The sequence below is a fragment of the Mycolicibacterium arenosum genome, from assembly GCF_024320865.1.
In the GTDB taxonomy this organism is placed as follows: Bacteria; Actinomycetota; Actinomycetes; order Mycobacteriales; family Mycobacteriaceae; genus Mycobacterium; species Mycobacterium arenosum.
The window spans coordinates 458,794-574,136 of sequence record NZ_JANDBD010000003.1 but is presented as its reverse complement, the minus strand read 5'-3'; the positions used below and the strand labels follow the sequence as shown (position 1 = coordinate 574,136).

The 115,343-nt window shown below is 68.9% G+C and carries 103 protein-coding genes, 1 tRNA gene and 2 pseudogenes (2 of these 106 only partly in view); 72 read left to right on the top strand and 34 right to left on the bottom strand.

Features of this window, described 5'->3' with window-relative positions:
• Window positions 1-2,144 carry the start of a type I polyketide synthase gene (locus NM203_RS09785; protein WP_255059651.1) on the bottom strand. The gene continues 10,309 nt to the left of window position 1, outside the view, so 2,144 of the gene's 12,453 nt are visible here — the first part of the coding sequence; it begins with the start codon at window positions 2,142-2,144; its stop codon lies beyond the left edge, outside the window.
• A 448-nt stretch (window positions 2,145-2,592) separates the two neighbouring features.
• On the opposite strand from NM203_RS09785, the gene NM203_RS09780 reads away from it, so the two are divergent.
• Both NM203_RS09780 and NM203_RS09775 read left to right on the top strand, forming a co-directional pair.
• Window positions 2,593-3,246 carry a response regulator transcription factor gene (locus NM203_RS09780; RefSeq protein WP_255059650.1) on the top strand — a complete coding sequence of 218 codons (654 nt, stop codon included), beginning with the start codon at window positions 2,593-2,595 and terminating at the stop codon, window positions 3,244-3,246.
• A gap of 1 nt (window position 3,247) precedes the next feature.
• Window positions 3,248-4,444: a sensor histidine kinase gene (locus NM203_RS09775; RefSeq protein ID WP_255059649.1), complete on the top strand. Its 1,197-nt coding sequence runs from the start codon at window positions 3,248-3,250 to the stop codon at window positions 4,442-4,444.
• Here NM203_RS09775 and NM203_RS09770 read toward each other — a convergent pair.
• Both NM203_RS09770 and NM203_RS09765 read right to left on the bottom strand, forming a co-directional pair.
• On the bottom strand, window positions 4,441-6,120 hold the full coding sequence (locus NM203_RS09770; protein ID WP_255059648.1) for an alpha-keto acid decarboxylase family protein: 1,680 nt from the start codon (window positions 6,118-6,120) through the stop codon (window positions 4,441-4,443). The genes NM203_RS09775 and NM203_RS09770 overlap by 4 nt on opposite strands.
• 25 nt (window positions 6,121-6,145) lie before the next feature.
• The gene (locus NM203_RS09765; protein WP_255059647.1) at window positions 6,146-7,297 is read right to left on the bottom strand and encodes an acyl-CoA dehydrogenase family protein; all 1,152 of its coding nucleotides are present in this window, start codon (window positions 7,295-7,297) and stop codon (window positions 6,146-6,148) included.
• Window positions 7,298-7,340: 43 nt separating this feature from the next.
• On the opposite strand from NM203_RS09765, the gene NM203_RS09760 reads away from it, so the two are divergent.
• Window positions 7,341-7,925: a TetR/AcrR family transcriptional regulator gene (locus NM203_RS09760; RefSeq protein WP_255059646.1), complete on the top strand. Its 585-nt coding sequence runs from the start codon at window positions 7,341-7,343 to the stop codon at window positions 7,923-7,925.
• Here NM203_RS09760 and NM203_RS09755 read toward each other — a convergent pair.
• From NM203_RS09755 to NM203_RS09740, 4 genes are all read right to left on the bottom strand, one after another.
• Window positions 7,922-8,740: an EamA family transporter gene (locus tag NM203_RS09755; RefSeq protein WP_255059645.1), complete on the bottom strand. Its 819-nt coding sequence runs from the start codon at window positions 8,738-8,740 to the stop codon at window positions 7,922-7,924. The two genes, NM203_RS09760 and NM203_RS09755, sit on opposite strands and share 4 nt — an antisense overlap.
• A 22-nt stretch (window positions 8,741-8,762) precedes the next feature.
• Window positions 8,763-10,184, bottom strand: coding sequence for a Re/Si-specific NAD(P)(+) transhydrogenase subunit beta (gene pntB / locus NM203_RS09750; protein WP_255059644.1), 1,422 nt, complete (start codon window positions 10,182-10,184; stop codon window positions 8,763-8,765).
• A gap of 3 nt (window positions 10,185-10,187) precedes the next feature.
• Entirely contained in the window at window positions 10,188-11,711 is a 1,524-nt protein-coding gene (locus NM203_RS09745) for a Re/Si-specific NAD(P)(+) transhydrogenase subunit alpha (protein ID WP_255059643.1), read from the bottom strand.
• A gap of 73 nt (window positions 11,712-11,784) precedes the next feature.
• Window positions 11,785-12,792: a magnesium transporter CorA family protein gene (locus tag NM203_RS09740; protein ID WP_255059642.1), complete on the bottom strand. Its 1,008-nt coding sequence runs from the start codon at window positions 12,790-12,792 to the stop codon at window positions 11,785-11,787.
• A gap of 106 nt (window positions 12,793-12,898) precedes the next feature.
• Here NM203_RS09740 and NM203_RS09735 point away from each other — a divergent pair, with 106 nt between their 5' ends.
• Entirely contained in the window at window positions 12,899-13,342 is a 444-nt protein-coding gene (locus NM203_RS09735) for a hypothetical protein (protein ID WP_255059641.1), read from the top strand.
• Window positions 13,343-13,477: 135 nt separating this feature from the next.
• Here NM203_RS09735 and NM203_RS09730 read toward each other — a convergent pair whose 3' ends face one another.
• Window positions 13,478-13,822: a DUF732 domain-containing protein gene (locus NM203_RS09730; protein WP_255059640.1), complete on the bottom strand. Its 345-nt coding sequence runs from the start codon at window positions 13,820-13,822 to the stop codon at window positions 13,478-13,480.
• Window positions 13,823-13,968: 146 nt separating this feature from the next.
• Here NM203_RS09730 and NM203_RS09725 point away from each other — a divergent pair, with 146 nt between their 5' ends.
• The 6 genes from NM203_RS09725 to NM203_RS09700 all read left to right on the top strand — a co-directional run bounded on the left by NM203_RS09725 (window position 13,969) and on the right by NM203_RS09700 (window position 20,891).
• Window positions 13,969-14,310 (top strand): hypothetical protein, encoded by a 342-nt coding sequence (locus NM203_RS09725; protein WP_255059639.1) that lies wholly within the window; start codon window positions 13,969-13,971, stop codon window positions 14,308-14,310.
• Between the two features lie 81 nt (window positions 14,311-14,391).
• Window positions 14,392-15,255 carry an ABC transporter permease gene (locus NM203_RS09720; RefSeq protein ID WP_255059638.1) on the top strand — a complete coding sequence of 288 codons (864 nt, stop codon included), beginning with the start codon at window positions 14,392-14,394 and terminating at the stop codon, window positions 15,253-15,255.
• Entirely contained in the window at window positions 15,252-16,280 is a 1,029-nt protein-coding gene (locus tag NM203_RS09715) for a taurine ABC transporter substrate-binding protein (protein WP_255059637.1), read from the top strand. The genes NM203_RS09720 and NM203_RS09715 overlap by 4 nt, the downstream gene beginning before the upstream one ends.
• Window positions 16,264-17,040 (top strand): ABC transporter ATP-binding protein, encoded by a 777-nt coding sequence (locus NM203_RS09710; protein WP_255059636.1) that lies wholly within the window; start codon window positions 16,264-16,266, stop codon window positions 17,038-17,040. Before NM203_RS09715 ends, NM203_RS09710 begins: the two co-directional genes overlap by 17 nt.
• Before the next feature lie 46 nt (window positions 17,041-17,086).
• Window positions 17,087-18,994: a serine/threonine-protein kinase gene (locus tag NM203_RS09705; RefSeq protein WP_255059635.1), complete on the top strand. Its 1,908-nt coding sequence runs from the start codon at window positions 17,087-17,089 to the stop codon at window positions 18,992-18,994.
• Window positions 18,995-19,016: 22 nt separating this feature from the next.
• Window positions 19,017-20,891 (top strand): serine/threonine-protein kinase, encoded by a 1,875-nt coding sequence (locus tag NM203_RS09700; RefSeq protein ID WP_255059634.1) that lies wholly within the window; start codon window positions 19,017-19,019, stop codon window positions 20,889-20,891.
• A gap of 4 nt (window positions 20,892-20,895) precedes the next feature.
• Here the strand turns inward: NM203_RS09700 and NM203_RS09695 are convergent, their stop codons facing one another.
• Window positions 20,896-21,006, bottom strand: a complete 111-nt coding sequence (locus NM203_RS09695) for a hypothetical protein (protein ID WP_255059633.1) — start codon at window positions 21,004-21,006, stop codon at window positions 20,896-20,898.
• Window positions 21,007-21,166: 160 nt separating this feature from the next.
• On the opposite strand from NM203_RS09695, the gene NM203_RS09690 reads away from it, so the two are divergent.
• The 3 genes from NM203_RS09690 to NM203_RS09680 are packed head-to-tail and all read left to right on the top strand — an operon-like array spanning window position 21,167 to window position 24,349.
• On the top strand, window positions 21,167-21,820 hold the full coding sequence (locus NM203_RS09690) for a TetR/AcrR family transcriptional regulator (protein WP_255059632.1): 654 nt from the start codon (window positions 21,167-21,169) through the stop codon (window positions 21,818-21,820).
• Window positions 21,821-21,824: 4 nt separating this feature from the next.
• A complete protein-coding gene (locus NM203_RS09685; RefSeq protein ID WP_255059631.1) occupies window positions 21,825-22,601 on the top strand; it encodes a metallophosphoesterase family protein in 777 nt (258 codons plus the stop codon).
• Window positions 22,598-24,349 (top strand): acyl-CoA dehydrogenase, encoded by a 1,752-nt coding sequence (locus tag NM203_RS09680; protein ID WP_255059630.1) that lies wholly within the window; start codon window positions 22,598-22,600, stop codon window positions 24,347-24,349. The genes NM203_RS09685 and NM203_RS09680 overlap by 4 nt, the downstream gene beginning before the upstream one ends.
• On the opposite strand, the gene NM203_RS09675 is transcribed toward NM203_RS09680, so the two are convergent.
• A complete protein-coding gene (locus tag NM203_RS09675; protein ID WP_255059629.1) occupies window positions 24,346-25,443 on the bottom strand; it encodes an alcohol dehydrogenase catalytic domain-containing protein in 1,098 nt (365 codons plus the stop codon). The genes NM203_RS09680 and NM203_RS09675 overlap by 4 nt on opposite strands.
• Before the next feature lie 35 nt (window positions 25,444-25,478).
• Here NM203_RS09675 and NM203_RS09670 point away from each other — a divergent pair, with 35 nt between their 5' ends.
• Window positions 25,479-25,928 (top strand): acyl-CoA thioesterase, encoded by a 450-nt coding sequence (locus NM203_RS09670; RefSeq protein WP_255059628.1) that lies wholly within the window; start codon window positions 25,479-25,481, stop codon window positions 25,926-25,928.
• Here the strand turns inward: NM203_RS09670 and NM203_RS09665 are convergent.
• On the bottom strand, window positions 25,925-26,878 hold the full coding sequence (locus NM203_RS09665) for a D-2-hydroxyacid dehydrogenase family protein (protein ID WP_255059627.1): 954 nt from the start codon (window positions 26,876-26,878) through the stop codon (window positions 25,925-25,927). The two genes, NM203_RS09670 and NM203_RS09665, sit on opposite strands and share 4 nt — an antisense overlap.
• A gap of 24 nt (window positions 26,879-26,902) precedes the next feature.
• Here NM203_RS09665 and NM203_RS09660 point away from each other — a divergent pair, with 24 nt between their 5' ends.
• Complete coding sequence (locus tag NM203_RS09660; RefSeq protein WP_255059626.1) at window positions 26,903-27,343, top strand: SRPBCC family protein; 441 nt, start codon at window positions 26,903-26,905, stop codon at window positions 27,341-27,343.
• Here NM203_RS09660 and NM203_RS09655 read toward each other — a convergent pair.
• Window positions 27,340-28,032 (bottom strand): GntR family transcriptional regulator, encoded by a 693-nt coding sequence (locus NM203_RS09655; RefSeq protein ID WP_255059625.1) that lies wholly within the window; start codon window positions 28,030-28,032, stop codon window positions 27,340-27,342. The genes NM203_RS09660 and NM203_RS09655 overlap by 4 nt on opposite strands.
• A gap of 96 nt (window positions 28,033-28,128) precedes the next feature.
• Between NM203_RS09655 and fadD5 the strand changes: the two genes are divergently transcribed.
• From fadD5 to NM203_RS09570, 17 genes and pseudogenes are all read left to right on the top strand, one after another.
• Window positions 28,129-29,826, top strand: a complete 1,698-nt coding sequence (fadD5, locus tag NM203_RS09650; protein WP_255059624.1) for a fatty-acid--CoA ligase FadD5 — start codon at window positions 28,129-28,131, stop codon at window positions 29,824-29,826.
• A gap of 212 nt (window positions 29,827-30,038) precedes the next feature.
• Window positions 30,039-30,839 carry an MlaE family ABC transporter permease gene (locus NM203_RS09645; protein ID WP_255059623.1) on the top strand — a complete coding sequence of 267 codons (801 nt, stop codon included), beginning with the start codon at window positions 30,039-30,041 and terminating at the stop codon, window positions 30,837-30,839.
• Between the two features lies 1 nt (window position 30,840).
• Window positions 30,841-31,710 (top strand): MlaE family ABC transporter permease, encoded by an 870-nt coding sequence (locus tag NM203_RS09640; protein ID WP_255059622.1) that lies wholly within the window; start codon window positions 30,841-30,843, stop codon window positions 31,708-31,710.
• A 4-nt stretch (window positions 31,711-31,714) separates the two neighbouring features.
• On the top strand, window positions 31,715-32,947 hold the full coding sequence (locus tag NM203_RS09635; RefSeq protein WP_255059621.1) for an MCE family protein: 1,233 nt from the start codon (window positions 31,715-31,717) through the stop codon (window positions 32,945-32,947).
• A complete protein-coding gene (locus tag NM203_RS09630; protein ID WP_255059620.1) occupies window positions 32,944-33,975 on the top strand; it encodes a virulence factor Mce family protein in 1,032 nt (343 codons plus the stop codon). Before NM203_RS09635 ends, NM203_RS09630 begins: the two co-directional genes overlap by 4 nt.
• Window positions 33,972-35,573 (top strand): virulence factor Mce family protein, encoded by a 1,602-nt coding sequence (locus NM203_RS09625; RefSeq protein WP_255059619.1) that lies wholly within the window; start codon window positions 33,972-33,974, stop codon window positions 35,571-35,573. The genes NM203_RS09630 and NM203_RS09625 overlap by 4 nt, the downstream gene beginning before the upstream one ends.
• Before the next feature lie 8 nt (window positions 35,574-35,581).
• Window positions 35,582-37,210 carry a virulence factor Mce family protein gene (locus tag NM203_RS09620; RefSeq protein ID WP_255059618.1) on the top strand — a complete coding sequence of 543 codons (1,629 nt, stop codon included), beginning with the start codon at window positions 35,582-35,584 and terminating at the stop codon, window positions 37,208-37,210.
• On the top strand, window positions 37,210-38,358 hold the full coding sequence (locus NM203_RS09615; RefSeq protein ID WP_255059617.1) for a virulence factor Mce family protein: 1,149 nt from the start codon (window positions 37,210-37,212) through the stop codon (window positions 38,356-38,358). Before NM203_RS09620 ends, NM203_RS09615 begins: the two co-directional genes overlap by 1 nt.
• Window positions 38,359-38,361: 3 nt before the next feature.
• On the top strand, window positions 38,362-39,918 hold the full coding sequence (locus NM203_RS09610) for a virulence factor Mce family protein (protein WP_255059616.1): 1,557 nt from the start codon (window positions 38,362-38,364) through the stop codon (window positions 39,916-39,918).
• Entirely contained in the window at window positions 39,888-40,580 is a 693-nt protein-coding gene (locus tag NM203_RS09605) for an Rv1363c family protein (protein ID WP_255059615.1), read from the top strand. The genes NM203_RS09610 and NM203_RS09605 overlap by 31 nt, the downstream gene beginning before the upstream one ends.
• Complete coding sequence (locus NM203_RS09600) at window positions 40,577-41,584, top strand: RDD family protein (protein ID WP_408633324.1); 1,008 nt, start codon at window positions 40,577-40,579, stop codon at window positions 41,582-41,584. Before NM203_RS09605 ends, NM203_RS09600 begins: the two co-directional genes overlap by 4 nt.
• On the top strand, window positions 41,581-42,138 hold the full coding sequence (locus NM203_RS09595) for an Rv1363c family protein (protein ID WP_255059614.1): 558 nt from the start codon (window positions 41,581-41,583) through the stop codon (window positions 42,136-42,138). Before NM203_RS09600 ends, NM203_RS09595 begins: the two co-directional genes overlap by 4 nt.
• Window positions 42,105-43,076 carry a mammalian cell entry protein gene (locus NM203_RS09590; protein WP_255059613.1) on the top strand — a complete coding sequence of 324 codons (972 nt, stop codon included), beginning with the start codon at window positions 42,105-42,107 and terminating at the stop codon, window positions 43,074-43,076. The genes NM203_RS09595 and NM203_RS09590 overlap by 34 nt, the downstream gene beginning before the upstream one ends.
• A 24-nt stretch (window positions 43,077-43,100) precedes the next feature.
• Window positions 43,101-43,304, top strand: a pseudogene (locus NM203_RS09585) (DUF1275 family protein); the annotation flags it as partial.
• Between the two features lie 10 nt (window positions 43,305-43,314).
• Window positions 43,315-44,145 carry an SDR family NAD(P)-dependent oxidoreductase gene (locus NM203_RS09580; RefSeq protein WP_255059612.1) on the top strand — a complete coding sequence of 277 codons (831 nt, stop codon included), beginning with the start codon at window positions 43,315-43,317 and terminating at the stop codon, window positions 44,143-44,145.
• A gap of 3 nt (window positions 44,146-44,148) precedes the next feature.
• Window positions 44,149-44,922: a fructosamine kinase family protein gene (locus NM203_RS09575; protein ID WP_255059611.1), complete on the top strand. Its 774-nt coding sequence runs from the start codon at window positions 44,149-44,151 to the stop codon at window positions 44,920-44,922.
• A gap of 346 nt (window positions 44,923-45,268) precedes the next feature.
• A complete protein-coding gene (locus tag NM203_RS09570) occupies window positions 45,269-47,782 on the top strand; it encodes a hypothetical protein (RefSeq protein WP_255059610.1) in 2,514 nt (837 codons plus the stop codon).
• A gap of 9 nt (window positions 47,783-47,791) precedes the next feature.
• On the opposite strand, the gene NM203_RS09565 is transcribed toward NM203_RS09570, so the two are convergent.
• A complete protein-coding gene (locus NM203_RS09565) occupies window positions 47,792-49,507 on the bottom strand; it encodes an HNH endonuclease signature motif containing protein (protein ID WP_255059609.1) in 1,716 nt (571 codons plus the stop codon).
• Window positions 49,508-49,640: 133 nt separating this feature from the next.
• On the bottom strand, window positions 49,641-50,723 hold the full coding sequence (locus NM203_RS09560; protein WP_255059608.1) for a phosphodiester glycosidase family protein: 1,083 nt from the start codon (window positions 50,721-50,723) through the stop codon (window positions 49,641-49,643).
• A gap of 168 nt (window positions 50,724-50,891) precedes the next feature.
• Between NM203_RS09560 and NM203_RS09555 the strand changes: the two genes are divergently transcribed.
• Window positions 50,892-51,323, top strand: coding sequence for an SRPBCC family protein (locus NM203_RS09555; protein ID WP_255059607.1), 432 nt, complete (start codon window positions 50,892-50,894; stop codon window positions 51,321-51,323).
• Here the strand turns inward: NM203_RS09555 and NM203_RS09550 are convergent.
• Together NM203_RS09550 and NM203_RS09545 are read right to left on the bottom strand one after the other, a co-directional pair.
• On the bottom strand, window positions 51,320-52,618 hold the full coding sequence (locus tag NM203_RS09550; protein WP_255059606.1) for a PQQ-dependent sugar dehydrogenase: 1,299 nt from the start codon (window positions 52,616-52,618) through the stop codon (window positions 51,320-51,322). The genes NM203_RS09555 and NM203_RS09550 overlap by 4 nt on opposite strands.
• A complete protein-coding gene (locus tag NM203_RS09545; protein ID WP_255059605.1) occupies window positions 52,596-53,360 on the bottom strand; it encodes a pirin family protein in 765 nt (254 codons plus the stop codon). Before NM203_RS09545 ends, NM203_RS09550 begins: the two co-directional genes overlap by 23 nt.
• A 72-nt stretch (window positions 53,361-53,432) precedes the next feature.
• On the opposite strand from NM203_RS09545, the gene NM203_RS09540 reads away from it, so the two are divergent.
• Window positions 53,433-53,885, top strand: coding sequence for a MarR family winged helix-turn-helix transcriptional regulator (locus tag NM203_RS09540; protein ID WP_255059604.1), 453 nt, complete (start codon window positions 53,433-53,435; stop codon window positions 53,883-53,885).
• A gap of 122 nt (window positions 53,886-54,007) precedes the next feature.
• Window positions 54,008-54,883: a DUF559 domain-containing protein gene (locus NM203_RS09535; protein ID WP_308212819.1), complete on the top strand. Its 876-nt coding sequence runs from the start codon at window positions 54,008-54,010 to the stop codon at window positions 54,881-54,883.
• Here the strand turns inward: NM203_RS09535 and NM203_RS09530 are convergent.
• On the bottom strand, window positions 54,880-55,923 hold the full coding sequence (locus NM203_RS09530) for a sigma-70 family RNA polymerase sigma factor (RefSeq protein WP_255059602.1): 1,044 nt from the start codon (window positions 55,921-55,923) through the stop codon (window positions 54,880-54,882). The two genes, NM203_RS09535 and NM203_RS09530, sit on opposite strands and share 4 nt — an antisense overlap.
• Before the next feature lie 45 nt (window positions 55,924-55,968).
• Here NM203_RS09530 and NM203_RS09525 point away from each other — a divergent pair, with 45 nt between their 5' ends.
• The 5 genes from NM203_RS09525 (at window position 55,969) to NM203_RS09505 (ending at window position 59,888) form a co-directional block, all read left to right on the top strand.
• Window positions 55,969-56,817: an alpha/beta hydrolase gene (locus tag NM203_RS09525; protein ID WP_255059601.1), complete on the top strand. Its 849-nt coding sequence runs from the start codon at window positions 55,969-55,971 to the stop codon at window positions 56,815-56,817.
• On the top strand, window positions 56,814-57,881 hold the full coding sequence (locus NM203_RS09520) for an alpha/beta hydrolase family protein (protein WP_255059600.1): 1,068 nt from the start codon (window positions 56,814-56,816) through the stop codon (window positions 57,879-57,881). Before NM203_RS09525 ends, NM203_RS09520 begins: the two co-directional genes overlap by 4 nt.
• Before the next feature lie 69 nt (window positions 57,882-57,950).
• Window positions 57,951-58,700, top strand: coding sequence for a DUF2786 domain-containing protein (locus NM203_RS09515; RefSeq protein ID WP_255059599.1), 750 nt, complete (start codon window positions 57,951-57,953; stop codon window positions 58,698-58,700).
• Between the two features lie 6 nt (window positions 58,701-58,706).
• A complete protein-coding gene (locus NM203_RS09510; RefSeq protein WP_255059598.1) occupies window positions 58,707-59,198 on the top strand; it encodes a TIGR04338 family metallohydrolase in 492 nt (163 codons plus the stop codon).
• Window positions 59,199-59,216: 18 nt separating this feature from the next.
• A complete protein-coding gene (locus tag NM203_RS09505; RefSeq protein WP_255059597.1) occupies window positions 59,217-59,888 on the top strand; it encodes an O-methyltransferase in 672 nt (223 codons plus the stop codon).
• Between the two features lie 4 nt (window positions 59,889-59,892).
• On the opposite strand, the gene NM203_RS09500 is transcribed toward NM203_RS09505, so the two are convergent.
• Window positions 59,893-60,174, bottom strand: coding sequence for a sigma factor (locus tag NM203_RS09500; RefSeq protein ID WP_255059596.1), 282 nt, complete (start codon window positions 60,172-60,174; stop codon window positions 59,893-59,895).
• Between the two features lie 76 nt (window positions 60,175-60,250).
• Here NM203_RS09500 and NM203_RS09495 point away from each other — a divergent pair, with 76 nt between their 5' ends.
• The gene (locus NM203_RS09495; RefSeq protein ID WP_255059595.1) at window positions 60,251-60,628 is read left to right on the top strand and encodes an SRPBCC family protein; all 378 of its coding nucleotides are present in this window, start codon (window positions 60,251-60,253) and stop codon (window positions 60,626-60,628) included.
• Here NM203_RS09495 and NM203_RS09490 read toward each other — a convergent pair.
• Window positions 60,601-61,491 carry an Lrp/AsnC family transcriptional regulator gene (locus tag NM203_RS09490; protein WP_255059594.1) on the bottom strand — a complete coding sequence of 297 codons (891 nt, stop codon included), beginning with the start codon at window positions 61,489-61,491 and terminating at the stop codon, window positions 60,601-60,603. The genes NM203_RS09495 and NM203_RS09490 overlap by 28 nt on opposite strands.
• Window positions 61,492-61,712: 221 nt before the next feature.
• On the opposite strand from NM203_RS09490, the gene NM203_RS09485 reads away from it, so the two are divergent.
• Genes NM203_RS09485 through NM203_RS09470 form a run of 4 tightly spaced genes read left to right on the top strand, consistent with a single transcriptional unit; the run spans window position 61,713 to window position 67,331 of the window.
• Window positions 61,713-63,248, top strand: coding sequence for a purine-cytosine permease family protein (locus NM203_RS09485; RefSeq protein WP_255059593.1), 1,536 nt, complete (start codon window positions 61,713-61,715; stop codon window positions 63,246-63,248).
• Window positions 63,245-64,225 (top strand): agmatinase, encoded by a 981-nt coding sequence (gene speB / locus NM203_RS09480; RefSeq protein WP_255059592.1) that lies wholly within the window; start codon window positions 63,245-63,247, stop codon window positions 64,223-64,225. The genes NM203_RS09485 and speB overlap by 4 nt, the downstream gene beginning before the upstream one ends.
• Window positions 64,222-65,820 (top strand): thiamine pyrophosphate-binding protein, encoded by a 1,599-nt coding sequence (locus tag NM203_RS09475; RefSeq protein ID WP_255059591.1) that lies wholly within the window; start codon window positions 64,222-64,224, stop codon window positions 65,818-65,820. The genes speB and NM203_RS09475 overlap by 4 nt, the downstream gene beginning before the upstream one ends.
• A gap of 8 nt (window positions 65,821-65,828) precedes the next feature.
• Complete coding sequence (locus NM203_RS09470) at window positions 65,829-67,331, top strand: sodium:solute symporter family protein (protein ID WP_255059590.1); 1,503 nt, start codon at window positions 65,829-65,831, stop codon at window positions 67,329-67,331.
• Here the strand turns inward: NM203_RS09470 and NM203_RS09465 are convergent.
• The gene (locus NM203_RS09465; protein ID WP_255059589.1) at window positions 67,282-68,067 is read right to left on the bottom strand and encodes a DUF1906 domain-containing protein; all 786 of its coding nucleotides are present in this window, start codon (window positions 68,065-68,067) and stop codon (window positions 67,282-67,284) included. The two genes, NM203_RS09470 and NM203_RS09465, sit on opposite strands and share 50 nt — an antisense overlap.
• A gap of 111 nt (window positions 68,068-68,178) precedes the next feature.
• Here NM203_RS09465 and NM203_RS09460 point away from each other — a divergent pair, with 111 nt between their 5' ends.
• Window positions 68,179-69,594 (top strand): RNB domain-containing ribonuclease, encoded by a 1,416-nt coding sequence (locus NM203_RS09460; protein ID WP_255059588.1) that lies wholly within the window; start codon window positions 68,179-68,181, stop codon window positions 69,592-69,594.
• A 42-nt stretch (window positions 69,595-69,636) separates the two neighbouring features.
• A complete protein-coding gene (locus NM203_RS09455; protein WP_255059587.1) occupies window positions 69,637-71,169 on the top strand; it encodes a phospholipase D-like domain-containing protein in 1,533 nt (510 codons plus the stop codon).
• On the opposite strand, the gene NM203_RS09450 is transcribed toward NM203_RS09455, so the two are convergent.
• Window positions 71,150-72,631 carry a flavin-containing monooxygenase gene (locus NM203_RS09450; RefSeq protein WP_255059585.1) on the bottom strand — a complete coding sequence of 494 codons (1,482 nt, stop codon included), beginning with the start codon at window positions 72,629-72,631 and terminating at the stop codon, window positions 71,150-71,152. The two genes, NM203_RS09455 and NM203_RS09450, sit on opposite strands and share 20 nt — an antisense overlap.
• Window positions 72,632-72,941: 310 nt before the next feature.
• Between NM203_RS09450 and NM203_RS09445 the strand changes: the two genes are divergently transcribed.
• Genes NM203_RS09445 through NM203_RS09425 form a run of 5 tightly spaced genes read left to right on the top strand, consistent with a single transcriptional unit; the run spans window position 72,942 to window position 77,468 of the window.
• A complete protein-coding gene (locus NM203_RS09445; protein WP_255059584.1) occupies window positions 72,942-75,305 on the top strand; it encodes a sensor histidine kinase in 2,364 nt (787 codons plus the stop codon).
• Window positions 75,302-75,718, top strand: coding sequence for a roadblock/LC7 domain-containing protein (locus NM203_RS09440; protein ID WP_255059583.1), 417 nt, complete (start codon window positions 75,302-75,304; stop codon window positions 75,716-75,718). Before NM203_RS09445 ends, NM203_RS09440 begins: the two co-directional genes overlap by 4 nt.
• Window positions 75,715-76,089, top strand: a complete 375-nt coding sequence (locus NM203_RS09435) for a DUF742 domain-containing protein (RefSeq protein WP_408633323.1) — start codon at window positions 75,715-75,717, stop codon at window positions 76,087-76,089. Before NM203_RS09440 ends, NM203_RS09435 begins: the two co-directional genes overlap by 4 nt.
• Window positions 76,070-76,651 carry a GTP-binding protein gene (locus NM203_RS09430; RefSeq protein ID WP_255059582.1) on the top strand — a complete coding sequence of 194 codons (582 nt, stop codon included), beginning with the start codon at window positions 76,070-76,072 and terminating at the stop codon, window positions 76,649-76,651. Before NM203_RS09435 ends, NM203_RS09430 begins: the two co-directional genes overlap by 20 nt.
• 34 nt (window positions 76,652-76,685) lie before the next feature.
• Window positions 76,686-77,468 (top strand): MHYT domain-containing protein, encoded by a 783-nt coding sequence (locus NM203_RS09425; protein ID WP_255059581.1) that lies wholly within the window; start codon window positions 76,686-76,688, stop codon window positions 77,466-77,468.
• A gap of 8 nt (window positions 77,469-77,476) precedes the next feature.
• On the opposite strand, the gene NM203_RS09420 is transcribed toward NM203_RS09425, so the two are convergent.
• Together NM203_RS09420 and NM203_RS09415 are read right to left on the bottom strand one after the other, a co-directional pair.
• Entirely contained in the window at window positions 77,477-78,454 is a 978-nt protein-coding gene (locus tag NM203_RS09420) for a TauD/TfdA family dioxygenase (RefSeq protein ID WP_255059580.1), read from the bottom strand.
• Window positions 78,455-78,562: 108 nt separating this feature from the next.
• Window positions 78,563-79,546 carry a TauD/TfdA family dioxygenase gene (locus NM203_RS09415; RefSeq protein WP_255059579.1) on the bottom strand — a complete coding sequence of 328 codons (984 nt, stop codon included), beginning with the start codon at window positions 79,544-79,546 and terminating at the stop codon, window positions 78,563-78,565.
• A 194-nt stretch (window positions 79,547-79,740) separates the two neighbouring features.
• Here NM203_RS09415 and NM203_RS09410 point away from each other — a divergent pair, with 194 nt between their 5' ends.
• The 3 genes from NM203_RS09410 to NM203_RS09400 all read left to right on the top strand — a co-directional run bounded on the left by NM203_RS09410 (window position 79,741) and on the right by NM203_RS09400 (window position 85,990).
• Window positions 79,741-80,772, top strand: a complete 1,032-nt coding sequence (locus NM203_RS09410) for an AbrB family protein (protein WP_255059578.1) — start codon at window positions 79,741-79,743, stop codon at window positions 80,770-80,772.
• Window positions 80,773-80,864: 92 nt separating this feature from the next.
• A complete protein-coding gene (locus NM203_RS09405; protein ID WP_255059577.1) occupies window positions 80,865-84,101 on the top strand; it encodes an MMPL family transporter in 3,237 nt (1,078 codons plus the stop codon).
• 125 nt (window positions 84,102-84,226) lie between these two features.
• Window positions 84,227-85,990: an alpha/beta hydrolase domain-containing protein gene (locus NM203_RS09400; protein ID WP_255059576.1), complete on the top strand. Its 1,764-nt coding sequence runs from the start codon at window positions 84,227-84,229 to the stop codon at window positions 85,988-85,990.
• Window positions 85,991-85,993: 3 nt separating this feature from the next.
• Here the strand turns inward: NM203_RS09400 and NM203_RS09395 are convergent, their stop codons facing one another.
• Window positions 85,994-86,605, bottom strand: coding sequence for a LysE family translocator (locus NM203_RS09395; RefSeq protein ID WP_255059575.1), 612 nt, complete (start codon window positions 86,603-86,605; stop codon window positions 85,994-85,996).
• A 28-nt stretch (window positions 86,606-86,633) separates the two neighbouring features.
• Here NM203_RS09395 and NM203_RS09390 point away from each other — a divergent pair.
• Window positions 86,634-86,732, top strand: a tRNA-Thr gene (locus NM203_RS09390).
• Window positions 86,733-87,276: 544 nt separating this feature from the next.
• Here the strand turns inward: NM203_RS09390 and NM203_RS33590 are convergent.
• Window positions 87,277-88,134: pseudogene (locus NM203_RS33590) on the bottom strand (dihydroxy-acid dehydratase domain-containing protein); the annotation flags it as partial.
• A 270-nt stretch (window positions 88,135-88,404) separates the two neighbouring features.
• On the opposite strand from NM203_RS33590, the gene NM203_RS09370 reads away from it, so the two are divergent.
• From NM203_RS09370 to NM203_RS09350, 5 genes are all read left to right on the top strand, one after another.
• A complete protein-coding gene (locus NM203_RS09370) occupies window positions 88,405-88,998 on the top strand; it encodes a DUF305 domain-containing protein (protein ID WP_255059571.1) in 594 nt (197 codons plus the stop codon).
• 1 nt (window position 88,999) lies between these two features.
• Window positions 89,000-89,314, top strand: coding sequence for a copper-sensing transcriptional repressor RicR (gene ricR / locus NM203_RS09365; RefSeq protein ID WP_255059570.1), 315 nt, complete (start codon window positions 89,000-89,002; stop codon window positions 89,312-89,314).
• A complete protein-coding gene (locus tag NM203_RS09360) occupies window positions 89,311-89,796 on the top strand; it encodes a GNAT family N-acetyltransferase (protein WP_255059569.1) in 486 nt (161 codons plus the stop codon). The genes ricR and NM203_RS09360 overlap by 4 nt, the downstream gene beginning before the upstream one ends.
• Window positions 89,797-89,957: 161 nt before the next feature.
• A complete protein-coding gene (locus tag NM203_RS09355) occupies window positions 89,958-90,980 on the top strand; it encodes a L,D-transpeptidase (protein ID WP_255059568.1) in 1,023 nt (340 codons plus the stop codon).
• A 121-nt stretch (window positions 90,981-91,101) separates the two neighbouring features.
• The gene (locus NM203_RS09350; protein ID WP_255059567.1) at window positions 91,102-91,983 is read left to right on the top strand and encodes an endonuclease domain-containing protein; all 882 of its coding nucleotides are present in this window, start codon (window positions 91,102-91,104) and stop codon (window positions 91,981-91,983) included.
• A gap of 43 nt (window positions 91,984-92,026) precedes the next feature.
• On the opposite strand, the gene NM203_RS09345 is transcribed toward NM203_RS09350, so the two are convergent.
• Window positions 92,027-94,006 (bottom strand): M13 family metallopeptidase, encoded by a 1,980-nt coding sequence (locus NM203_RS09345; RefSeq protein ID WP_308212818.1) that lies wholly within the window; start codon window positions 94,004-94,006, stop codon window positions 92,027-92,029.
• Between the two features lie 59 nt (window positions 94,007-94,065).
• Between NM203_RS09345 and NM203_RS09340 the strand changes: the two genes are divergently transcribed.
• Window positions 94,066-94,647: an Rv1363c family protein gene (locus tag NM203_RS09340; protein ID WP_255059566.1), complete on the top strand. Its 582-nt coding sequence runs from the start codon at window positions 94,066-94,068 to the stop codon at window positions 94,645-94,647.
• On the top strand, window positions 94,644-95,333 hold the full coding sequence (locus tag NM203_RS09335) for a hypothetical protein (protein WP_255059564.1): 690 nt from the start codon (window positions 94,644-94,646) through the stop codon (window positions 95,331-95,333). The genes NM203_RS09340 and NM203_RS09335 overlap by 4 nt, the downstream gene beginning before the upstream one ends.
• Before the next feature lie 3 nt (window positions 95,334-95,336).
• On the opposite strand, the gene NM203_RS09330 is transcribed toward NM203_RS09335, so the two are convergent.
• Window positions 95,337-95,768, bottom strand: coding sequence for a helix-turn-helix domain-containing protein (locus tag NM203_RS09330; protein ID WP_255059563.1), 432 nt, complete (start codon window positions 95,766-95,768; stop codon window positions 95,337-95,339).
• A gap of 80 nt (window positions 95,769-95,848) precedes the next feature.
• Window positions 95,849-98,854, bottom strand: a complete 3,006-nt coding sequence (locus tag NM203_RS09325; protein ID WP_255059562.1) for an MMPL family transporter — start codon at window positions 98,852-98,854, stop codon at window positions 95,849-95,851.
• A gap of 321 nt (window positions 98,855-99,175) precedes the next feature.
• On the opposite strand from NM203_RS09325, the gene NM203_RS09320 reads away from it, so the two are divergent.
• From NM203_RS09320 to NM203_RS09305, 4 genes are all read left to right on the top strand, one after another.
• On the top strand, window positions 99,176-99,739 hold the full coding sequence (locus tag NM203_RS09320) for a hemophore (RefSeq protein WP_255059561.1): 564 nt from the start codon (window positions 99,176-99,178) through the stop codon (window positions 99,737-99,739).
• Between the two features lie 182 nt (window positions 99,740-99,921).
• Window positions 99,922-100,305 (top strand): heme-binding protein, encoded by a 384-nt coding sequence (locus NM203_RS09315; protein WP_255059741.1) that lies wholly within the window; start codon window positions 99,922-99,924, stop codon window positions 100,303-100,305.
• An 83-nt stretch (window positions 100,306-100,388) separates the two neighbouring features.
• Window positions 100,389-101,066: a response regulator transcription factor gene (locus tag NM203_RS09310; RefSeq protein ID WP_255059560.1), complete on the top strand. Its 678-nt coding sequence runs from the start codon at window positions 100,389-100,391 to the stop codon at window positions 101,064-101,066.
• Window positions 101,067-101,075: 9 nt separating this feature from the next.
• Window positions 101,076-102,536 (top strand): HAMP domain-containing sensor histidine kinase, encoded by a 1,461-nt coding sequence (locus NM203_RS09305; RefSeq protein ID WP_255059558.1) that lies wholly within the window; start codon window positions 101,076-101,078, stop codon window positions 102,534-102,536.
• Here the strand turns inward: NM203_RS09305 and NM203_RS09300 are convergent.
• The 3 genes from NM203_RS09300 to NM203_RS09290 are packed head-to-tail and all read right to left on the bottom strand — an operon-like array spanning window position 102,451 to window position 105,195.
• The gene (locus NM203_RS09300) at window positions 102,451-102,831 is read right to left on the bottom strand and encodes a DUF3054 domain-containing protein (RefSeq protein ID WP_303624320.1); all 381 of its coding nucleotides are present in this window, start codon (window positions 102,829-102,831) and stop codon (window positions 102,451-102,453) included. The genes NM203_RS09305 and NM203_RS09300 overlap by 86 nt on opposite strands.
• Entirely contained in the window at window positions 102,818-104,065 is a 1,248-nt protein-coding gene (locus NM203_RS09295; RefSeq protein WP_255059739.1) for a M23 family metallopeptidase, read from the bottom strand. The genes NM203_RS09300 and NM203_RS09295 overlap by 14 nt, the downstream gene beginning before the upstream one ends.
• A gap of 5 nt (window positions 104,066-104,070) precedes the next feature.
• Window positions 104,071-105,195, bottom strand: coding sequence for a lysylphosphatidylglycerol synthase transmembrane domain-containing protein (locus NM203_RS09290; protein ID WP_255059556.1), 1,125 nt, complete (start codon window positions 105,193-105,195; stop codon window positions 104,071-104,073).
• 65 nt (window positions 105,196-105,260) lie between these two features.
• On the opposite strand from NM203_RS09290, the gene NM203_RS09285 reads away from it, so the two are divergent.
• Window positions 105,261-106,466 carry an AI-2E family transporter gene (locus NM203_RS09285; protein ID WP_255059554.1) on the top strand — a complete coding sequence of 402 codons (1,206 nt, stop codon included), beginning with the start codon at window positions 105,261-105,263 and terminating at the stop codon, window positions 106,464-106,466.
• Here the strand turns inward: NM203_RS09285 and NM203_RS09280 are convergent.
• The 3 genes from NM203_RS09280 to trmB form a co-directional block, all read right to left on the bottom strand.
• Window positions 106,426-109,650, bottom strand: coding sequence for an MMPL family transporter (locus NM203_RS09280; RefSeq protein ID WP_255059553.1), 3,225 nt, complete (start codon window positions 109,648-109,650; stop codon window positions 106,426-106,428). The genes NM203_RS09285 and NM203_RS09280 overlap by 41 nt on opposite strands.
• Before the next feature lie 72 nt (window positions 109,651-109,722).
• Complete coding sequence (locus NM203_RS09275; protein ID WP_255059552.1) at window positions 109,723-110,403, bottom strand: NYN domain-containing protein; 681 nt, start codon at window positions 110,401-110,403, stop codon at window positions 109,723-109,725.
• Window positions 110,400-111,191 carry a tRNA (guanosine(46)-N7)-methyltransferase TrmB gene (gene trmB / locus NM203_RS09270; RefSeq protein WP_255059551.1) on the bottom strand — a complete coding sequence of 264 codons (792 nt, stop codon included), beginning with the start codon at window positions 111,189-111,191 and terminating at the stop codon, window positions 110,400-110,402. Before trmB ends, NM203_RS09275 begins: the two co-directional genes overlap by 4 nt.
• Window positions 111,192-111,296: 105 nt before the next feature.
• Between trmB and NM203_RS09265 the strand changes: the two genes are divergently transcribed.
• The 4 genes from NM203_RS09265 to fadD4 form a co-directional block, all read left to right on the top strand.
• On the top strand, window positions 111,297-112,070 hold the full coding sequence (locus NM203_RS09265) for a hypothetical protein (protein WP_255059550.1): 774 nt from the start codon (window positions 111,297-111,299) through the stop codon (window positions 112,068-112,070).
• Window positions 112,067-113,215, top strand: a complete 1,149-nt coding sequence (locus NM203_RS09260) for a hypothetical protein (protein ID WP_255059549.1) — start codon at window positions 112,067-112,069, stop codon at window positions 113,213-113,215. Before NM203_RS09265 ends, NM203_RS09260 begins: the two co-directional genes overlap by 4 nt.
• Before the next feature lie 146 nt (window positions 113,216-113,361).
• Window positions 113,362-115,191: a phosphoenolpyruvate carboxykinase (GTP) gene (locus NM203_RS09255; RefSeq protein WP_255059548.1), complete on the top strand. Its 1,830-nt coding sequence runs from the start codon at window positions 113,362-113,364 to the stop codon at window positions 115,189-115,191.
• Between the two features lie 135 nt (window positions 115,192-115,326).
• Window positions 115,327-115,343, top strand: partial view of a fatty-acid--CoA ligase FadD4 gene (fadD4, locus tag NM203_RS09250; protein WP_255059547.1) — the 5' end (the start) only. The gene runs 1,504 nt beyond the window's last position; only the first 17 of its 1,521 coding nucleotides appear in the window; it begins with the start codon at window positions 115,327-115,329; its stop codon lies beyond the right edge, outside the window.

Sequence of the window (115,343 nt, the reverse complement as noted above, 5' to 3'; positions counted from 1 at the left end):
ACGACCGCCGAACGGCCGTTGATCGCCGCGATGCTCAGTCCGGGAAGGTCCACGATGAGTTCACGGGCGCGGTCGGCACCGCACGCCAGCGACACCATGCCCGCAGGCCCGGACAGCGACACCAGCAGCTTGCTGCGCAGGGCGACCACGCGCGCGGCGTCTCGCAGCGACAGCGCGCCGGCCACGTAGGCGGCCGCGATCTCGCCCTGCGAATGTCCGATCACCGCATCGGGATTCACGCCGACCGAGCGCCACAGCGCGGCCAGCGACACCATGATCGCGAACAGCGCGGGCTGCACCACGTCGACGCGGTCCAGCGTCGGGGCATCGGGTGAGCCCCGCAGCACGTCGATCAGCGACCAGTCCACGAACTCGGACAGCGCCTCGGCGCACGCCTGCAGTTCGGCGGCGAAGACCGGTGAGCTGTCCAGCAACTCGATGCCCATGCCGACCCACTGACTGCCCTGGCCGGGGAACACGAACACGGTCCTGCCCGCGGGGGCGGCGTGGCCGCGCATGACGCCGGGAGCATCGGCGATGAGCTGCTCGAGGCCCTGCTCCAGCTGTGCGCGATCGGAGCCGAGCACCACGGCGCGGTGCTCGAACGTCGCGCGGCCCGCTAGCGTCCACGCGACGTCGCGTGCGTCGAGGTCGGGGTGGGCGCGCAGATGCGCCAGCACCCGCTCGGCCTGCGCGGTGAGCGACGTCCCGGTCTTGGCGGCGAGCACCCACGGCAGCACCGGCGGCACCGGGGCCGTCTCCGCGGGGGCAGCAGGCGGCGCCTCTTCGACGATGACGTGGGAGTTGGTGCCGCTGATGCCGAAGGACGACACGGCGGCACGGCGCGGCGTGCCGTCAGACGGCCACGGATGCGCCTCGGTCAGCAGCGAGACCGCGCCCGCCGTCCAGTCCACGTGCGGGCTGGGCGCGTCGACGTGCAGCGACGCGGGCAGCGTCGCGTGGCGCATCGCCATGATCATCTTGATCACGCCCGCGACGCCCGCGGCGGCCTGCGTGTGGCCCATGTTGGACTTGATCGACCCGAGCCACAGCGGCGTCGTGCGGTCCTGGCCGTAGGTCGCCAGCAGCGCCTGTGCCTCGATGGGGTCGCCGAGCGGGGTGCCGGTGCCGTGGCCTTCGACGATGTCGACCTGGCCGGTCGTCAGCCCGGCGTTGGCGAGCGCCGCGCGCACCACGCGCTGCTGAGACGGGCCGTTGGGGGCGGTCAGGCCGTTTGACGCGCCGTCCTGGTTGACCGCCGAGCCGCGGATGACGGCGAGGATCTGGTGCCCGTTGCGCTGCGCGTCGGAGAGCCGTTCGACCGCGAGCACGCCGCCGCCCTCAGACCAGCCGACGCCGTCGGCGGCACCCGCGTAGGGCTTGCACCGGCCGTCGGGAGCGAGGCCGCGGTGGCGGGCGAACTCGATGAAGATCGTCGGCGTCGCGTTGACGGTCACGCCGCCCGCGAGCGCCAGGTCGCACTCACCGAGCCGCAGCGCCTGCACGGCCATGTGCAGCGCCACCAGCGACGACGAGCACGCCGTGTCGACGGAGACCGCGGGTCCCTCGAGACCGAGCACGTAGGCGACGCGGCCGGACGTGACGCTCGAGGTCATCCCCGTCAGGCGGTAGCCCTCGATCTCGTCGGCGGACATGCCGTAGCCGGCGGCGATGACGCCGGCGAACACACCCGTCGAACTGCCGCGCAGCGACGCCGGGTCGATGCCCGCGCGCTCGAGCGCCTCCCAGGACAGTTCGAGCAGCATGCGCTGCTGCGGATCCATCGCCAGCGCCTCGGTGGGCGAGACGCCGAAGAAGGTGGAGTCGAAGTCCGCCACGTTGTCGACGAAGCCGCCGGTGCGGGCGTACGTCTTGCCGTGGGCGTCGGGGTCGGGATCGAAGAGGGTGTTGGTGTCCCAGCCGCGGTCGGCGGGAATCTCGGACACGACGTCGCGCTGCTCGGCGACCATCTCCCAGAGGCTCTCGGGGGAGTCCACCCCGCCGGGGAAACGGCACGACATGCCGACGACGGCGATCGGCTCGCCCGTCCGCTCGAGGAGCGTGCGGTTCTGCGTCTTGAGCCGCTCGACCTGCACGAGCGCTTTCCTGAGCGCCTCGGTCGCGTGTTCGAGTTGGTTGACCATGCGGTCCTTATCTATCTATCCGTCGTCCGACCTGTGGGCGGTGGTCAGTCACGTGTATTCGACACCGTTGCCCGATCGGACGAGCTACCGGGTGCTAACCCGCGGGTCCCGACCCTCGGAGCATCGTACGTATGGGTGGGCGAGTCTGCGCACCTTCGGCCTGGCGAATGGGCCCTGAACTGCGGTTACCTAATGCGTCACAGGGCTGTGAAACAGATCCGGGACTCATTTGAGAAGCCTTTGAGGTCGCCCGTCGATGCTCGGCGGCATGAGAAACCACCGCATCTCCACCGTTGTGCCTAGTCGGCGTGTGGAGATCGCGGCGTCGGTGGGGCTCCACGGGGCGCGACGACGGCCGGGGTGGGCTCGGCGACCCGCCAGGCGGCTGCGCGGGGAAACGGTGCGGCAATCGCCCGATCGGCACCGACCGGTGTGGGAAGCTGTCGCCGTGACGGGGCCCGCGTACGGCGACAGGGTGCGGGTCGTCGTCGGCGACGACCATCCGCTGTTCCGCGACGGCGTCGTTCGCGCGCTGATGTCGAGCGGCTCCATCGACGTCGTCGGGGAGGCCGACGACGGGCTGGCCGCCCTGGCGCTGATCCGGGAGCACGCGCCGCAGGTGGCGCTGCTGGACTACCGCATGCCCGGCCTGGACGGCGCTCAGGTGGCCGCCGCGGTCAAGCGCGACGCGTTGCCGACCAGGGTGCTGCTGATCTCCGCTCACGACGAGTCGGCGATCGTCTACAGCGCGCTGCAGGAGGGCGCGGCGGGCTTCATCCCCAAGGAGTCCAGCCGGACCGAACTCGTCGACGCCGTACTCAGCTGCGCGAAGGGCCGTGACGTCGTCGCCCCGAGCCTCGCGGCCGGCCTCGTCGGCGAGATCCAGCGGCAGAAGGTGAGCGATGCTCCCGCGCTGAGCCAGCGGGAGCGCGAGGTGCTGCAGATGATCGCGGCGGGGAAGTCCATCCCGACGATGGCCAAGGAGCTGTTCCTGGCGCCGTCGACCGTCAAGACGCACGTGCAGCGGCTCTACGAGAAGCTCGGCGTCGGCGACCGGGCCGCGGCGGTCGCCGAGGCCATGCGCCGCAAGCTGCTGGAGTAGCGTGCGGTCCTCGCTTGCGTGGGACCGGATCGGCGGCATCTTCGCCTTCGAGCCCGTTCGCGTGTCGGCGGTGCTGCGGCTGCCGCTGATCCTGCTGATCGTCGTGCTCGTCTGGGTGTGGGAGGTCGACTCCTGGCTGCCGAGCGTCTACGCCGTCGTGCTGGGGTCGTACGCGGTCGTCGCGGTGGCCTGGGTGGTGATCGTGTTCCGCGGGCCCGTGCCGCGCTGGGCGGACTGGGCGTCCACCGCGTTCGACGTGCTGGTGATCCTGGTGCTGTGCGTCGTGTCCGGCGGCGCCACGGCGGCGCTGCTTCCGGTGTTCTTCCTGCTGCCGATCTCGGTCGCGTTCCAGGACCGGCCGCTGCTGACCGGCGTGCTTGGGCTCAGCGCCGCCGTCACATATCTCACCGCGTGGATCGTCTACTCGAAGCGCGACGACACCATGGGGCTGCCGGACATCGTCTACACGCAGGTGGGCTTCCTCCTGTGGCTGGCGGTCGCCGTGACGTCGCTGTGCTTCTTCCTCGCGCGCCGACAGAAGAGGGTGATGGCGCTGCAGGAGGTGCGTCGGCAACTGGTGGCCGAGGCGATGCAGGCCGACGAGCGGCACAACCGGGAGGTGGCCGAGCACCTTCACGACGGGCCGCTGCAGACGCTGCTGGCGGCGCGGATGGAGGTCGACCTGCTCCGCGAGAGCAAGCCCGACCCCGCGCTCGACATGGTGTACGACGCGCTACAGGACACCGCGGCCATGCTGCGCTCGACCGTCACCGAGTTGCACCCGCAGGTGCTCGCCCAGCTGGGGCTGGCACCGGCGATCCGGGAACTGTTGCGCCAGTTCGAATCTCGCGGGGACTACCTCGTCGAAGCGGACCTCGAGGACGTCGGCAAGCCAGAGTCGCAGGCGCTGATGCACCGTGCCGCCCGCGAACTGCTGGCCAACATCGGAAAGCACGCCAACGCGACGGAGGTCGCGGTGACGCTGCGCCGCATCGGCGATCGCGTCGTGCTCACCGTCGCCGACGACGGTCCGGGCTTCGACCCCGAGGTGATCGCGTCGCGGCTCGCCGAGGGGCACATCGGGCTCGGCTCGCTGCTCGCCCGCTTCGAGGCGATGGGCGGCGCGCTGGACATCGACTCGATGTCGGGTCGCGGCACGACCGTCACGGTGACGTCGCCACCGGAGACGATCACCTAGTCGACGGCGTTCGCCGCCGAGGCCGACTGAGCCAGTTCGATCAGCAGCGGCGGAATGTCCATGCGCGGCACCACCGCTTCGATGAGGACCATCCGATCCTGCGCCTGGGCGGCGGCCTCGATCGCGTCGGCGAGTTCGCCCACCGTCGTCACACGGACGGCGAGCGCATCGGCGACGCCCAGGACCCCGGGCAACTCCGTCCAGCGCCACGCCGCGATGTCGTTGTAGTGCTGCTCGGGGCCGTGGATGGCGCGCTCCACGGTGTATCCGTCGTTGTTGACCACGACGATCACCGGGGCCAGCCCCTCGCGCCCGAAGGCGCCCAGCTCCTGAATCGTCAGCTGCGCGGCGCCGTCGCCGATGAGCAGCACGATGCGCCGGTCGGGCTCGGCGAGAGCTGCGCCGACCGCAGCGGGCAGCGTGTACCCGATCGAGCCCCACAGCGGCTGCCCGATGAACGTGACTCCCGAGGCCAACCGGTGGGCGGCCATCCCGTAGAACGACGTGCCCTGGTCGGCGAGCACGACGTTGTTTGGTGTCAGAGCGTCGGATAGGCCGTCCCAGAGCGACTCCTGCGTCAGCGCCGCGTTCCGGTCCGGCCGCGGCGACGGCTCGGGCGGGGTCGCGACGGGCAGCGCGTCGGAGGTGACCCCGCGAGAGGTGAGGATCGCCGTCAGCGCGTCGAGGGCAGCCGACATGTCGAGTGGCGCGTACACACGACCGCCGATGGTGCTCTGGTCGGCACCGACGTCGATCGTGCGGAGGGGGTCGATGCGCTGGCTGAAGAAACCGCTGACCATGTCGGTGAACACGACGCCCGCGGTCACCAGAACGGATGCGGTTTCGATCGCTTCACGGACCGGGTCCGCGCTGGCCGCGCCCGCGTAGATGCCGAGGAAGTTCGGGGAGCGCTCGTCGACGAGGCTCTTGCCCCACATCAGCGTCGCGTGCGGCACGGTGTCGGCGGCCAGCAGGGCGTTGAGCTGATCGACGCAGTGCAGCCGGTGCACGAGGAAGTCGGCGAGCACCGTCAGCCGGCGATCGCCGATCAACCGGGAAGCGGCGTCGGTGAACATCGCCAGTGCCCGCGGAGACGTGCCGCCGGTGTACCGCGGCAGCGGTGCGGCCGGCGGTTCGACCGGGAACCGCGCCACGTCGGTGGCGAGCAACAGGTACCCCGGCCGCTTCTGTTCGCGGACCTCCGACAACACGCGGTCGATTTCGCGTGTGGCCGTCGCCGGGGCGAGATTGGCTTGTGCGCAGGTGATTTCGCGGCTCATCCGCAGGAAGTGGTCGAAGTCGCCGTCACCGAGCGTGTGGTGCACGATGCGACGCGCTCCCTGGGCGTCCTTGGACGGCGCGCCGACGATGTGCACGACGGGGACGTGTTCGGCGTAGCTGCCCGCGACGGCGTTGGCCGCGGACAGCTCACCGACGCCGAACGTCGTGACGAGCGCGGCCATCCCGCGCAGCCTGCCGTAGGCGTCGGCGGCGTAGCCGGCGTTCAGTTCGTTGGCGCCGCCGATCCAGCGCAGCCGCGGATGGGCTACGACGTGGTCGAGGAACTCCAGCTGGTAGTCGCCGGGGACGCCGAACACGTCGGTCACGCCGAGTTCGACAAGGCGATCGAGGAGGTAGTCACCGACGGTGTAGCCGGTGTCGGGAGCGACGGTCACCCCTTCGACCGTAGTACGTTGCCTGCTAGCCCGTGAGCCCTCGCGCGATCACCAGTCGCTGAATCTGGTTGGTGCCCTCGAAGATCTGGGTGATCTTGGCCTCGCGCATGTAGCGCTCGACGCGGTAGTCGCGGGTGTAGCCGGCACCGCCGAACACCTGAACGGCGTCGGTGGTCACCTTCATGGCGGCGTCGGTGCACACCAGTTTGGCGACGCTGGCCTGTGCGCCGTACGGTAGGCCCAGGTCGCGCCTGCGGGCGGCGTCGAGGTAGGTGGCGCGGGCGCTCACGACGGCGGCGCTCATGTCGGCGAGCACGAAGCCGAGGCCCTGGTGGTCGATGATCTTGCGGCCGAACGTCGTTCGCTCATTCGCGTACCGGGTGGCCTCGTCGAGCGCGGCCTGCGCCAGGCCGACCGCGACCGCGGCGATGCCCAGCCGACCGGAATCCAGTGCACTGAAGGCGATCTGCAGGCCCTGGCCCTCGGCGCCTATGCGGCGCTCGCCGTCGATGCGGGCGTTGTCGTAGAAGGCCGACGTCGTCGGGACGGCGTGCAGGCCCATCTTCTCCTCGGGCTTGCCGAAGCTCAGCCCGTCGAGGTCGCTCGGCACCAGGAAGCACGAAATACCCTTGGAGCCCTCACCGGTGCGGGCGAACAGCGTGTAGAAGTCCGCCACACCGCCGTGGGTGATCCACGACTTCGAGCCGTTGAGGACGTAGCCACGAGCCGTCCCGGCCTCGAAAGGCACAGCCGCGCAGCGCAGCGCCGCAGCATCGGAACCCGCCTGCGGCTCGGACAGGCTGTAGGCGCCGATCCGGTTGCCCGACAACATGTCCGGCAGCCAGCGCTGCTTCTGCTCATCGGTCCCGAACGCCAACAGCGGGTGCGACGACAGGCTGTGCACGCTGACCGCGACCGCGACGGCCGCCCACCGCGCGGCGAGTTCCTCGAGCACCTGCAGGTAGACCTCGAACGGTTGTCCGCCACCGCCCCACTCCTCGGGCTGCGGCAGGCTCAGCAGCCCCGCAGCGCCCAGTTGCGCGAACACGCCGTCGGGGTAGGTCTCGGACTTCTCGTGCTCGTCCACGATCGGATCGAGCACCTTGTCGGCCACGTCGCGGGCGAGCGCGATCAGCTCGTGAGCTTCGTCGGTGGGCAGGAGACGGTCCACGGCCATGAGAGAAAGAGTACTGGATCGTCGCCTACAGTACTATTACGGGATGTCGGACCTGGCTGACGAGGGTTTCGGAACGCGACGCCGGACCAGGCTCTTCGACGAGTTGCTCGCGCTGTTCCTCGCCGAGGGGTTCAGTCACCTGACGCTCGACGGCATCGCCGCGAGACTGCACTGCTCGAAGTCGACCCTGTACACACTCGCGGCGAGCAAGGACGAGCTGGTGCGCCGCGTCACGATCCACTTCTTCAAGCGCGCCACCGCGGACGTCGAGGCAGCGCTCGCACAGACCGACAGCGCTTCCGAACGGGTCTCGGCCTACCTCACGGCAGTCGGCGCTGCGTTGACGGCGGCGTCGGACGTCTTCATGACCGATATGAGCGAATTCGCCCCTGCACGTGAGGTTTACGAGGCCAACACCCGCGCAGCCGCACTGCGGGTACGCCAGCTGATCGAGGCGGGCGTGGGTGCCGGGGTGTACCGCGAGGTGCACGCGTCGTTCGCAGCGGATCTCATCGCGACGATGATGGTCCGCATTCAGCAGCGTGGCGTCCGAACCGCGACCGGGCTGAGCGACGCCGAGGCGTACGCCGAGCTGGCGAGGCTCCTCACCTTCGGTTTGCGGGTCTAGTTTCCCGCCGAGATCACCAGCGCGGCCACCACCAGCGCGATGCCCACCGCCTCGGCGAGCGTCGGCCGCTGCGCCAGGACCACCGCACCGACGATCGCGGCGGTCACCGGCAGCAGGGCGAGCAGCAGCGCGAACCGGGCCCGGCCGACCCGCGTCAGCACCACCTGGTCCAGCGCGTACGGCACCGCGGTCGACAGCACGCCGACGCCGATGCCCAGCAGCCAGGTGCGCGGCTCGGCGAACACCGACGCGTTCTCAAGCAGCTGGGGGAGCAGCAGCGGGACCGCGAGCACCACGGCGGCGACCGCCATGCCGACGGCCAACGAGTCGAGGCCGGAGCCCGCATCGGCGACCCGCTTGCCCAGCAGGATGTAGCCCGCCCACAGCGCGGCGGCCAGCACCGCGAAGCCGACGCCGAGCGGATCGACCCCCACCTGGACGCCTGCCAGCAGGGCGACGCCCGCGGCCACCAGGAGTACCGCCAGGAGATCGCGGGGCCGCCGGGAGCCGAGCGTCGCTACGGCGACGGGGCCGAGGAACTCGATCGCGACCGCGGTGCCCAGCGGGATGCGCGCGATCGCCTCGAAGAACGCCGTGTTCATCGCGACCGTCACGACGCCGAACCCGGCCGCGACGCCGACGCCGCGGCGCGTCCACCGCACCCGCCACGGGCGCCGCCAGGCGATCAGCGCAACGGCCGCCGCAGCGCACCGCAGCCACGCGACGGCCGTCGGATCGGTCGTCTCGAACAGGAAGACGCCCAGCGCGGCGCCGACGTACTGCGAGACCGCGCCGACGACGAAGAACGCCGGCACCGACCACGCGGGTACGCGGGAACTAGAGGGCGGCGTTGATCGCGTCGACTCGGTCCTTGGCGTCACCGAAGAGCATCTGGGTGTTCTCCCGGAAGAACAGCGGGTTCTGCACACCGGCGTATCCCGATGCCATCGAGCGCTTGAAGACGATGACGTTGTCGGCGTTCCACACCGTCAGCACGGGCATGCCGGCGATCGGGCTGGACGGGTCCTCCGACGCGGCGGGGTTGACGGTGTCGTTGGCGCCGATGACCAGGACGACGGTGGTGTCGTCGAAGTCCTCGTTGATCTCGTCCATCTCGAGCACGATGTCGTAGGGCACCTTGGCCTCGGCCAGCAGCACGTTCATGTGACCGGGTAGCCGGCCCGCGACGGGGTGGATGCCGAAGCGCACGTTGACCCCGCGGTCGCGCAGCTTGCGGGTCAGGTCGGCCACCCCGTACTGGGCCTGGGCGACGGCCATCCCGTAGCCGGGGGTGATGATCACCGAGCTGGCCGAGTTGAGCAGTTCGGCGGCGCCCTCGGCGGTGATCTCGCGGTGCTCGCCGTAGTCCTTGTCCTCGGCGGGCCCGGCCTCGATCCCGAAGCCGCCGGCGATGACGGAGATGAACGACCGGTTCATCGCCTTGCACATGATGTAGGACAGGTAGGCACCGGAGGAGCCGACGAGGGCGCCCGTGACGATGAGAAGGTCGTTGGACAGCAGGAAGCCCGACGCCGCCGCGGCCCAGCCCGAGTAGCTGTTGAGCATCGACACCACGACGGGCATGTCGCCGCCGCCGATCGAGGCGACCAGGTGCCAGCCCAGCAGCAGCGCGAGCACGGTGACCGCGACCAGCAGCCACAGGTTCGGCGTGATGACGAACCAGACCGTCAGCGCGAGGAACACCACCAGCGCGCCGACGTTGAGGATGTTCTTGCCGGGCAGCATCAGCGGGGCGGACTTGATCCGCGCGGACAGCTTGAGGTTGGCCACGATCGACCCGGTGAACGTCACCGCGCCGATGAAGACGCCGATGAACACCTCGGCGGAGTGGATGCCGAGCAGACCCTCGCTGTCCAGGTGCAGCGCCTCGGCGCCGGTGAGGTCGCCCTCGACGTGCAGGTAGCCGTTCCAGCCGACTAGCACTGCGGCCAGGCCGACGAACGAGTGCAGCAGCGCGATGAGTTCGGGCATGCCGGTCATCTCGACGACCTTGGCTCGCCACAGGCCGATTGCGGCGCCGATCGCCATGGCGCCGACCAGCAGGCCCAGGCCGAGCGGTTCGATGTGGCGGCCCAGCGCGAGCACCACGGTGGCGATCAGGGCGATCGCCATACCGGCGATGCCGTAGGTGTTTCCGGCGCGTGAGGTCTCGTGCTTGGACAGGCCGGCCAACGCGAAGATGAACAGCAGGGCCGCGACGATGTACGCCGCGGTGGCGGTGGTCTCCAGGGAAAACACGGGTCAGCTCCTCGAGAACATGGCCAGCATGCGGCGGGTCACCGCGAAGCCGCCGAAGACGTTGATGCTGGCGAGCAGGATCGCCGCGGTGGCCAGCGAGGTGACGACGATGTCGCCGTGGCCGATCTGCAGCAGCGCGCCGACGACGATGATGCCCGAGATGGCGTTGGTCACCGACATCAGCGGGGTGTGCAGCGCGTGGTGCACGTTGCCGATGACGTAGTAGCCGATGACGATGGCCAGCGCGAAGACCGTGAGGTGAACCTGCAGCGCGGCCGGCGACAGGGCGATCAAGGCGAACAGCACCGCCGCGGCGACGAACGTGACGCCGATCCGGCGCCCGGTCGACATGGGGGCCTTCGGCTCCGCCTTCGCGACGGGGGCTGCGGCGGCCGCCACCGGGGCGGCGGACACCGTCACCGGGGGCGGGGGCCAAGTGGTCTCGCCGTCGCGGACGACGGTCACCGACCGCTGCACGACGTCGTCGAAATCCAGGGTCAGCTGCCCGTCCTTCTCGGGCGTGAGCAGCTTGAGCAGGTTCACCAGGTTGGTGCCGTAGAGCTGGGACGCGGTCGCGGGCAGACGGCCGGCCAGATCGGTGTAGCCGATGATCGTCACGCCGTTGTCGGTGACGACGGCCTGGTCCTTGACGGTGCCCTCGATGTTGCCGCCGTTGGCTGCGGCCATGTCGACCAGCACGCTGCCCGGCTTCATGGAGGCCACCATGTCGGCGGTGATGATGCGCGGTGCGGGCCTGCCGGGGATCAGTGCGGTGGTGATGATGATGTCGACGTCGGCCGCCAATTCGGCGTACAGCGCGGCCTCGCGGGCCTTGTAGTCGTCGTCCATCTCCTTGGCGTAGCCGGTCGCCGACACCTCGGCGGCCGCCGGGTCGACCGAAACGTACTCGCCACCGAGGGATTTGACCTGATCGGCTACCTCGGGACGGGGGTCGGTGGCCCGCACGACGGCGCCCATCGATCCGGCCGCGCCGATGGCGGCCAGCCCGGCCACACCCGCGCCCACCACGAGCACCTTCGCCGGGGGCACCTTGCCCGCCGCGGTCACCTGACCGGTGAAGAACCGGCCGAAGGCGTGCGCCGCCTCCACCACGGCCCGGTAGCCGGCGATGTTCGCCATCGAGGACAGCACGTCCAGTGACTGCGCCCGCGAGATCCGCGGCACGGCGTCCATCGCGAGCACCGTGATGGGGCGGGCCGACAGCTTCTCCACCAACGCGGGGTTCAGCGCCGGGGAGATCAGCGACACCAGCGTCGCGCCGTCCTTGAGCGCTGCGACCTCGTCGTCGTTCGGTGCGTTGACCTTCAATACGACGTCGGCAGCTAACGCGTCGCCGATCTCGGCGCCCGCCTCGACGTACGCGGCGTCGGAGAAGCTGGAGGCTGCGCCCGCATCGGCCTCGACGACTACGGAGTAGCCGAGTTTGAGGAGTTGTCCGACGGTCTGCGGCGTGGCGGCGACACGCGTCTCACCGGCTTGAGACTCGCGCGGTATCCCGATTTGCATCCGAAGAGTCTCCCATTAGGCCCGGGCGCCTGCGCGTCCCCCTCTGGTGCTTCGCGTCTGCTCGCGGCGAGACTTAAAGCCAGTCCCGCCGCTTGAACATCAGGTAGAGCACGATCACCAGCAGCACGATCACCACGCTGCTGGCTACGAAGCCGGCCGCCGTGTTGATGCCGGGGTACTCGACGTTCTGGCCGTAGAACCCGGTGACGGCGGTCGGCACCGCGATGATGGCCGCCCAGCCGGTGAGCTTCTTCATCACGGTGTTCAGCCGGGCGTCCTGCAGTGACAGGTTGGTTTCGAAGACGGTGGTCACCAGATCGCGCACGGACTCCGTCCACTCCGACGCACGCAGCACGTGGTCGTAGAGGTCGGCATAGAGGGGGTCGAGTTCCGGTGCCGTCTTGGCGTCGATCCTGCGGTGCTGGATGGCGCCGACGACCTCGCGCATCGGCAGCACCACCCGGCGCAACTCCACCAAATCCTTACGTAATCGGAACGTACTGCGCTGCAGCCCTTTGCGCGGACCGCTATCGGCGAACAACTCGTCCTCAAGGCCCTCGATCGCGTCGTCGAGCGTCTGCACCGCGTCGAAGTGCCCGTCGACCACGACGTCGAGCAGTGCGTGCACCAGCGCACCGACGCCGTACTGCTGGCCACCGAGTTCGTCGAAGCGATCCGACACCGTCCGGATGTCGAACTCGACGCCGTCCTCCGAGGGCAACCGCACGGTGATCAGCCCGCGCGGCAGGACGAAACCGGAGATGCGGTGCTTGCTCAAGGTCGACGAGATGTCGTCGTCGGCGGGCGGCGTCACACTGTCGACGGCGTAGACCGTGAAGAACGTGTGCGTGTGATAGACCGTCGCCTTCGTCCGCTCCATCGGGGCGACGGCGTCCTCGACGGCCCAGATGTTGAGGTGCAGTTCGCCGGCCAGCGCCCGCAGTGCGTCGTGGTCCGGGTCGTAGATGTCGGCCCACACCAACTGGTTGTCGGAGGCCAGGCAGTCCGAGATCGCGTCGAACGAGAACTCGTCGTCCTGTGGTTCGCCGTCCCGCCACAGTCGCCCCGTCACCGTCGTCACGTCGCCATCATTCAGGAGTTTCGGCTGACGGGGGGTTGGGCACCCCGTAATTGGCGGGCGCGTCGATATAACGCTCCCGGAGCCGCCTCACCAACTAGGAGCCGACATGTCCGACACCAACACCATCTGGATCATCGCGGCGGCGCTCGTCGCCCTCGTGGTCGTCATCGGTCTGGTCCTGATCGCCCGCAATAAACGGACGCAGTCCCGCCGCGACGAAGCGCAACGCCTGCGCGCCGAACTCGATGCCGAGAGCCAGCAGGTGGCCAAGCGGCAGGCGCTCGCCGAGGAGACGGACGCCAGGGCCCGCGCGGCGGCCGCTGAGGCCGAGGCCAAGGCGGCGGAGGCCCGCAGGCTCAGCGAGCGGGCGGCGTCGCACCAGGAAACGGTCGCCACCCATCGCGAGGACCTCGACGAGCGGCGTAAGCACATCGACTCGCTCGATCCCGACGTGAAGCGGCATAAGCGCGGCGACGACGCCGACTACGACCAGACACCCGATCGCCACGTCGTCGACGAGACTCCCCGGCGCGTCGAGAACCCCCGCTAAGCCCCCGACTCTGCGGTGAGATCGCCGACTCCCCCCTCCGACGCGATCTCACCGCAGACCCCTGCGCCGACGCTGCGGTGAACTTCGCGTACCCCTCGGAATCGCGATCCCACACAGCAGCGTCGGCGAGCTTTGTTATGCGAGCACCGTGTCGACGTGCTCCGGGCAGTACGAGAAGGCGGCCTCGACGACGAAGGCCGCCGCCTGCTTGGACGTCAGATCGCTGTTGTCCATGATCTCGGCGCCGATGTCGGAACCCGTCCGGCCGTCGGCGAGGTAGTCGCAGACGAGATGCGCGTCCTCGATGGCGCCCGCGGCGGAACCGAACGCGATGTCCTCGGCGGCGATGGTGGCGAGGAAGTCGTCGTCGACGCTGTTCGCGGTCGCGGTTCCCGCGAGAGCGGCGACGCCGAAAGCGGCGGCTGCGATGGCGGAGACGGCGGCGATGGCGACGCGGTTGCGCGTCGTGTGCTGTGGCATGCGCACAGCCTCGGATGGGTCGCTTGAGGCATTCTTGGCGGATTCTTGGAGCCGAGTCACAGACTCGGTCTCGGTTCCGCGTCGAACGTGTATCGACATCTGACGACCTGGTCCGTTCACCGCGCCCCGGCCGCACGATGTTCACCATGGAGTCGGTGATCGAACGCGGTCTGGCCCGATGCCCGCGCTGCGTGGCGGTGGCCGACTACTACTTCGTCGAGTTGAGCCCTAACCTGCTGCGCTACGAGGTCAACTGCCGGACGTGCGGCGAGGCGTACCGCGAAGAGCACGGTCCGGTGCCGCCGAACTTCGGTGCGGTCGCGGCCGTCGACGAGTGGCTCCCCGAAGCGTCCGTCGTCCCGGTGCGCGAACGGATGCAGGCGTGGGTCGGCTCGGCCCGCCTCCGAGCCAACGCGGCGACGTGGAGGTCGATAAAACTCACGCAGAGCGCATTACTCCTGTTGCAGAGGCGCGGCCGGTACCAATAGGCGGGTGGGCACGACACCTGCGGACTTCTGTTGTCGCTGACCCGTTTCCGGTCAGCCCGCCAACAGGAAGTCGCAGTCACCGTGTCGGTATTCGTCGATATCACGCCTGACGAGGCCAGCGCCTCGTCCCCGCCCGCCGCCGCGCCGGCCGGCCGCTGGCGTCGCAGGCTCACCGCGGCGGCGCTACCGCTGCTCTCGGTCGTCGTCTTCGGCGTCGTCTGGCAGCTCGTCGCGGCCAGCGGCATCTGGAACCAGACCTTCGTGCCGTACCCGAGCACGGTGTGGCGCGCGTTCGTCGACGTGTCCACCACCCACGACGGGGTCCGCGGCTACGCGGGCTACCTGCTGTGGGAGCACCTGTACATGACGCTGCGGCGGGTGTTCGTCGGCGTCGTCATCGGCGTCGCACTCGGCGTGCTGCTCGGCCTGGTGATGGGTTCGGTCGGCTGGGTGCGCAGCGTGCTCGAACCGTGGCTGACGTTCATCCGCGCGCTCCCGCCGCTGGCGTACTTCTTCCTGCTGGTGATCTGGCTCGGCATCGACGAGGCGCCGAAGATCACGCTGCTCGCCCTGGCGGCACTCCCGCCGGCCGCGGTCGCCACCACCGCGGCCGTCGTCGCGGCGCCCGTCGGGCTTCAGGAGGCCGCTCGCGCCCTGGGGGCCACCCGCACCCAGGTGATCCGCGACGTCGTCATCCCGTCGGCACTGCCCGAGACGTTCACCGGCATCCGGCTGGCCGTCGGGATGGCGTACTCGTCGGTGGTTGCCGCCGAACTGTTCAACGGCATCCCCGGTATCGGCGGATTGGTCAAGGACGCAAGCAATTACAACAACACCCCGGTCGTGCTGGTCGGCATCTTCGCCATCGGTTTCTCGGGTCTGATCATCGACGGTCTACTTCGCACCGCGGAACGGCGCGCAGTCCCATGGAGAGGAAAGATATGAGACTCAAGGCTTTACTGGCCACCCTGGCGGTCGCCACGACCGCGCTGGCCGGATGCGCGGTGGACAACTCGGGCAGTGACTCCGCCAAGGAGACCATCCGCATCGGCTACCAGTCCTTTCCGAGCGGCGACCTGATCGTCAAGCAGAACAAGTGGCTGGAAGAAGCACTGCCGGACTACAACATCAAGTGGATCAAGTTCGACTCCGGCGCCGACGTCAACACCGCGTTCATCGCGAAGGAACTCGACTTCGGTGCGCTCGGTTCGAGCCCCGTCGCGCGCGGCCTGTCCGCGCCGCTGAACATCCCCTACAAGGTCGCGTTCGTGCTCGACGTCGCGGGTGACAACGAGGCGCTGGTGGCGCGCAACGGCAGCGGTATCAACACCATCGCCGATCTGCGCGGTAAGAAGATCGGCACGCCCTTCGCCTCCACCGCGCACTACAGCCTGCTGGCCGCACTGGAACAGAACGGGTTGAAGCCCAATGACGTTCAGCTCATCGATCTGCAGCCGCAGGCCATCCTGGCGGGGTGGGAGCGCGGCGACATCGACGCCGCCTACACCTGGCTGCCGACGCTCGACGATCTGCGCAAGACCGGTCGCGACCTGATCACCAGCCGCCAGCTGGCGCAGGACGGCAAGCCCACCCTGGACCTCGGCGCCGTGCGCACCGAGTTCGCCGACCAGCACCCCGAGGTCGTCGACATCTGGCGGCAGCAGGAGGCACGTGCCCTCGATGTCATCAAGGATGATCCCGCAGCGGCTGCGAAGGCCATCGCCGCGGAGGTCGGCCTGTCGCCGGAAGTCGTTGCGGGACAGCTGAAGCAGGGTGTGTACCTGACTCCCGCCGAGGTCGCGTCGCCGGAGTGGCTCGGCTCGGACGGCAAGCCGGGCAACATCGCCACCAACCTGCAGAGCGCATCGGAGTTCCTGGCCGCGCAGAAGCAGATCCCGGAGGCGGCACCGCTCGCGACGTTCCAGGACGCCATCTACACCAGGGGTCTGCCCGATGCCCTCACGCCCTGACGCGACGAGCGGCGGGCTCAAGATCAAGAACGTCGCGCACCGCTACGGTGACGTAACCGCCTTGGGGCCAGTCGATCTGGACGTCGAGCCCGGTGCCTTCCTGGTACTCGTCGGCGCCTCCGGGTGCGGGAAGAGCACGCTGCTGCGACTGATCGCCGGGTTCGAGGAACCCACCGCGGGTGAAGTCGAGGTGGCGGGCACCTCGCCGACGCCCGGCGTCACCTCCGGCGTGGTGTTCCAGCAGCCGCGCCTGTTCCCATGGCGCACGGTCGGCGGCAACGTCGACCTGGCGCTCAAGTACGCGGGCGTGCCCCGTGAGCGGCGCGCCGAGCGGCGTGATCAGCTGCTCGAGCGCGTCGGGCTGGAGGGCACCGGGGACCGCAAGATCTGGGAGATCAGCGGTGGGCAGCAGCAGCGCGTCGCGATCGCGCGGGCGCTCGCGGCGGAGACGCCGCTGTTCCTGCTCGACGAGCCCTTCGCCGCGCTCGACGCGCTCACCCGTGAGCGGTTGCAGGAGGACGTCCGTCAGGTCAGCGCGGAGACCGGGCGCACCACCGTGTTCGTCACGCACAGCGCTGACGAGGCGGCGTTCCTCGGCTCTCGCATCGTGGTGCTGACCCGCAGGCCGGGCCAGGTCGCGCTGGATCTGCCAGTGGACTTGCCGCGCAGCGGTATCGACCCCGAGGACCTGCGCCGCTCGGACGAGTACACCCGGTTGCGTGCGGAGGTGGGACGCGCCGTTAAAGCCGCCGCGGCGTAGCCGCGTATGCACTTGAGCGGCCTAGCCGGGCTCTAAGGTGTAGCGCGTGGAGGGAACGCCGTTCGGCCGGTATCAGCTGCAGGCCCTGATCGGCCGAGGGGGCATGGGCGAGGTCTGGCGCGCCTTCGACACCGAGACACATCGCGTCGTCGCGATCAAGCTGCTGCCCGCACAGATGGCCTCCGATGACGAGTTCATCGAGCGGTTCCGCCGGGAGGCGCGCGTGGCCGCCGGCCTGAACAGTCCCAACGTGGTGCCGATCCACAACTTCGGGGAGATCGACGGCCGGCTGTACGTCGACATGGCGTTGATCGACGGCCGCGATCTGCAGGCGGTGCTCGATGACGGGCCGATGCATCCGGAGCGGGCGGTGCGGATCATCGAGCAGGTGGCCGCGGCGCTGCGGGCCGCGCACCAGGCCGGCCTGGTGCATCGCGACGTGAAGCCGTCGAACATCCTGCTCAACGCCGACGACTTCGCCTACCTCATCGACTTCGGGCTGGCGCGCACCGACGAGGACGCCGGGCTGACCGTCACCGGGCACACCGTCGGCACGTTCGCCTACATGGCCCCCGAACGCTACGAGGGCAGGCCCGTCGACAGCCGCACCGACGTGTACTCGTTGGCGTGCGTGCTCTACCAGTGCCTGACCGGTAAGCGACCGTTCGCCGGATCCGGGGCTCAGCAGATGCTGGCCCACGTCTCCACACCGCCGCCCCGGCCGAGCGACTCGGTGCCGAACCTGCCGCGCGGCTTCGACGCGGTCGTGGCGATCGGGATGGCCAAGGACGTCAACGCCCGCTATCCGACGATCGACGAATTCGCCCGTGCGGCAAGGCAAGCACTCACGCAGCCCCAGCGCCCGGCTGCCCCGCCGACCCAGCCGTGGGGGCAGCCACCGCCACAGCCACCACCGCCGCAGTACCGTCCGCCGCAGTACAGTGGGCCCGCCGTGTCCGTCGCCCCCAGGGCCGTCGCGAGCCCGCCGTGGTTCCGGCGCAAGCCGGTGCTCGTCATCGCGGCGTGCCTGGTGGTCTCCATCGTCGCGGTCACCGCGGCGGTCCTCACCGCGACCGGCGGATCCGACGGTGGCGGGCCGGCCTCGTCCAGCTCCGCGGCGGCCGGGCAGCCCGTGAACTGGGGCGAGCAGGTGGTGATGCCCTCCGAGGGGCTGACGGGACTCCAGGGCATCGCGATCACCGCGAGCGGCGGCGTCGTCGGCCTGTGTTGCGCGAGCGCCCCCAACGCCGGAGGCAACAACGCGACGTACAGCATCGCAGCTGACATGCAGTCGCCCCCGGAGCTGGCTGCGATACCGCAGTTCTCCACTGGCCCCGGAATCGCGGCGGACCCCGAGAGGAACGGATACTTCGCGGCGATCGGCGGACCGGTCATCCGAGTCGACAACGAGGACGGGTTCGTCCCGCTGGATTTCCCGAATCTGGAGAGCCCCGCGGGGGTCGCAGTCGACACGAACGGCGCGGTCTACGTCATCAACAAGGTGGTGGCCGGCGATCCGCCGAAGTTCACCTCTGAGGTGCGCAAGCTCGACAAGGGCTCAACCGAGTCGATGACGCTGCCGTTCGACGGCCCGAACGTCGGCTACGGCGTCGCCGTGGCCGAGGACGGCACCGTGTACGTGACCGATCCGGTCGCACCGGGGTTGCAGAAGTTGGCCCTGGGGGAATCGCAGCCCTCGACGATCGAGTTTCCAGCACCCACCGTGGGTGTCGCGGTGGACGGGGACGGCGCCGTCTACGCCACCACCAGGGGCGTCAACGGTGACGCGGTCTATCGGCTCGCCCCGAACGCGGAAACACCGGAGAAGCTGCCGATCACCGGAATCAAGCTGTCGGAGACGCTTGCCGGTATCGCCGTCGACAACGACGGCAACGTGTTCGTCGCGGACGCGGGCAACAACCGGGTCATCAAGTTGCCGCGTCTGGCCGGCTAGCGGGGGCCCTAGGGTGTAACCGATGGAGGGAACGCCGTTCGGCCGGTATCGGCTGCAGCATCTGATCGGCCGCGGAGGCATGGGTGAGGTGTGGCGTGCCTATGACGTCGACACGCACCGAGTCGTTGCGATCAAACTGCTGCCGACCGATACGGCCACCGACGACGAGTTCGTCGAGCGGTTCCGTCGCGAGGCCAGGGTCGCGGCCGGTCTGAACAGCCCGAACATCGTTCCCATTCACAACTTCGGGGAGATCGACGGCCGCTTGTACGTCGACATGCAGGTGATCGACGGGCGCGATCTGGAGGAGGTGCTCGACGACGGACCGATGCGCCCGGAGCGGGCCGTGCGGATCATCGAGCAGGTAGCTGCGGCGCTGCGGGCCGCGCACCACGCCGGCTTGGTGCACCGCGACGTCAAGCCGTCGAACATCCTGCTCAACCGGGACGATTTCGCGTACCTCATCGACTTCGGGCTGGCTCGCACCGACGACGACGCGGGCCTCACCGTAACGGGCCACACCGTCGGGACGCTGACCTACATGGCGCCGGAGCGCTACGACAGCAGGCCGGTGGACCTGCGCACCGACATCTACTCCCTGGCATGCGTGCTCTACCAGTGCCTTACGGGACGAAGGCCGTTCCCCGGCGCGGGGTCGGATCAGATGATCGCGCACATCTCGGCGCCGCCACCGCAGCCGACCGAGTTCGTCAGGGATCTCCCGCGCGGTTTCGACACCGTCATCGCGACCGGGATGGCGAAGGAGCCCGCCGAGCGCTATCAGACCGTCATCGACTTCGCCCGCGCCGCGCGGGAGGCACTGACCGAGGCGAGGCCACCGAGTTACGACTTCAGTTATCCGACAACGAATCCCGGATGGTCCGCCCAACCGCCGCCGACGCAGAGGGTGTGGCAACCACCGCAGACCGTCGTGGTACCCCGGCCCGCACCCACCCCGCCGTGGCGCCGGACACCCGTTCTGGTCAGCGCGGTGTGCCTGGTGGTCTCCGTCGTCGCGATCACCTCGGCGGTCCTCGCGGTCACCGGCCGTTCGGCCGGTGCGGGGGAGGCAGCGCCGACCACGACCGCCGCGGCGAACACGACGACCGTCGGCGACGCCACGTACGGTGAACAGGTCAACCTGCCGAACCAGGGGATTCAGAAGCTTCAGGGCATAGCCGCCACCGCGAGTGGCGGCGTCGTCGGCCTGTGCTGCCGGGGGTCGATCTACGAGATCGCCGACGGCGCCGCGAAGCCGGCCAAGCGCGAGTACCTCGCCGCCACCGGTCCCGGCATCGCCACCGACGGTCAGGGCAATCTGTACGTGGGGGGTATGCGGTCGGGTGTCCAGCGACTCGATGACGGGCTGCGGCCGACGACGCTCCCGTTCCCGCCTCTGGACAACCCGCGCTCCATTGCCGTTGACCCCTCCGGTGCGGTGTACGTCAGCAATCTCACCTCCGCGGGGGTGTACGAGATCTGGAAACTGGATGCGGGCGCAACCGCAGCGGTCAAGCTGCCGTTCGACAATCCCACCCTCGGCGCCGTGGCGGTCGACAGCACGGGTGTCGTCTACAGCGCCAACCTGTTTTCGAGGTCACTGCTCCAGCTGCGCCCCGGCGCTCAACAGCCCACCGAAGTACGCCTAGGTGAAGGGATACTCGTCAAGGCAGTGGCGGTTGGCGAGGACGACGCGGTGTACATCGGGTCGAGAGGGGACACCGGCACAACCGTTTACCGGATTGCGCCCGGCGCGAGCAAGGCGGAGCAATTGCCCATCAAGGACTTCACGTGGGACGTGACGAGTCCGGGGCTCGCCGTCAACGACAACGGCGACGTGTTCGTCGCCGATTCGGAGAAGAACCGCGTGGTGAAGTTGCCCCGCGTGCAGAACTAGCCGGTTAGACCGGCGGGTAGGCCGGGGGCGGGTAGACGCCGCGCAGACCCCACGGCAGGAAGTTGAAGAAGTACTCGGCTTCGTCGCTGATGTCGTAATCCGGGTTCGGATCCATAGCTGCCTCCCAGGGTGCACGCGTGTGCCGGAAGTCTAACCCCGCGATCGGGTCGGCCGACAGCCGTTCCAGCCCATTCACAGCCAGGCGTTCCCATAAACTGGACCAACCAGTTGATTGGCATCCTGCCGAGTACCCCGCCTACCTATAGTGAGTCGTCATGTCCACGTCAGATTCAGGGTTGTCCCGCCGTGAGGAGTTGCTGGCCGTCGCCACCAAGCTCTTCGCCGCCCGCGGCTACCACGGCACCCGCATGGACGACGTCGCCGACGCGGTCGGTCTCAACAAGGCGACGGTCTACCACTACTACGCCAGCAAGTCGCTGATCCTCTACGACATCTACAAGAGCGCCGCCGACTTCACCGTCGACGCCCTGCACGACGACCCGACCGCGTCGGCGCGCGAGACGATCTATCACTTCACCCGTCGTCTGCTGGTCGGCATCGCCAGCGACGTCGAACGGGCCGCCGTGTACTTCCAGGAGGGCCCCTACATCACGGAGTGGTTCACCGAGGATCAGGTGGCCTACATCCGCAAGTCCGAGACCACGGTCTACGAGCACGTGCGCGACGTCATCGACCGCGGCATCGCGAGCGGCGAGTTCTACGACTGCGACTCGCACGTGCTGGCGCTCGGCTACATCGGCATGACGCTGGGCTCCTACCGGTGGCTGCGGCCGCAGGGGCGGCGTTCCGCGCAGGAGATCGCCGTAGAGTTCAGTACAGCACTGCTGCGTGGCTTGATTCGCGACGAGGCGGTGCGGGCGGACTCGCCGCTAGGACTCGACGTTTCAGACATCGCGCAAACGAGGTAACCGCATGGGCGTGCGGACGGACACCGATATGGCGCCCGACCCAGCCCTGTTGATGCTGGCGGGTGACTGGCACGGCAACCTGCCGTGGGCCGAGAGCGTGATCCGGCACGCCGCCGACCGCGACGTCGACACCATCCTGCAGCTCGGCGACTTCGGCTACTGGACCGACGATCCCGCGACCGACGAGTACCTGTCCACGGTCGACGATCTGCTCGAATCGTCGGGCATCCGGCTGTACTGGATCGACGGCAACCACGAGGACCACACCCGCGTCGACGACTGGACCGACGCCTACCGTCATCCACGGGTGCGCTACCTTCCGCGCGGCTTCCGCTGGCAGTGGTGGGGCTTGACGTGGATGAGCGTGGGCGGTGCGATGAGCGTCGACAAGCACTATCGGCTGGAAGGCGAAAGCTGGTGGCCGGGTGAGGAACTCACCGACGCCGATGTCGAGTACGCCAGCCGGGACGGCGGCGTCGACGTGATCGTCAGCCACGACTGTCCCCGTGGGGTCGACATTCCCGGCGTCGGCCCCGACACCAAGGGCGGCGCGCGCGGCAACTGGCCCGCCGACATCCTCGCCGAGGCGCAGCGGCACCGCGAGAAGCTGGCGGCGATCTGCTCGGCGACCACGCCGGCCTGGCTGTACCACGGCCACTACCACATCCCGTACACCGGATCGCTTGCCGCGACGACGGTCCGCGGCCTCGGGCACGACCGCTCGACGCTCGCCGACAACGTGCACATCATCACCCGCGACGACCTAGGAGCAACACCGTGAAATCCACCCTGCTGTCGCGGCGCGATCTCGACTTCCTGCTGTACGAGTGGCTCGGCGTCGAGGAGCTCACCAAGCGCGAGCGCTTCGCCGACCACTCCCGTGAGACGTTCGACGGTGTGCTGGAGCTGTGCCAGGAACTCGCCGAGCGCTACTTCGCGCCGCACAACAAGACCAGCGACGCCAACGAGCCGACGTTCGACGGCTCCCGCGTCACGGTCATCCCCGAGGTCAAGGAGGCGCTCGACGCCTTCGCGGCAGCGGATCTCATCGGGATGAGCATGGATGCGTCGGTCGGCGGAGCTCAGCTGCCGGTGTGCGTCGCGCAGGCCGGTTTCGCGTGGATCGCCGCGGCCAACGTGAGCACGTCGGGCTACGTGATGCTGACGATCGCGAATGCCAACCTGCTCAACGAGTTCGGCAGCCCCGAGCTGATCGACACCTACGTCGCTCCGATGCTGGCGGGCCGGTACACCGGCACGATGGCCCTGTCGGAGACGCAGGCGGGGTCGTCGCTCGCCGACATCACCACCCGGGCCGAACCGCAGGACGACGGCACCCACCGGCTCAGCGGCTCGAAGATGTGGATCTCGGGTGCCGAGCACGAGATGAGCGACAACATCATCAACCTGGTGCTGGCCAAGATCCCCGGCGGTCCCGCTGGCACCAAGGGCATCTCGCTGTTCGTCGTGCCGAAGTTCCTTCCCGACGGCACCCGCAACGGAGTGGCCATTGCCGGGCTGAATCACAAGATGGGGCAACGCGGTATCACCAACACCGTGCTCAACCTCGACGAAGCCGTCGGCTACCTGGTCGGCGAACCGCACCGCGGCCTGTACTACATGTTCCACATGATGAACGAGGCCCGCCTCGGTGTCGGAATGGGCGCGGTGGCGCTGGGATACACGGGCTACCTGAAGTCGCTGCAGTACGCCCGTGAACGGCCGCAGGGCCGGCCGCTGACCGCCAAGGATCCGACGACACCGCAGGTGCCCATCGTCGAGCACGCCGACGTCAAGCGAATGCTGTTGGCGCAGAAGAGTTACGTCGAGGGTGGGATGGCGCTCGCGCTCTACTGCGCCCGGCTCATCGATCTGCAGCACACGGCGGAGTCCGAGTCCGAGCGGGACGAGACGACGCTGCTGCTCGACATCCTCACGCCCATCGCGAAGAGCTGGCCGTCGCAGTGGTGCCTCGAGGCCAACAACCTGGCGATCCAGGTGCACGGCGGTTACGGCTACACCCGCGAGTACGACGTCGAGCAGCACTACCGGGACAACCGGCTCAACCCGATTCACGAGGGCACGAACGGGATTCAGAGCCTCGACCTACTGGGTCGCAAGGTGACTCAGCGCGGTGGCGCCAGCCTCGCCGAGCTCGGCAAGCGGATCGGCGGTGCGGTCGAGCGGGCCCGCGCGTGCAGCGGGGTGGCGGCGGACTTCGCCGATGCGCTGGAGGCGAGTTGGCAGCGGCTGGTCACCGTCACCACGACGATGTTCGCCGCCGGCGACCCCGAAGCCGCGATGGCCAACAGCGCGATCTACCTGGAGGCGTTCGGGCACGTCGTGATCGCGTGGATGTGGCTGGAGCAGGTGGTGGTCGCCGACGGCAGCAGCGGCGACTTCTACGACGGCAAGCGCCAGGCGGCGGCGTACTTCTTCCGCTACGAACTGCCCCGGACCGCAGCGCAACTGGACCTCCTCGAGAGCCTGGATCGCACAACGCTCGACATGCGCGACACCTGGTTCTAGAACTCGATCACCTGCCGCACCGCCTTACCGTCGGCCAGCTGGTCCATGCCCTCGTTGATGCGATCGAGCTCGATGGTCGAGGACACCAGTTCCTCCACCGGCAGCCGGCCGGCCCGCCACATGTGGACGAATCGCGGAATGTCGCGCGCGGGCACCGACGAGCCGAGGTAGCTGCCGATCAGCGAGCGACCCTCGGCGACGAAACCGAGTGGCGAGATCTCCAACCGCGCGTCCGGCCGGGGCAGTCCGACGGTGATGGTGCTGCCGCCGGGCGCCGTCAGTGCCAGCGCGGTCGCCAGTGCCGCGGGATGCCCGACGGCCTCGATCACCACCTCGGCCTTGAGGTCACCGACGGCGTCCGGCGTGTGAGCCGCGTGGGCGCCGAGTTCCCTTGCCCGGTCCAGCTTCTCGGGCAGGGCGTCGACCGCGACCACCCGGACGCCGTCGTGGGCGAGTGCGGTGAGCATCGCCGCCGTGCCGACCCCGCCCATGCCGACGACCGCGACGGTCTGGCCCGGCCGCGGCCTTCCCGCGTTCAGGACGGCGCCGCCGCCGGTGAGCACCGCACACCCCAGCAGCGCTGCCACCGTCGGAGGCACGTCGGCGTCGACGGGAACAACCGATCGCCGGTCGACCACCGCGTGGGTGGCGAACGCCGAGACGCCGAGGTGGTGCAGCACCCGCTCACCGCCGCGGCTGAGCCGCACGTCGCCGTCGAGCAGCGTGCCCGCCCCGTTGGCCGCGCTACCCGCCGCGCACGGCGCCAGCCCGTCAGTGGCGCATGCCGCGCAGTCGCCGCACCGCGGCAGGAACGTCAGGACCACCCGCTGCCCGACGGCGACGTCGTCGACCGCCGCGCCGGCCTGCTCGACGATCCCGGCGGCCTCGTGGCCCAGCAGCATCGGCGTCGGCCGGACCCGGTTGCCGTCGACGACCGACAGATCGGAGTGGCAGAGCCCGGCGGTCTCGATGCGGATCAACAGCTCGTCGGGGCCGGGTGGCGCCAGGTCGAGTTCGCCGACGCTGATCGGCTTCGACTCGGCGTAGCTGCGGGGGAGACCGATGTGCTCGAGGACGGCGCCGCGGATCTTCACGTGTCCAGCTTGCCCGACACGAGCAGAATGCAGGAATGAGCGCCGACGAACGGACCGAACGGGACCTGACCCCCGCCGACTTCCCCATCCACTGGCCCGTGCTGACCCGGTGGCAGGACAACGACATGTTCGGCCACCTCAACAACGCGGTGTACTACGAGCTGTTCGACACGGCGATCAACGCCTGGGTCGACACGACGCTCGGCATCGACCCGATGGGGGCGCCGTGGCTCGGCGTTGTCGCGGAGTCGGGCTGCCGGTACTTCGCCGAACTGCAGTTCCCGGATCCGCTGACGGTCGGGTTGGCCGTCACGCGGCTCGGCACCAGCAGCGTCACCTATCGGACTGCGCTGTTCGACAATCAGGCGGAACCCGTTGCCGCCGTTGGGAACTGGGTGCATGTGTATGTGGACCGCGACACTCGGCGCCCGATGCCGATCCCGGACGCCATCCGCGAACTCCTGAAGACCGCGACCGTGAGTTAGTCAGCTTCGGTGGTGGGGTTCTGCTCGAGCCACTCGGCGATCGCCGCGACCGCATCGCCGAAGAAGATGCGATACGGCCTGTCGGCGACGTACCCGAGGTGCGGTGTCGCCAGCACGTTGTCCAGGGTGCGCAGCGGGTGGTCGGCGGGCAGGGGTTCGGTGTCGAACACGTCGAGCGCGGCGCCGGCGATCGTGCCCGCCCGCAGCGCGGCGATCAGCGCGGCCTCGTCGACGATAGGTCCGCGAGACGTGTTCACCAGCAGCGCAGTCGGTTTCATCGCGTTGAGCTCGGTCGCGCCGATGAGCCCCCGCGAGCGGTCGCCGAGCTTCAGGTGCACGGTCAGCACGTCGGCAGCGGCGAAGAACTCGTCGCGCGGCAGGTAGCGGGCACCCGCTTCGGCGGCGGCGTCCGGTGTCATGTTCGTGCTCCAGGCCACGACGTCCATGCCGAACGCGGCGCCGATGCGCGCCACCCGAGCGCCGATGCGGCCCAGGCCCAGGACACCGAGCACGCGGCGGTCCAGCTCGCGCCCGACCGTCGTCTGCCATCGGCCCTCGGCGATGGCGTTGCGCTCCGCCACCAGGTGCCGGGACGCCCCGAGGATCAGCGCCCAGGTGAGCTCGATGGTGGACGCGACGCTGCCGCCCGTGGTGCCGACGTGGATCCCGGCGTCGGCAGCGGCGGTCATGTCGATCGACGCGTTGAACGGTCCAGTGGAGGCGATCATCCGCAACCGAGGTAAGCGCTCGATGATGTTGCGCGGCAACGGGGTTCGCTCACGCATGACGAACACGACATCGAACGGCCCCAGCCGGGTGACCAGTGCGTCGGCGTCGGCGACGTGGTCGTTGAACACCGTGACGTCGGCCAGCGCCGTGACGGGCGACCAGTCCGCCGAGGTGAGCGCGACGTTCTGGTAGTCGTCGAGTACCGCCACCCGTGCCCGCATGGCCGCCGACTATATAGTCGTGCAATGCCTTTGGTGAGCAAGACCGTCGAGGTGTCCGCGCCAGCCGACTCGATCATGGCGATCGTGGCCCACTTCGAGGCCTATCCCGAGTGGAACGAGGAGATCAAGGGCGCCTGGGTCCTCGCGAGGTACGACGACGGCAGGCCGAGCCAGCTGCGTCTGGACACCGCGGTGAACGGCATGGAGGGCACGTACATCCAGGCCGTCTACTACCCGAGCGAGAACCAGATTCAGACCGTGATGCAGCAGGGCGACCTGTTCGCCAAGCAGGAGCAGGTGTTCTCCGTCGTCGAGATGGGCGCGACCACGCTGCTGACGGTGGACCTCGACGTCGAGGTGGCGATGAAGGGCATTCCGGACATCATGGTGCGCAAGCTCGTCAACGACGCCCTCGACCATTTGGCGGGCAACCTCAAGTCACGCGCCGAGCAGCTGGCGCGCTAGTCCCACACCCCGAGTGCGTCGAGCCGCGCGGTGAGCCTGCGGGCGCCGTCGCTGAACTGTTCTCCGGTCAGCCGTACCGCCTCGTCGGCGTCGCGCCGCCGCAGGGCGGCCAGGAGTTCGCGGTGGTTGGCGACGGCACTGTCGCCCCAGTTCGCGTCGTCGGCGTACATCAGCGACGGGAGGTAGCGGGTGGCGTGCAGGAGGAACCACGCGAGCTTGATGCGCCCGGCCGATCGGTTGAGCATCCGGAAGAACGCGAACTCGGCTTCGATCACCTCATCGGCGGCGCGGCGGTGGACGGCGTCGGCGAGGGTGTCGACGCACGCCACCAGGTCGTCGAGTTCGGCGTCGGTGATGCGCTCCGTCGCCGTACGGACGAGCTGTGCGGAGATGGTGGACTGCAGCCAGAAGATGTCCGCGATGTCGCCGCGGGTGAACGGTGCGACCACGTGTCCCCGGTGCGGCTCGAGGAGCACCATGCCCTCGCCGCGCAGCGTACGCAGCGCCTCGCGCACCGGGGTGATGCTGACACCGAGCTCGGCCGCGGTCTCGTCGAGCCGGATGAAGGTGCCCGGCCGCAGCGAGCCGGTCATGATGCCGATGCGCAGGTGTGCGGCGACTTCGTCGGACAGCTGCTCCCGGCGCCCCGAACGCCGTTGCGCGGGCCGCGACCTGGTGGTTGCGTTCACGGCCGGTTTCCTTCCCCCCGGTTGGATCTGACCTAAAGGTTGTCCCGTGGCCGCCGAGGCCATTAGTGTGACCGGGGCAACACAATGTTTGATCAAATGTCAAAGTTGCGCAACCCGGCGCAGTGGACACTCCTGGAGCAGCATCAGTTGAGCGCGCAACCCCTCGAGCAGCCGTATCAGGCCCGAAGGCAGAACTGGACGAACCAGCTCGCGCGTCACGCCCTGATGCAGCCCGACGCCACGGCCCTGCGGTTCCTCGGCCACACCACCACCTGGGCCGAACTGCACCGCCGCGTCACCGCGCTCGCCGGTGCGCTGAGCCGACGCGGGGTCGGCTTCGGCGACCGCGTGCTGATCCTGATGCTCAACCGCACCGAGTTCATCGAGAGCCTCCTGGCCGCCAATCTTCTCGGCGCCATCGCGGTGCCCGTCAACTTCCGGCTCACACCGCAGGAGCTGGCGTTCCTCATCGAGGACTGCGAGGCGCACGTCGCGATCACCGAACCCGTGCTCGCCGGGGTGGCCGCCGCGGTCCGCGACATCGCCGCGCCGCTGGAGACGGTCGTGGTCGCCGGTGCTCCGTCCGAGGACGGGCTCGTCGGCTATGAGGATCTCATCGACGAGGACGGCGCACCCGCTGCTCCGATGGACGTGCCGAACGACTCGCCTGCGCTGATCATGTACACCTCGGGGACCACCGGACGGCCCAAAGGCGCGGTGCTCACGCACACGAACCTCACCGGCCAGACGATGACGATGCTGTTCACCAACGGCGCCGACATCAACAACGACGTCGGATTCGTCGGCGTCCCGCTGTTCCACATCGCGGGTATCGGCGTCATCCTGCCCGGCCTCACCCTCGGCAGGCCGACCGTGATCAACCCGCTCGGCGCCTTCGATCCCGGCCAGCTGCTCGATCTCCTGGAGGCCGAAGGCGTCACGGGGATCTTCCTGGTGCCCGCGCAGTGGCAGGCGGTGTGCGCCGCACAGCAGGCACGCCCGCGCCAACTCAAGCTCCGGGTCCTGTCGTGGGGCGCGGCGCCTGCATCGGACACGCTGCTGAAGGAGATGGCGGACACGTTCCCCGGCACCGCGATCCTCGCCGCGTTCGGGCAGACCGAGATGTCTCCCGTCACCGCCATGCTGCTCGGCGAGGACGCGATGAGGAAGCTGGGTTCGGTCGGCAAGGTCATTCCGACCGTGTCGGCCCGCATCGTCGACGAGGACATGAACGACGTGCCGGTCGGCCAGGTCGGCGAGATCGTCTACCGCGCACCCACCCTGATGGCCGGCTATTGGAACAACCCCAAGGCCACCGCCGAGGCCTTCGCGGGCGGCTGGTTCCACCCCGGCGACCTGGTCCGCCAGGACGAGGAGGGCTACCTCTGGGTCGTCGACCGCAAGAAGGACATGATCATCTCGGGCGGCGAGAACATCTACTGCGCCGAGGTGGAGAACGCCCTGGCAGCCCACCCGGCGATCGCCGAGGTCGCCGTCATCGGGCGGTCGGACGAGAAGTGGGGCGAGGTTCCCGTGGCCGTCGTCGCCTGGGCGGCGGGGGCCACCGCCACGGGGAGCGTTCCAGCGCTGGCGGATCTCGACGGATTTCTTAACGAACGATTAGCGCGGTATAAGCATCCGAAGGCGCTCGAGGTCGTCGACGTGCTGCCCCGCAACCCCGCCGGCAAAGTGCTGAAGACGGAACTGAGGACCCTCTTCGGAAGTCCGTCGAAGATTGACGCGCGCGAAAGTTCTTCTGCTCCAACGGTTTCTGCACCAACGGCGAGAGGCTGACCAGCTGAGATGGGTTTGCTAACGGTTGCCTCCTCAATTCTGCCGATGCCGTGCACGGCCCCGAATCCATCGGGTACAGTCCTGTGGTCCGCCTTACTACCCGCGAGTAGTGAGACGGGCATCACTGACATGAGGCTGGGTCTAGGAGGGCGCGTGCGACAGGTTCTGCCGTGGCGGCGCTGTGAATGCGGCAGCCTGACGGGTCTCGCCACGTGACGGCCCAGCAGCCGGGACTGGTCGGCTACGTCCGCGACCAGATCACGCCGGGTCTCACGGCTGTCGGCGGTTTCGTGAAGATGTGCGTCCTGACGTTCAAGGCGCTCTTCCGCCGGCCGTTCCAGTGGCGGGAGTTCATCCTGCAGGGCTGGTTCCTGATGAGGGTGGCGTTCCTGCCCACGATCGCGGTCGCGATCCCGCTGACGGTCCTCATCATCTTCACCCTGAACATCCTGCTCGCCGAGTTCGGCGCGGCCGACATCTCGGGTGCCGGCGCCGCTCTGGGTGCGGTTACCCAGCTCGGTCCGCTGGTAACCGTGCTCGTCGTCGCGGGTGCGGGTTCGACCGCGATCTGCGCCGACATCGGCGCCCGCACCATCCGCGAGGAGATCGACGCCCTGGAGGTGCTCGGCATCGATCCGATCCACCGCCTGGTGGTGCCGCGGGTGATCGCGTCGACGTTCGTGGCCTTCCTGCTCAACGGCGCGGTGATCACCATCGGCCTGGTCGGCGGCTTCGTGTTCGGCGTCTACATCCAGAACATCTCCGCGGGTGCCTACGTGTCGACGCTGACACTGGTGACGGGTCTTCCGGAGGTCGTGATCTCGGTGGTCAAGGCGCTGATCTTCGGCATGATCGCCGGTCTGGTCGGCTGCTACCGCGGTCTCACCGTCTCCGGCGGCGCCAAGGGCGTCGGCACGGCGGTCAACGAAACGCTGGTGCTGTGCGTCATCGCGCTGTTCGCGGTGAACGTCATCATGACCACCATCGGCGTTCGATTCGGAACGGGGCGCTGACGTGTCGACACAGGCAGTACTCAAGCAGCGGTTCCCCCGCGGTGTCTCCTCGGCGGAGAAGATCGCGGGCGCACCCGCCCGCTTCCTCGACAGCGTCGGGCACATCGCCTGGTTCATCGTCACCGCCGTCGGCTCGATCGGGCACGCCCTGCGCTACTACCGCAAGGAGATGCTGCGGCTGATCGCCGAGATCGGGATGGGCACCGGCGCGATGGCCGTCGTCGGCGGCACCGTCGCGATCGTCGGGTTCGTCACGCTCTCCGGTGGGTCGCTGATCGCCATCCAGGGCTTCGCGTCGCTGGGCAACATCGGCGTCGAGGCGTTCACCGGCTTCTTCGCCGCCCTGGTCAACGTCCGCATCGCCGCGCCCGTGGTGGCCGGCCAGGCGCTCGCCGCGACCGTCGGCGCGGGCGCCACCGCCGAGCTCGGCGCCATGCGCATCTCCGAGGAGATCGACGCGCTCGAGGTGATGGGCATCAAGTCGATCAGCTACCTGGTCTCGACGCGCATCATGGCCGGTTTCGTGGTGATCATCCCGCTGTACGCGATGGCGATCATCATGAGCTTCCTGTCGGCGCAGATCACCACGACGCTGTTCTACGGGCAGTCGACCGGTACCTACGAGCACTACTTCCGCACGTTCCTGCGGCCCGACGACGTCGCGTGGTCGTTCGTGCAGGCGATCATCATCTCGGTGATCGTGATGATCAACCACTGCTACTACGGCTTCTACGCCAGCGGCGGCCCCGTCGGCGTCGGCGAAGCCGTCGGCCGCTCGATGCGCGCCTCACTCATAGCGATCGTCCTCGTCGTCCTACTCGCTTCGTTGGCGCTCTACGGCACCGACGCCAACTTCAACCTGACGGTGTAGCGCAATGGTCATCGCTCCTGGGCAACTTCAGTCGCCGGTCAACCAGCCGCGCACCCCTCCGTACAAGATCGCCGGCGCCGTCTTCCTGGTCATCGTCGCGATCGTCGGCGGACTGGTCTGGACTCAGTTTCGCGGTGGCTTCGAAAGCAAGGAGCAGCTCACCTTGCTCGCCGGCCGTTCCGGTCTGGTGATGGATCCCGGCTCCAAGGTGACCTTCAACGGCGTCGAGATCGGCCGGGTCACGCAGGTGCTGCCCACCGAGAACGGCGACGTGCCGGGCGCCAAGGTGCTGCTGGACGTCAACCCGAAGTTCGTGTCGCTGATTCCGAAGAACGTCGAAGCCAACATTCAAGCGACCACCGTCTTCGGCAACAAGTACATCTCCTTCTCGTCGCCGAAGGACCCGAGCCCTCAGCGCATCGCGCCGAACGACGTCATCGACGTCTCGTCAGTGACCACCGAGTTCAACACGCTGTTCGAGACGGTCGTCGAGGTCACCCAGCAGGTCGATCCGATCAAGCTGAACCAGACGCTGACCGCGACGGCTCAGGCGCTCGACGGCCTCGGCGAGCGCTTCGGTCAGTCGATCGAGAACGGCAACGCGATCCTGTCCGACATCAACCCGCAGATGCCCCGGATCAACCAGGACATCCGCGGCGTGGCCGACCTCGCGGACGTGTTCTCCAGCGCCGGTCAGGACTTCTGGGACGGGCTGAACAGCGCCGTCGTCACTGCGCGCACGCTCAACGACCAGCAGGCCAACATCGACCAGGCCCTGATGGCGTCGGTCGGCTTCGGCAACACCGGCGCCGACGTCTTCGAACGCAGCGGTCCGTACCTGGTGCGCGGTGCCGCCGACCTGGTGCCCACCAGCGAGCTGCTCGACGAGTACAGCCCGATGCTCTTCTGCACCATCCGCAACTACCACGACGTCGAGCCGAAGATCGCCTCGTCACTCGGCGGTAACGGCTACTCGCTCCGAACGCACTCCGAGATCCTGGGCGCCTCGAACCCGTACGTGTACCCGGACAACCTGCCTCGGGTGAACGCGCGCGGTGGTCCCGAAGGCAGGCCGGGATGCTGGCAGCCGATCACGCGTGACCTCTGGCCGCACCCGTACCTCGTGATGGACACGGGCGCGTCCATCGCCCCCTACAACCACTTCGAGCTCGGTCAGCCCATCGCCATCGAGTACGTCTGGGGACGCCAGATCGGGGAGAACACGATCAACCCATGAGAATCACCGGAACAGCAATCAAGCTCGGCGCCATGTCGTTGGTGCTGCTGATGTTCACCGCGATCATCGTCGTGGTGTTCGGTCAGCTGCGGTTCGACCGCACGAACAGCTACTCGGCGATCTTCAAGAACGCCAGCGGGCTGCGCACCGGCCAGTTCGTTCGGGCCTCCGGCGTCGAGGTGGGCAAGGTCGAAAAGGTCGAACTGCTCGGCGACGGCGACCTGGTCCAGGTCGACTTCAACGTGGATCGATCGATCCCGTTGTTCCAGGGCACGACGGCGTCGATCCGGTATCTCAACCTGATCGGCGACCGCTACCTCGAGCTCAAGCGTGGTGACGACAACCGCGAGCTCGATCCGGGCAGCACCATCCCCGACTCGCGCACCGAGCCCGCGCTGGACCTCGACGCGCTCATCGGCGGGTTCCGACCGCTGTTCCGAGCACTCGACCCCGAGAAGGTCAACAACATCGCGCAGTCGATCATCACGATCTTCCAGGGCCAGGGCGGCACCATCAACGACATCCTCGACAACACGGCGCAGCTGACCTCGGCCCTCGCCGACCGCGACCAGGCGATCGGCGAAGTGGTCAAGAACCTCAACACGGTGCTCGACACCACGGTCAAGCACCAGCAGCAGTTCGACGAGACGCTGGTGAACTTCGAGACGCTGATCACCAGCCTGAACAACCGGAGGGATCCCGTGGCCAACTCGGTGGCGGACATCAGCGACGCCGCCGGTTCGGTCGCCGACCTGCTCGGGGACAACCGCGAACTCCTGCAGCGGACCGTCACCGACCTCGAGATCATTCAGCAGCCGCTCGTCGATCAGAAGGAGCAGTTGAACGACACGCTGCAGAAGATCCCCGCCGCGCTGAAGATCATCGGCCGCGCAGGCGGCATCTACGGCGACTTCTTCAACTTCTACGCGTGTGACATCACGCTGAGGCTGAACGGCCTGCAACCGGGTGGGCCGGTCCGCACCGTCAAGGTCACATCGCAGCCGACGGGGAGGTGCACGCCGCAATGAGGTCAATCGAAGGGGACAGCCGGATCCGCAACGGGATGATGGGCATTCTCATCCTCATCCTGGTGATCGGCGTCGGCCAGAGCTTCGCCAGCGTGCCGATGTTGTTCGCGACCCCCACCTACTACGCGCAGTTCACCGACACCGGCGGGCTGAATACCGGCGACAAGGTCCGTGTCGCGGGCGTCGACGTCGGCCAGGTCCGCTCGATGGCCATCGACGGCGACAAGGTGAAGATCGGGTACTCGCTGACGGGTATCAAGATCGGCACGGAGAGCCGCGCGGCCATCCGCACCGACACCATCCTCGGCCGCAAGAACCTGGAGATCCAGCCGCGCGGCGACACTCGGCTGTCGGCCAACGGTGTGCTGCCGGTCGGGCAGACCACCACGCCGTACCAGATCTACGACGCGTTCTTCGACGTCACCAAGGCCGCTTCGGGCTGGGACACGGAGTCCGTCAAGAAGTCACTGAACGTGTTGTCGGAGACGATCGACCAGACGTACCCGAACCTGAGCGCCGCGCTCGACGGCGTCGCGCGGTTCTCCGACACCATCGGCAAGCGCGACGAGGACATCAAGAAGCTGTTGGCGAACGCCAACAAGATCGCCGGCGTGCTCGGCAACCGCAGCGGACAGATCAACGAGTTGCTGGTGAACGCGCAGACGCTGCTTGCGGCGATCAATGAGCGCACCACGTCGATCAACCTTCTGCTGGAACGTGTTTCGTCGTTCTCCACCCAGGTGTCGGGCTTCATCGACGACAACCCGAACCTGAACAAGGTGTTGACGCAGCTGAACACCATCAGCGACATCCTGGTCGCGCGCAAGTACGACCTGGTCGACGTGCTGACCACCCTGAGCAAGTTCACCGCGTCGCTAGGCGAGTCCCTCGCGTCCGGCCCGTTCTTCAAGGTCATGCTCGTCAATCTGCTGCCGTACCAGATCATTCAGCCGTGGGTTGACGCCGCCTTCAAGAAGCGCGGCATCGATCCCCAGGAGTTCTGGGGCAACGCGGGCCTGCCGTCCTTCCGGTTCCCGGATCCGAACGGTCAGCGCTTCCCGAACGGCGCGCCGCCCCCGGCGCCCACTCCGCTGGAGGGCACTGCGGAGTTCCCCGGTCCGGCCGTCATCGCGGGCACGCCGTGCTCGTACACCCCCGGCCCCGGTAACTTCCCGACGTCGGCGAACCCGCTGCCGTGTGCCGACGCCACCGTCGGACCGTTCGGCAACAACCCGTACGGACCCGCCAACGACCTGACGCAACCCAACGTGATCAGCGCGCCGCAGAACCCGGCCGCGGCGGTGCCCGCTCCCGGCGTGCCCAGCGCGGCGTTCCCCGGCGAGTTGCCGTCCATGGTTCCCGGTATCCCGCCGCCGCCGTTCGTGCCAGGTCCTCCCGGTGCCCGCACGGTGCCCGCCCAGCCGGGGCCGTCCGACCCGTACATCGCACCCGGCTCGCTGCAGGGTGACGGCACGTCGCCGTTGCCGCCGCCGCTGGTCGGTCCGATCCCCCCACCGGGGCCCGGACCGCAGGTCGGTGGCGTCGGCGAACCGCTGCCCGGTAACCCGCCGTTCCTCCCACCCGGATCTCAGGGATAGGGCCCGCGATGTCAACGATTTTCAACGTCCGAAACATGAAGATGCCCGCGCTGTCGAAGGCGACCGTCATCCTCGGGGCCATCGTGGTGATCCTGGCTCTGGTCGCCGGGATCGCGGGCTGGTGGCTGTACAAGAAGCTGACCACCAACACCGTGGTGGCCGAGTTCCCGCAGACGCTGGCGCTCTACCCCGGTGACAAGGTCCAGATCATGGGCGTGCGGGTCGGCCAGATCGACACCATCGAGCCTGCCGGCGACAAGATGAGGGTCACGTTCCACTACGACTCGAAGTACAAGGTGCCCGCCAACGTGACGGCGTCGGTGCTCAACCCGAGCCTGGTGGCATCGCGCACCATTCAGCTGGCACCGCCCTACACCGGTGGCCCGGTGCTCGAGGACAACGCGCTGATTCCGTTGGACCGCACTCAGGTGCCCGTCGAATACGACGAGCTGCGTGACTCGATCAACCGGATCCTGACCGACCTCGGTCCGACACCGGAGCAGCCGACCGGCCCGTTCGGTGAGGTCATCGACTCGTTCTCCGACGGTCTGGCGGGCAAGGGCAAGCAGATCAACACGACCCTGAACTCGCTGTCCGAGGCGTTGACCACGCTGAACTCCGGACGCGGCGACTTCTTCGGCGTCGTCAAGAATCTCGCGCTGTTCGTCAACGCGCTCTACAAGAGCGATCAGCAGTTCGTCGCCCTGAACGACAACCTCGCTCAGTTCACCAATGCGTTCACCAACAGCGATCGCGAGGTCGCGACCGCGGTTCAGCAGCTGGACAAGCTGCTGTCGACGACGCGCGGGTTCCTCGATGAGAACTCGGCGGTGCTGACCAAGGACGTCAACAACCTCGCCGAGGTCACCAACGCGATCCTGCAGCCGGAACCGCTGAACGGACTCGAGACGGGTCTGCACGTGTATCCGAACCTGGCGGCGAACATCGTCAACATCGCGTCGCCGAACGCCGGCGGCATCGTCAGTGTGCCGGTCATCAACAACTTCGCGAACCCGATGCAGTTCCTCTGCAGCTCGATTCAGGCCGGTAGCCGCCTGGGCTACCAGGATTCGGCGGAGTTGTGCGCGCAGTACCTCGCGCCGATCCTCGACGCGATCAAGTTCAACTTCCTGCCGTTCGGGCTGAACCAGTTCAGCAGCGCGATGACGCTTCCCAAGCAGATCGCGTACTCGGAGCCTCGGCTGCAGCCGCCGCCGGGGTACAAGGACACGACGGTGCCCGGCATCTTCTCGCGCGACACCCTGTTCTCGCACGGCAACCACGAGCCCGGCTGGGTCACCGCGCCCGGCATGCAGGGCGTCGAGGTGCAGCCGTTCACCGCGAACATGCTGACGCCGGAGTCGCTGTCGGCTCTGCTCGGTGGTCCGGACGCGCCGATTCCGCCCGCGCCGCCCGCCTTCGGAACGACGCGCAACGGCAATCTGCCCGGCCCGCCGAACGCGTTCGGCGAGAACAGTCCGCTGCCTCCGCCGTGGTACCCGCAGCCGGGTCCACCGCCGGCGCCTGCGCCCGGCGTCATCCCCGGTGACCCCGGCGGGGCGGCCATGAGTGGTCCCGCACCGGCAGCACCCGCACCCGCGGGCCCGCTGCTGCCAGCTGAAGCAGGAGGGCCGTAATGCGCCGCGCGCACCTGACACGCCTGGCCAAGCGCGCCACGGCGCTGGTCGCCTTGGCCGTCACTCTGACGTCGTGTGGCTGGCAGGGCATCGCCAGCGTCCCGCTGCCGGGCGGCCCCAGCGCCGGCTCGGACAGCATGCGGCTCTACGTGCAGATGCCGGATACGTTGGCGCTCAACGTCAACAGCCGGGTCCGGGTGGCCGACGTCTTCGTGGGCACCGTCCGCAAGATCGAGCTCGTCAACTGGGTCGCCACCGTGACGCTCGACGTGGACTCGAATCTGAGGCTGCCGGCGAACACGCAGGCGAAGATCGGCCAGACCAGCCTCCTGGGCAGCCAGCACGTGCAGTTGGACGTGCCCGAGGATCCGTCGCCGCAGTTGCTGAAGCGCGGCGACACCATCACGCTGCAGAACTCGTCGGCGTTCCCCACCACGGAGCGTGTGCTCGCGAGCATCGGCACCATCCTCACCGGTGGCGGCATCCCGAACCTCGAGGTCATCCAGACCGAGATCAACAACGTCCTATCGGGCCGTGGCGAGCAGATCCGTGAGTTCCTCGGGCACCTGGACACCTTCACCGCTCAGTTGAACGCCCAGCGCCAGGACATCACCAGGGCCATCGACTCGACGGACCGGCTGCTGACGATCGTCGCGCAGCGCAACGACACCCTCGATCGGGTGCTGACCGAGTTCCCGCCGCTGCTCAAGCACTTCGCCGAGACCCGCGACCTCTTCGCGGATGCGATCGAGGCGCTGGGCCGTGTCAGCAACGCCACCGATGACGCGCTGTCACAGGCGAATCCGGACATCCGCACCAACCTGCAGAACCTGCAGCGCCCCTTGACCCAGTTGGGCAAGGCGTCGCCGTACCTGCTCGGTGCGCTCAAGGTCATCGGCACCGCGCCGTTCAGCATCGAGAACGTGCCGAAGGCCATTCGCGGCGACTACATCAACGTGTCGCTGAACGTCGACCTGACGCTGTCCGCGATCGACAACGGCCTGCTGTCGGGTACCGGGGTCTCGGGCATGCTGCGGGCACTCGAACAGTCGTGGGGTCGCGACCCGGCCACCATGATTCCGGACGTCAGGTTCACTCCCAATGCGCACAGCGTGCCGGGCGGACCACTGGTCGAGAGGGGTGAGTGAGCGGTGCTGACTCGCTTGATCAAGACACAGCTGGTGATCTTCACGATCCTGACGTTGATCGCGTTGATCGCGCTGGGCTGGTACTACCTGCGCCTGCCGTCCGTGGTGGGGATCGGGCAGTACTACCTCAAGGCGGACCTGCCGCGATCCGGCGGTCTGTACGCGACGGCGAACGTGACGTACCGCGGTACGACCATTGGCAAGGTCACCGAGGTCGTGCCCACCGAGAACGGTGCGCAGGCCACGATGCGGATCGACAGCTCGTTCAAGGTCCCGGCGGATGTCACAGCCAACGTGCACTCGGTGTCCGCCATCGGCGAGCAGTACCTGGACCTGGTGTCGGGGGATGGTGATCCCACCCAGTTCCTGGCTCCCGACTCGACGATTCCGGTCGAGAACAGTTATGTACCAAGCGAAGTCGGCCCCGCCCTGGACGCCGCCAACAAGGGTCTCGCGGTGCTGCCGAAGGAGAAGATCGACTCCCTGCTCACGGAGACGGCGGACGCCGTCGGTGGGCTGGGCCCGGCCCTGCAGCGGCTGGTCGACTCGACGACCGCGATCGCGAGCGACTTCAAGGACAATCTGCCGCAGGTCAACGACATCATCACCAACTCGACGCCGATCCTGGACAGCCAGGTGAACTCGGGTGACGCCATTCGGCAGTGGGCGGCCAACCTGAACACCATCGCGTCGCAGACCGCCGAGCAGGACGCGGCGCTCCGCAGCGGCCTGCAGCAGGCGGCTCCGACGGCTGACCAGCTGAACGCGGTGTTCGGCGACGTGCGCGACGCGTTGCCGCAGACGCTGGCGAACCTCGCGATCGTCAACGACCTGCTCAAGCGCTACAACAAGGGGCTCGAGCAGGCGCTGGTGATCCTGCCGCAGGGCGCCTCGGTGGCGCAGGCCGGCACGATCTTCGAGGGCGAGGGCCTGCTGCACTTCGGTCTGTCCATCAATCAGCCACCGCCGTGTCTCACGGGCTTCCTGCCCGCGTCCGAGTGGCGCTCACCCGCGGACACCAGCACGGCTCCGCTGCCCGACGGGCTCTACTGCAAGATCCCGAAGGACACCCAGGGCAACGTCGTCCGCGGTGCGCGCAACTACCCGTGTGCCGACGTTCCCGGTAAGCGGGCCGCCACTCCCAAGGAGTGCCGTAGCGACGAGCCGTACGAGCCTCTGGGCACCAACCCGTGGTACGGCGATCCGAACCAGATTCTGACCTGCCCGGCGCCCGGTGCGCGGTGCGATCAGCCGGTGAAGCCCGGCTACGTCATTCCGGCGCCGTCGGTGAACAACGGCATGAACCCGCTGCCCGCAGATCAGCTTCCGGGTACTCCGCCGCCGGTCAGCGACCCGCTGACGGCTCCAGGCTCGGGTTCGGTGCAGTGCAGCGGGCAGCAGCCCAACCCGTGCATCTACACTCCGGCATCAGGTCCGACCGCGATCTACAACCCGGCGAGCGGGGAGGTCACGGCACCCGACGGTGCCAAGTACACCGTCACCAACTCGAATAACTCAGGAGAAAACGGATGGAAGGAGATGCTGGCCCCCGCCAGCTGAACCCCACCGAAACGGACGCCGACGAGCCGGAAGAGTCGGCCGCAGTACTCGAAACAGAGAATGACGAGCTCAGCCCGAAAGAGGACTCGTCTGATGTGGCGGAACCTCAGGACACCGCGGAGTCGTCGTCGGATGACGGTGAATCGCACGACGGACGACGCCAGGAGCGGTTCGGCCGAGGCTGGTTCGTCGCCATCGTCGCCGCCCTGATCGTCGGGGCGTTGGCGATCGGAGCGGGCGGATACGTGGCCCTTAGGGCGCAGGCCGCCGGCAAGGCGATGGATCGCAACGACGCACTCGCCCTCGAGCGCGCCAAGGAGTGCGTGTCCGCGACCCAGGCCCCGGACATCGCCGCGATGACCGCGAGCCAGTCGAAGATCATCGAGTGTTCGACGGGTGACTTCGCCGTGCAGGCGACCCTGTTCAGCAGCGTCCTCGTCGAGGCCTATCAGTCCGCCAACGTCGCGGTGCAGGTCTCGGAACTGCGGGGCGCCGTCGAACGGCACAACGACGACGGTTCGATCGACGTGCTCATCGCGGTCCGCGTCAAGGTGACCAACTCGCAGGTCGCCAACCAGGACCAGGGTTACCGACTGCGCGTGCAGATGGCTCCGGCCGACGGCACCTACAAGATCGCGCGTCTGGATCAGGTCACCTCGTGACGGTGGTAATCGACGCGGACAAACCAGACGTCGACGTCGAGGAGGTGCGGACCGCGCCTCTCGCGTCCTGGGGTCGTCGCCTCGGCGCCATCTCCCTGGACTACCTGCCGGGCCTCGCCGTCTTCGCGACGTTGACGCTCGTCGGCATCACCGCCCCGCTACGGGGCTGGCTGTGGTGGACCATCTGGGTGGCCGCCGGCCTGGTCGTCTTCGCGGTGCTCGCGAACCGCGTCGTCCTGCCCACGGTCCTCGGGTTCAGTCTCGGTCGCGCGGTGGCCGGTATTCGGGTGTTGCAGGCCGACGGTGACCGGCCGGGCGTCGTCCGGCTGTTCGTGCGCGAGTTGGCCCATCTGCTCGACACGGCCGCCGTGTTCGTCGGCTGGCTGTGGCCGCTGTGGGACCGCAGGCGCCGCACGTTCGCAGACCTGTTGGCGCGCACCGAAGTTCAAGTTGTGGAGGAACCGAAACGAAACGTCAGGAAGCTGGCGGCGTGGGTGCTGATCGCGGCGACGCTGCTGTCGGCAGCGGGTGCCGGACTGGGCTATGCGGTGGTCTACCGGCAAGAGCGGGCCGTGGAGCAGGCGCGCGCGCAGATCGCCGAGCAGGGTCCGCGCATCGTCGAGCAGATGCTGAGCTACGGAGCGGACACCGTGCAGGCCGACTTCGCCAGGGCGCAGAACCTGGCGACGGACGCGTACCGGCAGCAGATCATCGACCAGCAGCAGGCCGTGCAGAAATCCGGCGTCACCGCCAACGAGTACTGGTCGGTGAGTAGCGCGGTGCTCTCGGTGGACACCACCCGAGCGGCGATGCTGCTGGCGCTGCAGGGACAGCGCGGCGCCAACCCCGACGATCTGAAGTTCATCACCGCCACCGTGCGGGTGGACTTCGAGCGCAGCGGGGATAGCTGGCGGGTGTCGAACCTGCAGGTGCTGAAGCGCCCGCTGCTGCCGCCTCCGGCCCCGCCGCAGTCTCAGCCGCCGCAGGGAGGTGCGCCCCAATGAGCCCGCGCCGCAAGCTCGATCACACGCTGAGCGACTACTTCACCGCCCCGGCGAAACCCGCGCCGCTGCGCTGGGGGCTGCCTGTTACCGCGATCATCACCGCGCTGCTCACCGCGGCCGTGATCGGCGCCAGCGTCTTCATGCTGGTGGGTCACGAGAGCGACCGCCGAACGCAGATCCGGGACGCCTCCGCACTCGGATACGTCAAGGAGTTCATGACCGCGTACACCTCGATTGATCCCTTCAACGCCAACGCCTACGCGGACAACATCCTCGCGCAGGGCACGGGCGATTTCGCGAAGCAGTTCAAGGAGAAGCAGAACGAGATCGTCATCACGGTGGCGCGTGCGGAGCCGACCACCGGCACCGTGCTGGAGGCCGGCGTGCAGCGCTGGAACGACAACGGGAGCGCCGACATCCTCGTTGCGACCAAGGTGTCCCAGAAGTCAGCCGACGGGAAGTCGCCTGACATCGAGAGCGGAAACCGTTGGGTGGTAACGACTATCGAGGAAGGACGGCAGTGGAAGATCAGCAACCTGATTCAGGTGATCTGACCGACGACTCCTCGCAGCCGGACGCCCTCGTCCCCGAGGGTAAGTCCGGACGCAGGAAGCACCGGGTCCCGAGGTCCAAGCTGCTGCAGCAGGCCGATGAGGGGGTCGACCCCGAGCCGACGCCGGACGAACCCGTCGCGGATGCGGAGGTCGAGGCTGCGGAGGCCGAGGCCGCGGAGGTCGAGGCTGCGGAGGCCGAGGCCGCGGAGGTCGAGACCCCGGAGGTCGAGGTCGCGCCCGAGGCCGAGACGGAACCAACCCCGGAACCCGCGCCCAAGCTTCGTCGCCTTCCCTGGCGTCGAAGCGCGCCCGCCGCCGTTGTCGAGGAGCCGGTTGTCGAGGAGCCGGTTGTCGAGGAGCCGGCCGCCGAGGAGCCGGCCGCCGAGGAACCCGAGCCCGAGCCGATCCTGGTGCCGCACTCCACCGCACCGCGCGGACTGAAGATCGCGGCGGCGGTCGCGGCGGCGCTGGTGGTCGCTGCCGCGGCGTTCGCGGGTGCGATGCTGCAGCCCTACCTTTCCCAGCGGGCCGACGTGCAGATCAAGCAGAACGTCGCCGAGACGGCGGCCGCCGCGATCACATCGCTGTGGACCTACACCCCGGACGACATCGACCAGCTGGCTGACCGCACGGCCCGCTATCTGGGCGGTGATTTCGCCGCGCAGTACCGGACCTTCATCGACAGCATCGCCGAGGCGAACAAGCAGGCGCAGGTCACCAACCAGACGCAGGTGGTGGGCGCCGCGGTGGAGTCGTTGACGCCTACCGAGGCCACGGCGATCGTCTACACCAACTCCGTGTCGACCACGCCGAGCTCGCAGGGATTCCAGTCGATGCGGTATCTGTCGTACCGGTTGACGTTGGAGAACCGCGACCGGAAGTGGCTCATCACCAAGATGAACGACATCACGTCGCTGGATCTCACGCCCCAGCTCTAGCCGTCACGTCTTCCTGGCGAACGTCAGAACGCCACCGCCAGACAGCTCGGGATCCAGGAGTTGCGCACGACGACGCTGACGTCGACGATCGTCGGCATCGGAGTCGACAGCAGATTGGCGGGCGGCACTGGGCACCGCGAGAAACTGCGGTACGCGGTGGTCCTGACGATGTGCGGAGGCGCGGTACTCGGGGCGATCTTCGCGTTCGGGCAGGCGCCGGGGGACTAGCGTGGCAGGCATGCCAGCTGCACTCGTCACCGGCGCGGGCCGGGGTATCGGACGCACGATCGCCGAGCATCTCGCCGGCGCAGGATGGGACGTCATCGCGGGCGTCCGCAGTCAGCGCGACGCCGATGCGGTGGTCGCCGCCAATCCGGCCCGGATCTCCTCGGTGCTCCTCGACGTCACCGACGAGGCGCACATCGCCGCGCTCGATGCGGCGCTGCCATCGCGGTTGGACGCCGTCGTCAACAACGCGGGGATCGCCGTCGCGGGCCCGATGGAAAGTGTGACGTCGGACGACTGGCGAAAGCAGTTGGATGTCAACGTGATCGGCCAGATGGCCGTCACACGCGCGGTACTGCCGAGGTTGCGGGAGTCGCATGGCCGAGTCGTGTTCATCTCGAGTGTCAACGGGCAGTTGTCGTTTCCGCTGATGGGTGCCTACTGCGCGTCGAAGTTCGCGCTGGAGGCCGCGGCGGCTGCGCTGCGGATGGAGGTGCAGCCGTTCGGCGTCGGAGTCGTGGTGATCGAGCCGGCGCAGACCGACACCGACATGTGGCACACCGCGCCGGAGATGGTCGCGCAGACCGAGGCCGCGATGACCACCGAACACCGCACGCTGTACTCACGGCACATCGCGGGCATGAAGAAGCGCATTCCGCTGTCGCAGAAGATGGCTGTCGCACCCGCCAAGGTCGCGGCGGTGGTCGAGCACGCCCTGACGACGCGGCGTCCCCGCGCCCGGTACGTCGTCGGCGTCGGGCCGAAGGTGCAGGCGGCGGTGATGACCAACCTGCCCGCCCGGGTCCGCGAGCGCGTGCTGCGCGTGGTCGGGGGCCAGCCTTAACTCGTGCAACGCCACGTCAAGACGAACCCGGCTGCGCCGACCGGGTTCTTCGCGTGCGAGGCCGCCGGTCTGACGTGGCTGGCCGGTGCGGAATCCGGTGTGCCGTGCGTGCGAGTGCTCGAGCACGACGCGACGTCGTTGACCTGCGAGCGCCTCGACGTTGTGCCACCCGACAGCGCCACTGCCCACGAGTTCGGCCGGCGGCTGGCCAGCACTCACGCTGCGGGGGCGGCGGCATTCGGTGCAGCGCCCGACGGCTGGCAGGGCCCCGGATTCTTCGGACCGCTGAGCCGTCCCCTCCCGATGGCGTTGACGGGCCATGACTCGTGGGGCGAGTTCTACGCCGACGAACGACTGGCGCCGATGGGTGAGCTCGCCGGACCGGGACTCGACTCAGCAGTCCGACGCGATCTCGACGCGGTGATGACGCGTTGCCGCCGTGGCGATTACGACGATGACGAACCGCCGGCTCGGTTGCACGGCGACCTGTGGAGCGGCAACCTGATGTGGACGCCGGGCGGCGTCGTCCTCATCGACCCCGCTGCGCACGGCGGCCACGCGGAGACCGACTTGGCGATGCTCGCGCTTTTCGGCTGTCCGTTCTACGACGATGTTCTGACGGGATATTCGAGCCGCCGACCGCTGCGGCCGGGCTGGCGGCAGCGCGTCCCACTGCATCAGCTGTACCCATTGCTGGCCCACGTCGTCCTGTTCGGGTCCAGCTATGCGTATTCGACGGCAGCGGCGATTTCCAGCGCACTCGCAATCGAATGCTAGATCTTGATCCTGCAGGTCAATGGATATCGGATGGGCCAACCAACACGGTTTTGGCAAATTCGGCACTCGTTGCCGAATCGATCAGTTGACTTATCTAGCTGCGCTCGATGAATGGGGAGCTAAATAATTTGCACCAACGTCAATCAACGTATTGCCAGCTAGCTGCATAGTTTCGCTATGCGGATATCGTCTCGTCGCCTCATGGGGATTCGCTCAGCAATGGTTAGTATTACCGCCTGCGTAAGTGTTACCGTGCTGTGACGCAGGACACTGGGACGGCGAAAGGACTGGTCACATGGCGGGCAGGCATCGGGCGAGAAGCGCGCGTCGGATGAGTGTGGCGCTGTTGAGCGCCGCCACAGCGACGGCGACGGCGTTGACCGTCGGCGTTGAGCCGCCACCGGATCCGGCGAAGCGCCAAACGGCCGAAGCGGTTGATCTGGCGGCGGCGATTCAGTTGCTGCCCGATTCCGGCCAGTTCCCGGACAACAAGAACTACCCCGACCTCACGGGTGGGCTGGGGACGGCCGTCAACAATTTCAGTCAAGCCTTCGCCGATCAGATCGCGCGGGCGATCGTCAACGGCATCAGTCTCACGGCGCTGGCTCAGGCCGCCGGGCTGGACCCCCAGAGCCTGGTCAACGGACTGCTCACCGACCTTCCGGCGGGCCTGATCTCGCCCATCCTGGCCAATCTCTCGTTGGACCTCCCTGTGCTGGGGCCTGTGCTCCAGGGTCTCGACCTCGAGTACCTGACCCAGGTCTTCGAACTGATCGGCCTGCCCGAGGTCACCGATACGACTCTTACCGGGGTGCTCGCGCTGATCGGCCTGAACCTCGCTGACCCACTCAACGTATCCGGCCTGGACGTCCCCGGCCTGAACGTGGTCACCGCAGGGCCGACGTTCGCGGTGTTGAAGATGCTCGGTATCGACCTCGGTTGGGTTCCGACGCAACCGAACTCGGTGGCGAACGAGATCAACAACAGCGAGTACCTGGAGCTCGGCGCCGACGGGGTGCTCGATCTGATCTTCGAGAAGCTGGACGAGACTGGCGCGGGCGTACTCGGCCCGATCCTGTCCACCCTGGGGTTGGGAAGCCTGACCTCGATCCTCGGGGATCTGACCGAGCTGATCAACGAGATCCGGGATCCCGTCACCGGACTCGTCCCCGACCTCCTGCACGCACGCGTCACCCCCACCGTCGGTATCGGCGTCGGCGCGTTCGCCGCGGCGATGGCCTACCAGCAGGTGATCGCCGACCTCGCCAATCAGCCAGGGGGATCCAATTACGAGCAGCTCACGGGCGAGCTCAACCCGCTGCTCGGCAGCCTGTCGATCCTGCCGATGCTACTGATCAACAATCCGGGCCGGCCGGACGGCGGCATGTTCGCCCGATTCGGGCCGCTCGCAGCGCTTCTCGGGATCGACACGGTGAATCCCCGCACCGAACTGACCGGTGACGGGGGACTACTGGGCGACAGCGACCTGCTCGGCTACCACCTGGGCGGCGCCAACGTGCTGCCGATCCTCATCGACGCGACGTACGAGTACCAGCCGTTGTCGGACTTCGCGGCCTGGCCCAACCCGGTCACGCTGGCCAACAACCTGGCGGCCGCGCTGTTGCCGACGTACATGCTGCGCGGGCTGAGCCTCGAGGGCCTCGGTGAGGAGATCACCGAGCAGACGCTGGAGGCGATCGGTAACGTCGGCGAGGGTAACCCGTTGGCGCTCAACATCTATCTGACGCTCAACTCGGCGACCCTGCCGGTGCTCGAGCCGCTGTACTTGGCGGCGGACGTGCTGAACATCGTGGGGCTCTCGCCGCTGGCGCAGATCCCGATGCGCATCGCGAACGCGCTCGCCCCGGCGCTGGGAATCCTGACCGACGTGGGCTACGGCAACGTCACCCGCAATCCGGACGGGACGTACACCCGCGACTTCACCAATGCGGGCGACGAGGTGCCGTTCCTGTCGTTCCCCAACCTCAATCCGCTGCAGGTGCTCGCCGACACCTTCACCGCACTGGTCGGCGGGATTCAGAAGGAACTCGGACCGAACCCGACTCCCGGCACCCCGAACGCTCTCAAGACCCTGCTCGACGCCATCCTCGGTGGGAACCTGGGCGGTCTGCTCGGGGCGGGCGGCACCGGCACCGGCGGTACCGGAACGGGGACAGGGGGCACGTCGACGGGCAACCCGCTCACGGACCTGCTGAACAACGTGCTCGGAAGCGGCGGACTCGGCGGACTGCTGGGCGGTCTGTTCGGTGGCGGACTGCTGGGACAGCAGTCGATCACCTCGGTCCCCGATGCGAACGCGCGAATGGTGTCGCTCGCCGCGGAAGTTCCCGCCGCGGAAGCGTCCGCCACTGAAGACCCCGCCGCCGAAGCTCCCGCCGCCGATAGCGAGAAGGACGCGCTGACAAGCGAACTCAGCGCGGAAGACGCTACCTCGGTTGACATCGACGCCGATAAGACTGCGGCGGAGAAGGAAGCGGCGGAGCAGGCCGCGGCTGATAAGGCTGCCGCGGAGAAGGCTGCGGCCGAGCAGGCTGAGGCTGATAAGGCTGCGGCGGAGAAGGCTGAGGCCGACAAGGCTGCGGCGGAGAAGGAAGCTGACGCGCCGACGGGTCCGAAGCACGCGAAGCCCGACACCGACGACGACGCCTCCCTGTCCACTGACACCGCTACGACGACGCCGAAGCACGCCAAGCCGGGAGGCCAGGTCGTTCGCGATTCGGCGAACTTCTCGCCTAAGCCCGCCGACAAGACTGAAGCCGGCGGCAGCGATAACGGCAGCGCCCCGGCCGCCGAGGCCCCCGCGAGCGAGGAATCGGATGCCGGTGCCGCAGCTGCCTAACGCGCACACCTAAAACGGTGGGATGCTGTCGCGGAGGTACTGCTCGGCCCAGGGCGTGTTGCGTTCGCGTTCGTCGTCGATGCGTTTGTCGCGGGCCTGTTTTCGGGTGATCGCGCGTGTGGGCATGGTCAGGCCCGCGGTGTGTTTCGGTGGTGGGGTCCCGCGGGTGGCGGCCGGTGCGGTGGGTTCGCAGAGTTCACCGAAGAGCAGTCGGCTGCCCGGGTAGCTGGTGGAGCTCTGTGCGTCGGGGTCGGTGAACACGATCCGCCCGTCGGGGTACTGCACGCTGGACCAGCCGGGGAAGAACGTCTTGAGCAGGTGGTGCTCGCGGCAGAACCCGGCCAGGTTCGACGCGCACGTCGGTCCCCACGGGTAGGGGATGGTGTGGTCGAGGTCGTCGATGTCGCGGGTGCAGCCGGGCTGTCGGCACCTCAGATCGCGTGCCTTGACGAAGTCGGCGAGTGCCCGGGAGGGCCGGTAGCGCGGTTCGGGTGGGGCGTGACCCGGATGGATCAGGTCCGTGACGGTGGCGTGCATCGCCAGCCGCGCGATCACCGGTGCCGGCAGCACCGGGCCGCCCAGGATCACCCCCGGTGAGGCGGGGCAGTACTGGCCGCGGTCGGCGCTGACCTCGTCGACGAGTTCAGTGATGGTGTACTCGCGCAACGGTTTGGACAGCATCCGCGGCTGCTCACCGACCAGGCCGCGGCGCTGAGCGGTCAGATCCCCGGCGGGAACGGGATTCGATCCGGATTCACCATTCGGCGAATCGGTTTCGACGTCGGGGTCGGGGTCGGGGGATGGTTCGTCGCCGTCGTCGGGAGGTTGGGGGTCGACGTCGAACCGCTCCTCCGGATGCTCCGGTGTGGTGGGCGGTTCGGGTTCGGGGTCCGGGGGTGGTTGATCGGTGGTGCCGTGGAGGGTGTCGCGGCGGGTGATGACGTGGATGACGACACCGCCGACGGCCGGCCGGCTCGCCGCGGCGCAGCCGTCGGTCTCGCACATGCAGGGCAGCCGGTCCCAGCCGAAGCCCATCGCCCCGACCGCGGCCGCGCGGCGTTGATCGGCGGTGCGGGGATCGCGGTCGCACACGGTGCGGGCCAGCAGCTCGACGCGCCGCTGGAACGCCGCCCCGTCGGTCGCCTCGACCGTGGCCTCGATGCGGGACACCCCGGTGGCCCCGTCGGTGTCCACGGTGACGCCGGTGGAACGCACGACGTCCTGCACGCGGCGCACCGCGTGCGGGTCGTGACGCAGGATCAGGGCGTCGATGTCGGCGTCGGTCTGATCCAGTGACTTCGCACCCCAGCCCCTGAGTTCGGCGGCCAGCTCGGCGTCGATCGCGGCCAGCGCGGCGGGGTCCTTGACCAGCGCGGTGCGTCGGCAGATGGTGCGCACCAGCAGGTAGGTGATCAGACCCTCGGCGAACACCGCCCCGACCTTCGGGAGTTTCTCGCGCAGGACGACCGCGTGGGTCAGCAGACTGTTGACCATGCCCGCGGTCAGGGTCTGCGCGGCGCCGATCTGGGCGCACACCGAGGCCCAGTTGTCGCAGCGCCAACGGTCGCGGTCGGCCGAGCCGGAGGCGCGGTGGGCCTGCTCGAGCAGATCGGCCATCGAGGACAGCCGCGCCGCGCACGCGGCGTTCTCCAGCATCGCCTGCGCGCGGACCCGCTGGCCGGGGGTGCGGGCGGCCGCCACGGCGGCGGTGAACTGATCGAACACGCTTTCGACGCTACCGGCGGCAACGCCCCGAGGCCACGAGTCCACCCCCACCCTGTGGATGAATCCCGGACTGTGGATAACTCAGGCCCACAACACCTTTCATGTCACACCACAGTGCTAGGCGGCTCTCGAATCAGGCGAAGGCGAGCCAGCTCGGCAGCGCGCGTTCGCGTGAGTCGCACAGCACCGCGTAGGTGTCGCAGGACCCCTTCGGCACCCCCGCGCCCGCCCACATGCCGCCGGCGTCGCGGCGCAGCACGATGGCCGACGACCCGCCGCCGTCGAGCAGCACCGCGGTGTCACTGCCCAAGCCGCGGAACAGATCCTGGATCTGATCGGGCGTGTAGCTGCCGCCCTGGAACACGTACATCTCGTCGCGGTCTCGCGCGTAGCCGATCGCGGTGCGGGCGGCGCTGGGTCCGCCGTCGTTCATCTGCGCGGTGTCGCCGGGCGCCAGCAGGTGCAGGCCGGCGACGGCGACGAAGCGCGTCCCCTTGTTCATCAGGTCCTGGATCACGGGCGACGCGGCGTCGAAGTCCCCGTCCGACTTCGGCGGCACCACGAAGGGCGCGCCGCTGACCGGAAGGATCATGGTGCTCAGCGCGGTCCACGTCTCGTTGCCGCCGGACAGCCCCTGCTTGCCCGCGTACGCGATGGTTCCGGTGACGGCGGCGTTGGCGTTGCCCTGCCCGCGCGTGGTGTCGAGGTACGCACCCAGCGGCGAACTGCAGCCCGTCGTCTTCCAGGAGCCGCCCTTCTGGCCTCGTACGTCGAAGAAGTTCGCATTGATCGCGATGGTGGGCTGGCCCAGCGCCTGCCACGCCTGAATCGGCGTGTAGGTCTCCGACGCCTGCATCAGTCCTTCGCCGGTCCGCGCCCTCGGATCACGCTCGCAGCGCGCCTGATACCCGCGATGCGAGTCGACCAGCAGGCGCGGGGTCAGCCGCTGCGAGGCGTTCTTGATGATCATCAGGTGGCCGCCGCTGGTCATCTCATAGGCGTTGCCCGCCGCGTTGACCATGGGCGCCGGATGGCTGCCGCCGAAGTTGTACACGAGGTACGACCCGCGGGTGTTGGCGATCGCGGCGGCCAGCAGATCGCGTCCGCTGGCGGCCTGAGCGGTGGGCGCACCCGATGTGATTGCCAGGACGGCGGACAGCGTCAGCGCAGTCGCGGACGCGATGATGCGCCGGATCTTTGCGGCGTGATCACGCACTGTCGCCCTTTCAGCAGTTCTCTACGAGAAGTCAACAATAATCACAGGTAACTCACTGTCAACTTTCGTCACAGTGGCATCACGATTCAGCTACGGCCCAATTGCTTTGCTGCGAAACCCGATTGCCGGACTCGGAGTCGAAGCGTCCGAACCGGGTATCAAGCCCGCATGCCATCAGTTTCGCGAACATTCGCCGTGACACCGCCGCCCGCGACGGTCATCGACTACCTCAAGGACTTCAGCAACGCCGAACAGTGGGATCCGGGCACCCAGACGTGCACCCGAAACGACGCCGGACCCGTCCACGAGGGCTCCACGTGGCACAACGTCTCGAAGATCGTCGGCGTGGAGGCCGAACTGACCTACACGCTCGAGTCCCTGAAGCCCGACCAGTTGGTGTTCGTCGGCAAGAACGAGTCGTCGACGTCCACCGACACCATCTCGGTCGAGGCGCACGACGGCGGATCAGTGATCACCTACCACGCCGATCTCGAAATGCACGGCGTGGCAAAGCTTCTGAGCCCGGCGATGAAGCTCGTCTTCGAGAAGCTCGCCAACGACACCGAGAAGCAGATGACCGAGGTCCTCAACAAGCTCTAGCCGGGTGGGGCCAGGCGGTAGATCGCTCCCGCGTAGTCGTCGGTGATGTAGACCGCGCCGTCCGGCCCCGTGACCGCCGCTACAGGCCGGCCCCAGCGCGACCCGTCCTCGCTCTGGAACCCGCCGACCAACGTCTGCTGATCGCCGAGACCGCCATCGCGCCACGGGTAGAACGACACCTCGGGCACCCGTGGCGGTTGGCGGTTCCACGAGCCGTGAACGCCGATCAACGCGCCCGCGCCATACGGCTCCGGCAAGTCGGCGAAGCTCATGCCCAGCGGTGCCGAGTGCGCTCCCATGCTCTGCTCGACCGCGGGCAGGGTCGCGCAGTCCATTGCGGCGCCGTCGGCGTTGGTGTTCATGTCGCGAATGAACGGCAGATTGGCGGGCCCGCCGTCGGGATTGCAGAAGGGCCAACCCAGTTCGCGACCGGGGGTCAGTTTCGCGATCTGCTCCGGTGGGTTCTCGTTGACGTACTCCTCGCGGACATTGCCGTCCGGATCGGGGGCGTTGTCCCGGCCGTTGTTCGCGATCCAGATCGCACCGTCGGGGGCGACGGCGAGGCCGGTGCCGTTGCGCACCCCGGTGGCGAACGGTTCAGCGGGCCCGCCACCCGGCGGGACCCGCATGATCGTCGCGCGCGGCGGCGTGGCCGTCCGGTCCTCGACTGAGATGTTGCCCGTCGAGCCGATCGAGAAGTACACGGCGCCATCGGGTCCCACCACGACGCTCTTCAGCGCGTGCGAGTACGCACCGCGCAGGTCCGGACTCTTGGCGTCCGGCAAGCCCGGCGCGACGGTCCGCGGCCGCGTCGCCACGCCGTCGGCGTAGTCGTAGGCGTCGACTTGATCGCTCTGCGCGACGTACAGCGTGGAGCCGGCGAAGGCCAGCCCGTGCGGTTGGTCGAGACCGTCGAGCAGCACCGTCTCCCCGGTACCGTCGGCACCAAACGCCACCACCTTGCCGGTGCTGGGCACCGAGATCAGGAGCCGGCCGTCGGGGGTCCACGCGGCCAGTCGCGGCTTCGTCATCCGCGCCCACACCGACAGCGTCCAGCCGTTGGGCACCAACGCCTTTCGCGGCTGGTCGAATGGCGCTTCGGCGAGGTTCGACGGCACGGTGACCGTCACCTCGGCGAGCCCGGCCGCCGGCACCGGGGCCGCCGCGGACGACGACAGCGCCGACGACGACGGCGCCGACGACGGGGCGGACGTCGGCTCCGCGGAGCACGCCGTCGCCAGCAGCAGGCCGGCGAGGCAGAGGGCGAACGACTTAGGCGGCGGTGAGCCCGGCATGCATCTCCCAGACGAGGATCTCGGACGGTTCGGTGGCGGTGACTCGCTGCCCGCCCGACGCGGTGAACCGCACCGCGTCACCCTCGAGCAGGGAACCCGCGCCTTCGAGCACGACTTCCCCGCGCGGGACGAACAGGTGCAGATACGGCGCGAGCGGCAACTCGACGCTCTGGCCCGGTTGGAGTCGGGCGCCGCGCAGCGCGGCGTAGCGGTTGTGAATGGTGATCGCCGCGTCGTTCGCGTGCTCGGGCATGCCCGACGCGATCGTGACGAGGCCACCGCGCAGCATCTCGTCGTCGATCTCGAGCTGCTGATAGCCCGGCGTCACACCGGACTCGTCGGGCACGACCCACATCTGGACGAAGTGGACCTCCTCCCGGTGCTCGGGATCGCCGGTGAGCGTCCAGGAGTCGTTCTTCTCCGAGTGCAGAATGCCGCGCCCGGCCGACATCCGTTGCGCCAGACCGGGATAGATCACGCCGGAGTGCCCCGTCGAATCCTGGTGCACCAGTGAGCCGCGGAGTACCCAGGTGACGATCTCCATGTCGCGGTGCGGGTGGGTGTCGAATCCCTGGCCGGGCCGCACGCGATCGTCGTTGTTCACCAGCAGCAGGCCGTGGTTGGTGTTGGCCGGATCGTAGTGCGATCCGAAGGAGAACGAGTGCTTGGAGTCGAGCCAGGAGATCTTCGTGGCCGCGCGATCGGAAGCACGCCGGATGTCGACGGTTTCGGCAGTGGTCATGGTGAGCTCTCCTCGGGACTCGTCGCCAGCCTAGGTGGCGGGCACTGGACACGACAACATAGATGATGTGTCATGTATTCCGTGTGGTTGACCGAAGACGAGCAACGGGTGTGGCGCGACCACCTGACGATGACGAACAGGCTGCAGGCGGAGATGAACCGCCAGCTACAGCGCGACTGCGGTTTGTCGCTGGCCGACTACGACGTTCTTGTGGCGGTCGACGAGCAGCCGGGCTGCCGGATCAGCGTGCTCGGCGATCGGCTGGGCTGGGAACAGAGCCGCGTCTCCCACCAGCTGCGCCGGATGTCCGACCGCGGCCTCGTCGAGCGCACCGGCGCGAAGGACGACCGGCGCGCTGCCACCGTGGCGCTCACCCGCACGGGGCGCAACGCGCTGCGCACCGCCGCTCCCGGCCACGCCGAGCTGGTGCGCGAAGTCGTGTTCGCCGACCTGCGCCCGGCCGACCTGCGTGCCGTCGGGCGCTGGACTGCGGGGGTGCTGCAGGCACTTAGTCGGCGACCGTGACGCCTCATGCCGTCGAATGGCCAGTTGCGTCACGGACGCGGCCGGATTCCGTCGCGCAAGTGGCCACTCACCCTGTGCACAACTTGGGCACGCGCAACCGGATCGGTCGCAGGCTTGCTCTCGTGACGATCCCGGCGACACCGTTCCTCGGTACCGAAGCGCTCGACGTGAGCGTGCGGTCGCTGCGTCGCGACTACGAGCGCGTCTACCGCGACGTCTATGTGCGGAAGGGTGCCGAGATGACGGCCGCAGATCGGGCCGTCGCGGCGTGGCTGTGGTCGGGACGGACGTCGACGATGGCGGGACTTTCGGCCGCGGCGCTGCACGGATCGAAATGGGTGGACCCGACGCAGCCCGCCGAAATGTTCCGTCGCAACGGAAAGCCGGCCAAAGGGATAGTGATTCACCGCGACGAGCTGCCGGACGACGAGCGCCGACGCATCAGCAGGATATGGGTCTCAACGCCCGCCAGGACCGCGTTCGACCTCGGGCGCCGCACCGGACGCACGCTGGCGGTGCTCCGGGTGGATGCGCTGGCCAATGCGACGGGCCTGCGCCCGGATGCGGTGGAGGCGTTGATCGAGCGGCACCCCGGTGTGCGCGGCCTGGTACAGCTGCGCGACGTCGTCGCCGTGATGGACGGCGGGGCCGAGTCGCCGCAGGAGACCAGGACGCGACTGGTGCTGATCGACGCGGGACTCCCGCGCCCGCAGACGCAGATCAGAGTCGGCAGGTGGCGCGTCGACATGGGCTACGAGCAGTTCAAGGTAGGTGTCGAATACGACGGTGAGCAGCACTGGACGAATGCCGAACAGCACCAGGGTGACATCGATCGCCTAGCGGGACTGCTGGCCAGAGGGTGGCTGATCATTCGGGTAAGCGCGACGATGCTGCGCGCTCACCGTGACGTGATCGTACGGCGAACCTGCCAAGCTCTCCGCCAAGCCGGTGCCGAATGGCCCGTTATCGCACGACTTCTCGGTGATGCCGTTACTTAAGTGGCCACTCGCGGCAGACCGAACTTCTCGAACAGCGTGCCGTCGGCGTGGAACGCCACCACGTGGGCGATCCCGTCGGCGCGCGTCGCCAGCACGTGCAGCTGGAACTCCTCGTGCCTGCCGGTCTCGCGGTTGAGCATGTACAGCGCGGCGGCCGGTTGCCCGTTGGCGATGACGGGGGTGAACCGCATGTCGCCGGGCCCCTCGGCGGGGCAGTGCTTCTTGGACAGGGCGACGATGTTCTCCGGGCCCTGATACCAGCCGTCAAACGGCGGCATCTCGAACACCGCGTCCGCGGTGAACAGTTCGACGAGCTTCGCCATGTCGTACGTCTCGAACGCGTCGATGTACTTGGCCAGCAGCTCCTGCGCCTCCGGCGACTCCGGTGCGTCCACCGTGTCGTCCTGGCTGGGCTGCACGGCGTCGAGTTGCGCCCTGGCGCGCTGCAGCAGGCTGTTCACGGCGGCCGTCGACGCCCCGATGGCCGTACCGACCTCGGCGGCCTTCCACTGCAGCACCTCGCGGAGCACCAGCACCGCGCGTTGCCTCGGCGACAGGTGCTGCAGGGCCGCTACGAACGCCAGCCGCACCGACTCGCGGGACTCCGCGATCACCGACGGGTCGGACGGATCCTCATGTGGCGCATCGGGCAGCGGCTCGAGCCAGGTGATCTCGCGGTGCTCGGTGATGTCGCCGTTGGGATCCGAGGCGGGCGCCCCGAGGCCGGCGGGCAACGGCCGTCGCTTGCGCCCGTCGAGCGAGGTCAGGGACGTGTTCGTCGCGATGCGGTAGAGCCAGGTGCGGATCGACGACTTGCCCTCGAAATTGTCGTAGGCCTTCCACGCCCGAAGGTAGGTCTCCTGCACCAGGTCCTCGGCGTCGTGCAGGGAACCGGTCATCCGGTAGCAGTGCGCCAGGAGCTCGCGCCGGTACCGCTGGGCATCGGCGAGGAAGTCGTCCTTCGACACCGGGCGGACTGGATCTGCGACATCTTCAGCGAGCACGCTCACCCGGCCGAGCCTACCTATGACCTCCGACACAGAACGTGCCTGAACACCATCAGCTCCGCCCGCTAGGGTCGCTGCGTGGCCACAACCCGAAGCGAACGCAGTTTCGACGGTGTCGGCGGCACCAAGATCGTGTACGACGTGTGGACGCCCGGCACGAGCTCATCGGGTCCCACCGGCTTAGTCATCCTCTGTCACGGCTACGCCGAGCACGCCCGTCGCTACGACCACGTCGCTCAGCGCTTCGGCGAGGCCGGGCTCATCACCTACGCGCTGGATCTACGCGGCCACGGCCGGTCGGATGGCAAGCGCGTCTACCTGAGGAACATCTCGGAGTACACCGCCGACTTCCACCACCTCGTCGGTATCGCCACCGCCGCGCACCCCGACCTGAAGCGCATAGTGCTGGGTCACAGCATGGGCGGCGGAGTCGTGTTCACCTACGGTGTCGAACACGCGGGCGACTACGCGCTGATGGTGCTGTCCGGGCCCGCTGTCTACGCGCAGGACGCGGTGTCGCCGGTGATGATCGGCGTCGCGAAGGTCGTCGGCTCGATCCTGCCGGGGCTGCCCGTCGAACAGCTGCCCCCGGAGGCGGTGTCACGCGACCCCGAGGTGGTGGCCGCTTACATCGCCGACCCGCTGGTGCACAAGGGAAAGCTGCCCGCCGGAGTCGCGAAGGCGCTGATCCGCGTCGGGGAGACCATGCCGCAGCGCGCCTCCGCGATCACCGCTCCGCTGCTCGTCGTGCACGGCGGCAAGGACAGCCTGATTCCGGTGGCCGGCTCGGAGCGACTCGTCGAATGCGTCGGCTCTACGGACGTGAAGCTGAAGGTCTATCCCGAGCTGTTCCACGAGGTGTTCAACGAGCCGGAGCGCGCCGTGGTCCTCGACGACGTCGTGTCGTGGATCGAGGTGCACCTGTGAGCGCGTTCGCGCGGCTGTGCGCGGCGTCGGCGGCGACGGTGCTGGTGCTCGCCGGCTGCTCGTCGGGTGACTCCGCGGCACCGGCCCCGGAACAGAAGGGCTGGAATGACGAGAACGTCACCTTCGTCGCCGACGGCCTGACCATCCACGGCAGCTACCGGCACGATGCGGCAGCTCCGAAAGGCCCTGCGGCGCTGCTGATCTCGGAGAGCGGCAACACCGACCGCAACGGTGACAACGCGGTCGCCGGGCCGGTCGGGAACATGCGGCAGTTGGCCGACTACCTGTCGGGCAAGAACATCGCGAGCCTGCGCTACGACAAGGTCGGCACCGGCGCGACGGGCATCGGCCCGTACGCCGCGAACCCCGCCTCGGTGGGCAGCTCCGTCTACACGACGGGCGCGAAGGCGGCCATCCGCTTCCTCGCCGAGCAGCCGGGCAGTGCAGCAGAGGCGCTCTCGGTGTTCGCGCTCGGCGAGGGCACCGTGCACGCGATGCAACTCGCCGCGGACACGGGCGGCCCGCGCATTCAGGCGCTGGGCCTGCTGCAGCCGCTGTCCGGCCGGTACCTCGACATGATCACCAACCGGGTGAACACGAGCGTGGCCGCAGACGTGAAGTCGGGTGCGAAGACGCAGGCTCAGGCCGACGAGGTCATCGCCGCCTGGGACAAGGCCGTCGACGAGGCACGGACGAAGGGCACGGTGCCCGCGCAGCTGCCCGAAGGGCTCAGCGCAGTGCTCAATCCGACGAACGTGAAGGCGGTCGTCGAGGCCGACGCCGTCGACCCGATCGCGCTGGCGAAGCGGATCCCGGCGGGGACGCCGGTGCTGTTGTCATGTTCGGACGTCGATTCGCAGGCGTTCTGCGACGCCGAGAAGCCGCTCATCGAGGCGCTCGGGCAGACGGCGCTGACCGTGGTGGAACTCAAGGGCGTCAACCACGTGCTGCGTGACGATCCGACCGACAACGTCGCGAACTACGCCAAGCAGGATCCGATCTCGCCGCAGCTGACCGCCGCGCTGGACGTGTTCGTCGCGAAGCTGACGGCCAAGGGCGGTTAATCTGGGGATGAACGCCCGGCTGTGGATAGCCGGGCGTGAAAGTCAGTGCGGCGACTTAGTTTCGGGGTCATGACAGAAGACAAGATGCTGGCGCGGATCTCCGCCCTGCTGCGCAAGGCGGAGAGCACCGACAACTCGCACGAGGCCGAGGCGTACATGGCGGCGGCCCAGCGCCTGGCGACCACCACGTCGATCGACCTCGCGATGGCCCGCGCGCACGCCGCGACGCGCAGCAAGGCACAGGAGCCCACGCAGCGCACGATCACGATCGGCGCCGCGGGGTCGAAGGGGCTGCGCACGTACGTTCAGCTGTTCGTGGTGATCGCGGCGGCCAACGACGTGAAGTGCGACGTCGCCTCCAATTCGACGTTCGTCTACGCCTACGGGTTCGCCGAGGACATCGACGCCACGCACGCGCTCTACGCGGGCCTCGTCGGGCAGATGGTGAAGGCCTCCAAGGCCTACCTCGACACCGGCGACCACAAGCCGACGCCGACCATCACCGCGCGGCTGAACTTCCAGCTGGCGTTCGGCGCGCGCGTGGGCCAGCGGCTCGCCGAGGCGCGCGAGGAGGCGCGGCAGCAGGCCACCGCTCAGGCCGTCGACGTCCCCGGCACGGCACTCGTGTTGCGCAACAAGGAGCTCGAGCTGAAGAGCTACTACCGGCAGGCGTCACGGGCCCGCGGCACGTGGCGGGCCAGCAGTGCCAGCGCGGGGTACTCGTCGGCGGCGCGGCGCGCCGGTGACCGCGCGGGGCGGCGCGCCCGGCTGGGGCCGTCCCCGGAACTGGCAGGGCCCGGCAAGGCCGTGGAGCACTAGAGCGGAGTGGCTCGCGACGCGCAACGCGCGAAGGTCTACGCCGCCGAACACTTCGTCCAGACGGTGTTCGACCGCGCCGCAGCGCGCGGCAACCGCGTCGTCGAGTTCTTCGGCACCGAGGTCACGCTACCGCCCGAGGGCAGGTTCGCATCGGTCGAGTCGGTGCAGCGCTACGTCGACGACGTGCTCGCCCTGCCCGCGGTGCGCGACGCGTGGCCGAGCGCCGGGCCCGTCGCCGTCCGGCCCCGGCGCGGGGTGGCGGCGGCTCATTACGAGAGCTCCGGCGAGGCTGCGGTCATCGCCGTGCCGGAGCGTGGAACCACCTGGGCACTAAGGGAACTCGTCGTGCTGCACGAGCTGGTCCACCACCTGGCGTTCACGGACCCACCGCACGGCCCGGAGTTCGTCGCCGCCATGTGCGACCTCGCGGCGATCGTCATGGGCGCCGAGCTGGGCTACGTGCTGAGGAGGGTCTACGCGCAGGAGGGCGTGCGGTGAGCGGCGCATAATCGAGCCATGACCGAACCGGACCCGCGCGCCCTCGACGAGCTGTTCACCCGGCTGCTGCACACCGAGGACGACGTGCTGGCGGCGACGCGCGAGGCGGCCGACGCGGCGGGGATGCCGCGCATCGAGGTGTCGGCACAGCACGCGAAGCTGCTGTCGCTGCTCGCGACGGCCACCGGTGCGGCCAGCGTGCTCGAGATCGGCACCCTGGCCGGTTACAGCACCATCGCCCTCGCTCGCGGTGTCGGCCCCGCCGGGCGCGTCGTCACGCTCGAGTACGACGCCGCCCACGCGGACGTGGCGACCTCGAATCTGGACCGAGCGGGCGTGCTCGACCGCGTCGAGATCATCGTCGGCGCCGCCCTCGACTCGTTGCCGAGGCTCGCGGCCCGCGAGAACTCGTTCGACTTCTTCTTCATCGACGCCGACAAGGAGAACAACTCGGCCTACGTCGACTGGGCCGTGCGGCTCGCCACCCCGGGCGCGCTGATCGTCGTCGACAACATCGCCAGGATGGGGCGGGTGCTCGATCCGGCGCCCGACGACCTGCAGGCGCGCGCGGTGCACGACATGTTCGTGATGATGGGCGGACATCCCCGGCTCGACACCGCGGCGATACAGACGGTCGGCACCAAGGGCTGGGACGGCTTCGCGGTGGCGCGCGTGCTGCCCGATGAGTGAGCGACTACGCGGCGGCGGCAGCGCCGTCGTGGAGGTCGACCGCCATCCGATGGGCCAAGGTGATCAGCCAGGCGCCCGGCGAGTACACCTCGGGGTCGTAGGTGTGCGCCGTCTCCCAGACTTCGAGGTAGACGCGCTCCAGCACCGATTCACGCAGGTCGGGGTCGGCGATGCGGGTCCCGAGGACTCCGAACACCCGTGACGCGGTCCGGTCGTAGAACTTCAACATGGCGTCGGGATCGCGACGCGAGATGCGCTCGAGCAGCGCGGCGAGATGCTCACTCACGTGCGGGCTGTACCCCGGCTCACACCTCGCCAAACCACGAAGTTTGACGGCGGCGGGTAATGGGCACGGTCGCGGGATGACAGTCGTGTCTCGACGAATCGCCGCCCCGTCCGACGAGGTGTGGCGGATTCTCGTCGACCTCGACTACTGGCCCCGCTGGGGACCGACGGTCAGCCGCGCGGAAATCGACGGCGACCTGCTCACGCTCGGGACGACGGGTCGGGTGTGGACGCCGGTCGGGATACCGCTGCCGTTCACGATCACCGAGTTCGTGCCAGGGGTCCGCTGGGCGTGGCGCGTCGCGGGGGTCGACGCCACCAAGCACGGCGTCGACCCCGACGGCGACGGTTGCCGCGTCTGGATGAGCGCGCCGTGGTGGGCGCCCGCCTACCTGCCGGTGCTGGCGATCGCGCTGCGGCGCATCGATCAGCTGGCGTCCAACCCCGACGCGTAGCTCTCCTTCACCACCTCCAAGTGCGTCCAACTCTCCAGCGCCCGCACCCCCGGAAGTGAGCGCACGGTGTCCAGCAGTTCGACCAACTGGGCCGACGAGAACGCGCGGATCGTGACGAGCACGTCGAACCGGCCGAGCGTGCGGGCGACGAAGATGACCGCCGACATCGCTGTCAGCGCAGCCACCACGTCGTGGTGCTCGCCGGCCAACCGGATGCCGAAGCCCATGGCGCTTTGCCGATCCTGGCCGGAGTGCCGGACCACCGCGCCGATCCGAACCACCCTGGCCTCGATCAACCGCACCACTCGGCGGCGCGCCCCGGCCGCCGACAACCCCACCGCCGCGGCCAAGTCGACGTATGACGCGCGGCCGTCGTTCTGCAACTCGACGAGCAGTGCGCGATCGGTCGCGTCGACGCTCGTCTCGACCTCGCCGACCGGACCGACGACGTCGCGCATAACCTCGACGTAGGACAGCGTGTCGACCCCGGAGACCCCCGGCAGCGATCGCAGCTGGGCGACGGCGGTGTCGATACCGCGCGGTGACGACGCCCGGATCTCGGCGACCAGCCCGTAGGAACCGCTCGTCAGCGACAGGAACGGGATGTCCTCGCGCCGTGCCAGCTCGTCCGCGACAGGGGTCGCCGCTCCGTGCACGGTGACGCTGACGTGGGCCAGCGCGCCGCGCCCCAGCACGGCGGGATGGACGACGCCGCGGATCACCACCTGGCCACTGGTGATGAGCCGCTGCACGCGCGCGGCCGCGGCCGACCGCGACAACCCGACGGTGCGGGCGATCTCCCGGTGCGTCAGGCGGCCGTCGACCTCCAACAGCTCGACGATCCCCTCATCGGTCTCATCCATCGCAGTTCAGCCCGTCTAACGGAAATTCGTTCGAAGATTTTTCGCACTGTGCGTCTTGGCATATCGGGAGCAACTAGCACAGCTGAATCCGATTATGACGCGATCGACCCGCCACTGACGGCACATCGTGATCCGAAACGTCGTGTTAACGAACGAACTGCTTGCGGCGCACACCGGCCGGTCATAACGTGACCCGCACCACACGACCGACAGGACTCCCCATGGCTCAGGCGAAGGTCACCGACATCGAAGTGCACGGTGTCGAACAGATCCCCGATGCCGAGCGGACCGCGAGTCCACTGGACCTGTTCCGGCTCGTCTTCGGCGGCGCAAACACCATCGCGACCGTGGTGCTCGGGAGTTTTCCGATCATCTTCGGGCTGTCCTTCCGCGACGCTCTGCTGGCGACCCTGCTCGGCCTGATCGTCGGCGCGGCGATCCTGGCTCCGATGTCACTGTTCGGTCCGCGCAACGGCACCAACAACGCGGTGTCGTCGTCGGCGCACCTCGGCGTGCACGGCCGCGTCGTCGGATCGTTCCTGTCGCTGCTGACCGCGATCGCGTTCTTCTCCATCTCGGTGTGGTCGTCGGGCGACGTGCTCGTCGGCGGCGCGAACCGCGCGATCGGTCTGCCCCAGAGTGACGTGGCGGTCGGCGTGGCCTACGGGATCTTCGCGCTGCTGGTCCTGGTGGTCTGCATCTACGGCTTCCGATTCATGTTGCTGGTCAACAAGATCGCCGTCATCGCCGCCACTCTGCTGTTCGTGCTGGGCGTCTTCGCCTTCAGCGGCACCTTCGATCCGGGTTACGCGGGCATCTACGGCCCCGGCGCCGACGCCGAAACCAACGCGCTGTACTGGCCGTCCTTCGTCGGCGCGGTGCTGATCGTCATGTCGAACCCGGTGAGCTTCGGTGCGTTCCTAGGGGATTGGGCGCGCTACATCCCGCGTGACACCCCGGCGTGGAAGTCGATGTCGGCCGCGTTCGCAGCCCAGCTCGCCACCCTGGTCCCGTTCCTTTTCGGTCTGGTCACCGCCGCTGTCGTCGCGACGAACGCGCCGGACTTCATCGCCGAGGGCAATTACGTCGGCGGTCTGCTCGAGGTGTCGCCCACCTGGTACTTCGTGCCGGTCTGCCTGATCGCGCTCATCGGCGGCATGTCGACGGGAACCACTGCGCTGTACGGCACCGGCCTCGACTTCTCCAGCGTGTTCCCACGCTTCAGCAGGGTGCAGGCGACCGTCTTCATCGGCGTCATCGCGATCGCGTTCATCTTCGTCGGGCGCTTCGCCTTCAACGTGGTGCAGAGCATTTCGACCTTCGCCGTCCTCATCGTGACGTGTACGGCGCCGTGGATGGTCGTGATGATGATCGGCTGGGCGGTCCGGCGCGGCTGGTACGACTCCGACTCGCTGCAGGTGTTCAACCGCAGGCAGCGCGGCGGACGGTACTGGTTCAACCACGGCTGGAACTGGCGCGGTCTCGGCGCGTGGCTGGTGTCCGCGGCACTGTCGATCTGCTTCGTCAACGTGCCCGACCAGTTCGTCGGTCCGCTGGGTGATCTCGCGAACGGGATCGACCTGTCCATCCCGGTGGGCCTCGGCGTCGCGGCCGTCCTCTACCCGGTGCTGCTGTTCCTGTTCCCCGAACCGGCCGACGCGTTCGGTCCTGACGGCCCGCGCTTCGCCCCGGCGGGCCCAGCAGCGGGCACCCCGATCACGTCGGTGGACGACGTTGTAGCACAGGAGGTTTCATGACCCAGCGAGAAGCGGAGCGGGATCGCGCATCGGGCCAGCCGCTCGGCCCGATCGACGCGTCGAAGACCCCGAGATTCGCGGGGCCGGCGACGTACGCCCGGCTGCCACGACTCGACCAGGTGCCCCGCGCCGACGTGGCGGTCGTGGGCGTGCCCTTCGACTCCGGGGTGTCCTACCGGCCGGGTGCGCGCTTCGGTCCGACGTACGTCCGGGAGGCGTCGCGGCTGCTACGGCCCTACCACCCCGCGCTCGACGTGTCGCCGTTCGAGGTCGCGCAGGTGGTCGACGCCGGTGACATCGCGGTGAACCCGTTCAACATCAACGAGGCCATCGAGACCATCGAGGGTGCCGCTCGCGAACTGACCACCGAAGGAACGCGATTGGTGACCATCGGCGGCGACCACACCATCGCGCTGCCGCTGTTGCGTGCTGCCGCGGCGGTGCACGGGCCGGTCGCCCTGGTGCACTTCGACGCTCACCTCGACACCTGGGACACCTACTTCGGCGCGGAGTACACCCACGGCACGCCGTTCCGCCGCGCTGTCGAGGAGGGCATTCTCGACACCGAGGCGCTCTCCCACGTCGGCACCCGCGGCCCGCTGTACGGCAAGAAGGATCTCGAGGACGACAGGCGCTTCGGCTTCGGGATCGTCACCTCGTCCGACGTCTACTACCAGGGCGTACGCGAGGTCGTCGACAAACTGCGCGACCGACTCGGCAACCGGCCGGTGTACGTGTCGATCGACATCGACGTGCTGGACCCCGCGCATGCGCCCGGCACCGGAACGCCGGAGGCGGGCGGCATGACGAGCCGCGAACTGCTGGAGATCCTGCGGGGATTCCGCGGGCTGAACCTGATCGGAGCCGACGTCGTCGAGGTCGCACCCGCCTACGACCACGCCGAGATCACCGGCGTCGCCGCGGCACACGTCGCCTACGACCTGGTGTCGCTGTTGGCGATGCGCTGTGAATCATGACCCGCAACGGAGGCGACGTCGTCGTTGAAACGCTGGCGGCTCTCGGGGTGTCCCACGTATTCGGCATTCCCGGCCAGCACGCGTTGGGTCTGTTCGACGCGATCCGGCGCAGCGATCTGCAGTTCGTCAGCTCCCGGGTGGAGAACAACTCGGCGTTCGGTGCCGACGGATATGCCAGGGCCACAGGCGAAGTCGGCGTCCTGTTCCTGTCGACGGGGCCCGGCGCGTTGACGGCGCTGGGTGCGCTGCAGGAGGCGTACGCGACCGGCGTACCGCTGCTGGTGATCACCAGCCAGGTGCCGCGCTCCGGACTGGGCCTGCGCCGCGGCATGCTGCACCAACTCGACGATCAGCAGCGCAGCGCCACCAACGTCACCAAGAGCACCGCGGTGGTGCGGCGCGCCGCGCAGATCCCGAGCCTGCTGGCCGACGCGTGGGCGCTGGCCCAGTCGGCGCCGGCTGGGCCGACGTGGGTGGAGATCCCGCAGGACGTGCTGCTGGAGATCACCGATGTTCCCGTTGTGACGTCCGTCGTCGCGAGTGTCGCCGCGCGCCCGCCTCGCCCCGAACTGGTCGACGCAGCCGCCGCACTGCTCGGTGCGGCCGAGCGCCCGGTGATCCTGGCCGGCGGGGGAGTTCGTCGGTCGGCCGGCGGACCCGAGGCTCTGGTCACCCTCGCCGAAAAGCTCGATGCGCCAGTGGTGTCGACCGTCGGCGGCAAGGGCGCGATCTCCTTCGGCCATCCCCTGTCGGCGGCGTCGTGGATCGAGGACCGGCACACGACGGCCCTGCTGGAGGACGCCGACGTGCTGCTGGCGGTCGGTACCGCGATGGGCGAGGTGACCAGCAACTACTTCACGCTCGCACCCAAGGGCCGGCTGATCCACATCGACGCCGAACCCCGCGTGCTCGAGGCCAACCACCCCGGTCTCGGCATCCACGCCGACGCGGCCCCGGCTCTGACCGCCATCGCGTCGGCGGTGTCGCAGCGGTCGGGTAACGGCGCCGCAGTCGCGAGCGGACTGCGCCGCGCGGTGGAGGACAGGCTGGCGTCGCAGGACCTCGGGATCGAACTCGCTTTGATGCGAGACCTCCGCGAGGCGGTTCCCGCAGCGGCACAGACGTTCTGGGACATGACGATCGCCGCGTACTGGGCGTGGTCGGCGTGGGATCCCCGCGAGGGCGGGTTCCACTCGGCGCAGGGCTCGGGCGGCCTGGGGTTCGGCTTCCCCGCGGCGATCGCCGCCGCCATCGGATCCGGTGAGCGCACCCTGGCGGTGTCGGGGGACGGCGGGGCCATGTACTCGATCGCGGAGTTGGCCACCGCGCGGCAGCACGACGCCGACGTGACGTGGCTGATCGTCGACGACGGCGGCTACGGGATTCTGCGCGAGTACATGACCGACGCGTTCGGCCAGGCGACGGCGACCGAGCTGGCTCGGCCCGACTTCATCGCACTGGCAGGAAGTTTCGGGGTGGCCGCCCACCTGGCGACGCTCGACAGCGTCGGCGAGATCGTCGCCGACACGTTCACCACCAGGGGCCCGGCCGTCGTCGTACTCCCGGCTCTTCTCAAGATGTTCGCACTCACCTAGGAGTCACCATGGGCAAGCCACTCGACATCGTCATCATCGTCGTCTACCTCGCGGCGATGCTCGCCTTCGGATTCTGGGGCAAGACCCGAACCAAGGACTCGGCGGACTTCCTCGTCGCGGGCCGCCGGCTGGGCCCGGTGCTCTACACCGGCACCATGGCGGCGGTCGTCCTCGGCGGCGCGTCGACCGTCGGCGGGGTGGGCCTCGGTTACACGTACGGCATCTCGGGGATGTGGCTGGTGATCGCGATCGCCATCGGGTTGCTGGCGCTGAGCCTGTTCTTCGCCGGACGCATCCAGCGGCTGAAGGTGTACACGGTCGCGCAGATGCTGAGGTTGCGCTACGGCGTCGACGCGACGTCGGCGTCCGGGATCGTCATGGCCGCATACACGTTGATGCTGTCGGTGACGTCGACGATCGCCTACGCAACGGTGTTCAACGTGCTGTTCGGCACCAACCGAACGGTGTCGGTGATCATCGGCGGCGCCATCGTGATGCTGTACTCGTCGATCGGCGGCATGTGGTCGATCACGCTGACCGACATGGTGCAGTTCATCCTCAAGACGATCGGCATCTTCCTCCTGCTGCTGCCGTTCACGTGGAACCGGGCCGGAGGACTCGACGGTATCCGCGAGCGGGCCGGTGACACGGTGTTCGACCTCGGTGCGATCGGCATGCCGACGATCATCACGTTCTTAGTGGTCTACAGCTTCGGAATGCTTATCGGACAGGACATCTGGCAGCGGGTCTTCACGGCGCGCTCTCCGGGGGTGGCGAAGTGGGGCGGCACCACGGCGGCGATCTACTGCCTGCTGTACGGCGTCGCGGGTGCCGTGATCGGGATGGCGGCGTCGACGTTCCTGCCCGACGTGGAGGCCTCCGATGACGTGTACGCGCAGATCGCCGAGACCATCCTGCCGGTGGGCGTCAGCGGCATCGTGCTGGCCGCGGCGGTCGCGGCGATGATGTCGACGGCGTCGGGGGCGTTGATCGCGACGGCGACGGTGGCGAAGACCGATGTGAAACCGTTGCTGCTCAGGCTGGTTGGAAAGACTCCCGCTCCGGAGGAGAGCAGCGAGCGCAACGTGCACTCGGACCGGATGTACGTGGTGGTGCTGGGGGTTGTGGTGATCGTCATCGCAGCACTGCTCAACGACGTCGTGGCGGCGCTGACGATCGCCTACGACATCTTGGTCGGCGGTCTGCTGGTGGCGATCCTCGGCGGCTTCCTCTGGAAGCGGGCGACCGGACTGGGCGCACTGTGGTCGATGGGCGTCGGCACCGTCGTCACGCTGGGCACGATGTTCGTCGTCGGCGACGTGCTGGCCAACGAGCCGATCTACTACGGCCTGGGTTCGAGCCTGGTGGTGTACGTCGTCGTCAGCCTGCTGACCCCGCGGACCGCACCCGAGGTGCTCGACGAATGGGACGGCAGGCTGGCGGGCAGGGCCGAGGCGGACGTCACGGATGCATGTTCCACTGACCGCAGTCCTGGGCCAGAACGTCGTTGACGTCGACTTCGAGCCCGCCGACCACCGGACCCGGATTCGACGCGGTGCTCACCACCCGCTGGTAGAGCACCGCGGCGGGATGGATCTGGCCGCCCGACCACGACCGCGTCTGCCACGCCCACACGCGACCTGGCGAGCCCGACCGGCCGATCACTCCGTCGGCGGTGGCCCACTGGCACGGCCTGATGCCTCCGTAGATTCCCGTGCGCTGCACGCCGATCACCGAGTTGATTCCCCGAAACCATTGCAGCGCAACCCTGTTCCAGGTGTCGCGGTCGATGTCGTCGTCGACGCTGAAGAAGATCGGCGCACTCCGGCCGCCGCCTGCGGCGGTGTGCAGCTGCCAGGCGGTCCGAGCGTCGGCGACGCCGCCGGCGTACCCGCGGAGAAAGTCCGACGGCGCGGTCCCGCCCGGCTTGCCGTACTGGTAGTTGCTGACGATCACCAGCCCGGCGGCGGTGAGTGACTGCGCATAGGGGAGGGTGATGGGCTTGGCGCCGAAGCTGGAGCCGGGCCGCGACATCGAGACGTAGTTGATGACCCCGGAGTGCCCTGCGGCCCGAATGTCCCCGGCCGGAATCTGACGCATGGCGAAGTCGATCAGGGTGGGAGGAGCGGCGGCCGACGCCGACGGCGCGCCGACACCTGCGGCCGCGGCGCTCAGCCCGGCCAGCGCCGACGCTGCGGCGGCGTACCGCAGCGCGTCGCGGCGGGAAACGGTTCGCGAGGGCTGCACCGGGCGACGTTAACCAAGGCGACTGCTGTGTGCGGGGAGCCTCGGCCGGCCGTATCCGGTTCGCGATCAAGGTGACGCGAAGCCGAAACACCGCCGGTACTGTCGCTGAACGTGGCGGCACCTGCATCCGAGACCGCGCCCGTACGGCGGTTGCGAGCACCTCGGATCGACTTCGGCGCCATCCGCGCCGACCTGGGTGAGCCGCCGGACTTCGACCCTCAGAGCCTCGCCGAGGCGGCCGCTGACCCGGCCCCATACGGCCGGGTGGACATGACGGCGCTGCCGTTCGTCACCGTCGATCCGCCAGGATCCCTGGACCTCGACCAAGCAGTTCACCTGATCCCGGACGGCTCGGGTTTCCTGCTGCGCTACGCGATCGCGGACGTCGCGGCGTTCGTCGCGCCCGGTTCGGCGTTGGACTCGGCCACCCGACTGCGCGGCGTCACGATCTACCTGCCGGACGGCAAGATCCCGCTGCATCCGCCGGTGCTCAGCGAGGGGTCCGCGAGCCTGCTGCCCGATCGCGTTCGTCCCGCGATCGTCTGGACGATTCGCACCGACGCGGACACCACGCCGGTGGACGTCGAGGTGCGACGGGCCCTGGTCCGCAGCACCGGGCGGCTGTCCTATCCCGAGGTGGACCGCGGGGCCCTGCCGGAGGCGCTCACCGGGCTGGCGGAGTTCGGGCGGATTCGCATGGATCGCGTGCTCGCGCGCGGCGGGATCGATCTCGATCTGCCCGAACAGGAGGTGGAGCCGACGCACGACGACGGCTGGCGGCTGGTACTGCGGGCGCAGACGCCCGCCGAGCGACACAACGCGCAGGTCTCACTGCTGACCGGAGAATGCGCGGCGACGCTGATGCTGGGAGCGGGCGTCGGCCTGCTGCGCACCGTGCCACCGGCACAGCCGGCCGATGTGGACCGGGTGCGCCGAGCCGCAGCCGGGTTGGGCGTCGACTGGCCGTCCGGGCTCTCGGCGGGCGCGGTGGTCGCGAGCGTCGATCCGGCCGATCCGCGTGGGGCGGCCTTCCTGGATCTGGCCGCGACGTTGTTACGCGGCTCGGCGTACACGGCCTTCACCGACGGGCCACCCGCTCAGCCGCTGCACGCCGGGGTGGCCGCGCCGTACGCACACGTCACCGCGCCGCTCCGCCGGCTGGCCGACCGCTTCGCCCTCGAACTCTGCCTCACCGCGTTCGACGGATCTCCGCCGCCGGCATGGGCGGTGGAGGCGTTGCCGACCCTGCCCGCGACGATGGCGACCACGACGCGGCGGGCGAACGAGTTCGAGCGGGCCGCAATCGATCTCGCTGAGGCGGTCGTGCTCGCCGACCGGGTCGGTGAGGTGTTCGACGCGGCGGTGGTCGACGTCGCCGACGGCGGCCGATCCGGGGTGGTGGCGCTCGACGACCCCGCCGTGCGCGCCAAGTGTGCGGGGGAGGGTCTGGTGGCGGGCACCCGCACGCGGGTCCGCCTCACCGAGGCGAACCCCGCCACGCGCACCGTGTGGTTCACGCCGGAGTGACCACGCTGCGTGCGAGGCTGCGGTAACTGGAAGGATCGCGGCATGGATCGAGGCAGCGAGCCGCTGATCGTGCCGGGAGAGACCTGCTGGCAATCGGCGCCGGCGGATCGCTACGCCGCGATCGTGGACGGCGCCGACTACCTGCGGCACGTCAAGTCGGCGATGCTGAACGCCCACGATCGCATCGTCATCATCGGCTGGGACCTGGACTACCGGACCGAGTTCGAGCGCGGCGAGACGACGCTTCCCGGACCCAACCAACTCGGGCTCTTCCTGCACTGGCTGCTGTGGAAGCGGCGCGACCTGAACGTCTACCTGCTGAAGTCGAACCTGCGCCTGCTGCCCGCCTTCGACGGGTTCTGGTTCGGCGTGGCGCCGGTGAGCCTGCTCAACCGGTTCACCTCGGCGCGAATGCATTTCGCCGTCGACGGAGTGCACCCCACCGGTGCGGTGCACCACCAGAAGATCGTGGTCGTCGACGACGCGGTGGCCTTCTGCGGCGGCATCGATCTGACGATCGGACGCTGGGACGTCCGCGAGCACCGTCCCGTCGACCCGCGCAGGGACGGCCCCGGCGACCCGTACGGTCCGCGGCACGAAGTCGCCGTCGCGGTCGACGGCGCCGCCGCGCAGGTGCTCGCCGCACAGGCCCACGAGCGGTGGGAGGCGGCGACCGGTCACGCGCTCGCCAAGGACGTTCCGTTCGCCACGCCCTGGCCCGAGAGCCTGCAGCCCTCGCTGCGTAACGTCGAGGTGGGGGTGGCGCGCACCCTACCCTCGCTGCCCCAGCGCAGCGAGGTCCGGGAGATCGAGGCGCTGAATCTCGCCGCCATCGCCGCCGCCCGAGACGTCATCTACATGGAGAACCAGTATTTCGCGTCGCGGATCATCGCCCAGGCGATCGCCGAGCGGCTGCGGGAGGAGCACGGACCCGAGGTGGTGATCGTCCTCCCGCGCAGCTCGGAGAGCCGGCTGGAGATCGAGTCGATGGACAGCGCCCGCCAGCGCCTCGTCCGACTGCTTCGAGAAGCGGACCTGCACGGTCGGCTGGGGGTCTACTGGCCGGTGGCGGGCGGTGGCGTGTCGGTGTACGTGCACTCGAAGGTCATCGTGGTCGACAACCGGTTCCTTCGCATCGGCTCCTCGAACTTCAACAACCGATCGCTGGGATTCGACAGCGAGTGCGACGTGGCGATCGAAGCCGATCCCGCGCTGCCGAACTGCGCGGAGGTGGAGCGCGAAATCCTCGACACCCGAGACGGTCTGGCGGCCGAGCATCTCGGGGTCACGGTGGAGCGGTTCCGCGATGAAGTGCAGCGCCGGGGTGCCTTCCGGCACGGCATCGAGGAGTTGCGCAGCACCGGCCGTTCGTTGCGGAAGCTGACCGACACGATGGTGTCCGCTGACGAAGGCCCGTTCGCCGAGAACGACCTGATGGATCCCGACCACGTGCCGCCGTCCATCGCCCAGAGCGTCTGGCAACTGGCCGAAGCGGTGGCGACGTGGCCGTTCCGGCATTCCCCGGTCGGCGCGTGGTACCAGAAGCTGCGCGGTCTCAGCGACGGTCCGAGCTGACCACCATCGCCCAGTACCGCTCCTCCCGCTCGCTGAACTCCTCGGTCGTGATCGCCCCGAATGCCGCCGCGTCGCGGGCGAACCGGTCGGCGGCGTCGGGCAGTGCATCGGGCCCCTCCAGCCGGAAGCAGCTGGGTGCCAGCGGCCCGAAGAGCAGTGCCCGCCGCAACTGCGGCCACCGGGAGAGCCTCGGCTCCACCCCGGCCAGCCGCGCGAAAGCGACGGCGATCAGGTTCATGCGCGTCTTCTGCGGGAGCCCGCGGCGGTCCCGGTAGGCGCTGACCGCGCGCCGCTGCGCGTCGGGGTCGCGGGGCGGGACGACCCCGCCCCACGTGTAGGCGATCCACCGAGCCTGCAACTCCAGCGGCACGAAGTAGCCGCCGGACTGGTCCCACATCCCGACGAACGCCAAGCCGGGCAGGTCGGGATGAAACGTGTGCAGCTCCGCGTCGAGGTGGACGTCATCGAGATCAACTGTGGCCCTTATGTTCTCGTCGAGAAACGGCAGGCTCTGCCGGAACCCGGTGCCGAAGACGACGCCGTCGAACGTCTCGCCGTGACCGTCGCCGAAGGTGACCACGTCACCGGCAACCGACGCGATCCACGGTCGCACGCTGATCCGGCCCTCGGCCACCAGCGGGAGATAGTCCTGACTCAGCGTGACGCCCGCCGCGAACAGCGACGGGTCCGGTGCCGGTGCGCCGTACTGCTCGGGGCTACCGCCCGCCTCGACGACGATCTCCCGGAGCTGTCGGTCGATTTCGGTCGCGGGGAGTGCCTCGGCGGCCAGCACGCCGTACCTGGTGAAGATGCGGTGGTCCGACGGCACACCCGCCGCGAACTTCGGCAGTACGTACCGCTGCCGTCGCTGCGTCACGACCACCCGCGCGCCCGCACGGACCAGCTCCGCGGCGATCTCGAGCGCGCTGACCGCGCACCCGGCCACCAGCACCCGCTTGCCGCGATACCGCGCGCTGTCCCGAAAGTCGTACGTCGAGACGACCGATTCGCTGCCGTCGAAGGTGGCCAGCCCCGCGACCGGCGGAATGACCGGCACCTGGAAGCGCCCGGTCGCCACCACCACCCGAGCGAACCGCTCGGCCCCTTCGGCGTGCTCGAGCAGCCAGCCCCGCGCATCCCGGCTGAGACGCGTCACCTCCACCCCGAAGCGGATCCGCGCCGCGAACGTCTCGGCGTAGCGGCGGAGGTAGGCCAGGACGTCGCGATTGGACGGGAAGGTCGTGGCGCCGTTGTGCGGCAGATCGCTGAACGCCGTCAGGATGCGGCTGGTGTTGGTGTGCATCTCCGGCCAGACGCCGCTGCGGCCCGGCGCGCCCGTCCACTGTCCGCCGAGGTCGGAGCCCGCCTCGAAGATCGTCACCTCGAAGCCCTGTGCGGTGAGCCACCGCGCCGTTACCAGCCCGCCCGGACCGGCTCCGATGACCGCCACGCTCTCGCTCACGACGGAACCTTCGCACGGCCTGCCGTACCTACGAGGCGAAGGCGGCCAACTGCTCGGCGACCGCGGCGTTGAGGTCCTCGGGTCGAAGACTCAGCAGGGTTGGTCGCGGACCACTCCGCCGCCTTCGACGACGGCAGGCTGAGCACGTCGGTGGAGGAGACCTGCGCGGACTTTGCGGCGCGTCCCTGCACGGCATCGACAGCCGCGCGTGCTAGGGGCTGGCGGTGCGCGGCCCCCGGTGAACGGATAGCATTCGCCCTCAAAGATTTTTCGACTCGAGCGTCAAATCAGCCGGCGGAGGTGACACGGCATGGATGCCAACGATCCGAAGGTCGTCGGGCATACGGAGCCGAAGAAGTCGCGACTGACGTTCGAGCGCTGGCCGCTGCGCTGGAAGGTCACCGCGACCCTCGTCGTCCCCATGGCGCTCGCCGCGACCATCGGCGCCGTCCGCATTCGCGACGAATTGGCAGCCGCATCCCAGTTGAGCGTCGCCACCGGCAACACCACCATCGTCGCGCCCGCGGTCGAGTTCATCGACGCGTTCGACGGACTCACGGCGACGGCCGCCACCGGCGGTTCGGTCGCCGAGCCGCTCGCCGAGTTCGACGACAGCGCCGCGCGCCTGGCAGCGCTGATCCGGTCCGCCGAGTTCGACCCGGCGGTGACCACGGAACTCGCGACAGCGTCCGCGACGGCGAGGACGGTGCGCGACGAGATCGCGGCAGGCGCGCCGCCGGGCCCGCTCGTCGCGGACCGGGCCGACAGCGTCGCATCCGGTGTCGCATCCGCCGTGGCCACGTCGACGGCATCCGTTGACGACAGCGCCGTGCGCGCGCTCGCCGATCAGCTCACCACCGCACTGGCCGCGCAGCGGGCCCTGACCACGCAGCAGATTCTGGTCGCCGCACCGGATTTCCCGAACTCGGTGGAGTTGCGGACCAGCGCCGCCGAAGCCGCGGGCGCTGAAGCGGCCGCGATCGATCGCCTCGTCCGGCTGACGCCCGACGCGGATTCCGTCGCGCTGCGCGGGCAGTCCGACGCCCGCCGTGCCGCGTACGTCCGGCCCCTCGGCGAGGCGGTGGTGACCCCCGAACTCACCAGTTCGATGGAGTCCAGCGCCAACCGGTACCGGGTACTCGCGAAGGAGCTCGCGACCGACCTGCAGGACACCGTGCAGACGCAGGCCATCGCGCTGCGCTCCGCGGCGCTGCGCGACACCGCGATCATTCTCGGCGCCGTGCTCGCCGCGCTGGCGTTCGCGCTCGGCGTCGGCCGGTCGCTGATCCGGTCGATCGGACGGCTCCGACGTGGTGCGCTGCAGGTCGCCCGTGTTCAGTTGCCCAGGGAGATCGAACAGCTCAGCAAGGGCGCGGGCGTGCCGGAGATCACGGCGCTGCCCGTCGACAGCGACGAGGAAGTCGGCCAGTTGGCGCGGGCCATCGACGACATCCACCTGCAGGCGGTCAAGCTGGCAGGCGAACACGGCGTCCGGCTGCAGATCGGCGACATGTTCGAGACGCTGTCCCGGCGCAGCCGGTCGCTGGTCGAAGAGCAGCTGGTGCTGATCGAAACCCTCGAGCACGACGAGGACGATCCCGGTCGGCTCGACCACCTATTCCGGCTCGACCACCTCGCGACCCGGATGCGGCGCAACGGCGACAACCTGCTGGTGCTCGCCGACACGGTGGAACGCCATCGGCGCATGCCGCCGGTGCCGGTGTCGGAGATGTTGCGCGCCGCGATCTCCGAGGTCGAGGACTACCGCCGGGTGGCACTCGGCTCCGTCGCCGACAGCGCCGTCGTCGGCGCAGCCGCCGCCGACATCGGCCACATGATCGCGGAGTTGCTCGACAACGCGCTGCAGTACTCGCCGCCGGATTCCCGGGTCTGGGTGACCGTCTCGCGCGCCGTGGACGCGGGTCTGCTCATCGAGATCGCCGACGAGGGGCTGGGGATGCCCGCCGACGACGTCCGGGACGCCAACCAGCGGCTGGCGCTCGGCGGCGAGGTCACCTCCGACACCGCGAAGCGCATGGGCCTCTTCGTGGTCGGGCGGCTCGCTCGACGGCACGGCGCGACCGTCACGCTGCGCACGTCCGATCAACCGGGTGTGACGGCCAGTGTGCACCTGCCCGGTGCGCTGCTCGGGCGCGTGGAGGCCGACGGCCGGGTCCCCGCCGCCGAACCCGGCCAGCCGGTCGAGCGCGCCAACGGCGCGGAACGCAGGCCCCGCATCGCCGCCGTCCCACCCGTCGACGCCTCCGCTGCGGCCCCCGTGACCGGCGGGCTACCGCAGCGCTCGCCCGGCGCCAGCGGCGTCACCGGCGTCGCGCCGCCGCCTCCGCCACCTCCGCCCGAACCCGCTTGGCCCAAGCCCGAAGTCGAGGACGGCTCGATCTACGCGCGGATGACCTCGGAGTGGATGGCCCCGCCGGCCGCCGCCGAGGAGCCCGACGAACCCGTGCAGCGTCAGACTCGATCCGGGCTGCCGATCCGGGAGCGCGGCGCGCGCGTGATCCCCGACCGGGTGGCCGACCGAGCCGAACCGGCGGGCGCGCCGCGCAACGATCCCGCCGCCATCCGCGATGTGCTGAGCCGACAGCTCACCGGTGTTCGCCGTGGTCGGGCTGAAGCCGACGACGCCGACACCGGCGAAGGAGGAGACCGATGACCGACGACACCGCCTCGAGCGCTCGGACCCTCGACTGGTTCGTGGCCAAGTTCGTCCGCGACGTGCCGGGGGTGTCGCACGCGATCCTGGTCTCGTCCGACGGCCTGCTGATGGCGTCGAGCTCGCGACTCTCCGGCGACCACGCCGACCAGATGGCAGCTGTCACATCGGGTTTGGCCAGTCTGGCCAGCGGTGCGGCTCGTCTCTTCGACGCGGGCAACGTCCGCCAGTCGATCATCGAGATGGAGGAGGCGTTCCTGCTGGTGATGGGGGTCGGAAACGGCTCGTATCTCGCGGTGCTGACGACGGTGACGTGCGACATCGGCCAGGTCGGCTACGAGATGGCGGTGCTCGTCGACCGGGTCGGCAAGACCGTCTCCGCGACGCCGCGCACCTCACCATCGGTGCGATGACCCTGCTCATGACGACGCCGGAACAGGGCCGCTCCGCCAGGCGCGCACGGCCGTACACCCTCACCGCGGGCCGCACGCGTCCCCGCATCGAGTTGCCGATCGAAGCGACGGTGGAAGCCGTGCAGGACGGCGACGGCTCGTGGTTGCCCGACGACGGCCGCACGGTCATCGTCGGCCTGTGCTGCGCCCGCCTCTCGATCGCCGAGATCTCGTCCTACGGTGACATGCCGATCGGCGTCACCAGGGTTCTGGTGGCGGACCTCGTCGAGAGCGGCCACCTCCGGGTCCACGCGACGCTCGACGACCGGGCGACGGTCGCCGATCAACGACGGCTGATCGAGAGGACGCTCAATGGCTTACGCGCACTCTGAGGGCAGCACGGTCGCGTCGACCAAGATCGTCATCGCAGGCGGTTTCGGCGTCGGGAAGACCACGTTCGTCGGTTCGGTGTCGGAGATCGTGCCGCTGCGCACGGAGGCACTCGTCACCGTGGCCTCGGAGGGGCACGACGATCTCGCCGCGACGCCCGGTAAGGAGACCACCACCGTCGCGATGGATTTCGGCCGCATCACGATCGCCGACGATCTCGTCCTCTACCTGTTCGGCACGCCGGGGCAGCGCCGATTCTGGTTCATGTGGGACGACCTGGTGCGCGGCGCGATCGGCGCGGTGGTCATCGTGGACACCCGCAGGCTCGACCAGAGCTTCGCGGCCGTCGACTACTTCGAAGCGCGCGGCATCCCGTTTCTGGTCGCCGTCAACGAGTTCGACGACTCCCCGATCTACGTGATGGACGAAGTGCGCGAGGCGCTCGCGGTGCCCGCCGCCGTCCCGATCATCGGCATCGACGCCCGACAACGACATTCGGTGAAGCGCGCGCTCATCGCGATCACCTCGTACGCGCTCGAGCGGTTGCCCGCCGAGGTGCGCTGACCGTGTCCACTCCCGCAATCCCGAGGACCCGACCATGACCCACGACGTCCATCACTTCGACATGGGGCTGTGGCTGCTCGTGCTCGCCTACGTCGTCTCGGTCACCGGTTCGGTCGTCGGACTGGCGTGCACCCGGTGCAGTGCCACTGCACCGCAGGGCCGCGATCGTCTCCGCTGGCTCGTCATGGCGTCGATCGCCATCGGCGGCGTGGGGGTCTGGCTGATGCACTTCATCGCCATGCTCGGATTCGCGATCCCGAACGGCGTCGTCCGCTACCACCTCGGCTGGACGGTCGCGTCGGCGGTGCTGGCGATCGCAGCCGTGTTCATCGGGCTGATCACCATCGGCCGGTCCGTCCACGTCCTGCGACTTCTCGCGGGCGGCGTGATCACGGGTTCGGCGATCGCCTTGATGCACTACACCGGCATGTGGGCGATGCAGATCCAGGGCTCGATCACCTACGACCGCACGCTCGTCGCGGTGTCGGTCGCCATCGCCATCGTCGCGGCGACGGCGGCGCTGTGGTTCACGCTGGTCCTCGAGTCGCCGCTGCTCCGATTCGTCGCGGGCCTGGTGATGGGTCTGGCCGTGACCGGTATGCACTACACGGGGATGGCCGCGATCCGCGTCTCGGTCGACCAGAACGCGCCGGTCCCGCAGGGGCTCGAGGTGTTCTCGTTCCTGTTCCCGGTGTTCGTGATCGGCCTGCTGGCGCTCGTCGCACCGATTACGGCCGTGATGCTGGCCCCCGACCGCGACGCCGACGAAAGCCCAACGGAAACATACGAAGAGGTCGCACCGGTCCGCCAGGCCTGACCCGGGCCTCAGTTGTGCGGCTCGCCGCCCAGCCACAGCCGGACCAGGCAGCGGCGCTCAGCCACCTCCTCCGCGTCGACGAACGCGCGCCGGTTGTGCAGTGCGGCGTGGTTGTCGGCGAAGAAGACGTCACCCGGATCCATGGTGAACTCGACGTAGTTCGCCGGGTCGTTGAGGATGCGATCGAAGGCGTCGAGCGCCTCCCGCTGCAGTTCGGTCAGCGGCCGCTCGGTGCGGAAGTGGCCCAACTCGATGTAGAGCCGGTTGTGCCGCACCTGGACGCCGTCCTCGGTGTCGGTGAAGATCGCCCCGACCGAGACGGGCTCCTCGCCGGGGCGGGACTCGTGCGAGCGGTCGAAGAGGAACGACGGCTCGTACAGCACCTCGACGAGGTCGGGCCGCGTCTCCAGCAGTTGGTTGTAGGCGGTGTGGCCGCTGACCATCACCGACTCGCCGCCGGACACCGCCTTGCGCAGGCACAGCAGCCCCAGCACGTCGGGCCTGCTGCCCGCGAAGGCGCACGACGAGTCCGTGTGAAAGATCAACTCGGAGTTGGTCTTCGACCCGCGGGCTTCCGCGACCGACATGCCGGTGTCCTGAACCAGGTAGACGCGATCGCCCTCGCGGTTCTGCGGGAGCGGCCCGCCGAGGTAGGTGCCGAGGCCCCAGTAGAGCATCGACGCCTCCTCGTCCGTCCACCCGTCCAGCGGCAGACCGCGCAGAACGCAGAAGCCGGGACCGGACCGGATGCGCGTGCGGATGCCGTGGCCCAGCGCGGCGAGCTCCGGCGCTCGGAAGTCCGATGAATCAACGGTGTCCAGCCGTCGACCCCTGCTGCGCAAATCCTCGCGCAGACGCAGGCAGGCGGCGGCCTGCTCCGGCTCGACCGACAGCACGTAGTCGTCGACGTCGAGGGTGGCTTCGGTCCACACCGTGGGCCCGGTGATCGGCCGACGGATCGCTACTTCCTGTGTGTCGGTGCTCATGTCATCTCTCTCTACGGTGTCGGTGACCCTCGGTGTGCGAGGGTCCGAATACTGTTGAGAGAGAGTCTGAGTGGCGCCGCTTGGAGCTTTCTCAATGAGCCGCGCGACTCAGTTGCGCGGCTCACCTTCGAGCCACAGGCGGACCAGGGCGCGGCGATCGGCCACGTCCTCCGCGTCGACGAAGGCCCGCCGGTTGTGCATCGTCGCGTGGTCGCTGGCGAGGAAGACGTCACCGGGCTCGAGGGTGAACTCGACCGACAGGGACGGGTCGTTGAGCACGTTGTCGAACGTCGTGAGCGCATCGCGCTGACGATCGGTGAGAGGCCGCTCGGCACGCATGTGGCCCAATTCGATGTAGGCCCGGTTGTAGCGGACCCGGACGCCGTCGGGCGTGTCGGTGAAGACCGAGCCCACCGAGATCGGGTCGCCGCCGGGCGCCGTCTCCCGTGACCGGTCGAAGCAGAACGGTTCGTAGAGGATCTCGACGAGGTCTGGGTGCTTCTCCAGCAGCCGGTTGTAGGCGGTGTGCGAACTGATCATCCGCGACTCGCCACCGGACACCGCCTTCCGCAGGCACAGCAGGCCGAGCACGTCGACCCGGCTGTTGAGATAGCCCGATGCGCCGTCGGTGTGGAAGATCAACTCCGAGTTCGTCTTCGAGCCGCGTGCCTCGGTGATGGCCTTTCCGGTGTCCGCGACCAGGTAGACGCGGTCGCCGAACAGGTTCTGCGGCTGCGGGGTACCGAGATAGGTGCCGAGCCCCCAGTAGAGCATCGACGCCTCCTCGTCCGTCCAGCCCGCCAGCGGCAAGCCGCTCAGCACGCCGAAGCCGGGGCCCGCGAGGATGCGCCGGCGGACGGCCCGGCCGAGCTCGGCGAGCTCGGGCACCTGGAAGTCGGCGGGCTCGACGGTGGCGATGGTCCTACCCGCCCGGCGCAGATCGTCGCGCAGGCGCAGGCAGGCGTCGGCCTGTGCGGGTTCGACCGCCAGGACGTAGTCCTCGGCCTGGAGGCTGTCTCGATCCCATACCGTGGGGCCGGTAATCGGCCTGCGCTGGGTGTCGGTCGCGAGATGCGTTGCCTCGATGGTCATTTAGTTGGTCCTTCCCGAGAGGATCACGGTCGTCAGGTGGCGGCCGGTGGCCGCGAAAGGTCCCTGCTCGATTCCGGTGCCCAGTGTTCGTTTTCGTTCTTGGAACTTTCTCAACGACTTCTTGGAGGCGGCGTTCCTGACGGCTTTAGAAAACGTCAAGAATCCGCCAAGGGGGGTGACGGAACTTAAACGGCATGAACACGCTCGATCTCGTCCTCATCGCCATCGGCTGCGGAGTGCTGGCCAAGGGGCTCGCACGCTACGCACCGAGCTCCGTCCCGGCCGCCGGCCGTGCGGCGCAGGGCGTGCTCGGCGTCTACACCGGCCTGCTGGTGCACACCGTCTCCTTCGACGCCCTCGGCTCGAACTGGCCGATGGTCATCGCCATCGCGGTCGGAACGCTGCTCATCAGCGTCGCGGGCGGCGCCCTCCTCGGCATGCACCGCGGCGTCACCCCGCTGACCGGCGGACTCGCCCTGGTCGCGGGTGGCGCCTCCGGCGTCGTCGCCATCGCGAAGGATCTCGGCGCCGACGAGCGGATCGTCGCGGCTGTTCAGTACCTCCGGGTCGCGATCATCATGGCGTCGATGCCGGTCATCGTGGCCGTCTTCTTCAACACGACGGAGGACAACGTCGCCCACATGAGCGAGTCCGGCACGCTGCCCTGGTACCTCAGCCTCCCGCTTGTCGCGCTCATCGTCGTCGTCGGCACCTTCGCCGCCCGCCTGGTGCGGCTACCCGGTGGCGGCCTGCTCGGCCCGATGGCGATCGCGATCGCGCTGGACCTGAGCGGGCTGACCTGGGGCCTGTCGGTCCCGATGCTGCTGGTCCAGGCCGGCATCATGCTGATCGGCTGGCAGGCCGGGCTCCAGTTCACCAGGGAGTCCTTCCAGACCATGAAGCGGATCCTGCCGACCGTGATCGGACTGATCGTGGTCCTGAACGTCGCGGCCGCAGGCTTCGGCGTGCTGCTGGCGAAGGTGTCCGGCCTGAGCATGCTCGACGGCTACCTGGCCACCAGCCCCGGCGGCGTCTTCGCGGTGCTGGCCACCGCGGTCGGCACCGGCTCCACCGTCACCTTCATCATGGCCGCACAGGTCATCCGGATCGTCCTGATGCTGTTCGCCGCACCGCTCATCGCGAAGGTCTTCCTGAAGTTCGCGGCGCAGCGGGGTGCGGCGGCGCAGGACGAGCAGGCCGCCCAGCCCGTCGCGGTCGCCAACTGACGTCCGTCGACCACTCGACAACACCTGCGCACTGTCGCAGGATTCCGTCTAGAGATCTCGGCGAACCCGCCGACGCAAACGAGAGATCTTCCATGTTGAGGAAACTGGCCGAGTTCACGGTCAAACGGCCGAAGGCCGTGCTGGTGGCCGTGCTGGCGCTGCTGGTCGTCAGCATCGTGTTCGGCAGTTCGGCCACCGACAAGCTCGCGGTCGGCGGGTACACCGACCCGGCGTCGGAGTCGTCGACGACCGACGACTTCCTCGACCAGACCTTCGGCACGACGTCCAACCTGATCGTTCAGGTGGTGCCGAAGACCGGCACCATCGACGACGCCGAGGTCAAGACGGTCACCGACGAGGTGCGCAAGGCCGTCTCGGACGCGCCGGACTCGAAGGTCACCAGGACGTTCGAGGACAGGGGCGCGACCGACCTGCGCAGCAAGGACGGCAAATCGGGCCTGATCCTGGCCCACGTCGGCGGCACCGACGACGAGGCCGCCGACCGCGCGGCCGACATCATCGCGGCCCTGCCCGACAACCCGAACGTCGAAGTCCGCGCCGGTGGTCAGCTCGGGGTCCAGAAGGAGACCAGGGCCGGCACCAAGCAGACCATCAAGCAGGCCGAGATGATCGCCCTGCCGTTGACCTTCGTCGTGCTCATCGTGGTGTTCGGCGGTCTGATCGCGGCTTTCCTGCCGATCGTCATCGGCGTGAGTTCGATCGTCGCGACCCTGCTGGTGCTGTGGCTCATGACCATGGTGACCGACGTCTCGACCCACGCGCTCACGGTCGCCACCGCCTTCGGCCTCGGGCTGTCCATCGACTTCGGCTTGTTCCTGGTGTCGAGATACCGGGAGGAGATGGCCAACGGCAAGGGCCAGGAACAGGCCATCATCGCGGCCGTCGACACGGCGGGCCGCACCATCCTGTTCAGCGCCGCCACCGTCACGCTGGCCATGGTCGGCCTGTTGGTGTTCCCGATGTACTTCCTTCGCTCGGTCGGCATCGCCGCCAGCGCCGTCGTCCTGCTCGCAGCCGCGATGGCCATCGTGGTGCTGCCCGCGATCCTCACGCTGCTCGGCAAGCGCATCGACTCGTTGTCCATCATCCGCCGCAAGGTCCAGCCGTCCGCCGACTCGCTGTTCTGGCGCCGATTCGCCGAAGCCGTGACACGCAAGCCCCTGCTGTACGCGCTGCCCGTCGTCGTGATCATGCTCGCGCTCGGCATCCCGTTCCTGAGCGCGAAGTACGCCACCCCCGACTACCGCGCGCTGCCGGACGACTCGAACGCCCGACAGGTCGCCCAGTCCCTGCAGACCGACTACCCGTTGGACTTCTCGCAGTCGATCACGCTGGCCACCGAGAACGACAGCACGGCGCTGAAGGACCTGGCGCTCAAGGTGTCCGGCATGGCCGACGTGAAGCTGGTCAACGGTCCCATCGGCCGGTTCGAGAAGGGCAAGCAGGTCGGCGAGGCGCCACCGTTCGAGGCGAACGCCCCCAACTACGTGTTCGCCTACATGTCGGTGCCCGCGGATTCCCAACGGGCGCAGGACATCGTGCGCGAGATCCGCGATGACGTCACCAGCACGGCCGACGGCAGGATCGACGTCGGTGGACCCACCGCGACCCTGATGGACAGCAGCAAGGCCATCGCCGACAAGCTGCCACTAGCCGGTGCCCTGATCGCCGTCTTCACGTTCATCCTGCTGTTCCTGTTCACCGGCAGCATCGTCGTGCCGATCAAGGCGCTCGCGTTGAACATCCTGGTACTCAGCGCCGTGCTGGGCATCATGGTCTGGGTCTTCCAGTACGGCCACGGCGCATCGCTTCTGGGCGTCACCCCCGCGCCGCTGAACCTGTCCATGGTGGTGCTGCTCTGCACTATCGCGTTCAGCCTCTCGATCGACTACGAGATATTCCTGCTCAGTCGCATCAAGGAGGCGCGCGACTCGGGCATGACGAACAACACCGCCATCGTCGTCGGCCTCGGTCGCGTCGGCCGCATCATCAGCAGCGCCGCACTGCTGTTGACCATCACGCTGGTGTCCTTCGCCAGCGGACTGTCGTTCATGAAGATGTTCGGCATCGGAACGGCGCTCGCCGTCGTCATCGACGCGACCATCATCCGCGGCGTCGTCGTACCCGCGTTCCTGCGCCTGGCCGGTGACTGGAACTGGTGGGCGCCCGCCCCGCTGCGGCGGCTGCACGCGAAGATCGGCATCAGCGAGCATCCGGCCGAAGCCGGCGCCGCCGCACCGGATCTCGATCCCGACCTGGCGCTCGAGCTCAAGCGGGTCGGCGAGGAGAAGACGCTCGATCACCAGCGGGTGGTCGGCCCGCCGCGCGAGGTCGAGGTCATCCCCGGTCGCCATCTGGTCGCCAACGTCAACGGCACGGTGATCGTCGTCGCCCATCGCGAATTGGGCGCGCTGACAAAGGATTCCGCGGCAGCGGTACAGTTGGGCGCGCTGGTCGAGATGGTCAGGCGCGCCGAGGCGAAGTCGCTGGCGAACGCGTTCAGCGAGGTCGTGCGCCGGACGCACTTCAGCCGCCAACTGATCGACGTCGGAATCCTGCTGCCGACACCGACGGGCCTGGAGATCCTGCTGTCCGGCAACGTCACCGTCACCCTCGACGACGGCGCCTTCCAGACCGTGCTGCGCGGCCGCGGAAACCTGCTGCACCAGTCCGTGCCGGTGCCCGCGGTCGCCGCCGTCGTCACCGTCGACGACGCGGATCAGGCGCACTACACGCCGTCCGAGCGCAACGGCGTCTACTCGCTCACCGACGGCACGGTGCCGGGTCAGGGCGCCGTCGTGTGGTGCCAGCCGGCCGCGGGCACCCCCGCTCCGCCCCGCATTCCGGTCGCACCCGCGGCGCAGACTCCGCAGGCGCAGGCGCCGGTGTACGCCCCGACGAAGCGATGGCTGCTCCTGGACGACCACACCAGCGTCGACCTCGACCGGGACTCCGTGCTCGGCCGCGGCCCGCAGAATTCGGACGCCGCACAACGCGGGCTTCGTCCGGTGACCGTCGACGACGTCACCGAGCAGCTGTCGCGGGCCCACCTCGAGGTCCGCATCGTCAACGGCGACGTCGTGATCACGGACCGGCAGACCACCAACGGGTCCTTCATCCGCGACGCCTCGGCACCCGGCTGGAGCAGGCTCGAGCCCTGGGTGCCCACGCTCTGGCGGCCGGGTGCCGCCGTCCGGATCGGCGGCCGGACGCTGGTGCTGCACGTGTCGAGCGCACACGGCTCGCAGGGCCGGATGTACGCGCCGCACGGTCCGCGGCAGCAGCCGCACGGCGTTCAGCGGAGGTAGCCCGGCGGGGCGCGTTCGGCCTGGTTATCGGCCGGATCGGGATGTCAAGAATCCATCAAGGATGTCCCAAGAGGGTGACGGCAATCTCTTAGTCAAGAGCCACGCCGAACATCCCAGGAGCCGACATGAGCGTCGAATCAGTGCAGACGACCAACGTCTACCCGCACGCTGATAGCCGCTACGAATGCGTCGAGGCCACCGTCAACTTCGCGGTCGACCCCGAGCACCTCGCGAACGAGCGCATCACCGACCTCGCGCTGGCCCCGCGCGACGAGGACGGCCTGGTCCGCTACGACGCCGACCTCCGCATCATCCGCCCGACCGACGGCGGCAACGGCAAGCTGCTCTTCGTCGTTCCCAACCGCGGCGTCCCCACCAACGCGCCGTGGCTCAAGGGCGGCTTCCTCCTGGACCGCGGCTGGACGATCGTGTCCTGCGGCTGGCAGTGGGACGTGCAGCGCACCGCCGCGACGCTGGGGCTGACCGCTCCGGTCGCCGAGGTTCCCGCCGGCTTCATGCGCCTCGAGTGGCGCTCCGACAGCGTCCACGCCGACCACGCGCTGCGCTACACGGCCCCCGAGGTGGAGTCCATCCCCGGCGCCGACATCCTCTTCGACTTCACCAAGTACCCCACCGCCGACGTCAACGACCCCGAGGCCGTCCTGACGGTTCGCACCTCGCCCGACGCCGAGCCCACCACGATCGCCCGCGAGAGCTGGCGCTTCACCGACGAGGTCACCGTCGCCCTGGACGGCGGCTTCCAGCCGTTCCACTGGTACGAGCTGGTGTACCGCACCACGCAGGCGCCCGTCGCCGGGGCCGGCCTGCTCGCGGTCCGCGACATCGTCTCGCACCTGCGCGGCGAGGGCTTCCAGCACACGTTCGCCTACGGCGTCTCCCAGGCGGCCCGCTTCCTGCGCCAGTTCATCTCAGAGGGCCTGAACGTCGACGAGTCCGGAATGCAGGTCTTCGACGGCGTCTACAGCGACGTCGCGAGTGCCGCCCGCGGCGAGTTCAACCACCGCTTCGCCCAGCCCTCGGTCACCCAGACCAACGGCTTCGGCACCGCGGGCAAGTTCGGCGCGTCCGATCTGCTGGCCCGCCAGCGCGAGCTCGGCGGCGTGCCGAAGGTCATCTTCACCAACAGCTCGGCCGAGTACTGGAACGGCGACGGCGCACTGACCCACGTCGACCCCTACACCGGCCAGGACCTGCCCGAGGAGCCCGAAGTCCGCACCTACCTGCTGGCCGGCACCGACCACTTCGGCAGCAGCAACATCAAGGGCGCGCTGCCCGTCGAGAACGAGGTGCACCGCCTCGACGTCTCGCCGGTCAACCGCGCGCTGCTGATCGCGCTCGAGGAATGGGTCGTCGACGGCGTCCTGCCCCCGGCCAGCCGCGTCCCGCGCACCAGTGACGGCACCGCCGTCACCCGCAAAGACGTTCTCTCGACCTTCGGCCACGTGGCCACGCCGTCGCTGGCCTCGCTGCCCTACGCCCGCAAGGTCGACCTCGGGGCGGACGCCGACAACGGCATCGGCAGCTGGCCGGTCAAGCTCGGCGAGACCTTCGTCGACCTGGTCTCGGCGGTCGACGCCGACGGAAACGAGATCGCGGGCATCCGCCTCCCCGCCGTCGCCGCCCCGCTCGCCGCCTACACCGGCTGGAACCCCCGCCGCCACGACGAGATGCTCCCCGGCGTGCTCTACGAGCGCATCGGCTCCAAGGTGCCGTTCCTCCCCGGCCGGCCGTCGGTCACCGACCGCTACGCGAGCAGCGACGACTACGCCGCCGCCGTCCGGGCTGCCGCCGAAGAGCTTGTCGCGCAGCGCTTCCTGCTCGCCGACGAGGTCGACTCGATGGTCGCGAAGGCCGTCAAGGAGTACTGAGCCTCAGCGGGCCGTGACGGCCATCCGGGCCGCCAATGCGACGTAGGTCGCGGCGAACGTGCGACGCATCCAGGTCACGACGCGTGGTCGACGGATCACGTGGGTGCGCACTGCGGCGGCGAACGCGCCGTACCCGGCGAACACGACGAACGTCATCGCCATGAACACCGCACTGAGCGACAGCATCTGGGCGACCGGCGGGCGGGCCGGATCGATGAACTGCGGCAGGAACGCGACGAAGAACAGCGTCAGCTTGGGGTTCAGCACGTTCACCGCGACGGCCGTCCAGGTGATGCGCCACGTGCTGGGCCGCTCGGACTCGGTTGCGCTGGCGATCAGTTCGGACCTGTCGCGCCACGTGATCCACGCCAGGTACAGCAGATAGGCGACGCCGAGCCACTTGACGGTCTGGAAGGCGATCGCGCTGCTGTGCATGATCGCCGCCAGGCCGGTGACCGCGGCCAGCATCGCGGGCACGATCCCGACCGTGCAGCCCACCGAGGCGAACACGCTCGCCCGCGTGCCGTGCGCCAGGCCGGTGGCCACGGTGTACAGCGCACCGGTGCCCGGCGTGGCGACGACGATCAGCGAGGTGATGAGGAAGGCGAGCGTCACGAGCACACTGCGCCGGTCGCCGCCGAGCCGACGAGCTTGGTGTACTTCGCCAGCACGCCGGTCTTGTACACCGGGGGCAGCGGCTCGAAACCGACCTTGCGCGACTCGAATTCGTCCTTGTCGACCAGCAGGTCCAGGGTGCCGTTGGCGACGTCGAGCCGGATCTTGTCGCCGTCCTTGACGAAGGCGATCGGTCCGCCGTCGACGGCCTCCGGCGCGATGTGCCCGACGCACAGTCCCGTCGTGCCGCCGGAGAACCGGCCGTCGGTCATCAGCAGCACGTCCTTGCCGAGGCCCGCGCCCTTGATCGCACCGGTGATCGCGAGCATCTCGCGCATGCCCGGCCCGCCCTTGGGGCCCTCGTAGCGGATGACGACGACGTCGCCGTGCGTGATGGTGCCGTCCTCGAGTGCGTCCAGCGCCGCCCGTTCGCGCTCGAAAACCCTTGCGGTGCCCTCGAACACGTCGGAGTCGAAACCGGCCGACTTGACGACGGCGCCCTCGGGGGCGAGTGAACCGTGCAGGATCGTGATGCCGCCGGTGGGATGAATCGGGTTGTTCATCGCGCGCAGCACCTTGCCGTCGGGATCCGGCGGCTCGATGTGGGCGAGGTTCTCGGCCATCGTCTGTCCGGTCACCGTAAGGCAATCCCCGTGCAGCAGGCCGGCATCCAACAGCGCCTTCATGACCACGGGCACGCCGCCGATCTCGTCGACGTGCTTCATCACGTGCCGACCGAAGGGCTTGACGTCGGCGAGGTGGGGCACCTTCTGTCCGATGCGGGTGAAGTCCTCGAGTGAGAGCTTGACGTTGGCCTCCCACGCGATGGCCAGCAGATGCAGCACGGCGTTGGTGGACCCGCCGAAAGCCATCACCACGGCGATGGCGTTCTCGAAGGCCTCCTTGGTGAGGAGGTCGCGGGCGGTGATGCCGCGGCGCAGCATCTCGACCACCGCTTCGCCGGACTTGCGCGCGTACTCGTCGCGGCGCTTGTCGATCGCGACGGGTGACGCGCTGCCCGGAAGCGACATCCCCAGCGCCTCGGCGGCCGAGGCCATGGTGTTGGCGGTGTACATACCGCCGCAGGCGCCTTCGCCGGGACAGATGGCGCGCTCGATGATGTCGACGTCCGCACGGGACATCAGCCCGCGGGAGCACGCTCCGACCGCCTCGAAGGCGTCGATGATCGTGACCTCCTTCTCGGTGCCGTCGGTCAGCTTGGCGACGCCCGGCATGATCGAGCCGTTGTAGAGGAAGACGCTCGCCAGGTCGAGGCGGGCGGCGGCCATCAGCATGCCGGGAATGGACTTGTCGCAGCCGGCGAGCAGCACCGTGCCGTCGAGGCGCTCGGCCTGCACGACGGTCTCGACGCTGTCGGCGATGACCTCGCGGGACACCAGCGAGAAGTGCATGCCCTCGTGGCCCATCGAGATGCCGTCGGACACCGAGATGGTGCCGAACTCCAGCGGGTAGCCGCCGCCGTTGTGGACACCGGTCTTGACCGCCTGCGCAAGCCGCTGCAGCGACATGTTGCACGGGGTGATCTCGTTCCACGACGAGCCGACACCGATCTGCGGCTTGGCCCAGTCGTCGTCGCCCATCCCGACCGCGCGGAGCATGCCGCGAGCCGCGGTTTTCTCGAGGCCGTCGGTGACGTCGCGGCTGCGCGGTTTGATGTCTGAGGGGTCTGAGGGCATGCGTCCGATTATGCGCCTGACCAGCGAGCCCACCAAAACGCATTTCGCGAAGCCGACCATCCGATCGTGATACCCCTCGGGGGTATCCGGTACGGTGGTGGGGTGAAGTCCTTCGTCGCGGCGCTGGCCGCACTCGCCATGGCCCTGTTCGTGTCCGCCTGTACGACGCCCGCCTCCGACGGTCACACCGACCACCCGCACGGAGCGGAAACCCCCGTGGTGTCCGGTCAGCCCGCGGATTTCAACGACGCCGACGTCACCTTCGCCACCATGATGATCCCGCACCACGAGCAGGCCGTCGACCTGTCGGAGATGGTGCCGACGCGCACGACCAACCCCGAGGTCATCGCGCTCGCCCAGACCATCTCCGCAGCCCAGGGTCCGGAGATCGAGACCATGAAGGTGTTGCTGGTCCAGTGGAACGCGGGTGAGGCCGGCGGGCACGAGGGCCACGACATGTCCAGCATGCAGGGCATGGTCGACACCGCCACGATGGAGAAGCTGCAGACGCTCAACGGCGACGCGTTCGACAAGCTCTGGCTGCAGTCGATGATCGCCCACCACGAGGGGGCGATCGTGATGGCCGACGCCGAGCTCAAGGACGGCGCCAGCGCCGACGCCAAGCGGCTCGCGCAGCAGATCGTGACCGCGCAGCAGGCCGAGATCACCTCGATGAAGCAGATGTTGGGAGACTGAGATGACGGAGCCGGAACTAGCCGAAGAGGCTGCACCGCACGGCTATTCGCCGAGGAAGGAGAACTACGCCAAGCGACTGCGCCGGATCGAGGGTCAGGTCCGCGGCATCGCCAAGATGATCGAGGACGACAAGTACTGCATCGACGTCCTCACTCAGATCAGCGCCGTCAACAGCGCGCTGCAGTCGGTGGCGCTCGGGTTGCTCGACGAGCATCTCGGGCACTGCGTCACCCACGCCGTCGCCGAGGGCGGCGACGAGGCGGATCGCAAGCTCGCCGAGGCGTCGGCCGCGATCGCGAGACTGGTGCGGTCGTGACTTTCGCGATCGCCCCCGCGACGGCCGACGATCTCGAGGCCTTCCAGCGCGACCCCGCGGAGTTCGCCGCACGTATCGACAGCCCCGTCCCCGTCGGCTGGCCGGAGTTCCCGGAGGCCTTCGAGTTCACCGTCGACAAGCTCCGGGAGAGCCCGGCCGAGGCGGACTGGTGGATGCACCTGTTCTTCGACGACGGCCTGCTGGTCGGATCAGGCGGTTTCGTCGGGCCGCCCGACGACGGCGTGGTCGAGATCGGCTACGAGATCGCCCCCGAACTGCGTGGTCGCGGCTATGCCACCGCCGCCGCGCGGGCGATGGTCGCGAAAGCGGTGGCCGCGGGCGTGCACACGGTCATCGCCCACACGATGCCGGAGGAGAACCCGTCGACCGGGGTGCTGCGCAAGCTCGGGTTCCGGCACACCGGCGAGGCCACCGACCCCGACGAGGGCTCGGTCTGGAAATGGGAACTCGCGGTGCCCTGAGTGGATCCACAGGGAGCCGCCGCCACCACTTCGTCACTACGCAACGACGCAGGTCAGCGTTGTTTTAGACGGGTGTCGAGACACGATCAGCCCGGTGCGCTGGGCGAATACCGGTCGCGCGCTATGCGACACTGGGTTCAGTTAGGTATGGGAGGAAACGCATGCTTCAGCGGACCATGAGGCGGTTGTCGACGGCAATCGTCGCAGCCGGACTGATCGGTGGACTGGTGACAGTCACCCCAACGGCCTGGGCCGAACCACCGGTCGACCCCGGTGTGGTGCCCGGCCCCGTTGATCCCGGAGTGCCGTTGCCCGGACCGCTGCCGGCCGAACCCGCGCCCGTCGACCCGATGGCCGCTCCGGTGCCCGCGCCGCCGGGCCCGTTCGATCCGGGCGGCATCTTCGGTCCGCCCGCGCCCGCCATCCCCGAGGGCACGCCCGAGGGCCAGAACCCGACGCCGTACGTCGGCCAGCCGGTCTTCGCGCCGCCGACGTTCAACCCGACGAACGGGTCGATCGCCGGCGCCGCCAAGCCGATCTACATCAACTTCGCCCGCCCGATCGCCGATCGGCAGATGGCTCAGGACGCGGTGCACGTCTCGTCCGTCCCGCCGGTGCCCGGCAGGTTCTACTGGGTCAACGACACGCAGCTGCGCTGGCGCCCGCTGGCGTTCTGGCCCGCGGGCACCGTCGTCAACATCGACGCCGGCGGCACCAAGTCGAGCTTCACGGTTCCCGAGCAGCTGGTCGCGACGGTCGACGACAGCACTCACACGATGACCGTCGTGCGTAACGGCAAGGTGGAGAAGACCTTCCCGGTGTCGATGGGCAAGCCCGACGGCAAGCACGAGACCAAGAACGGCACCTACTACGTGCTGGAGAAGTTCCCGGACATCGTCATGGACTCCTCGACGTACGGTGTGCCCGTCAACTCCGCGGAGGGCTACAAGCTGAAGGTGCAGGACGCCGTCCGCATCGACAACAGCGGCATCTTCGTGCACAGCGCGCCGTGGTCGGTCGGCGATCAGGGTAAGCGCAACGTCAGCCACGGCTGCATCAACCTGAGCCCGGCCAACGCCCAGTGGTTCTTCGACAACTTCGGCAGCGGTGACGCCGTCGTCATCAAGAACTCCGTCGGCATCTACAACGCGCCCGACGGTGCGTCGGACTGGCAGATGTTCTAGATCCCTCCTTCCACGTCGCCGAGACTGCACGTGATGACGTCATATCGCTGATATCCGTCATCGTGTGCAGTCTCGACGCATATGAGGGAGCCGATTGGCCGTCTCCTGCGTCTAACCAGATGTGCAAGCACTGGTGGTGGCGTCAGAGGCGCTCGCGTCGGGCGCGGTGACCCGGCAGCAGTTGCGGTCGAAGTACACGAAGCTGCATCGCGACGTCTACGCGTTGAACGATCTGACGCTGACCGCGCGCGACCGCGCGGTGGCCGCATGGCTGTGGTCGCATCGTGAAGCGACTCTCGTCGGCAACTCGGCGACGGCGATGCTCGGCGCCAAGTGGATCGCGGACGACGAGATCGCCGAGCTGGGCCGGTCGCGGTACACCTCGGCGAAGGGCATCGTGGTTCGCAGCGGGTGGATCGCGGACGACGAGATCGCGGTCCGGGCCGGCATCCCGTGCACGACGCCCGCTCGCACCGCGTTCGACATCGGGCGTTTCACTGCGCCTGACGACAGCATCGTCCGTATCGACGCCCTGCTGAACGCGACGCGCTGCAGCGTCGCGGATGTCGAGGTGATCGTCGGGCGGTACCCGGGGGTCAGGGGCATACGTCGCCTGCGATCGGCGCTCGAGTTATCCGACGGCGGCGCGGAATCCCCGCAGGAGACCCGGTTGCGGCTCATCCTGATTCGCGGCGGCCTACCTCGGCCGGTGACGCAGATTCCTGTAGTGAACGAGCGGGGACGGGTGGTGCGACGGATCGACATGGGTTGGCCGCAGTGGAAGGTCGGCGTCGAGTACGACGGTGAGCAGCACTTCAGCGATTCGACGGCCTACGAGGCCGACATCGACCGGTTGGAGTTTCTCGCCGCCAGGGGTTGGCTGATCGTCCGGGTGAGCTCGCACCACATGAAGTCTCCGATCGCCATCGTGCGGAGGGCCGAAAGCGCGATCGTCGGCAGGGGAGGGCCGCCGAGACTGCATACGATGACGCGAATCAGCTGAAATTCGTCACGTTGTGAAGTCTCGGCGGGGTTGCCGGCCGCGACTAACTCCAGATCCGCACCCGTGCTGCCTCTTCCAGGAAGAGTTCGTCGTCCTCGGTGACGTCGAACGCGTCGTAGTACGCGTCGATGTTGCGGACCACGCCGTTGCACCGGAACTCCGGGGGCGAGTGCGGATCGGTGGCGAGTCGCCGAATCGCCTCGGCGTCACGGGACTTCGTGCGCCACACCTGCGCCCAACCGAAGAACACCCGCTGCACGCCGGTCAGCCCGTCGATGACCGGGGCCTCCTCGCCGCCCAGCGAGAGCTGATACGCGAGGAGGGCGATCGACAGCCCGCCGAGGTCGCCGATGTTCTCGCCGACGGTGAACGCGCCGTTCACGTGGTTGTCGCCGCTCAACTGGCGGGGCGTGAAGTGCTCGTACTGCTCGATCAACGCCTTTGTGCGGACGCTGAATTCGGCCCTGTCGTCGTCGGTCCACCAGTCGACGAGGTTGCCGTCGCCGTCGTACTTCGCACCCTGGTCGTCGAAGCCGTGGCCGATCTCGTGGCCGATCACCGCCCCGATGCCGCCGTAGTTCGCGGCGTCGTCGGCGTCGGCGTCGAAGAACGGCGGCTGCAGAATCGCTGCGGGGAAGACGATCTCGTTCATGCCGGGGTTGTAGTACGCGTTGACCGTCTGCGGCGTCATGAACCACTCGTCGCGGTCGACGGGGCCGCCCAGCTTGGCGAGCTCCCTGTCGGTCTCGATCTCGTTGCCGCGCAGCACGTTGCCGTACAGGTCGTCGCGCGCGATGACGAGCGACGAGTAGTCGCGCCACTTCGCCGGGTAGCCGATCTTGGGCGTGAACTTGTCGAGCTTCTGCAGCGCGCGCTGCCGGGTGCCGGGAGTCATCCACTCGAGATCGGTGATGCTGACGCGGTACGCCTCCCGCAGGTTCGCCACCAACTCGTCCATGCGGGCCTTGGCATCCGGCGGGAAGTGCCGCTCGACGTACAGCCTGCCGACGGCGTCGCCCATCAGACTCTCGACCAGGCTCACGCCCCGCTTCCAGCGGTCGCGCAACTGCTCGGTGCCCGACAGCGTGCGCCCGTAGAACGCGAAGTTCGCGTCGACGATCTCGTCTGTCAGCAGCGACGCCCGGCCGCTGATGACGCGCCAGCGCAGCCACCGCTTCCAGTCGTCGAGGTCCTCGCCGGCCCACAGCGCGGCGAACGCCGTCAGCGCGTCGGGCTGCCGGACGACGACCTCGGCGACGCGCTCCGGCGAGGTACCGAGCGCCGTCACCCAAACCGCCCAGTCGAAACCGGGTGCCTCCGAGGGTAATTCGGCGAAAGTGCGCAGGTTGTAGGTCAGGTCGGCGTCGCGGCGCTTCACCACGTCCCAGTGCGCGGCGGCGATCTTCGTCTCCAGCGCGACGATCTGCGCGGCCGTCGCGTCCCAGTCGCCCTCGCCGTAGACGAGTCCGAACATCCTGGCGATGTGCTTCGGGTACTCCGCCAGGATCGCCGCGTGCTGCGGGTCGCGGTAGTAGGACTCGTCCGGCAGCCCGAGGCCCGACTGCGACAGGTGCAGCAGGTAGCGGGTGGAGTCCTTGGAGTCGGTGTCGACGTACACGCCGGTGCCGCCGCCGATGCCGGTGCGCTGCAACTCGCCGAGTTCAGCGGCCAGCTCGACCGGCGTCAGCGCGGAATCGACGCCGGCGAGCTCGTCGAGCAGCGGGCGCACGCCGAGGTTCGTGATCGTCTCGGTGTCCATGAAGCTGGCGTACAGGTCGCCGATGCGCTGCGAATCCGTTCCCTTCGCGCCGCCGGAAGCGGCCGCATCCGTGATGATGTCGCGCACCTGCTCCTCGGCGCGGTCGGCCAGCAACCGGAAGGCGCCGTCGGTCGCGCGGTCGGGGGGCATCGTGTGGTCCGCGAGCCAGCGGCCGTTGACGTGGCCGAAGAGGTCGTCCTGCGGGCGGGCGTCACCGTCGACGAAGGACAGGTCGATTCCGGATTTCATGGCTTCTACCGTCACCCCGCCATCCTTCCAGACGCCCGCGAGGTGTGCCGTGACCGCCGGGTAGCCTCACGGCCATGGCTGACGAGACCGGCGAGGAGCCGCGCGACGGCGTGTTCACGGGCCTCGGCATCGGTTCCGCGGTGCTGGGCGCGGTGGCCGTGATCGCCGCGGTGCTCGCCACGATGATCTGGATCGGGCACCGCAGCGACGTCGACGAGCGCAGCTACCGGACCTCGGTGCTGCAGGCCGCCGCGGAGTGGACGAGCGTTCTCATCAACATGAACTCCGGCACCGTCACCCAGAGCATGCAGAAACTGCACGACGGCACGGTCGGCCAGCTCAACGCCAACTTCGAGACCGCCGTCGAGCCCTTCAGTCAGGTCGTGCAGAAGCTGCAGAGCCAGACCGCGGGCCAGGTCGAGTCGGTGGCGATCGAATCGCTGCATCACGCCAGGGAGGGCGACGCCGGCATCTCGCCCGCCCCGCCACCGGAACTCGCCGCCGTCGCGTCGCGCACCGACACCGTGATCGTCGTGGCGACCTCGATCAGCCAGAACGCGGGCGCTCAGCCGCTGACGGTGCACTGGACGCTGCGCCTCGGAATCTCCGACGTCGACGGCGAGTTGCTGGTGTCGAGCCTGGAGACCATTCGATGAGGAACGGGTTGCGGGTCCTCGCCATCGACGTACTGGCCCCGCTGGCGGCGGTCGCCGCACTGCTCTACATCGGCGTGGCGCTGGCGTGGCCGCTGTGGTGGGTGTCGCTGTGTTCGGTGCTGTGCCTGCTGATCGTGCAGGGCGTCGTCGTCAACGGCGTGCTGTACCGCCGCGACGGGGTCACCGTCGGCACCGATGACGAGGGTCCCGGCCTGCGACTCGGCGTCGTCACCGTGGCAGCGGTCGCCGCGGTGACCGCCGTCGTCGTCGGGTACCTGCAGTGGACCGTCCCGGAGCGCGCGATCCGCACGGCCACGACCGAGGTCGTGGGCATCGCCAGCGCGGCCGCGGAGGCGTCCGCGACGTTCGCTCCGCAGAGCCCCAACGTGTCGCGCGACCGCGTCGTCGCCATGATGACACCGCAGGGTGCGGAGGCGTACAAGACCGAATTCGATGCCATGGCAAAGGATTTGAGTAGCAAGAACCTTTCCGTGTCGGCGTCCACCGTCTCGGCGGGGGTGGAGGCCATCGGGCCCGCCGACGCCGTCGTCGCGGTCGTCATGCGCGGCACGCAGAACGCACCCGGCAAGCAGCCGATCGTGGTGGCGCTGCCGCTTCGGGTGTCGCTGACCAAGGACGGGGACAAGTGGCTCGTCGCCGACCTGGCGCCGATCAATTCACGCTGAGCGTTACTCGGAGCGATCCCCGTGCATCTTGGCGAACCGGTCGGACAGCCTGCGCATGCGGATCATCAGGGAGGCTGACGGGCTGTCCGCGCCGCTGATGAAGGACGCGAACCTGTCGTTGGGGACGCCGATGCGGGACGCGAACTCCTGCTGCGCGAGCCCCGACCGCTCCAGCAGCAGTCGCACGTGCCGCGCGACTTCGGCGCACTCGGTCTCCTCGAGGTGCGCGCGGGTGCGCTGCAGGACCTCGGCCATGGCCTTCGACACCCCGTACGGTCGCGCGGTGTCGAGCACCTCTTCGACCTGCCGGGCGGTGCGGCCGTAGGGGTCGCGCTTGATGGCGGTGACGATGCGCTGCCACACGGTGAGGTCGTCGGTCTCCAGGGCGGCCCGGATCGACGACGTCGGCCAGAACTCGACGGGGCGCGCATCCACCTGGGGCGCCCGGCGGGGGGCCGCTCCGTTTGGTGGACGGCTATTGGAGGCCGACCCGCTTCGCGCGTCCGTCGACAACGTCACCTAGCCTCCTCCAGCATCGCGATCGCCACGGACAGGCAGCGCTGCCTGACCCTGTCCCAATCCTCCTCCGCATCGGGACCCGACGTCGAGGCGTCGTGTTCATCCGATGGCTGCGGATCGGCCAGCCGCCGCACCAGTTGCGTGGCGACCCACTGCTTCTTCGAGCGTTGACCACGGTAGTACCGGTCCATTCCGGCCAGCACCACCGCCGCAGTCTGAGTCTCCATGGACTCCACCAATTCGGCAAACTCGGCGAAGTCGCGGGTCGTGTTCCGGCACATGATCAGGTAGCCCTTGAGCCGCAGTGTTTCGGCCCCGGTGGGAATCTGCAGCCGATCTCCTGTGGGCAGCTGGACGTTGGTGGTCTCCATCGGGCTGAGCCTGTGCACCACGGGTGGGTCGATCTCGGCGGCGGCCGTCAGCGCGTCGAGCGCCACCGACAGCCTGCCGCGCCACACCGTCACGGGGTGCACCGGCTGACGGATCTTGCGCGTCCGGCCGGTCGGCAGCGACACGTGGCCGTTGGCGCCGTTCTTCCCGCTCCCGTTGTGCGGGCCGCCCGCGCCGTTCACCTTCGCGCTTCTGGTCAGCGGACGCAGCTTCACCAGGGGTGCCCCCGCCGCTTCGCTCGCCCCGGAGGGCCCGTCGCCACCCTTGACGCGGTCGCCGAGTGGCGGCAGCAGACAGCCGCTGAAGGCCAGCGGGTCGGCCACCGTGATGGTCTGCGGTGCGAGCGTCTTGAGCTTGGCGGCGGACTTCACCACGCCGCGGATGTCCGCGCCCGACGGACCGAGGGTGGAGATGTCGTCGGGGATGATGACCAGGTCGCCGATATCGGCCTTGGGGAGCGGCTTCTCGAAGTCGACCGACGGCAGCGTGCGGTCCAGCCAGCCCGGCAGCCACCAGTTCCACTGCGCGAACATCGCCATCAACGCCGGCACCAGGATCAGCCGCACCACGGTGGCGTCGACGGCGATCGCGACCGCGCACGCGACGCCGATCTGCGCGACGAGCGGCATGCCCGCGAAAGCGAACCCGATGAAGACCGCGATCATGATCAGCGCGGCGCTGGTGATCGTGCGCGCGCTGGTGCTGACGCCGTAGGCCACGGCGTCGCGCGTGTTGTTCGTCTGCAGGAAGCGCTCGCGGATCCGCGTCAGCAGGAAGATCTCGTAGTCCATCGACAACCCGAACGTCATCGCCAGGACCAGCGGGGGGACGGTGGTGTCGAGGGTTTCCAGTTGTTTGAAGCCCAGCGCCTCGAACCAGCCCCACTCGAAGACGACGACGAGGCTGCCGTAGGCGGCCGCCACCGACAGCACGGTCATCAGGACGCCCTTCAGGGCGAGGAACACCGAGCGGATCGAGATCAGCAGCATGACGAACGCGATGAGCGCGACGAAACCGAAGACCAGCGGCTGTGTCGACGAGACCCGGTCGTCGAAGTCCTTGAGCAGTGCGGTCGGCCCGCCGACGTCCACGTCGACGCGCGGACCGGCCGCCGCGGGCAGGTTGGCCCGCAGCCAGTCGACCGCCTCACGCGCCCCCTGGTCCTCGGGGTCGACGGACAGCACGGTGGTCAGCAGCGCGCTCTGGTTGTCGGTGGCGAACACCGGCGGCGACACCTGCGCGACGTCGGGGCCCTCGGAGATCTTCTGCCGCACCGCGTCCAGGGTCGCGGCGTTCTCCGGCCCGTTCGCGTCGCGGTTGGGGAACGTCACCAGCACCTTGACCGGACCGAGGGCACCCGGCCCCAGCGCGTCGGCCGCCGCGTTGACGCCGCCGCGGATCTCGTGGGAGGGGTCGAACTGGCGCTGCAGGCTGTTGCCGAGCGTCATCGCGAACGCCGGCGCCGCGAGGACCAGCAGGAAGGCGGTGGCCGACGTGGCCGCGATCCACGGCCTGCGCATGATCGTGCCGACCCAGCGGGTCCAGAAGCGCGACTGCGTCGTGTCGGGCCTGCGCGAGACGTGCAGCCACGACGAACGTTTCGCGGCGGCCCGGCCGAACGTCGCGAGCACCGCCGGGGTCAGCGTGGTCGACGTCAGCACCGCGAGCGCGACCGCCAGGATGGCGCCCGTGGCCATGGAGTTCAGTACCGCGGTGTCGATCAGGTAGATACCGGTCAGCGACGCGATGACCGTCAGACCCGACAGCAGCACCGCGAGACCCGACGTCGCCATCGCGGCGTCGGCCGCGTCGGACGGTTCTCGGCCCGATCTCAACTCCTCGCGGAAACGCATCAGGATGAACAGCGAGTAGTCGACCGCGAGCGCGATGCCGAACATGGACACGGTCGACGTCACGAACACCGACATCGTCGTGTACATCGACAGCAGGTAGACCAGGCCCATCGTCACGACGACCGTGCAGATGCCGAGGACCAGCGGCATGGCCGCCGCGGCGAGCGACCCGAACACCGCGAGCAGCACCACCAGGACGATGGGCAGGTTCCACTTCTCGGCCTCGGCGATGTCGCTCTTGGTGGCCTCGCTGGCGGCCGCGCCGAGCGCACCCTGGCCGATGACGTACAGCTTCACTCGGCCGTCGGCGGTCTGACCGGGTTGCTCGTCGTTGATGCCGACCTTCTGGCGGAGCTCCTTGGCGACGTTGGTGCTGCCGGTCGCGAAGTCGGTCTGCAGGGTGACGACGTAGGGCCGATCCGGCTGTGGCGGCGGTTGCTGCGGGTTGGGCGCGATCTTGACGTTGGGGACGTCGGACGCGATGCGCTCGAGTTCGGCGACGGCGTCGGTCATGTCCTGGAACGACGCATCGGCCCGCGGTGCCGCGACGAGCGCGAGCGGCGAAGCGCCCTGATCGGGGTAGTTGTCCTCGACTTCGTATTCGACCTGCTGCGACTGCGACCCCGACACGTCGAAGCCGCCGCCGGTGAGACTGCCCGAGTGGCTCAGCGCCAGGTAGACGGAGGGAACGAGGAGGAGCAGCCAAACCGCGAACACGGCCCAGCGGAATCGGCGCAGGTTGCTGCTCAACCGCATCATGAACTGCTGGATGGCGAACCCTTCTAACGATCGAGCCTGATCGGCGCTTTTCTCCCGGCGTTTCGCAACGATGAGCGTACCGCAGCGTGGGGTAGGGTGACCGGCTCGCGCGGGCCCGCCGGACGTCCCTGCCCTGAGGTTCGGTCCCGGCTGGCCCGACGTTACGCCGTCGCCCGCCGACCACCTCGGCACAGTTGACCTGTGTGTTTGCTGAGCTGATTGGCTGCCGCGCGCCGCGGGATGGCACTATGGCCTGGACCGGATCGGGTCGGGGAATCTCCGGGGTTCTTAGCAACGCGCGCAAGCCGTAAGGAGTTAGCCATGACCGGAACATCCGCCGCTCGACGCGGCCTCGGCACCGTGGTCGCCGCCACCGCAGCGGGCGCCGCCGCCGTGTTCTCGCTGACCGCGGCGAACGCACCGTCGGCTACCGCCGCACCCGACCCGTGCGCCGCCAGCGAGGTGGCGAAGACCATCGGCTCGGTTGCCACGTCGATGGGCACCTACCTCGACTCGCACCCGCAGACCAACCAGGCGCTGACCGCCATCTCACAGCAGCAGGCGGGCCCGCAGTCGCTCGTTGCGCTGAAGACCTATTTCGATGCCAACCCGCAGGCCGAGGCCGACATGACGAAGCTGCAGGCGCCGCTGCAGTCGCTGTCCGCCAAGTGCAAGCTGCCCATCACGCTGCCCCAGGTACTCGGGTTGATGCAGGCCGCGCAGTCGCAGGGTGCTGCGGCTCCGGGGAGTTTGCCAAACGCGCTGTCTGCCGCACCGGCCGCGGGGACGTCGGGTGTGACCACCCCGGCCCAGCGCAATCCGGCCAGCGCCGTCTCACAGGGTGCGGGTCCGCTGCCCGGCCCGTCCCCGGCCACCGCGGGGTAGTCCGGGGGGTGCTGCGCGACCCGCGCGGACCCCCGCAGGCGGCCCTGTGACCTGCGAATTCCGGCCGACTGAGAATCAGTTGAGCGCAAGGCAGGAAAGTGGTCACAGATTCTGCTTAGCTTTTCCTAGTCGGTAACCGCGTGGGGTTACGGCATCTGCAGAAATCGTGAAGGAGCTTGATGATGTTGCTCTCGGCCCTTGCTGGGCGGCGCGTGGTAGCTGGAGTTCTCGGCGCCGGTGCGATCGGTGGCGCCATGCTGTTCGGTGCGCTTCCGTCGGCGATGGCCGACGACCCCGCCCTCAACCCCCCGAACTGCACCGCCGCCGACCTGGCCGGTGTTGCCGCGGGCGTGTCGGCGTCGACGTCGGCCTACCTGTTCACGCATCCCGACGTGAACTACTTCTTCACCAGCCTCGAGGGTCTGCCCCGTGATGAGGTCCGTGGTCAGGTGACCGATTACCTCGACAAGAACCCGCAGACGAAAGCCGATCTGACCGGCATCCGCCAGCCGCTGGTCGACCTGAAGAACCGCTGCGGAACGGCACCCGCGCCCGCCATCCCATAACGACGGCGCGGGTGGTGGATCCCTCGGCGGACAGGAGCGAAGCGACCGGGGGATCGGGTCAGGCACATGACGGCTCGGGCCGCATGGTGCTCATGGTCGACGACGACCCGGACGTCAGAACCTCGGTAGCCCGCGGCTTGCGGCATTCGGGTTTCGACGTGCGGGTCGCCTCGAACGGCAAGGAAGCGCTGCGACTGCTCTCCAACGAGACGCACGACGCGCTGGTGTTGGACGTCCAGATGCCCGAACTCGACGGGGTGGCGGTCGTCACCGCGTTGCGCGCGCTGGGTAACGACATCCCCATCTGCGTGCTGTCGGCGCGCGACACGGTCAACGACCGGATCGCCGGCCTCGAGGCGGGGGCCGACGACTACCTCACCAAACCGTTCGATCTCGGTGAGCTGGTCGCGCGGCTGCACGCGCTGCTGCGGCGGTCCAGCCACTCGGAGCGGTCGTCGGACACCATGACGGTGGGCCCGCTGACCATCGACACGGCCCGCAGGCTGGTTTTCGTCGACGGTGAACGCGCCGACCTGACGAAGCGGGAGTTCGACCTGCTGGCCGTGCTGGCCGAGAACGCGGGGGTGGTCCTCTCTCGGCAGCGGCTGCTGGAGCTGGTGTGGGGTTACGACTTCGACGTCGACACCAACGTCGCGGACGTTTTCATCAGCTATCTGCGGCGCAAGCTCGAGCGCGAAGGCCAACCGAGAGTGATCCACACCGTGCGTGGCATCGGCTACGTACTGCGCGACGAGCCCTAGCCTTAGGGCGTGCGCCTCACCCGACTCCGCTCCGCCTCGCTGAGGACCAGGGTCGCCCTGGCGTCGGCGGTGGCGGCGTCGGCGGTCGTCGCGGTCTTCACGGTGCTGACGTCGGTGGTCCTGCTGAACAACGACGCCGAGCAACTCGACCGCAGGCTCGACGCGATCGTGCAGGCCAGCGTCGACCCGGATCACGCCAACGATCCGGGCCAGACGGTGCTGACCACCGGACGGTCTCGCTCGACGGGTCAGGTCGTGTTCCAGCGCGGCTTCCAGCTGCCGCGGCTCGACCCGGGCACGGCGACGGTGTCCGTCAACGGCGTCGAGTACCGGGTCCGCACCGTGCCGATGGAACAGCAGGGCGGACTGCTCATCTCGGTGGGCATCCGGGCCGAGGGTGCGCTGCTGAACCGCACCCGGATCCCGCTCTACACCGGCGTCGGGGTCGTAACCGTGCTGATCGCGGCGGGCCTCGGCTGGCTCCTGGCGGGCCCGGCCGTGCGGCCGCTGCGCCGGCTCACCGAGCAGACCGAGCGCCTGGGGCAGGGCAGTGAGCAGATGGTCGCGGTGCGGGGCGCCCGCGAGGCCGAGGAGCTGTCCGACGCGATGACCGGAATGCTCAACAGGCTCGCGGCGGCGCAGCAGGCCACCACCAATTCGCTGCAGGCGGCGCAGGATTTCGCCGCCAACGCCGCACACGAACTGCGGACGCCGCTGACCGCGATGCGGGCCGACATCGACACCCTGCGGATCCACGACCTGCCCGCCGAGGAGCGCGACGAGGTGGTCGGCGACCTGGCCCGCGCTCAACGCCGTGTCGAGGCGATCATCACCGCACTCGGCCAGTTGGCGTCCGGTCAGCTGGCGCAGGACGAGGACCGCGAGATCATCGACGTGACCGACATGCTGGATCGGGTGGCCCGCGAGAACACCCGCGTCGGGGGCGCGGAGGTGGTGCTCGACGTCGGTGACCTGGGCACCGTGGAGGGTTTCCCCGGTGGCCTGCGGCTCGCGGTGGACAACCTGGTGCGCAACGCGGTCGCGCACGGCGGGGCCAGCAGGATCGTCCTGACGGCCCGGCTGACACCGGGCTCCTGGGACCGCGAAACCCTCACGCGCGCAGCCGATGTGCTCACGATCGTCGTCGACGACAACGGTCGGGGGTTACCGGCCGACGAACACGAGGCGGTGCTCGGAAGGTTCGCTCGGGGGAGCACCGCGGCCCCCGGCGGTTCCGGGCTGGGGCTCGCGCTGGTGGCTCAACAGGCCGCCCTGCACGGCGGCACCGTCGAGCTGACGGACAGCCCGCTCGGCGGGTTGCGCGCGACCCTGACGCTGGTGGCTTCGCCAGCGCCCAAGGATGTTTCGACCCGCCGGACGGCAGTCAGCGGCGAGCGCGGAGCGCTGCGCCGGCACGCCAACCGAGTAGCAGGATGGCGGTCGTCAGGGACGCGACGACCACGAAGCTGAGCGCCGTGCCCTGCCCGCTCAGCCTGCGCAGCAACATGCCGACGGCGACGGTGCACACCCACACCAGCAGGCCCGTCGGCACCAGTGCGGTGGGTCGCCGCCACGTCGTCGGTGCCAGCCACGCGATCGCCGTACCGGTGAGGAACGGCCACGCGGTGGCGAGAACACCCGCGATCGTCACACCCTCGGCATGGCTGCGGCGCCCGATCGTGCAGAACACCACCACGCAGACGACGTCGGCCAGCAGGGCGAGCGCAGCGCGTTGCGTTCCGATGGCGGTGTCAGGGGCCGGCATACGACATCACGTCCAGGACGAGGGGGCTGGTGCCCGACTCGGGGCGGGCCGTGAAGTTCGGCTTGAGATCGGCGGGCTTGCCCTCGAGCAGCGGGTCGAGGGCGTCCATCGACGCCATCTGGCCGGTCAGCTCGTAGTCCTTGAAGACGAAGGGTAACCCGTTGGAGCGCAACGGATCCGGCGTGCTCATCACGTGGAAGTGCAGATGCGGCGCATCGGTGTTGCCGGTGTTACCCAGGTTGGCGATCACCTGCCCCGTCGTCAGCTGATCGCCGACTTTCACCTTGACGCTGTCGGTCTTCAGATGCGCGTAGAACGCGTAGTTGCCGTTGCCGAGATCCTGCACGATGTGGTTACCGCCGTACTGCTCGAGCGGCAACCCGGTCGGCGACGTGCCAGCGACCTGCTCGGGCAGGCCCTCCATTACGCCGACGACGGGACCGTCGCCGACCGCGTGGATGTCGGCGCCGAAGTACGGGTAGCTCTCGGGCTTCGTGCGGTCGCCGGCGTAGATGGTGTCGTCGTCGCTGAGCTGGACGTAGTCGATCGCGAAGCGCTCGGCCGCCCACAGTTGGCCGCCGATCGGGTTCAGCGCCATCCGGTGGGCTGTCATGTCGCAACAACTGTCACCGTCCAACCACTTCGGACCGCGCAGCGGCGGGGCGATCTCGACCGGCTTGGCATCGGAGACCCGGACCGGTGCCACCCCCTCCTCGGTCATGTTCGCGGGCAGTAGCGGCGGCGCCGGCTTGGAGAGCGTGACCCCGATGGTGTGGGTGAGCGTGGTCGGCACCGGCGCACCCTCGTCGACCACGACGTCGAGCCAGACGAGACCGGCCTGCGCGGGACCGAAGGTCGCGGTCGGCGCCGTTCCGCCCAGGGTGCGGGTGCGGTAGGACAGCCGTTCCCCGTCGAGCGACAGCAGTTGGCGGTCGCCGTCCTTGACCACCACGGAGTCGAGCGTCACGTCGAAGCCCATGGCGTTGGTGACCTGCAGTTCGTAGGCCAGGTGCGTCCTGCCGTCCGTGGCACGCACCGGAACGGGTGCCGCTGTGACGACGGCCAGCACGGGGGTCGCAGCAGCGGGGGGTAGCGGGGGTTCGGGCGCGGGTGTCGCCGACGGCGCCGCGCTGGCGGTCGACGATCCGGTGGTCGACGATCCGGTATCCGCGGGTTTCGTACACGCGCTGCTCAGCAGCGCCGTGCTGAACACGGCCAAGGCAAGGCGGACCACGGGTTTCACGGACTCTCCTCTGGTGGCTCCGGCGGATGGCCGGCTTCGGGGTCGGGACTGAACTGCGGGTTGTCCGGCTCCTCGTCGATGGAATCGGGGTCGATGTCCTTCTCGGTGCGGAACACGAAGAAGAACACCACCCAGCCGATCGATGAGATGAAGATCCAGCTCACCAGACGGTAGATCAGCATCGCGGAGATCGCCGCCGCGAGACCCATGCCGCTGGACACCAGGCCCGGCACCAGTACCGCTTCGACCACGAGCAGCCCGCCCGGCATCAGCGGAATGGAGCCGACGGCCCGCGCGGCGGCGTACGCGACGGTGACCCCCGCGATCGACGGGTGGGCGCCGGTGGCGTAGCAGGCGAACAGCAGGCAGGCCACGTCCGTGACCCAGTTGAACAGCGACCACCCGAACGCCTCACCGAGGTCGCGCCGGCCCAACTGCACCGACTCGAGCTGCGCCAGCATCTCGCGCCACTTCGCCAGGCCGGTGTCAGAAGGCTTGCCGCGCAGGGAGTTAACCCAGGACAGCACCCGCACGCCGATGCCGTCGATCTGCTGGGGGTTCTTCGCGACGGTCTGCGCGAGCACCAGCAGCGCAACGAACCCGCCGAGGGTGAAGATCAGCGACAGCGGGTTGCGGCTGGCGCCGAGCAGGAATGCGCCGCCGAGTCCCAGCAGCGCGAGTCCGACCGCCTGCAGCACCCCGGACATCACCAGCTGCCACGACGCCACCAGCGGCGAGGCCCCCCACATCCGCTGCTGTCGGTAGATGAAGGTCGCCGACAGCACCGGGCCGCCGGGCATCGTCGTGGACAGGGCGTTACCCGCGTAGTAGGCGGCCTCGGAGCGCCACTGTTTGACGTGCACCCCGGCGGATCTCAGCAGTGTCCGCTGAATCTGGGCGAAGCTGTGAATCGACAGCAGCGCGACCGCGACCGCGGCGAGCACCCACCACCAGTTGGCCGTGAGGACGCTGCGCCACGCCTTCGCCAACTGGTCCCACACCAGCACGACTTCGACCGCGAGAACCGTGACCGCGACGCCGATGAGGACCCAGCGAAGCCACCAGTACCGGCCGCGCTGACGCGCGTCCGCCCTGGTCGCCCCCGGCACCTCCTGCGACACGCCCTACACCATAACGTCGCTGATCGGTGCCGTGAGCAACGCGCCGAGGCCGTTACAGTACCGACATGGCATTCGGCTCATCGGTGGACTCGACAGCCGACGCCTCGGTGTCACCCGTCGTCCGCAAGGCGGCGGCGTGGTCATGGCGGCTCCTACTGATCCTGGCGGCGGTCGTCGCCACGGTCTGGGTGATCGGACACCTCGAGATCATCGTGGTGCCGTTCGCGCTCGCGACGATGCTCACGGCGATGCTGGTGCCCGTCGTCGACTGGCTGGATCGGCGCGGCCTGAACCGCGGCGCCGCCGTGGCCATCGTGCTGCTGAGCGGTTTCGTCGTCGTCGGCGGGATCCTGACCTTCGTCGTGAGCCAATTCATCGCGGGCGCACCGGCTTTGGTGCAAGAGGTGACGCGCAGCATCGAGGGCTGGCGGGAGTGGCTGAGCACCGGCGTCTTCTCGCATTTCAGCACCGAGCAGATCGACAAGTTCACCACCGGCGCGATCGACGCGCTGCAGAGCAATCAGGCCAAGCTCACCAGCGGGGTGTTCGCCACGGCGGGCACCATCACCGAGATCCTCACCGGCGCGCTGCTGGTGTTCTTCACACTGATCTTCCTGCTGCACGGCGGCCGCAACATCTACTCGTTCACCACGCAGGTGTTCCCGGTCAGCGTGCGCGAGCGGGTCCGCGACGCGGGCCGCGCCGGATTCCAGTCGCTGGTCGGATACGTCCGCGCGACGTTCCTGGTCGCGCTCGTCGACGCGGTCGGCATCGGCACGGGCCTGGCCATCATGGGCATTCCGCTGGCGCTACCGCTGGCATCGCTGGTGTTCCTCGGCGCGTTCATCCCGCTGGTCGGCGCCGTCATCGCGGGCGGACTCGCGGTGATCGTCGCGCTGATCGCCAAGGGCTGGGTGTTCGGGCTGATCACCCTCGGCTTGATCCTCGCGGTGCAGCAGCTGGAATCGCACGTCCTGCAGCCGCTCGTGATGGGTCGGGCCGTCGCGGTGCATCCGCTGGCCGTGGTCCTCGCGATCGCCGCGGGCACCGTGCTCGCGGGCATCATCGGCGCGCTGCTGGCGGTGCCGATCGTGGCGTTCCTCAACAGCGCGGTGCGCGTGCTGATAGCGGAGGATCCCGCGGCCGCGGAGAAGGCACTCGAAGCCGAGGTCGGTCCGGCCATCAAGGCCGAACCCGACAGGCTCGACGACGACCCCGAGGCCGAGCCGGCTAGAGCCGACCCTCCCGCCGCAGCAGATCCGCAGCGCTGACGCCGCCACCGCGGCGCTTGGGCTGTTCATCCTGAGCCTCGAGCTTCTCCGTCGCGGGCTCACCCTCTGCTGCCGGGGGCGGCTTCTGCGCGGGCATCGCCCTCGTCGGCGGCTCGTCGGCCGGGGGCGGCGGAGGCGGTTGCTTGGCCGCCCGCCCACCCTGTGCCGGCATGGCACGCGTCGGTGGCTCGTCGGCCGGCGGCGGCGGTGGTGTCCCGGCGCGCAGATCGCCGAGCCACGACTCGATCTCGCGACTGCCGGTCGCACTGGAACCGCGGGCGGGCGCCGGCGGCCGAGCCGCGCCGCGGGTCGTCCCGTTGGGCTTCGGTGCCGCGAAGCGCGTGGTCGGCGGCTCGGCAGGCGGCGCAGCGGGCGGACCCGCGTTGGTGGGAGTCGGAATCCTGGTGGTGCTGGCAGCCGACGGCGGGTTGACGCGCGGCGGCACCGCCACCGGTCCCGGCCGGCCACCGGGGCGCGCGCCGCCCTCGGGATGGCCGGGGTCGTGGGGGCGGGGGCGAGCCGGGGGGAGTGCGGCCGGCGCGCCCACCCCGACGAGAGCCTCCTCCGGCTCGCGCACGACGGGCCGCTTGCGTTCGTCGGGTAATTCTGTCTCGCCGAGGCCGAGCTTCTCCTGGATGCGCTTCATCCACTGCGGCGCCCACCAGCAGTCGTCGCCGAGCAGCTTCATGATCGCGGGCACCAGGAACATCCGGATGATCGTCGCGTCGAGTAGCAGCGCGATCAGCAGGCCGAACGCCAGGTATTTCATCATCACCAGGTCCGAGAACACGAACGCGCCGGCGACGACCGCGAGAATCAACGCGGCGCCGGTGATCAGACGACCGGTCGTCGCGGTGCCGACCCGGATCGCCTCGGCTGTGGACAGACCTCTCTCCCTGGCCTCCACCATGCGCGAGACCAGGAACACCTCGTAGTCGGTGGACAGGCCCCAGATGACGGCGATGATGAGCCCGATCATCGGTGCCATCAGCGGCTGTGGCGTGTAGTTCATCAGGGTGTCGCCGTGGCCGCTCTCCACGAACATCCACGTCAGGATGCCCATGGTCGAGCCGAGCGTCAGCGCGCTCATCAGGGCGGCCTTGATCGGCAGCACCAGCGATCCGAATGCCAGGAACATCAGAATGGTCGTCGTCGTGATGAGCACGATCACCATCACCGGCAGCTTGGCGAACAGGCTGTGGATACTGTCCTGTTCCAGCGCGGGCGTACCGCCCACCATGATCTCCAGGCCCCGCGGCGCCGAGATGGCGCGCAACTCCGCGACCTTGTCGGCGGCGTCGTTCCGGTTGACGAGGGGGTTCTGGATGACCCTGACCGACGGATCGGTCGATTCGCCGCCGCGGGCACCCCACATCTTCGACGGGTCACCGTCCGGCTCGATGAAGCCGGGGATGGTCATCGCCTTGCTGCGGATCTCGGCGACCTGCTGATCGGTGACCGGCTCGCCGTCGGTGTTCTTGATGACCAGCGTCAGGGGTTCGGTGCGGAAACTGGGGAACGTCTTGTCGAAGTCCTCCTGCGCGACGCGCACCGCGTTGTCCGGTGGCAGGTACTTCTCGCTGATGCCGCCCAGCGCCAACTGGCCGAGTGGAATCACCAGGATGATCATGACGATCACGATGGGTGTCGCGAAGGCGACGGGCCGCTTCATGACGACGTTGACGAGCTTGCCCCAGAAGCCCTTCTCCACCTCGGCGCGGGTCTTGGTCTTCTGCGTCTTCTCCGCGAGCCAGTTCACCCACCAGACGATCGGGGTGCGGGCGAGCGGAACGTAGCGCGCGAGCGCCAGGCCCACCACGACGACGCCGACGAAGATGACGATGCCGAGCAGCACCCAGTACAGCCCCGTGCCGACGGTGTCCTTCAGCGCGAACACCGCGTAGAGGAGGCCGCCGAGCAGCGTGACGTAGGCCAGCGTCGTGCCGATGAGCGCGTACTGCGCGCCCTGTTCACCGGTCTCCCTGATCTGCTTGCGGGCGCGGTGGCCGAGCCAGAGGCCCACCGGCGGAACCAGCAGACCCGCGGGGATCGAGGCCAGGGCGTAGGTGTTGGAGTTCGGGTTCTCCGGGTCGGAGACGACCTTTGGGGCGTCGATGAACTTCAGCAGCCAGCGCACGCCGAGCGCGTCGACCCTGGTTCCCAGGATGCCGAGCGCGGCGGGCAGCACGGTGATCGACAGGATCGCCGCCAGCATGACCGAGCCGATGATGGCGTAGGTGATCGACTTCAGGAAGCCCTGCGGGAACAGCAGCAGCGGCACCGAGGAGGCCACCAGGATCACGGCCGAGAACATGATGGTCCGGCCGGAGGTCATCACGGCGCGGCGTACCGCGGCCTCGGTGTCGTAGCCCTCGGCGATCTCCTCGCGGAACCGGCTCACCATGAACAGGCCGTAGTCGATGGCGATACCGAGGCCCATCAGCGTGACGACGGGCTGCGCGAAGAAGTGCACGGGCATGAACTCGGCGGCCAGTCGCATCAGGCCGAGCGCGCCCGCGATGGTCAGGCCGCCGATGATGCCGGGCAGAGCCGCCGCGATGACGCCGCCGAACACGAAGAACAGCACGACGCAGACCAGCGGAATGGCGGCCACCTCGGCGCGCTGCTGGTCCTCGCCGATGGTCCCGGTGAGCTCGCTGGCCAGCGGGTTGAGGCCCGCGACCTGGATGTCGCCGTCGTTGATCTTCAGCAGATCGGGTTCGATGGTCTGGTAGTTCTTCAGGATCGAGTCGTCGTCGTCGCCCTTGAGCGGGATGCTCACGAACGTCTTCGACAGGTCCTCGGTCTTCATCTGCTGGACCGTCGCGAGCGTGGTCGTCGGCGCCTTCAGCCAGCCCACCCACGCCTCGATCTGATCCGGATGGTCGGCGGCCAGCTGATCGAGCTCGCCGGTGACCTTCTTCATCCACTCGGGGTTGTCGACCTTCTCGCCGTCCGGCGGCGTGAGGATCGCCACCACGTGGCTCGTTCGATCTCGTCCGTAGGCCTCATCGGCGGCCAGCGACGCGGCGACCGACTGGCTGCCCTCGTCGTAGAAACCGCTCTGGGTGACGTGTTGACCGAGGCTCATCCCGTACACGCCGCCACCAAGGCACAGTGCGACCATGACTCCGATAACCGCGTATCGGAATCGGTACACCGTTCGACCCCACCAGGCGAACACGATCAACTCCTCACGATCTACTTCACGTCTGTTCTCGGCCCCGCGCTATCGGTTCTGTTGTGCCCACCCCCGTCAAGCGCGCGAGGTGAGGAGTGCAGACAGCGGCCGGAACGGCTGTAGCCAAGCTCCCTGCTCGGGCAGCGAATCAAGGCCGATTCGCGGTAGCGGTTCTCGGAAGACACCAGGGATGTCCTCCAAGTCGACAAACTCCAAGGTATCCGACGCTAGCGCCCAACTGGCATGTTCGCGAAATCCGAGGACCTGGACCTGCGTGCCCTCCCTCGCGATGTCCTCCAGCGGTAGGCGGAATGCCTGACCGTCGGCGGAAGCCACCAGGACGCCGGCCAGCCCCTCGGCCCGGCGCGTCTCGATGTGCGCGAGCATGTCGGAGTCCACGTCGCTGTCGTCGTCGATCTTCGGCTTCGCGAACACGGCGAAACCGACGTTGCGCAGCGCCTCGACCCACGGCCGCACCACGTCGGCGCTGCCCGGCGCGATGTTGGTGAACACCGTGGCCTCGGGCTCCAGCGACACCTGGCGGTCGGTGGGCCCGCGATCCTCGGCGATCTCGGCGGTGCGGGCCAGCAGCCAGCGGCCCAGCGCGTCGAACCGCGGCCGGTGTGCGGCGGTGGGCCTGCCGCCCAGGATCGAGCCGAGGCCCATGTCGAGGTTGGGCGCGTCCCACACCAGCAGCACGCGCAGCGGCGCGAGCGGAGCCTGCAGGTCCAGCGAGAGGTCCTCGGTGAGGCTCATACCCGCCTCCAGACGAACTCGTTGATGGTGCTGCCCGCGCGCAGCCCCTTCTCCTCGAACTTCGTGGTGGGCCGTCGCAATGAGATGGGCACAGCACCGGAGATGGGCAGCCCGTCGTCGTTTATCGGCACCCGCTGCAGGCGCGGCTCGGCGTCGCCGACCTCGCCGATCTGCACGGCGTAGTCGGCGTGATCGGTGGCGGCGTGCAGGATGCCGCCGGGGCGCAGCCGGTCGGCGATCAGGGCGACGTTAACGGGCTGCAGCAGCCTGCGCTTGTGGTGCCGGGCCTTGGGCCACGGGTCGGGGAAGAAGACCCGCACGCCGGTGAGGGTGTCGGAGGGCAGCAGGTGTTCCAGCACCTCGACGCCGTCTCCGCAGATCAGCCGGATGTTGTCGATGCCCTCGCGATCGATCGCGCTGAGCAGCTGGCCGAGGCCGCGCCGGTAGACCTCGGCCGCGATGACGTCGACGTCCGGCTCCTCGATGGCCATGGCCGCCGTCGAGATGCCGGCGCCGCAACCGATCTCCAGCACCAGCGGGGCGGTCCGGCCGAACCACGCGGCCGTGTCGAGCCGGCCGATCGGGCGGCCGTCGGGGTCTCTGACCTGCATCCCCACGTCCGGCCAGCGCTGATCCCACGTCCGCTGCTGGGCGGCGGACAGCGCCGCGTGCCTGTTGCGGAAGCTGGTGACGCGGCGGTGGGGGTGCACGGGCACGTCTGTGATATTTCCTCCTCGCGTCGGGGGCGACCCCTCGCACCGCGCATGCATTTGTCCATGGTCCCGCATGAGGGGCCGGGTACCCGCATCGTGGTGCAGATTGATACCCAACAGTCATCTTTGCCGCGAAGCGGGGGTTCGGGGCGGTGCGACGATGGCTTCGGGGGTGATGCGGTGGGGCTTCGGGTGTCGGTGGAGGGCCGACCGGGAGTGGGTCGACGCACGATCGAGGCCGCGCTGCGCCGCCGCGGGGTGCAGGTGGTGCCGGCTGCGCCCGACGTCCGGGTTCTGGTGGTCGCCGAGGCGCTCAAACCCGAGGACGTCCGCGACGACGCGACGGTGGTGGTGCAGACCAAGGCCGATCTGACGGACGCGACGTGCGGGATCCGGGTGGTGGGCCTGCTGGCGGTGCTCGACCGCCTGACCGACGACGAGGTCGACGCACTTCGGGTGCTGATCCGCCATCCCGCCGACATGACCTCGGTGGACGCGTTCGTGTCGGGTGCGCACCCGCTGGGCCGCGACGTCCGGCAGCACCTCCTCGAGCGGCTGGATCGGTTCGGGATCGCACACGCGGTGCTGGCACTGGCCGACGGCGCCGATCCCGCCGCCGTGGCCGCCCGGCTGACCGCTCTGTCCAACATCGACGCCGTGCTCGCCGCGGTCCGTGCCGCGAGTGCCCCGGTGCGGTATCGGCGGATCGCCGAAAGCCGTTGCAGCAGTGAAGTTCTCGATGATGCCGCGGTTCTCGACCGGATGTCCGCGGCCGTCGACGTCGTCGAGGCCGCGGGCGTCGCCGTCGACCGCGGCGATCGACCGCAGGATCACCGCAGGCGCGCCCTGCACTGGGCGCGGTACTCACGCGGTCCCGTTACGGACCTGCACCGGGCCTGTGCCGCCGACATCGTCCGGGGGTCGCTGGTCCTGCTCGACGGGGCCGAGCCGTGACCGACGCCGTCCTCGTCGCCGGGGCGCCGTCGGCTGGGGTGACGTCGCTCGTCGCGGCGCTGCGGGAGCGCCTGCCCGAGGTCGACGTGACCGAGGAGGGCGGCGCCGAGGTCGCCGTCGCGGTGCTCGCGGTGTCGGCGGTCGCACCGCCGGTCCCGTCGGACTGCGCCGTCCTGGAGGCCGCCGCCGCCCGCGCGAACGCGGTGGTCGGTGCGGTGACGAAGGTCGATGCGCACCGGCGGTGGCGCGAGGTGCTGGCCGAGGTGTCGACGCGGTACCCGGACGTTCAGTGGGTGCCGACGTGCGCGGCCCCGCACCTGGGCGCCCCGGATGTCGCCGCGCTCGCCGACGCCGTTCGTACCGCGCTGCGGGCCGCACCCGCCGGGGAGGTCGCCCGCATCCGGAATCTGAGGTCGTGCCGTTCGGCACTGGTTCGCGAGCAGAGGTCGGCGCGCTCGGGGTCGTCGGCGCTGCGCATCGGATTGCACCGCGAGCGACTGGCGCTCGGCCGGTACACCCGTGAGCGCTGCGCCGGGCTTCGCACCGAGTTCCGGGCGGTCGCGGCCGAGATGCCGAGGCGGTCCGCCGACCGGGTACAGGAGAGCCTGCGCGCCGCCGCCGACGCCCTGGTGCGCGACGTCGACACGCGCATCGACCACCGGCTGGCGGACCTGGCGGACCGCCTCGGGGCCCCGGCGCTCGATCAGGCGCCGCCGCCGGTCGTGCCGCAGTGGGACGGGCCGCCGACCGTGTCGCGGCGTGCCGAACGCGGCCTGACGCTGGCGCTCGGTGCGGGTTTCGGCCTCGGCATCGCGGTCGCGGCGGGCCGGGTGTTCGCGGCGCTGGCGCCGTGGCTGTCGGTCGGGGCGCAGGCGGCGGGCGCGGTGCTCGGAGTTCTGCTGACGGGATGGCTGGTGTCGACCCGCGAACTGATGCACGACCGCGCCGTGGTGGACAGGTGGGTGTGCGACGTCGTCGGCACGCTGCGCGGCTACGCGGACGATCGGGTGGCCGGCCGATTACTGGACGCGGAGCTGCACCTGGGCCCGGTGCTGGCGGCCCGCGCCGCCGAGGAATCCGACGGTGTGACGCACCGGATCGCCCTCATCGACGCCGAGTTGCGGACCCTGCGGAGACGATCGTGACCAACTTGGCGTTTCTGAATCGTTCCTGTGAGGGATCGGACATACTCCCGATTTACCGCGGGTATGTCACCCACGTTAACCTTCGTTTCTACGGACTTTGTCAGACGCCCGTTGACGTTAGTAGACCGTTCGAGCAGGAGCTTCACATGACCGCAGCGACCATTCCGGGTTTGGACGACGCACCCACGAAGCACCAGGGACTGCTGGCGTGGGTTCGGGAGATCGCCGAGCTGACGCAACCCGACAGGGTGGCCTTCGCCGACGGTTCGGAAGAGGAGTACGAGCGGCTCGCCGCCCAGTTGGTCGAGGCCGGCACCTTCCAGAAGCTGAACCAGCACAAGCAGCCGAACTCGTACCTTGCGCTGTCCGATCCGTCGGACGTCGCACGTGTCGAGTCCCGCACCTACATCTGCTCGCAGCGTGAGGTCGACGCCGGTCCGACGAACAACTGGATGGACCCGGCCGAGATGCGCGGCATCATGACCGAGTTGTATCGCGGCAGCATGCGCGGGCGCACGCTCTGGGTCGTCCCCTTCTGCATGGGTCCGCTGGACGCCGAGGACCCGAAGCTCGGGGTCGAGATCACCGACTCGGAGTACGTCGTCGTCTCCATGCGCACCATGACCCGGATGGGTGCGGCGGCGCTGGAGAAGATCGGCGACGACGGCTTCTTCGTCAAGGCGCTGCACTCGCTGGGAGCCCCGCTGGAGGACGGCCAGGCCGACGTGCCGTGGCCCTGCAACGACACGAAGTACATCACCCACTTCCCCGAGACCCGCGAGATCTGGAGCTTCGGCTCGGGCTACGGCGGCAACGCGCTGCTCGGCAAGAAGTGCTACTCGCTGCGGATCGCGTCGGCGATGGCGCACGACGAGGGCTGGCTGGCCGAGCACATGCTGATCCTCAAGCTGATCTCGCCGGAGAACAAGGCCTACTACGTCGCCGCGGCGTTCCCGTCGGCGTGCGGCAAGACCAACCTCGCGATGCTGCAGCCGACCATCCCTGGCTGGCGCGCGGAGACCGTCGGCGACGACATCGCGTGGATGCGGTTCGGCAAGGACGGCCGGCTGTACGCCACCAACCCCGAGTTCGGTTTCTTCGGTGTCGCGCCGGGCACCAACTGGGACTCCAACCCCAACGCGATGAAGACGATCGCCGGCGGCAACACCGTCTTCACCAACGTCGCCAAGACCGACGACGGTGACGTGTGGTGGGAGGGCCTCGAGGGCGAGCCCGACCACCTGATCGACTGGAAGGGCAACGACTGGGTCCTGCGCGAGACGGAAACCAAGGCGGCGCACCCGAATTCGCGCTACTGCACCCCGATCTCGCAGTGCCCGACGCTGGCCCCCGAGTGGGATGACCCGCAGGGCGTGCCGATCTCGGCGATCCTGTTCGGCGGCCGCCGCAAGACCACCGTCCCGCTGATCACCGAGGCCCGCGACTGGCAGCACGGCGTGTTCATCGGCGCCACGCTCGGCTCCGAGCAGACCGCCGCCGCCGAGGGCAAGGTCGGCACCGTGCGCCGCGACCCGATGGCGATGCTGCCGTTCCTCGGCTACAACGTCGGCGACTACTTCCAGCACTGGATCAACATCGGCAAGCAGGCCGACGAGTCGAAGCTGCCGAAGGTGTTCTTCGTCAACTGGTTCCGCCGCGGCGACGACGGCCGCTTCCTGTGGCCCGGCTTCGGCGAGAACAGCCGCGTGCTGAAGTGGGCGGTCGAGCGCATCGAGCACCGGGCCGACGGCAAGAGCACGCCCATCGGCATCGTCCCGACCGCCGCCGATCTGGATCTGGACGGTCTGGACGTGAAGGCCTCCGATGTCGACGAGGCGCTGGCCGTGAACGCCGACGAGTGGCGCAGCGAGCTGCCGCTCATCGAGGAGTGGTTCGAGTTCGTCGGCGAGAAGCTGCCCACCGGCATCAAGGACGAGTTCGACACCCTGAAGACCCGGCTCGCCGAAGCCGACTAGGTCCCGCCCCCCGGCTAGCGTGCGTCCCCCGGCGAGCGTGCGTGTCTGTACCCGGACACGCCGCTGACGGGCGTAGGTCGGCGCACGCTCGCGGCCACTTGACACCTGTCAAGTTCGGTTTTGTAGAGTCTGCTCATGCAGATCCGCGACAC

Coding starts and splice junctions, on each gene's coding strand:
- NM203_RS09765 (WP_255059647.1), bottom strand. CDS start 7,297: ATGGCCGTGGACCGTCTCCTGCCCACCGACGAAGCTCACGAGCTGATC.
- NM203_RS09760 (WP_255059646.1), top strand. CDS start 7,341: ATGTCGGACCTGGCTGACGAGGGTTTCGGAACGCGACGCCGGACCAGG.
- NM203_RS09745 (WP_255059643.1), bottom strand. CDS start 11,711: ATGCAAATCGGGATACCGCGCGAGTCTCAAGCCGGTGAGACGCGTGTC.
- NM203_RS09735 (WP_255059641.1), top strand. CDS start 12,899: ATGTCCGACACCAACACCATCTGGATCATCGCGGCGGCGCTCGTCGCC.
- NM203_RS09730 (WP_255059640.1), bottom strand. CDS start 13,822: ATGCCACAGCACACGACGCGCAACCGCGTCGCCATCGCCGCCGTCTCC.
- NM203_RS09725 (WP_255059639.1), top strand. CDS start 13,969: ATGGAGTCGGTGATCGAACGCGGTCTGGCCCGATGCCCGCGCTGCGTG.
- NM203_RS09715 (WP_255059637.1), top strand. CDS start 15,252: ATGAGACTCAAGGCTTTACTGGCCACCCTGGCGGTCGCCACGACCGCG.
- NM203_RS09710 (WP_255059636.1), top strand. CDS start 16,264: ATGCCCTCACGCCCTGACGCGACGAGCGGCGGGCTCAAGATCAAGAAC.
- NM203_RS09700 (WP_255059634.1), top strand. CDS start 19,017: ATGGAGGGAACGCCGTTCGGCCGGTATCGGCTGCAGCATCTGATCGGC.
- NM203_RS09695 (WP_255059633.1), bottom strand. CDS start 21,006: ATGGATCCGAACCCGGATTACGACATCAGCGACGAAGCCGAGTACTTC.
- NM203_RS09690 (WP_255059632.1), top strand. CDS start 21,167: ATGTCCACGTCAGATTCAGGGTTGTCCCGCCGTGAGGAGTTGCTGGCC.
- NM203_RS09685 (WP_255059631.1), top strand. CDS start 21,825: ATGGGCGTGCGGACGGACACCGATATGGCGCCCGACCCAGCCCTGTTG.
- NM203_RS09670 (WP_255059628.1), top strand. CDS start 25,479: ATGAGCGCCGACGAACGGACCGAACGGGACCTGACCCCCGCCGACTTC.
- NM203_RS09665 (WP_255059627.1), bottom strand. CDS start 26,878: ATGCGGGCACGGGTGGCGGTACTCGACGACTACCAGAACGTCGCGCTC.
- NM203_RS09660 (WP_255059626.1), top strand. CDS start 26,903: ATGCCTTTGGTGAGCAAGACCGTCGAGGTGTCCGCGCCAGCCGACTCG.
- fadD5 (WP_255059624.1), top strand. CDS start 28,129: ATGTCAAAGTTGCGCAACCCGGCGCAGTGGACACTCCTGGAGCAGCAT.
- NM203_RS09635 (WP_255059621.1), top strand. CDS start 31,715: ATGGTCATCGCTCCTGGGCAACTTCAGTCGCCGGTCAACCAGCCGCGC.
- NM203_RS09630 (WP_255059620.1), top strand. CDS start 32,944: ATGAGAATCACCGGAACAGCAATCAAGCTCGGCGCCATGTCGTTGGTG.
- NM203_RS09625 (WP_255059619.1), top strand. CDS start 33,972: ATGAGGTCAATCGAAGGGGACAGCCGGATCCGCAACGGGATGATGGGC.
- NM203_RS09620 (WP_255059618.1), top strand. CDS start 35,582: ATGTCAACGATTTTCAACGTCCGAAACATGAAGATGCCCGCGCTGTCG.
- NM203_RS09615 (WP_255059617.1), top strand. CDS start 37,210: ATGCGCCGCGCGCACCTGACACGCCTGGCCAAGCGCGCCACGGCGCTG.
- NM203_RS09605 (WP_255059615.1), top strand. CDS start 39,888: ATGGAAGGAGATGCTGGCCCCCGCCAGCTGAACCCCACCGAAACGGAC.
- NM203_RS09595 (WP_255059614.1), top strand. CDS start 41,581: ATGAGCCCGCGCCGCAAGCTCGATCACACGCTGAGCGACTACTTCACC.
- NM203_RS09580 (WP_255059612.1), top strand. CDS start 43,315: ATGCCAGCTGCACTCGTCACCGGCGCGGGCCGGGGTATCGGACGCACG.
- NM203_RS09555 (WP_255059607.1), top strand. CDS start 50,892: ATGCCATCAGTTTCGCGAACATTCGCCGTGACACCGCCGCCCGCGACG.
- NM203_RS09550 (WP_255059606.1), bottom strand. CDS start 52,618: ATGCCGGGCTCACCGCCGCCTAAGTCGTTCGCCCTCTGCCTCGCCGGC.
- NM203_RS09545 (WP_255059605.1), bottom strand. CDS start 53,360: ATGACCACTGCCGAAACCGTCGACATCCGGCGTGCTTCCGATCGCGCG.
- NM203_RS09540 (WP_255059604.1), top strand. CDS start 53,433: ATGTATTCCGTGTGGTTGACCGAAGACGAGCAACGGGTGTGGCGCGAC.
- NM203_RS09515 (WP_255059599.1), top strand. CDS start 57,951: ATGACAGAAGACAAGATGCTGGCGCGGATCTCCGCCCTGCTGCGCAAG.
- NM203_RS09505 (WP_255059597.1), top strand. CDS start 59,217: ATGACCGAACCGGACCCGCGCGCCCTCGACGAGCTGTTCACCCGGCTG.
- NM203_RS09495 (WP_255059595.1), top strand. CDS start 60,251: ATGACAGTCGTGTCTCGACGAATCGCCGCCCCGTCCGACGAGGTGTGG.
- NM203_RS09490 (WP_255059594.1), bottom strand. CDS start 61,491: ATGGATGAGACCGATGAGGGGATCGTCGAGCTGTTGGAGGTCGACGGC.
- NM203_RS09485 (WP_255059593.1), top strand. CDS start 61,713: ATGGCTCAGGCGAAGGTCACCGACATCGAAGTGCACGGTGTCGAACAG.
- speB (WP_255059592.1), top strand. CDS start 63,245: ATGACCCAGCGAGAAGCGGAGCGGGATCGCGCATCGGGCCAGCCGCTC.
- NM203_RS09475 (WP_255059591.1), top strand. CDS start 64,222: ATGACCCGCAACGGAGGCGACGTCGTCGTTGAAACGCTGGCGGCTCTC.
- NM203_RS09470 (WP_255059590.1), top strand. CDS start 65,829: ATGGGCAAGCCACTCGACATCGTCATCATCGTCGTCTACCTCGCGGCG.
- NM203_RS09455 (WP_255059587.1), top strand. CDS start 69,637: ATGGATCGAGGCAGCGAGCCGCTGATCGTGCCGGGAGAGACCTGCTGG.
- NM203_RS09445 (WP_255059584.1), top strand. CDS start 72,942: ATGGATGCCAACGATCCGAAGGTCGTCGGGCATACGGAGCCGAAGAAG.
- NM203_RS09440 (WP_255059583.1), top strand. CDS start 75,302: ATGACCGACGACACCGCCTCGAGCGCTCGGACCCTCGACTGGTTCGTG.
- NM203_RS09435 (WP_408633323.1), top strand. CDS start 75,715: ATGACCCTGCTCATGACGACGCCGGAACAGGGCCGCTCCGCCAGGCGC.
- NM203_RS09430 (WP_255059582.1), top strand. CDS start 76,070: ATGGCTTACGCGCACTCTGAGGGCAGCACGGTCGCGTCGACCAAGATC.
- NM203_RS09425 (WP_255059581.1), top strand. CDS start 76,686: ATGACCCACGACGTCCATCACTTCGACATGGGGCTGTGGCTGCTCGTG.
- NM203_RS09420 (WP_255059580.1), bottom strand. CDS start 78,454: ATGAGCACCGACACACAGGAAGTAGCGATCCGTCGGCCGATCACCGGG.
- NM203_RS09415 (WP_255059579.1), bottom strand. CDS start 79,546: ATGACCATCGAGGCAACGCATCTCGCGACCGACACCCAGCGCAGGCCG.
- NM203_RS09410 (WP_255059578.1), top strand. CDS start 79,741: ATGAACACGCTCGATCTCGTCCTCATCGCCATCGGCTGCGGAGTGCTG.
- NM203_RS09405 (WP_255059577.1), top strand. CDS start 80,865: ATGTTGAGGAAACTGGCCGAGTTCACGGTCAAACGGCCGAAGGCCGTG.
- NM203_RS09400 (WP_255059576.1), top strand. CDS start 84,227: ATGAGCGTCGAATCAGTGCAGACGACCAACGTCTACCCGCACGCTGAT.
- ricR (WP_255059570.1), top strand. CDS start 89,000: ATGACGGAGCCGGAACTAGCCGAAGAGGCTGCACCGCACGGCTATTCG.
- NM203_RS09355 (WP_255059568.1), top strand. CDS start 89,958: ATGCTTCAGCGGACCATGAGGCGGTTGTCGACGGCAATCGTCGCAGCC.
- NM203_RS09340 (WP_255059566.1), top strand. CDS start 94,066: ATGGCTGACGAGACCGGCGAGGAGCCGCGCGACGGCGTGTTCACGGGC.
- NM203_RS09335 (WP_255059564.1), top strand. CDS start 94,644: ATGAGGAACGGGTTGCGGGTCCTCGCCATCGACGTACTGGCCCCGCTG.
- NM203_RS09325 (WP_255059562.1), bottom strand. CDS start 98,854: ATGATGCGGTTGAGCAGCAACCTGCGCCGATTCCGCTGGGCCGTGTTC.
- NM203_RS09320 (WP_255059561.1), top strand. CDS start 99,176: ATGACCGGAACATCCGCCGCTCGACGCGGCCTCGGCACCGTGGTCGCC.
- NM203_RS09315 (WP_255059741.1), top strand. CDS start 99,922: ATGTTGCTCTCGGCCCTTGCTGGGCGGCGCGTGGTAGCTGGAGTTCTC.
- NM203_RS09310 (WP_255059560.1), top strand. CDS start 100,389: ATGGTGCTCATGGTCGACGACGACCCGGACGTCAGAACCTCGGTAGCC.
- NM203_RS09300 (WP_303624320.1), bottom strand. CDS start 102,831: ATGCCGGCCCCTGACACCGCCATCGGAACGCAACGCGCTGCGCTCGCC.
- NM203_RS09285 (WP_255059554.1), top strand. CDS start 105,261: ATGGCATTCGGCTCATCGGTGGACTCGACAGCCGACGCCTCGGTGTCA.
- NM203_RS09275 (WP_255059552.1), bottom strand. CDS start 110,403: ATGAGCCTCACCGAGGACCTCTCGCTGGACCTGCAGGCTCCGCTCGCG.
- trmB (WP_255059551.1), bottom strand. CDS start 111,191: ATGCGGGACCATGGACAAATGCATGCGCGGTGCGAGGGGTCGCCCCCG.
- NM203_RS09255 (WP_255059548.1), top strand. CDS start 113,362: ATGACCGCAGCGACCATTCCGGGTTTGGACGACGCACCCACGAAGCAC.